At 72.1% G+C, this 114,475-nt stretch carries 103 protein-coding genes, 2 tRNA genes and 1 pseudogene (2 of these 106 running past the window's edge); 73 read left to right on the forward strand and 33 right to left on the reverse strand.

All coding sequences use genetic code 11. The features are described 5' to 3' along the window. The 12 genes and pseudogenes from FHS34_RS02245 to FHS34_RS02300 form a co-directional block, all read left to right on the forward strand. A protein-coding gene (locus FHS34_RS02245; RefSeq protein WP_184959849.1) for an Rne/Rng family ribonuclease crosses the window boundary here: on the forward strand, positions 1–2,030 show its 3' end. The gene continues 2,440 nt to the left of window position 1, outside the view; the window shows 2,030 of its 4,470 coding nt (coding positions 2,441–4,470); its start codon lies beyond the left edge, outside the window; the stop codon is at positions 2,028–2,030. A 310-nt stretch (positions 2,031–2,340) separates the two neighbouring features. Beyond that, positions 2,341–2,661 carry a 50S ribosomal protein L21 gene (gene rplU, locus FHS34_RS02250; RefSeq protein WP_030749991.1) on the forward strand — a complete coding sequence of 107 codons (321 nt, stop codon included), beginning with the start codon at positions 2,341–2,343 and terminating at the stop codon, positions 2,659–2,661. A gap of 14 nt (positions 2,662–2,675) precedes the next feature. After that, entirely contained in the window at positions 2,676–2,930 is a 255-nt protein-coding gene (gene rpmA / locus FHS34_RS02255) for a 50S ribosomal protein L27 (protein WP_061922958.1), read from the forward strand. 146 nt (positions 2,931–3,076) lie between these two features. Beyond that, positions 3,077–4,525, forward strand: coding sequence for a GTPase ObgE (gene obgE / locus FHS34_RS02260; protein WP_184959851.1), 1,449 nt, complete (start codon positions 3,077–3,079; stop codon positions 4,523–4,525). Between the two features lie 422 nt (positions 4,526–4,947). Next, positions 4,948–6,494 (forward strand): annotated as a pseudogene (locus FHS34_RS02265) (alkaline phosphatase D family protein). A gap of 842 nt (positions 6,495–7,336) precedes the next feature. Beyond that, complete coding sequence (locus tag FHS34_RS02270) at positions 7,337–8,833, forward strand: bifunctional cytidylyltransferase/SDR family oxidoreductase (RefSeq protein ID WP_184959853.1); 1,497 nt, start codon at positions 7,337–7,339, stop codon at positions 8,831–8,833. A gap of 199 nt (positions 8,834–9,032) precedes the next feature. Then, on the forward strand, positions 9,033–11,147 hold the full coding sequence (locus tag FHS34_RS02275; protein WP_184961296.1) for a hypothetical protein: 2,115 nt from the start codon (positions 9,033–9,035) through the stop codon (positions 11,145–11,147). A gap of 193 nt (positions 11,148–11,340) precedes the next feature. Further along, the gene (gene proB, locus FHS34_RS02280; RefSeq protein WP_184961298.1) at positions 11,341–12,447 is read left to right on the forward strand and encodes a glutamate 5-kinase; all 1,107 of its coding nucleotides are present in this window, start codon (positions 11,341–11,343) and stop codon (positions 12,445–12,447) included. A gap of 187 nt (positions 12,448–12,634) precedes the next feature. Then, on the forward strand, positions 12,635–13,057 hold the full coding sequence (locus FHS34_RS02285; RefSeq protein WP_184959855.1) for a DUF8830 family protein: 423 nt from the start codon (positions 12,635–12,637) through the stop codon (positions 13,055–13,057). A 160-nt stretch (positions 13,058–13,217) separates the two neighbouring features. Continuing rightward, positions 13,218–14,504 carry a glutamate-5-semialdehyde dehydrogenase gene (locus tag FHS34_RS02290; protein ID WP_184959857.1) on the forward strand — a complete coding sequence of 429 codons (1,287 nt, stop codon included), beginning with the start codon at positions 13,218–13,220 and terminating at the stop codon, positions 14,502–14,504. 131 nt (positions 14,505–14,635) lie between these two features. Further along, positions 14,636–15,202, forward strand: coding sequence for an SCO2584 family spore wall biosynthesis protein (locus FHS34_RS02295; RefSeq protein WP_443732461.1), 567 nt, complete (start codon positions 14,636–14,638; stop codon positions 15,200–15,202). Between the two features lie 88 nt (positions 15,203–15,290). Further along, positions 15,291–16,361 (forward strand): SCO2583 family membrane protein, encoded by a 1,071-nt coding sequence (locus FHS34_RS02300; protein WP_184959912.1) that lies wholly within the window; start codon positions 15,291–15,293, stop codon positions 16,359–16,361. 22 nt (positions 16,362–16,383) lie between these two features. On the opposite strand, the gene FHS34_RS02305 is transcribed toward FHS34_RS02300, so the two are convergent. After that, a complete protein-coding gene (locus tag FHS34_RS02305; RefSeq protein WP_184959914.1) occupies positions 16,384–17,469 on the reverse strand; it encodes a M48 family metallopeptidase in 1,086 nt (361 codons plus the stop codon). A 103-nt stretch (positions 17,470–17,572) separates the two neighbouring features. Between FHS34_RS02305 and FHS34_RS02310 the strand changes: the two genes are divergently transcribed. From FHS34_RS02310 to FHS34_RS02340, 7 genes are all read left to right on the forward strand, one after another. Then, positions 17,573–17,737: a hypothetical protein gene (locus FHS34_RS02310; RefSeq protein ID WP_184959916.1), complete on the forward strand. Its 165-nt coding sequence runs from the start codon at positions 17,573–17,575 to the stop codon at positions 17,735–17,737. 168 nt (positions 17,738–17,905) lie between these two features. Then, positions 17,906–18,070 (forward strand): hypothetical protein, encoded by a 165-nt coding sequence (locus FHS34_RS02315; RefSeq protein WP_184959918.1) that lies wholly within the window; start codon positions 17,906–17,908, stop codon positions 18,068–18,070. Positions 18,071–18,126: 56 nt separating this feature from the next. Continuing rightward, positions 18,127–18,813 (forward strand): nicotinate-nucleotide adenylyltransferase, encoded by a 687-nt coding sequence (nadD, locus tag FHS34_RS02320; RefSeq protein WP_184959920.1) that lies wholly within the window; start codon positions 18,127–18,129, stop codon positions 18,811–18,813. 16 nt (positions 18,814–18,829) lie between these two features. Beyond that, the gene (locus FHS34_RS02325; RefSeq protein ID WP_184959922.1) at positions 18,830–20,638 is read left to right on the forward strand and encodes a LytR C-terminal domain-containing protein; all 1,809 of its coding nucleotides are present in this window, start codon (positions 18,830–18,832) and stop codon (positions 20,636–20,638) included. A gap of 127 nt (positions 20,639–20,765) precedes the next feature. After that, complete coding sequence (rsfS, locus tag FHS34_RS02330; RefSeq protein WP_184959931.1) at positions 20,766–21,209, forward strand: ribosome silencing factor; 444 nt, start codon at positions 20,766–20,768, stop codon at positions 21,207–21,209. Continuing rightward, on the forward strand, positions 21,209–21,877 hold the full coding sequence (locus FHS34_RS02335) for a histidine phosphatase family protein (protein ID WP_184959933.1): 669 nt from the start codon (positions 21,209–21,211) through the stop codon (positions 21,875–21,877). Before rsfS ends, FHS34_RS02335 begins: the two co-directional genes overlap by 1 nt. 120 nt (positions 21,878–21,997) lie before the next feature. Further along, positions 21,998–22,070: transfer RNA gene (locus FHS34_RS02340), tRNA-Ala, on the forward strand. A 76-nt stretch (positions 22,071–22,146) separates the two neighbouring features. On the opposite strand, the gene FHS34_RS02345 is transcribed toward FHS34_RS02340, so the two are convergent. Beyond that, the gene (locus FHS34_RS02345) at positions 22,147–23,013 is read right to left on the reverse strand and encodes a helix-turn-helix transcriptional regulator (protein WP_184959935.1); all 867 of its coding nucleotides are present in this window, start codon (positions 23,011–23,013) and stop codon (positions 22,147–22,149) included. A 295-nt stretch (positions 23,014–23,308) separates the two neighbouring features. On the opposite strand from FHS34_RS02345, the gene FHS34_RS02350 reads away from it, so the two are divergent. The 3 genes from FHS34_RS02350 to FHS34_RS02360 all read left to right on the forward strand — a co-directional run bounded on the left by FHS34_RS02350 (position 23,309) and on the right by FHS34_RS02360 (position 25,153). After that, complete coding sequence (locus tag FHS34_RS02350; protein WP_263978379.1) at positions 23,309–24,673, forward strand: MFS transporter; 1,365 nt, start codon at positions 23,309–23,311, stop codon at positions 24,671–24,673. A 69-nt stretch (positions 24,674–24,742) separates the two neighbouring features. Beyond that, positions 24,743–24,916, forward strand: coding sequence for a hypothetical protein (locus FHS34_RS02355; RefSeq protein ID WP_014672673.1), 174 nt, complete (start codon positions 24,743–24,745; stop codon positions 24,914–24,916). A 3-nt stretch (positions 24,917–24,919) separates the two neighbouring features. After that, positions 24,920–25,153, forward strand: coding sequence for a hypothetical protein (locus FHS34_RS02360; RefSeq protein ID WP_030653820.1), 234 nt, complete (start codon positions 24,920–24,922; stop codon positions 25,151–25,153). On the opposite strand, the gene FHS34_RS02365 is transcribed toward FHS34_RS02360, so the two are convergent. Beyond that, entirely contained in the window at positions 25,143–26,354 is a 1,212-nt protein-coding gene (locus tag FHS34_RS02365; RefSeq protein WP_184959939.1) for a glycosyltransferase 87 family protein, read from the reverse strand. The genes FHS34_RS02360 and FHS34_RS02365 overlap by 11 nt on opposite strands. A 114-nt stretch (positions 26,355–26,468) precedes the next feature. Here FHS34_RS02365 and FHS34_RS02370 point away from each other — a divergent pair. Further along, positions 26,469–26,541, forward strand: a tRNA-Ala gene (locus FHS34_RS02370). A 118-nt stretch (positions 26,542–26,659) separates the two neighbouring features. Here FHS34_RS02370 and FHS34_RS02375 read toward each other — a convergent pair. Both FHS34_RS02375 and FHS34_RS02380 read right to left on the reverse strand, forming a co-directional pair. Next, the gene (locus FHS34_RS02375) at positions 26,660–28,270 is read right to left on the reverse strand and encodes an NADH-quinone oxidoreductase subunit NuoF family protein (protein ID WP_184959941.1); all 1,611 of its coding nucleotides are present in this window, start codon (positions 28,268–28,270) and stop codon (positions 26,660–26,662) included. Next, on the reverse strand, positions 28,267–29,550 hold the full coding sequence (locus FHS34_RS02380) for a cytochrome b/b6 domain-containing protein (RefSeq protein WP_184959943.1): 1,284 nt from the start codon (positions 29,548–29,550) through the stop codon (positions 28,267–28,269). The genes FHS34_RS02375 and FHS34_RS02380 overlap by 4 nt, the downstream gene beginning before the upstream one ends. A 402-nt stretch (positions 29,551–29,952) precedes the next feature. Here FHS34_RS02380 and leuS point away from each other — a divergent pair, with 402 nt between their 5' ends. From leuS to holA, 8 genes are all read left to right on the forward strand, one after another. Beyond that, positions 29,953–32,826: a leucine--tRNA ligase gene (gene leuS / locus FHS34_RS02385; protein WP_184959952.1), complete on the forward strand. Its 2,874-nt coding sequence runs from the start codon at positions 29,953–29,955 to the stop codon at positions 32,824–32,826. A 141-nt stretch (positions 32,827–32,967) separates the two neighbouring features. Beyond that, complete coding sequence (locus FHS34_RS02390; RefSeq protein WP_184959954.1) at positions 32,968–33,705, forward strand: hypothetical protein; 738 nt, start codon at positions 32,968–32,970, stop codon at positions 33,703–33,705. A 72-nt stretch (positions 33,706–33,777) separates the two neighbouring features. After that, entirely contained in the window at positions 33,778–34,623 is an 846-nt protein-coding gene (locus FHS34_RS02395) for a DegV family protein (RefSeq protein ID WP_184959955.1), read from the forward strand. Positions 34,624–34,773: 150 nt separating this feature from the next. Next, a complete protein-coding gene (locus FHS34_RS02400; RefSeq protein ID WP_184959957.1) occupies positions 34,774–36,003 on the forward strand; it encodes a ComEA family DNA-binding protein in 1,230 nt (409 codons plus the stop codon). A gap of 77 nt (positions 36,004–36,080) precedes the next feature. Then, positions 36,081–38,654 carry a ComEC/Rec2 family competence protein gene (locus FHS34_RS02405; protein ID WP_184961300.1) on the forward strand — a complete coding sequence of 858 codons (2,574 nt, stop codon included), beginning with the start codon at positions 36,081–36,083 and terminating at the stop codon, positions 38,652–38,654. A gap of 363 nt (positions 38,655–39,017) precedes the next feature. Further along, complete coding sequence (locus FHS34_RS02410; protein ID WP_184959959.1) at positions 39,018–39,866, forward strand: arylamine N-acetyltransferase family protein; 849 nt, start codon at positions 39,018–39,020, stop codon at positions 39,864–39,866. 68 nt (positions 39,867–39,934) lie between these two features. Next, positions 39,935–40,180: a hypothetical protein gene (locus tag FHS34_RS02415; protein ID WP_184959961.1), complete on the forward strand. Its 246-nt coding sequence runs from the start codon at positions 39,935–39,937 to the stop codon at positions 40,178–40,180. Between the two features lie 87 nt (positions 40,181–40,267). After that, on the forward strand, positions 40,268–41,257 hold the full coding sequence (holA, locus tag FHS34_RS02420; RefSeq protein ID WP_184959963.1) for a DNA polymerase III subunit delta: 990 nt from the start codon (positions 40,268–40,270) through the stop codon (positions 41,255–41,257). A gap of 379 nt (positions 41,258–41,636) precedes the next feature. Here holA and rpsT read toward each other — a convergent pair whose 3' ends face one another. Further along, entirely contained in the window at positions 41,637–41,903 is a 267-nt protein-coding gene (gene rpsT / locus FHS34_RS02425) for a 30S ribosomal protein S20 (protein ID WP_089106790.1), read from the reverse strand. A 225-nt stretch (positions 41,904–42,128) separates the two neighbouring features. Here rpsT and lepA point away from each other — a divergent pair, with 225 nt between their 5' ends. The 5 genes from lepA (at position 42,129) to FHS34_RS02450 (ending at position 50,148) form a co-directional block, all read left to right on the forward strand. Beyond that, positions 42,129–44,003, forward strand: coding sequence for a translation elongation factor 4 (lepA, locus tag FHS34_RS02430; RefSeq protein WP_184959965.1), 1,875 nt, complete (start codon positions 42,129–42,131; stop codon positions 44,001–44,003). Between the two features lie 260 nt (positions 44,004–44,263). Next, positions 44,264–46,138: an AMP-dependent synthetase/ligase gene (locus FHS34_RS02435; protein ID WP_184959967.1), complete on the forward strand. Its 1,875-nt coding sequence runs from the start codon at positions 44,264–44,266 to the stop codon at positions 46,136–46,138. A gap of 246 nt (positions 46,139–46,384) precedes the next feature. Next, positions 46,385–48,211 (forward strand): SpoIIE family protein phosphatase, encoded by a 1,827-nt coding sequence (locus FHS34_RS02440; protein ID WP_225817414.1) that lies wholly within the window; start codon positions 46,385–46,387, stop codon positions 48,209–48,211. Between the two features lie 26 nt (positions 48,212–48,237). After that, positions 48,238–49,470, forward strand: coding sequence for a radical SAM family heme chaperone HemW (hemW, locus tag FHS34_RS02445; protein WP_184959969.1), 1,233 nt, complete (start codon positions 48,238–48,240; stop codon positions 49,468–49,470). A gap of 99 nt (positions 49,471–49,569) precedes the next feature. Then, the gene (locus FHS34_RS02450) at positions 49,570–50,148 is read left to right on the forward strand and encodes a Uma2 family endonuclease (protein ID WP_184959971.1); all 579 of its coding nucleotides are present in this window, start codon (positions 49,570–49,572) and stop codon (positions 50,146–50,148) included. Here the strand turns inward: FHS34_RS02450 and FHS34_RS02455 are convergent. Next, a complete protein-coding gene (locus FHS34_RS02455; protein ID WP_184959973.1) occupies positions 50,126–50,941 on the reverse strand; it encodes a DUF3097 domain-containing protein in 816 nt (271 codons plus the stop codon). The genes FHS34_RS02450 and FHS34_RS02455 overlap by 23 nt on opposite strands. 55 nt (positions 50,942–50,996) lie before the next feature. Next, on the reverse strand, positions 50,997–51,719 hold the full coding sequence (locus FHS34_RS02460) for an MBL fold metallo-hydrolase (protein ID WP_184959975.1): 723 nt from the start codon (positions 51,717–51,719) through the stop codon (positions 50,997–50,999). 154 nt (positions 51,720–51,873) lie between these two features. Here FHS34_RS02460 and hrcA point away from each other — a divergent pair, with 154 nt between their 5' ends. From hrcA to FHS34_RS02510, 10 genes are all read left to right on the forward strand, one after another. Beyond that, on the forward strand, positions 51,874–52,890 hold the full coding sequence (gene hrcA, locus FHS34_RS02465; RefSeq protein ID WP_184959977.1) for a heat-inducible transcriptional repressor HrcA: 1,017 nt from the start codon (positions 51,874–51,876) through the stop codon (positions 52,888–52,890). After that, positions 52,891–54,027, forward strand: coding sequence for a molecular chaperone DnaJ (gene dnaJ, locus FHS34_RS02470; protein ID WP_184959979.1), 1,137 nt, complete (start codon positions 52,891–52,893; stop codon positions 54,025–54,027). A 247-nt stretch (positions 54,028–54,274) separates the two neighbouring features. After that, positions 54,275–55,393, forward strand: a complete 1,119-nt coding sequence (locus FHS34_RS02475; protein WP_184959982.1) for a nitronate monooxygenase — start codon at positions 54,275–54,277, stop codon at positions 55,391–55,393. Continuing rightward, positions 55,390–56,142, forward strand: coding sequence for a 16S rRNA (uracil(1498)-N(3))-methyltransferase (locus tag FHS34_RS02480; protein ID WP_184960024.1), 753 nt, complete (start codon positions 55,390–55,392; stop codon positions 56,140–56,142). The genes FHS34_RS02475 and FHS34_RS02480 overlap by 4 nt, the downstream gene beginning before the upstream one ends. Positions 56,143–56,159: 17 nt before the next feature. After that, positions 56,160–56,552 carry a VOC family protein gene (locus FHS34_RS02485; protein ID WP_184960027.1) on the forward strand — a complete coding sequence of 131 codons (393 nt, stop codon included), beginning with the start codon at positions 56,160–56,162 and terminating at the stop codon, positions 56,550–56,552. Between the two features lie 181 nt (positions 56,553–56,733). Next, complete coding sequence (locus FHS34_RS02490) at positions 56,734–57,246, forward strand: hypothetical protein (protein ID WP_184960029.1); 513 nt, start codon at positions 56,734–56,736, stop codon at positions 57,244–57,246. A gap of 46 nt (positions 57,247–57,292) precedes the next feature. Then, positions 57,293–60,526 carry a S41 family peptidase gene (locus tag FHS34_RS02495; protein WP_184960031.1) on the forward strand — a complete coding sequence of 1,078 codons (3,234 nt, stop codon included), beginning with the start codon at positions 57,293–57,295 and terminating at the stop codon, positions 60,524–60,526. A gap of 118 nt (positions 60,527–60,644) precedes the next feature. Further along, the gene (locus FHS34_RS02500; RefSeq protein WP_184960033.1) at positions 60,645–60,998 is read left to right on the forward strand and encodes a histidine triad nucleotide-binding protein; all 354 of its coding nucleotides are present in this window, start codon (positions 60,645–60,647) and stop codon (positions 60,996–60,998) included. A 6-nt stretch (positions 60,999–61,004) separates the two neighbouring features. After that, a complete protein-coding gene (locus tag FHS34_RS02505) occupies positions 61,005–61,910 on the forward strand; it encodes a ribonuclease Z (protein ID WP_184960035.1) in 906 nt (301 codons plus the stop codon). A gap of 20 nt (positions 61,911–61,930) precedes the next feature. Continuing rightward, entirely contained in the window at positions 61,931–62,935 is a 1,005-nt protein-coding gene (locus tag FHS34_RS02510) for an adenosine deaminase (RefSeq protein ID WP_184960037.1), read from the forward strand. Here FHS34_RS02510 and FHS34_RS02515 read toward each other — a convergent pair. Then, positions 62,908–64,188: an MFS transporter gene (locus FHS34_RS02515; RefSeq protein ID WP_184960039.1), complete on the reverse strand. Its 1,281-nt coding sequence runs from the start codon at positions 64,186–64,188 to the stop codon at positions 62,908–62,910. The two genes, FHS34_RS02510 and FHS34_RS02515, sit on opposite strands and share 28 nt — an antisense overlap. Positions 64,189–64,552: 364 nt before the next feature. Here FHS34_RS02515 and FHS34_RS02520 point away from each other — a divergent pair, with 364 nt between their 5' ends. The 7 genes from FHS34_RS02520 (at position 64,553) to FHS34_RS02550 (ending at position 71,402) form a co-directional block, all read left to right on the forward strand. Beyond that, complete coding sequence (locus tag FHS34_RS02520) at positions 64,553–65,449, forward strand: 5-dehydro-4-deoxyglucarate dehydratase (protein ID WP_221508512.1); 897 nt, start codon at positions 64,553–64,555, stop codon at positions 65,447–65,449. Next, positions 65,446–66,735 carry a glucarate dehydratase family protein gene (locus FHS34_RS02525; RefSeq protein WP_184960043.1) on the forward strand — a complete coding sequence of 430 codons (1,290 nt, stop codon included), beginning with the start codon at positions 65,446–65,448 and terminating at the stop codon, positions 66,733–66,735. Before FHS34_RS02520 ends, FHS34_RS02525 begins: the two co-directional genes overlap by 4 nt. Before the next feature lie 72 nt (positions 66,736–66,807). Beyond that, positions 66,808–67,965 (forward strand): carbohydrate kinase family protein, encoded by a 1,158-nt coding sequence (locus FHS34_RS02530; protein ID WP_184960045.1) that lies wholly within the window; start codon positions 66,808–66,810, stop codon positions 67,963–67,965. 186 nt (positions 67,966–68,151) lie between these two features. Further along, positions 68,152–69,222, forward strand: a complete 1,071-nt coding sequence (locus FHS34_RS02535) for a PhoH family protein (protein ID WP_184960047.1) — start codon at positions 68,152–68,154, stop codon at positions 69,220–69,222. A gap of 15 nt (positions 69,223–69,237) precedes the next feature. Beyond that, on the forward strand, positions 69,238–69,735 hold the full coding sequence (ybeY, locus tag FHS34_RS02540; RefSeq protein WP_184960049.1) for an rRNA maturation RNase YbeY: 498 nt from the start codon (positions 69,238–69,240) through the stop codon (positions 69,733–69,735). A gap of 9 nt (positions 69,736–69,744) precedes the next feature. Then, on the forward strand, positions 69,745–71,046 hold the full coding sequence (locus FHS34_RS02545; RefSeq protein WP_184960051.1) for a hemolysin family protein: 1,302 nt from the start codon (positions 69,745–69,747) through the stop codon (positions 71,044–71,046). Then, entirely contained in the window at positions 71,043–71,402 is a 360-nt protein-coding gene (locus tag FHS34_RS02550; RefSeq protein WP_184960053.1) for an MmcQ/YjbR family DNA-binding protein, read from the forward strand. The genes FHS34_RS02545 and FHS34_RS02550 overlap by 4 nt, the downstream gene beginning before the upstream one ends. Here the strand turns inward: FHS34_RS02550 and FHS34_RS02555 are convergent. Then, positions 71,364–72,803: an MFS transporter gene (locus FHS34_RS02555; protein ID WP_184960067.1), complete on the reverse strand. Its 1,440-nt coding sequence runs from the start codon at positions 72,801–72,803 to the stop codon at positions 71,364–71,366. The two genes, FHS34_RS02550 and FHS34_RS02555, sit on opposite strands and share 39 nt — an antisense overlap. A gap of 148 nt (positions 72,804–72,951) precedes the next feature. Between FHS34_RS02555 and FHS34_RS02560 the strand changes: the two genes are divergently transcribed. The 5 genes from FHS34_RS02560 to FHS34_RS02580 all read left to right on the forward strand — a co-directional run bounded on the left by FHS34_RS02560 (position 72,952) and on the right by FHS34_RS02580 (position 77,705). Then, positions 72,952–73,773: a helix-turn-helix transcriptional regulator gene (locus FHS34_RS02560; protein ID WP_225817440.1), complete on the forward strand. Its 822-nt coding sequence runs from the start codon at positions 72,952–72,954 to the stop codon at positions 73,771–73,773. Between the two features lie 28 nt (positions 73,774–73,801). Beyond that, on the forward strand, positions 73,802–74,155 hold the full coding sequence (locus FHS34_RS02565) for a cytidine deaminase (protein WP_184960071.1): 354 nt from the start codon (positions 73,802–73,804) through the stop codon (positions 74,153–74,155). Positions 74,156–74,555: 400 nt separating this feature from the next. After that, positions 74,556–75,032, forward strand: a complete 477-nt coding sequence (locus tag FHS34_RS02570; RefSeq protein WP_184960073.1) for a hypothetical protein — start codon at positions 74,556–74,558, stop codon at positions 75,030–75,032. Between the two features lie 225 nt (positions 75,033–75,257). Then, positions 75,258–76,586: a WxL domain-containing protein gene (locus tag FHS34_RS02575; RefSeq protein ID WP_184960075.1), complete on the forward strand. Its 1,329-nt coding sequence runs from the start codon at positions 75,258–75,260 to the stop codon at positions 76,584–76,586. A gap of 99 nt (positions 76,587–76,685) precedes the next feature. Further along, entirely contained in the window at positions 76,686–77,705 is a 1,020-nt protein-coding gene (locus tag FHS34_RS02580) for a WxL protein peptidoglycan domain-containing protein (protein ID WP_184960077.1), read from the forward strand. Here FHS34_RS02580 and FHS34_RS02585 read toward each other — a convergent pair. Then, positions 77,599–77,937 carry a P-II family nitrogen regulator gene (locus FHS34_RS02585; protein WP_184960079.1) on the reverse strand — a complete coding sequence of 113 codons (339 nt, stop codon included), beginning with the start codon at positions 77,935–77,937 and terminating at the stop codon, positions 77,599–77,601. The genes FHS34_RS02580 and FHS34_RS02585 overlap by 107 nt on opposite strands. Next, positions 77,934–79,250 (reverse strand): ammonium transporter, encoded by a 1,317-nt coding sequence (locus FHS34_RS02590; protein ID WP_184960081.1) that lies wholly within the window; start codon positions 79,248–79,250, stop codon positions 77,934–77,936. The genes FHS34_RS02585 and FHS34_RS02590 overlap by 4 nt, the downstream gene beginning before the upstream one ends. 175 nt (positions 79,251–79,425) lie before the next feature. Between FHS34_RS02590 and era the strand changes: the two genes are divergently transcribed. Beyond that, positions 79,426–80,379 carry a GTPase Era gene (gene era / locus FHS34_RS02595; protein WP_184960083.1) on the forward strand — a complete coding sequence of 318 codons (954 nt, stop codon included), beginning with the start codon at positions 79,426–79,428 and terminating at the stop codon, positions 80,377–80,379. A gap of 20 nt (positions 80,380–80,399) precedes the next feature. Here era and FHS34_RS02600 read toward each other — a convergent pair whose 3' ends face one another. After that, a complete protein-coding gene (locus tag FHS34_RS02600; protein ID WP_184960085.1) occupies positions 80,400–81,260 on the reverse strand; it encodes a helix-turn-helix transcriptional regulator in 861 nt (286 codons plus the stop codon). A 122-nt stretch (positions 81,261–81,382) separates the two neighbouring features. Here FHS34_RS02600 and FHS34_RS02605 point away from each other — a divergent pair, with 122 nt between their 5' ends. Beyond that, on the forward strand, positions 81,383–82,237 hold the full coding sequence (locus FHS34_RS02605) for an NAD-dependent epimerase/dehydratase family protein (RefSeq protein ID WP_184960087.1): 855 nt from the start codon (positions 81,383–81,385) through the stop codon (positions 82,235–82,237). A gap of 64 nt (positions 82,238–82,301) precedes the next feature. Here FHS34_RS02605 and FHS34_RS02610 read toward each other — a convergent pair whose 3' ends face one another. After that, positions 82,302–83,615 carry a GH1 family beta-glucosidase gene (locus tag FHS34_RS02610; protein ID WP_184960089.1) on the reverse strand — a complete coding sequence of 438 codons (1,314 nt, stop codon included), beginning with the start codon at positions 83,613–83,615 and terminating at the stop codon, positions 82,302–82,304. A gap of 105 nt (positions 83,616–83,720) precedes the next feature. Between FHS34_RS02610 and FHS34_RS02615 the strand changes: the two genes are divergently transcribed. Then, entirely contained in the window at positions 83,721–84,269 is a 549-nt protein-coding gene (locus FHS34_RS02615; RefSeq protein ID WP_184960091.1) for a GNAT family N-acetyltransferase, read from the forward strand. 20 nt (positions 84,270–84,289) lie between these two features. Here FHS34_RS02615 and FHS34_RS02620 read toward each other — a convergent pair whose 3' ends face one another. Together FHS34_RS02620 and FHS34_RS02625 are read right to left on the reverse strand one after the other, a co-directional pair. Next, positions 84,290–84,556: a protealysin inhibitor emfourin gene (locus tag FHS34_RS02620; protein WP_184960093.1), complete on the reverse strand. Its 267-nt coding sequence runs from the start codon at positions 84,554–84,556 to the stop codon at positions 84,290–84,292. A gap of 21 nt (positions 84,557–84,577) precedes the next feature. Further along, positions 84,578–85,648, reverse strand: a complete 1,071-nt coding sequence (locus FHS34_RS02625) for a M4 family metallopeptidase (protein ID WP_184960095.1) — start codon at positions 85,646–85,648, stop codon at positions 84,578–84,580. 333 nt (positions 85,649–85,981) lie between these two features. Here FHS34_RS02625 and leuA point away from each other — a divergent pair, with 333 nt between their 5' ends. The 4 genes from leuA to FHS34_RS02645 all read left to right on the forward strand — a co-directional run bounded on the left by leuA (position 85,982) and on the right by FHS34_RS02645 (position 90,492). Then, positions 85,982–87,703 carry a 2-isopropylmalate synthase gene (gene leuA / locus FHS34_RS02630; RefSeq protein WP_184960097.1) on the forward strand — a complete coding sequence of 574 codons (1,722 nt, stop codon included), beginning with the start codon at positions 85,982–85,984 and terminating at the stop codon, positions 87,701–87,703. A 185-nt stretch (positions 87,704–87,888) separates the two neighbouring features. Next, positions 87,889–88,584, forward strand: coding sequence for a TerB family tellurite resistance protein (locus FHS34_RS02635; RefSeq protein WP_184960099.1), 696 nt, complete (start codon positions 87,889–87,891; stop codon positions 88,582–88,584). Positions 88,585–88,721: 137 nt separating this feature from the next. Next, positions 88,722–89,984, forward strand: coding sequence for a sialidase family protein (locus FHS34_RS02640; protein ID WP_184960101.1), 1,263 nt, complete (start codon positions 88,722–88,724; stop codon positions 89,982–89,984). A gap of 262 nt (positions 89,985–90,246) precedes the next feature. Then, the gene (locus FHS34_RS02645; protein ID WP_184960103.1) at positions 90,247–90,492 is read left to right on the forward strand and encodes a hypothetical protein; all 246 of its coding nucleotides are present in this window, start codon (positions 90,247–90,249) and stop codon (positions 90,490–90,492) included. A gap of 194 nt (positions 90,493–90,686) precedes the next feature. Here FHS34_RS02645 and FHS34_RS02650 read toward each other — a convergent pair whose 3' ends face one another. From FHS34_RS02650 to FHS34_RS02670, 5 genes are read right to left on the reverse strand one after another with little or no spacing between them, the layout of a single operon-like run. Then, the gene (locus tag FHS34_RS02650; protein WP_184960105.1) at positions 90,687–91,634 is read right to left on the reverse strand and encodes a dihydrodipicolinate synthase family protein; all 948 of its coding nucleotides are present in this window, start codon (positions 91,632–91,634) and stop codon (positions 90,687–90,689) included. Next, complete coding sequence (locus FHS34_RS02655) at positions 91,635–92,639, reverse strand: oligopeptide/dipeptide ABC transporter ATP-binding protein (RefSeq protein WP_184960107.1); 1,005 nt, start codon at positions 92,637–92,639, stop codon at positions 91,635–91,637. Next, complete coding sequence (locus FHS34_RS02660; protein ID WP_184960109.1) at positions 92,636–94,612, reverse strand: dipeptide/oligopeptide/nickel ABC transporter permease/ATP-binding protein; 1,977 nt, start codon at positions 94,610–94,612, stop codon at positions 92,636–92,638. The genes FHS34_RS02655 and FHS34_RS02660 overlap by 4 nt, the downstream gene beginning before the upstream one ends. Then, positions 94,612–95,568, reverse strand: a complete 957-nt coding sequence (locus tag FHS34_RS02665; protein ID WP_184960111.1) for an ABC transporter permease — start codon at positions 95,566–95,568, stop codon at positions 94,612–94,614. Before FHS34_RS02665 ends, FHS34_RS02660 begins: the two co-directional genes overlap by 1 nt. A gap of 4 nt (positions 95,569–95,572) precedes the next feature. Continuing rightward, the gene (locus FHS34_RS02670) at positions 95,573–97,195 is read right to left on the reverse strand and encodes an ABC transporter substrate-binding protein (protein ID WP_184960113.1); all 1,623 of its coding nucleotides are present in this window, start codon (positions 97,193–97,195) and stop codon (positions 95,573–95,575) included. A 712-nt stretch (positions 97,196–97,907) separates the two neighbouring features. On the opposite strand from FHS34_RS02670, the gene FHS34_RS02675 reads away from it, so the two are divergent. Genes FHS34_RS02675 through FHS34_RS02690 form a run of 4 tightly spaced genes read left to right on the forward strand, consistent with a single transcriptional unit; the run spans position 97,908 to position 101,141 of the window. Beyond that, positions 97,908–98,123, forward strand: coding sequence for a hypothetical protein (locus FHS34_RS02675; protein WP_184961305.1), 216 nt, complete (start codon positions 97,908–97,910; stop codon positions 98,121–98,123). A gap of 30 nt (positions 98,124–98,153) precedes the next feature. After that, positions 98,154–98,900 carry a DNA repair protein RecO gene (gene recO / locus FHS34_RS02680; protein WP_184960115.1) on the forward strand — a complete coding sequence of 249 codons (747 nt, stop codon included), beginning with the start codon at positions 98,154–98,156 and terminating at the stop codon, positions 98,898–98,900. Between the two features lie 26 nt (positions 98,901–98,926). After that, a complete protein-coding gene (locus FHS34_RS02685; RefSeq protein WP_184960117.1) occupies positions 98,927–99,775 on the forward strand; it encodes an isoprenyl transferase in 849 nt (282 codons plus the stop codon). A 40-nt stretch (positions 99,776–99,815) separates the two neighbouring features. Beyond that, a complete protein-coding gene (locus FHS34_RS02690; protein WP_184960119.1) occupies positions 99,816–101,141 on the forward strand; it encodes a histidine-type phosphatase in 1,326 nt (441 codons plus the stop codon). A gap of 206 nt (positions 101,142–101,347) precedes the next feature. Here FHS34_RS02690 and FHS34_RS02695 read toward each other — a convergent pair whose 3' ends face one another. The 4 genes from FHS34_RS02695 to FHS34_RS02710 are packed head-to-tail and all read right to left on the reverse strand — an operon-like array spanning position 101,348 to position 104,476. Then, positions 101,348–101,764 carry a Fur family transcriptional regulator gene (locus FHS34_RS02695; RefSeq protein WP_184960121.1) on the reverse strand — a complete coding sequence of 139 codons (417 nt, stop codon included), beginning with the start codon at positions 101,762–101,764 and terminating at the stop codon, positions 101,348–101,350. A gap of 59 nt (positions 101,765–101,823) precedes the next feature. Continuing rightward, positions 101,824–102,723 (reverse strand): metal ABC transporter permease, encoded by a 900-nt coding sequence (locus tag FHS34_RS02700; protein WP_184960123.1) that lies wholly within the window; start codon positions 102,721–102,723, stop codon positions 101,824–101,826. Next, positions 102,723–103,493, reverse strand: coding sequence for a metal ABC transporter ATP-binding protein (locus tag FHS34_RS02705; RefSeq protein ID WP_184960125.1), 771 nt, complete (start codon positions 103,491–103,493; stop codon positions 102,723–102,725). Before FHS34_RS02705 ends, FHS34_RS02700 begins: the two co-directional genes overlap by 1 nt. A gap of 17 nt (positions 103,494–103,510) precedes the next feature. Beyond that, positions 103,511–104,476 carry a metal ABC transporter substrate-binding protein gene (locus FHS34_RS02710; protein ID WP_184960127.1) on the reverse strand — a complete coding sequence of 322 codons (966 nt, stop codon included), beginning with the start codon at positions 104,474–104,476 and terminating at the stop codon, positions 103,511–103,513. Between the two features lie 160 nt (positions 104,477–104,636). On the opposite strand from FHS34_RS02710, the gene FHS34_RS02715 reads away from it, so the two are divergent. Then, positions 104,637–106,019 carry a glycine--tRNA ligase gene (locus tag FHS34_RS02715; RefSeq protein ID WP_184960129.1) on the forward strand — a complete coding sequence of 461 codons (1,383 nt, stop codon included), beginning with the start codon at positions 104,637–104,639 and terminating at the stop codon, positions 106,017–106,019. 157 nt (positions 106,020–106,176) lie between these two features. On the opposite strand, the gene FHS34_RS02720 is transcribed toward FHS34_RS02715, so the two are convergent. The 3 genes from FHS34_RS02720 to FHS34_RS02730 all read right to left on the reverse strand — a co-directional run bounded on the left by FHS34_RS02720 (position 106,177) and on the right by FHS34_RS02730 (position 108,315). After that, positions 106,177–106,518 (reverse strand): hypothetical protein, encoded by a 342-nt coding sequence (locus FHS34_RS02720; protein ID WP_225817415.1) that lies wholly within the window; start codon positions 106,516–106,518, stop codon positions 106,177–106,179. Then, positions 106,508–107,095, reverse strand: coding sequence for an RNA polymerase sigma factor (locus tag FHS34_RS02725; RefSeq protein WP_225817441.1), 588 nt, complete (start codon positions 107,093–107,095; stop codon positions 106,508–106,510). Before FHS34_RS02725 ends, FHS34_RS02720 begins: the two co-directional genes overlap by 11 nt. 167 nt (positions 107,096–107,262) lie before the next feature. After that, the gene (locus FHS34_RS02730) at positions 107,263–108,315 is read right to left on the reverse strand and encodes a chitinase (protein WP_184960138.1); all 1,053 of its coding nucleotides are present in this window, start codon (positions 108,313–108,315) and stop codon (positions 107,263–107,265) included. Positions 108,316–108,493: 178 nt separating this feature from the next. Between FHS34_RS02730 and FHS34_RS02735 the strand changes: the two genes are divergently transcribed. Then, positions 108,494–109,504, forward strand: a complete 1,011-nt coding sequence (locus tag FHS34_RS02735) for an aldo/keto reductase (RefSeq protein ID WP_184960140.1) — start codon at positions 108,494–108,496, stop codon at positions 109,502–109,504. A gap of 25 nt (positions 109,505–109,529) precedes the next feature. Beyond that, positions 109,530–110,129, forward strand: a complete 600-nt coding sequence (locus FHS34_RS02740) for a TetR/AcrR family transcriptional regulator (protein ID WP_184960142.1) — start codon at positions 109,530–109,532, stop codon at positions 110,127–110,129. On the opposite strand, the gene FHS34_RS02745 is transcribed toward FHS34_RS02740, so the two are convergent. The 4 genes from FHS34_RS02745 to FHS34_RS02760 all read right to left on the reverse strand — a co-directional run bounded on the left by FHS34_RS02745 (position 110,110) and on the right by FHS34_RS02760 (position 113,329). Then, a complete protein-coding gene (locus tag FHS34_RS02745; protein ID WP_184960144.1) occupies positions 110,110–110,577 on the reverse strand; it encodes a hypothetical protein in 468 nt (155 codons plus the stop codon). The genes FHS34_RS02740 and FHS34_RS02745 overlap by 20 nt on opposite strands. 385 nt (positions 110,578–110,962) lie before the next feature. Next, complete coding sequence (locus FHS34_RS02750; RefSeq protein WP_184960146.1) at positions 110,963–111,187, reverse strand: hypothetical protein; 225 nt, start codon at positions 111,185–111,187, stop codon at positions 110,963–110,965. A gap of 107 nt (positions 111,188–111,294) precedes the next feature. After that, entirely contained in the window at positions 111,295–112,722 is a 1,428-nt protein-coding gene (locus FHS34_RS02755; protein ID WP_184960148.1) for an MFS transporter, read from the reverse strand. 61 nt (positions 112,723–112,783) lie between these two features. Further along, positions 112,784–113,329 carry a hypothetical protein gene (locus FHS34_RS02760; protein WP_184960150.1) on the reverse strand — a complete coding sequence of 182 codons (546 nt, stop codon included), beginning with the start codon at positions 113,327–113,329 and terminating at the stop codon, positions 112,784–112,786. Positions 113,330–113,537: 208 nt separating this feature from the next. On the opposite strand from FHS34_RS02760, the gene FHS34_RS02765 reads away from it, so the two are divergent. Then, positions 113,538–114,419, forward strand: coding sequence for a helix-turn-helix transcriptional regulator (locus tag FHS34_RS02765; protein ID WP_184960152.1), 882 nt, complete (start codon positions 113,538–113,540; stop codon positions 114,417–114,419). A 26-nt stretch (positions 114,420–114,445) separates the two neighbouring features. Here the strand turns inward: FHS34_RS02765 and FHS34_RS02770 are convergent, their stop codons facing one another. Beyond that, a protein-coding gene (locus FHS34_RS02770; RefSeq protein ID WP_184960154.1) for an MFS transporter crosses the window boundary here: on the reverse strand, positions 114,446–114,475 show its end. 1,422 nt of this gene lie beyond the right edge of the window; only the last 30 of its 1,452 coding nucleotides appear in the window; its start codon lies off the right edge, out of view; the stop codon is at positions 114,446–114,448.

Here is a 114,475-nt window from a genome sequence, read left to right on the forward strand (position 1 = left end):
CCGTCCTCGTCCAGGTGACGAAGGACCCCATCGGGCACAAGGGCGCCCGTCTGACCAGCCAGGTCTCCCTCCCGGGCCGCTACCTCGTGTACGTCCCCGAGGGCTCCATGACCGGCATCAGCCGCAAGCTGCCCGACACCGAGCGGGCCCGGCTGAAGACCATCCTCAAGAAGATCGTCCCCGAGGACGCGGGCGTCATCGTGCGCACCGCCGCCGAGGGCGCGAGCGAGGAGGAGCTGCGCCGGGACGTCGAGCGGCTGCAGGGGCAGTGGGAGGACATCCAGAAGAAGGCCAAGAGCGGCGGCAGCTCAAGTGCGCCTTCGCTGCTCTACGGCGAGCCGGACATGACCGTCCGGGTCGTGCGCGACATCTTCAACGAGGACTTCTCCAAGGTCGTCGTCAGCGGTGACGACGCCTGGTCGACCATCCACGGGTACGTCTCGCACGTCGCCCCGGACCTGGCCGGCCGGCTGTCGAGGTGGACGTCCGAGGTCGACGTCTTCGCCACCTACCGGATCGACGAGCAGCTCGCCAAGGCGCTGGACCGCAAGGTCTGGCTGCCCAGCGGCGGTTCGCTGGTCATCGACCGGACCGAGGCGATGGTCGTCGTCGACGTCAACACCGGCAAGTTCACCGGCCAGGGCGGCAACCTGGAGGAGACGGTCACCAGGAACAACCTGGAGGCGGCCGAGGAGATCGTGCGCCAGCTGCGGCTGCGCGACCTCGGCGGCATCATCGTGATCGACTTCATCGACATGGTCCTGGAGTCCAACCGCGACCTGGTGCTGCGGCGCCTGCTGGAGTGCCTGGGCCGGGACCGGACCAAGCACCAGGTGGCCGAGGTGACCTCGCTGGGCCTGGTCCAGATGACCCGTAAGCGGGTCGGCCAGGGCCTGCTGGAGTCCTTCTCGGAGACCTGCGTCCACTGCAACGGCCGCGGTGTCATCGTCCACGTGGACCAGGCGACCGTGAACGGTGGCGGCGGCAAGCGCAAGAAGCGCGGCGGCCGGGGCGGTGAGGCACAGGAGCACGTGCACGAGACCGCCGCCGTGGCCGTGGAGACCGGCGAGGCCGTCGAGCCCGAGGTGGAGACCGCCGCCGAGGTGGCCGCCGAGGCCGCCGAGCCGGTCGCGCTGCCCGCGCCCGACTTCGCGCCGGACGAGGAGCTGTACAGCAGCGTCGCCGAGGCGGAGGCGGCGGCCGGCCGTGGCCGTACGCGGCGCCGGGCGAGCCGCCGCGCGTCGGCTCCGGCGGGTGCGCCGAAGGCGGAGAAGGCCCCCAGGGCCGAGAAGCCCGAGCGGGCCCCGAAGGCCGAGAAGGCTCCGAAGGCCGAGGTCTCCCCGGAGGAGGCCCCGACCGCCCAGGACGTCACCGCCGAGGAGGCGGCGGCGCGCCCGGTGCGGCCGGAGCCGGCCACCGAGGCGCTGGCCGAGCCCGCGGCCGTCGAGGACCAGGTGGTTCCGGCGCCGCAGGCCGAGGAGCCGGCCGCCGAGGAGGCCGCGCCCAAGGGCCGCACGCGCCGCCGGGCGACCCGGAAGGTGTCGGCCCCGGCCGGTAGCCCCGCGGGCGCCGAGGCGACCGTGGTGACGGTGTCCGAGGCTCCCGTGGTGGAGGCCCCGGCCCCCGTCGAGCCCGCCGCGGAGGAGGCGCCCGCCGAGGCGCCGGCCGCCGAGAGCGCCGCTCCGGCCCGTCCGCGCCGCCGCGCGGTGCGCAAGGCCACCGCGCCGACCGCGTCCGAGGAGGCGGCCGTCGTGGTCGTCCCGTCGGCCGAGGCGGCACCGGAGGCCCCGGCGGGCGAGGTGACGGCCGAGGAGGTGGCCGAGGTGACGGCTCCGGCCAAGAAGGCGGCCCGTAAGACGGCTGCCAAGAAGGCCACGGCGAAGAAGGCCACCGCCAAGAAGACGACGGCCAAGAAGACGGCCGCCAAGAAGACGACGGCCAAGAAGGCGACGAAGACCGCCAAGACGGCCGCCGCGAAGTCTGCCGCGAAGAAGACCACCACGGTCTCCACCGGCGGCGACGAGGGCTGACGCCCGCGGTGTGCGGCCGGTCCGGTCATCCGCGACCGGACCGGCCGCGCACCTGTGGGGCCCGTCCCCGGCGATGGGCCGCGCAACCCGTGGGGCCCGTCCCGAGTGACGGGCCGCACATCCGCGGGGCCCGGTTTGACCCCCTCGGTCGTGGCCCCGTAACCTTGACCGTCGGCGTGTCCACTGAACACGCCACATCCCCGTAAACCTCTTCCTCCCGGACGCAAGGCGGGCCGGGAGAGGTCGTCCGTGTGTTTCTGGACGGCTGGCCTGCGGGGGTGCCGTTTCTTCGAGCGAAAGAGAGATCCGCGTGTACGCCATCGTGCGCAGCGGTGGTCGCCAGCACAAGGTTGCTGTCGGCGACATCGTTGAGGTTGACAAGATTTCCACTGCCAAGGTCGGCGACACGGTCGAGCTCTCGACCCTGCTCGTTGTCGACGGCGACGCTGTGACCAGCGACCCGTGGGTGCTGGCCGGCATCAAGGTCCAGGCCGAGGTCGTGGACCACCACAAGGGCCAGAAGATCGACATTCTGCGCTACAAGAACAAGACCGGCTACCGCCGTCGGCAGGGCCACCGCCAGCAGTACACGGCGATCAAGGTCACGTCGATCCCCGCGGCTGCGAAGTAAGGGACTGAGGAGACATGGCACACAAGAAGGGCGCATCGTCCACCCGGAACGGTCGCGACTCCAATGCCCAGCGGCTCGGCGTGAAGCGCTTCGGCGGTCAGGTCGTCAACGCGGGTGAGATCCTGGTCCGTCAGCGCGGCACCCACTTCCACCCCGGCGCCGGTGTCGGCCGTGGCGGCGACGACACGCTGTTCGCCCTCCAGGCCGGTGCGGTGGAGTTCGGCAGCCACCGTGGCCGCAAGGTCGTGAACATCGTTCCGGTCGCCTGAATCGACTGATTCGGCGCCGAACGCTTTCGCGAGGCGGACCTCACTTCCCGGTCGGGAAGGCGGGTCCGCCTTTCGCGTGTTAAGCAGTAGACATTTCCGTAATCCCCCAGCTTCCCGCCGGGGGGACCCCCAGGAGGCACCAAACCATGACCACCTTCGTGGACCGCGTCGAGCTGCACGTCGCCGCGGGTAACGGAGGCCACGGCTGTGCCTCCGTCCACCGTGAGAAGTTCAAGCCGCTCGGCGGCCCCGACGGGGGCAACGGCGGCCGGGGCGGTGACATCATCCTGACCGTCGACCAGTCGGTCACGACGCTGCTGGACTACCACCACTCCCCGCACCGCAAGGCCACCAACGGCAAGCCCGGCGAGGGCGGCAACCGCTCCGGCAAGGACGGCGAGGACCTGGTCCTGCCGGTGCCGGACGGCACGGTAGTGCTGGACAAGGCGGGCAACGTGCTCGCCGACCTGGTCGGCCACGGCACCTCGTTCGTCGCCGCGCAGGGCGGCCGGGGCGGCCTCGGCAACGCGGCGCTGTCGAGCGCCCGCCGCAAGGCGCCCGGCTTCGCGCTGCTGGGTGTGCCCGGGGATCTGCAGGACATCGTCCTGGAGCTGAAGACGGTCGCCGACGTGGCGCTCGTCGGCTACCCGAGCGCCGGCAAGTCCTCGCTGATCTCCGTGCTCAGCGCGGCCAAGCCGAAGATCGCCGACTACCCGTTCACCACGCTGGTCCCGAACCTGGGCGTGGTGACCGCTGGTTCCACCGTCTACACCATCGCCGACGTGCCCGGTCTCATCCCCGGCGCCAGCCAGGGCCGCGGTCTCGGCCTGGAGTTCCTGCGGCACGTGGAGCGGTGCAGCGTGCTGGTGCACGTGCTGGACACGGCCACCCTGGAGTCCGACCGCGACCCGGTCTCCGACCTCGACATCATCGAGGAGGAACTGCGGCAGTACGGCGGTCTAGACAACCGTCCCCGGATCGTCGTCCTGAACAAGGTGGACGTGCCGGACGGCAAGGACCTCGCCGAGATGGTCCGCCCCGACCTGGAGGCCCGCGGCTACCGGGTCTTCGAGGTGTCGGCCGTCGCCCACATCGGGCTGCGCGAGCTGTCCTTCGCGCTCGGCGACCTGGTCGCCAGGGCGCGTGCCGCGAAGCCGAAGGAGGAGGCGACCCGGATCGTCATCCGGCCCAAGGCCGTGGACGACGCCGGCTTCACCGTCACCCGTGAGGAGGTCGGCGGAGAGCCGCTGTTCCGGGTGCGTGGCGAGAAGCCCGAGCGCTGGGTCCGCCAGACCGACTTCAACAACGACGAGGCCGTCGGCTACCTCGCCGACCGGCTCAACCGCCTCGGTGTGGAGGAGTCGCTGATGAAGGCGGGTGCCCGCTCGGGCGACGGCGTCGCCATCGGCCCCGAGGAGAACGCGGTCGTCTTCGACTGGGAGCCGACGGTCATGGCAGGCGCCGAGATGCTGGGCCGCCGCGGTGAGGACCACCGCCTCGACGTGGCCCGGCCCGCGACCCAGCGCCGCAAGGACAAGCAGGCGGAGCGGGACGAGGCGACGCGGGAGTACGACGACTTCGACCCGTTCGAGTAGCGAGGACGCGCTGCCCGCCCGCCGGGCAGCCGGACGAGTGACACCCCGGCCGCACGGCCGTGGCTGTGGTGGCAGCGCCGCCCCGCCCCGGTGAGCCGGACCGCGCGACACGCAGAGGGCCTCGGCCCCCTGCGTGTCGCGCTTTTTCGTCTCCTCTCCCCGTCCCCCGCGTGCGGTGGGGAGGACGGGTGCCGGGTGCCGGGTGCCGCGGTGAGACGGGTGCCGCGGCGGGGCGGTTGCCGATTTACCGTCAGACTGCTTGTGCTGCCTAGGGGTTGGTGCACCGGCACCGGGATTCTGCTGTCTGTGCATTTGTCATGCCCTTGATAGGTCTGGTTCAGCGGGCGGACCGTCCGGCCGTGGGAGCTTCCGGAGGTCCGATCGGCCTGCCCAAGTGGCCCCGTGGCAAAGGGAGTCAGCGCATGCCCGCACCAACGCCCGACCGCCGCCGCATTCTGTCCGCCGGCGCCGCCGTCCTCGGCGCCGCCGCCTCCGCCCAGTTGTGGCTGCCCGGCGCCGCCCGCGCCGCCGGCCCACCGCTCCCCGACGGCGTGTTCAGCCTCGGAGTCGCCTCCGGTGACCCGCTCCCCGACGGTGTCGTGCTGTGGACCAGACTCGCGCCCGACCCGCTGAACGGCGGCGGCATGCCCGCCGCGGTCTTCCCGGTGGGCTGGGAGATCGCCGAGGACGAGCGGTTCCGCAAGGCCGTCCGCCGGGGCACCGCCCAGGCCCGCCCCGAACTCGGCCACAGCGTCCACGTCGACGTCCGCGGTCTGCGCCCGGACCGCCGGTACTGGTACCGCTTCCGGGCCGGCGGCCGGCTCTCGCCCGTCGGCCGTACCCGCACCGCACCCCATCCGCACCAGCGGGGCGGCTCGCTGCGCGTGTCCCTCGCCTCCTGCCAGAACTGGCAGCAGGGCTACTTCACGCCGTACGCCGACATGCTCGCCCAGGACCCCGACGTCGTGCTCTTCGTCGGCGACTACATATACGAGTCCGCGCCCTCGGCGACGGCCGTGCGACGGCACGAGGGCAAGGGAGAGCCGTACACCCTCGCGCAGTACCGCAACCGGTACGCCCAGTACCGCTCCGACCCGGACCTCGCCGCGATGCACGCGCACGCCCCCTGGGTGGTCACCTTCGACGACCACGAGGTGGACAACGACTGGGCCGGCGAGATCCCGCAGGACCCGGACAAGCAGTCGCACGACGCGTTCGCGGCCCGGCTGACCGCGGCCTTCCAGGCGTACTACGAGCACATGCCGGTGCGCGCCTCCGCGATCCCGGACGGCCCGCACATCCAGATGTACCGCCGCCTGGAGTTCGCCGGCTGGCCCGCCTCAACGTCCTCGACACCCGGCAGTTCCGCAGCGACCAGGCCACCACGCAGGAGGGTGCCGAGGCGCCCACGCGGACCATGCTCGGCGCCGGGCAGAAGCGGTGGCTGCTCAAGGGGCTGCACGACTCCCCGGCCCGCTGGAACCTGATCGCCTCGCAGATCATGATGGCCGAGACCGACCTGCTGCCCGGCGACGGCAAGCTCTGGTACTACGACGCCTGGGACGGCTACCAGGCCGAACGCAACGCCCTGCTGCGCGAGTTCACCCACGTCCGCAACCCGGTCGTGCTCAGCGGCGACCGCCACCTGACGATGGTCAGCGACCTCAGGACGGACTACGCCGACCCCGCCTCCGAGGTCGTCGGTGCCGAGTTCGTCGGCACCTCGGTGTCCAGCAACGGCGACCAGGACCAGGACGCCTTCCACAAGCAGTGGGACCCGCTCAGGGCGGACAACCCGCACTGGAAGCTCATCGACGCCCACCGCGGCTACCACCTGTTCGACATCCGCCACGACGGCATCGACGCGCGGGTGCGGGCCGTCGACACGGTGCTGAAGCCACGGGCGACGGCGAGCACCCTGGCCCGGCTGCGGGTGGAGTCGGACGAGCCGGGCGTCCGGCTGGTGTGACGCGGAGCGGCCTTCGCATGGGCGACGACTCCTGGACGGAGCGTACGCCGCGCGGGCCGCCGCAGGCGGGACCCGGCCCAGCCTCCGGCACCGGACACCGGGCACCGGCACGACCGGCCGGCCGGGGCGCCGGGCCCGGGTCACCCGGCCGGAATGGGGCCACCGGCGGGCGTGAGGGACGACCATGACCGCGGCGGCCCGCCGCTTATTTCCGAGGCGCTGCCCGGACTGCCCGCGAATCTTATTCAGCCGATTCCGGACATCGTCAATAGATCACTCGGCCCGGTCGAACTCGAAATGATTTGAAACCTGTATGTGGAATTCCGTGACAAGGGTCTCCCCACGATCTGTTTTCTCGCCCGGCCCGTAACGCTGCCGTGTCTCATATGAAGAACGCGTGCACCCTCACGGCCCGCGATGTGAAGATCCGTACACTCCGCCGATCGGTCGAGGAATCGGCCCCGATCGGTGCCGCGGTGGCGCGGTCGGACACCGTGCCCGGGCAGTCGGCCGAGCGTTGGGGTGCCGCCGAGAGCACTGGAAAACGCAGGTCAGAGCCTGTGTTGAGCGCTCACGACGATGGCGGTGGCCGCCCGGTCACATGCTCCGGAGTGCCGCCGCCTTCGCGCGGATGTGGCGCCGCTGATCGACTCTTTCGGTTATCTGTGGACTTGCTCACAGCAAATTCACAGGAGTTCACACGGCTTGTCTCCAATCACCGGGGGTGCAAGGTGAATGGCAGGTTGCGTCCGTATATGCAGCGAAGGTCACTCGCCTTGCACGGCGGTAACCGGAAGTGGCACGCTCTCCCGGTTCCCAGTCGCCACAAGGTAGGTCAGCCTGTGTCACAGCACATAGCCAAGCCCCGAACAACCGCGGTGATCCTGGCCGGTGGAACCGGTCAGCGTGTGGGTCTTTCGATCCCCAAGCAGCTGCTGAAGATCGCCGGTAAGGCAGTCATCGAGCACACCCTGGCCATCGTCGAGAACGCCGAGTCCGTCGACGATGTCATCGTGCTGATGGCCCAGGGCTACGTGCCGGACGTCGAGAGGCTCGTCGCAAAGGCCGGCTTCACCAAGGTGAAGAAAGTCATCGAGGGTGGCTCGACGCGGAACGAGACCACCGAGCGCGCCATCGCCGCGCTCCGTGAGGGCCTTGCCGTGGAAGAGGACCTCAACGTCCTCTTCCACGACGCCGTACGCCCGCTGCTCTCGCAGCGCGTCATCGAGGACTGCGTGACCGCGCTGGACCGTTATCAGGCGGTGGACGTCGCCATCCCGTCCGCCGACACCATCATCGTCACGCGTACGCACGGCGAGGACGGCGAGTTCATCACCGAGATCCCGGACCGCTCCCGGCTGCGCCGCGGCCAGACCCCGCAGGCCTTCAAGCTGTCCACGATCCGCCGCGCCTACGAGGTCGCCGCCGCCGACCCCAGCTTCCAGGCCACGGACGACTGCTCGGTGGTCCTCAAGTACCTGCCGGACGTGCCGGTCCACGTCGTCCTGGGCGACGAGTACAACATGAAGGTGACCCAGCCCGTCGACGTCTTCATCGCCGACAAGCTGTTCCAGCTCGCCTCCACCGCCGCCCCCGACCAGTACGGCGATGACACCTACCGCGACCTGCTCACCGACCGGACCGTCGTCGTCTTCGGCGGCTCCTACGGCATCGGCAAGGACATCGCCGAACTCGCCGGGTCCTACGGTGCGAACGTCTACGCGCTGGGCCGCTCCACCACCGGCACCCACGTGGAGAACCCGGAGGAGGTCGACGAAGCGCTGTCCACGGCGTACGCGGAGACCGGCCGGATCGACTACGTCGTCAACACCGCGGGCGTGCTGCGCATCGGCAAGCTCGCCGAGACCGACAACGCCACCATCGAGGAGGCGCTGAACGTCAACTACCTGGCCCCCGTGCAGATCGCGCGCTCGGCCTACAAGTACCTGGCCGAGTCCCAGGGCCAGTTGCTGCTCTACACCTCCAGCAGCTACACCCGCGGCCGCGCCGAGTACTCCCTGTACTCCTCGACCAAGGCCGCCATGGTGAACCTCACCCAGGCGCTGTCCGACGAGTGGGCCGCCGACGGCATCCGCGTCAACTGCATCAACCCCGAGCGCACCGCCACCCCCATGCGCACCAAGGCCTTCGGTGAGGAGCCCGCGAGCACCCTGCTCTCCTCCGAGGCCGTGGCCGGCACCTCCCTGGACGTGCTGCTGTCGGAGCTGACCGGGCATGTCATCGACGTACGGCAGCAGGACCCGACCGCGGGCGCCGCCGAGGCGTCCGGCTTCGAGCAGGCGCTCGCCTCGGTGCTGGACCGGCAGGGCGACCTCTGACCACCGCCGTGACCGGGTGTGCGGGCCAGGCCTCCGTGACGTTCACGCATGTGAGCGTCCGCGGAGGCCTGATCCATACATCGCGCGAACCCGCCCACCTTCCGCAACCCCGGAATGTCCGGCACAACCGACCCACGCTTGCACTCCCCCTCCCAGAGCAGGTTTCTCCGTGATAACCATCGCCCTTCGCGTCGCCCGGGTGGGCAGCGCGGCCGAGCTGGCCGCGGCGGCCCTCCTGATACTGGGCCTGCCGGCGCTCATGCTGGCCGCGCTCGTCCCGAGCGTCCCCGCCTTCGCGGCGCTGGCCGCCGTGACGTACCTGGCGGACCACTACCTGCACCGCAGAGGCAGCTACCTGATCAGCCGGCTCAGCAAGGTCCGGGCGGGTCTGTCGATCCGCTTCCTGATCCGGCAGCTGCTCCTGGTCCTGCTGCTGGCCCGGCTGTCCCTCTCGGGCGACCTGATCTTCTACGGCGCGATCGCCTGCTTCATCGCCTTCTTCGGCCTCCAGGCCCCTCACGGCGCGCTGGTCACCCTCATCCGCAACCGCCGCCGGATGCCGGTCGCCACCCGCAACATCGACCTCGGCTCCCGCATCCGCATCCCGGACGCCCCGCCGCGCGTGCTGCTGCACCGCTCCGCCGAGAAGATCCTCCACCTCGACCTGTTCGCGCTCGCCGGCATCCTGCTCTCCGCCGAGCTGGGCTCCGCCGTCGCCGGCTTCACCGGCATCGGTCTCACCTTCGGCCTCGGCTGCCTGTACGTCCTCGTCCTCATGCCGTACGTGCGCGGCCGGAGGATCCCGCCGAGGCCCGACGCCGTCCTCGCCGCCGTGGACGACTGGCTGGCCGGCCACCGGCCCGAGACGGTCCTGTACTTCTCCGGCTCCAAGGACTCCGCGTACCAGGTCAACATGTGGCTGGAGACGATGGAGCGGCTGGACACCCGGCCGCTCGTCCTTCTGCGTGAGCGCGCCATCCTGCGCAGCCTCGCGCCCACCACGGTCCCCGTCGTCTGCGTGCCCGGTGGGGTGCATCTGATGAACCTGGACCTGTCCACCGTCCGCGTGGCCCTCTACGCGGCCAACGTCGGCAAGAACATCCACCTGCTGCGCGTGCCCACCATGAAGCACGTCTTCATCGGCCACGGCGACAGCGACAAGCTCGCCAGCGTCAACCCGTACAGCAAGGTGTACGACGAGGTGTGGACAGCCGGCCGCGCCGGCCGCGACCGCTACGCCGTCGCCGACGTCGGTGTCCGCGACGAGGACATCGTGGAGGTCGGCCGCCCCCAGCTCGCACCCGTCCGCAGCCGGCCGGACGCGCCGGCAGGCCCCCGTGGCAGCGCCTCCGGTGACCGCTGCCCGACCGTGCTGTACGCGCCCACCTGGGAGGGCTGGGACGGCAACCCCGGCAACACCTCGATCGTTCTCGCCGGCGAGAACATCGTGCGGAGGCTGATCGCGGCCGACCCGCCGGTCCGCGTCCTGTACAAGCCGCACCCCTTCACCGGCAACGTCAGCAAGGAGGCGGGCGCCGCCCACAGGCGGATCACCGCCCTGGTCGAGAAGGCCGCCGCCGAGCGCGCGGACGACCCCCGCTTCACCGCCGACGGCGACGCCATGGACGAGGCCAGGGCCGAGCTGGCCCGTATCGAGGCCCGGCTCGCCGAGCTGGCCGGTCCCCACCGCGCCAAGGGCGACGAGGCCGAGGCCACCCGCGACGGCATCACCGACGTGCACCGGCACGAGGAGACCGCCCGGCTGCGCGCCGAGTGGAACGACGCCTACTGGCGCTCCTTCCCGCCGCACGAGCACCGGGTCGTCACCGGCGCCCAGCCGCGCCTGTACGACTGCTTCAACGTCTCCGACGCGATGGTCTCCGACATCTCCTCCGTGGTCTCCGACTTCATCGCGAGCGGCAAGCCGTACGCGGTCACCGACTCCGCCGGGGTGGGCGCCGAGGAGTTCGAGCGGCAGAACACGGCCGTACGCGCCGCAGTGATCCTGTCCAACGACGCGGCCGGACTGGGTGGCCTGCTGGACGCCGTGCGCGACCCGTCCGCCGACCCGCTCGCGGACGCGCGCACGGAGCTGAAGCGGTACCTGCTCGGCCCCGACGAGCCGAAGTCGATCGACCGGTTCAACGCCGCGGTCGCCGACCTGGCCCTCAGGGCCGACGCCCGCAACCTCGGCCGGCAGCCCCGGCCGGGCGCGGCGAACGCCGACCCCGCCGAGACGGCCGAGCTGGCCGACGCGGTACCGAGCCAGCGCACGGTGACGGCCGAAGAGACCGACGGCGTGATCGCGGGCTGAGCCTCCCGCCGTGGTCACCGGGCCCCCGAGGAGCGTTCCCCGGGGGCCTTCGTCCGCCCGCCCGGTGCGGTGGACGGCGCTGTCCGGGGGGTGGACCGATGTGCGGCGGGAGGTCCGCTTCCCGTAGATTTCCGACCGGCGCAGCGGACCGAGGCGAGGGACGGCAGACAAGGTGGCAAGGGCAAGACAGGCCGTGGGCGAGGCCCGCAGGATCGTCGTCAAGGTCGGCTCCTCCTCCCTGACCACCGCCGCGGGAGGCCTGGACGCCGACCGTGTCGACGCGCTCGTCGACGTCCTGGCCAAGAGCCGCAGCGGGGGAGAGCGGGAGATCGTCCTCGTCTCCTCCGGCGCCATCGCCGCCGGCCTCGCCCCGCTGGGCCTGCGCCGCCGCCCGAAGGACCTCGCCCGCCAGCAGGCCGCCGCCAGCGTCGGCCAGGGCCTGCTCGTCGCCCGCTACACCGCCTCCTTCGCCCGCTACGGCGTCCGCGTCGGCCAAGTCCTGCTCACCAGCGACGACATGAGCCGCCGCGCCCACCACCGCAACGCCTCCCGCACCCTCGACAAGCTGCTCGCGATGGGTGCCTTCCCGATCGTCAACGAGAACGACACCGTCGCCACCGACGAGATCCGCTTCGGCGACAACGACCGCCTCGCCGCCCTCGTCGCCCACCTCGTCCACGCCGACCTGCTGGTCCTCCTCTCCGACGTCGACGGCGTCTACGACGGCGACCCCAGCAAGCCCGGCACCTCCCGGATAGCGGAGGTGAAGGGCCCGGAGGACCTCGCCGGCGTCGAGATCGGCAGCGCGGGCAAGGCCGGCGTCGGCACCGGCGGCATGGTCACCAAGGTGGAGGCCGCCCGCATCGCCGCCGCCGCCGGCATCCCCGTGGTGCTGACCAGCGCCGTCCACGCGGCCGAGGCCCTGGCCGGCGGCGACACCGGCACCTACTTCCACCCCGCCGGCAAGCGCTCCGCCGACCGGCTCCTCTGGCTCCAGCACGCCTCCACCCCGCAGGGCGCGCTGATCCTGGACGACGGCGCGGTGGACGCGGTCGTGAAGCGGCGCACGTCGCTGCTGCCGGCCGGAATCGCCGCCGTGGAAGGCGAGTTCAGCGCCGGTGACCCCGTCGAACTGCGCGACGCGCGGGGCCGCGCGGTGGCCCGGGGACTCGTCAACTTCGACGCCAAGGAGATCCCCCGGCTGATCGGGCGTTCGACCCGAGAGCTGGCGCGAGATCTGGGCCCGGCGTACGAACGCGAGGTCGTACACAGGGACGACCTGGTGCTCCTGCACGTGTAACTCTCGCAAAACCGCTCGTAAAACAGGACGTAAGGAATGCCCCCGGGTGGGGACGTTCCGCAAAACCACCACGCGGAGCCCTGCGGCCTGCTCAACTTTGTCTCGGGGACATGTTGAAAGGACATGTTCCGTCAAGGGGCCGAGCGAGCCATGCGGGCCTGGCCGGCCAAGCGTGAAGGAGGCCGTCGTGAGACGAGTGCGCCCGGGGGCGGCGTCCCGCGGTGCTCTGACGAGCGTCGCGGCCGGGGACACCTACGAGGAGCCGAAGGACCTGCCCAGGCTGTGGCACGTCACCCTGAGCGTCTCCGGGCAGAAGGTCCCCCTGCCCGAACTGCGACGGGCTCTGGAACAACTCGCCCACGACCATCCCTTCCTGCTGACCAGCAGATACGCGACCGACCACGCCGAGATCCGGTACTGGGAGGAGGCCCGCGACCTGCACGACGCCGCCGTGGCGCTGCGTCTGTGGGGTGAGCACCGGCAGAGCGCCGGGCTGCCGCCCTGGGAGATCGTCGGCCTGGAGGTCATCGACCGCGAGACCTACCACCACCGCATCGCCGAGGGGTACGGCCCCGCGCCGGCGACACCGGTCGGAGTGCATCCGTTCTGAGCCGGCCGGGCCGGGGGAGGGGGCGCGGGGGCCGAGCCCCGGAAGCGGTCGCAAGCGGGAAGCCGGTCGGCGCCCCGGCCGGGTGGTTCATCCCTTTTGTGGTGTCTCGGGGTGTGGGACGACCGCTGAACCGGGACGCCCCGCGCACTACCCTTCCCTCATGACCACGCTCTCGCCGTACGACTCGATGTCCCCGGTCACCCAGGCCGCCTACCGGGCCAAGGCCGCCGCCGCCGACCTCGCGCCGCTCCCGCGCGCCGTGAAGGACGACGCGCTGCTCGCCATCGCCGACGCCCTGGAGGTCCGGACTGCCGAGATCGTCGAGGCCAACGCCAAGGACGTGGCCAAGGCCCGGGAGAACGGCACCAGCGAGGCCATCGTCGACCGGCTCACCCTCACCCCCGAGCGGGTCCGCGCCATCGCCTCCGATGTCCGCGACGTCGCGAAGCTGCCCGACCCGGTCGGGGAGGTCGTTCGCGGCTCCACCCTCCCCAACGGCATCGACCTGCGCCAGGTCCGCGTGCCGCTCGGCGTCGTCGGCATCATCTACGAGGCCCGCCCGAACGTCACCGTCGACGCCGCCGCGCTCTGCCTGAAGTCCGGCAACGCCGTCCTGCTGCGCGGCTCCGCCTCCGCCTACGAGTCCAACACCGCCCTGGTCCGGGTCATCCGGGACGCCGTCGGCGGCGCCGGGCTGCCCGCCGACGCCGTCCAGCTCGTGCCCGGCGAGAGCCGCGACTCCGTCCGCGAGCTGATGCGGGCCCGCGGCCTGGTCGACGTGCTCATCCCGCGCGGCGGCGCCTCCCTGATCCAGACCGTCGTCAGCGAGTCCACGGTCCCCGTGATCGAGACCGGGACCGGCAACTGCCACGTCTACGTCGACGCCCAGGCCGACATCGACACAGCCGTCGAGATCCTGATCAACTCCAAGGCCCACCGGGTCAGCGTCTGCAACGCCGCCGAGACCCTCCTCGTCCACCAGGACATCGCCCCCGAGTTCCTGCCCCGCGCCCTGGACGCCCTCGCCGAGGCCGGCATCACCGTCCACGCCGACGAGCGGGTCATGGCCTACGCCAAGGACTCCAAGGCGACCGTGGTCGAGGCGACCGCCGAGGACTGGGAGACCGAGTACCTCTCCCACGACATCGCCGCCGCCGTCGTCGACTCCCTCGACCGGGCCGTCGAGCACATCCGGCTGTGGACCTCCGGCCACACCGAGGCCATCGTCACCACCTCCCAGCAGGCGGCCCGCCGCTTCACCCAGCTGGTCGACTCCACCACCGTCGCTGTGAACGCCTCCACCCGCTTCACCGACGGCGGCCAGTTCGGCTTCGGCGCCGAGATCGGCATCTCCACCCAGAAGCTGCACGCGCGCGGTCCCATGGGCCTGCCGGAGCTGACCAGCACGAAGTACATCGTCACCGGCGACGGCCACGTACGCCGCTGATATTCACCCGTTCGGCCCAGCGCGCCCGGCCCCCGTGCCCGGCGCGGCCACACGGCCGAAAGGCGTCTCACAGGGCAGACGAATTTCCATACCGTCTGCCCAAATTGACCCCCCAGGTCTACTCTGGACCCGTGCCGGAGGACGTGGGGGGCACGCCGTTCCCTGACGGCTGGGAGCCCGACGACGACCACGACCACGGGGTGTCGGACGAAGAGTTCGCCTCCGTGGTGTTCGACGAGGCCTTCGTACAGGCCGCCACGCTCCATGAGCCGACCGCCGTCGAGCGACTCCTCGCCGCCGCCCAGGCCAGAGCCGAGGCATCCGAGGCGGAGGCCCGCCGCGCCCACGCCCGAGGCGAGCGCTACGACGACGGCTACGGCCCCGAGGGCGCCGCATTCGGTCAAGATCACGACGATGACGAGCTGGACGACACCTACGTCCTCGGCGACGGCCCCTACGGCTCCTACGGCAAGCAGGTCCGCTGGCACCGCCCCGTGGCCTGGATCCTCGCCGTCGTGATGGGCATCGGTATGGTCGCCCTGGCCTTCGCCGCCGTCTACCGGGGAAGCTCCTCGGGCACCCGCGACCGGGTCCCCGCCCCCGCCTCGACCGGCCTCGGACAGGGCGGCGCGACCGCTCCCGCCGCCTCCGCGGAGCACTCCCAGCCGGCCGTCTCGGCCATCCCGCGCTCCCCCTGAGCGCCCCGCCCGCACCTGGTGAGAACCTGTCAGAACTTGTCGTGTGACGGGGCGTTTACCCGGGGCCCACGAGACCTACCCTGAAAGTATGGGCGGGCCTGGAGACCCACCGGAGGGGACACCCGAGGGCGGCCCCGGAGGTGCTGAGGACGAATACCGATCCGTCGTCTTCGACGAGTCGTTCGTCCGCGCTGCCCGCCTCCAGGAGTTCTCCGCCGAGGAGCGGATGGCCGACCACGCGCCCGCCGTACGCCGCCGCCCGCCCCTGCACCGGGGACTCACCCGGCAGGTCCTGATCCTCGCCGTCCTGATCGCCATCGCCTTCGGCACCGCGATCTACATGGGCGTCCGCCACCCCTACAGCTCCCCGCAGGCCCGCCGGCCCGTGGAGCCCCTGCGGATGACGGTCATCCCGCTCGCCCCCCAGGGCAAGGTGCCCGGCGCCGCCGACGCCGAGAGGCTGTACGCGCACAGTCCCGCCGCCCCGTTCCCGGTCGGCGCCAAGGGCATACCCCTGCCGGTCTCGCGCAGCACCGCCCACTTCTCCGAGAGCCAGGTGGTGGCCGCCCTCACCATCGTCAAGAACTACATCGTCCGCTCCTCGCTCCACCCGGAGGTCATCACCGGCCACGAGGCGCGCGCCGCCCGGGCCATGGTCGACCCCGAGCAGCTCGCCCAGTTCGACCAGAGCTTCGACCACCCGGCGGCGGACGGCCGGCACGCGCCCACGGGCTGGGTCGTCCGCATCGACCCCGCCCGGGCCCGGCTGGCCGACGAGGAGATCCGCGTCTCCGGCAGCCTGCGGGCCGTCGAGGCCGACTCCGCGACGCTGGAGGTCACCGCCGACCACACCTTCGTCTACGCCCTGCTCCCCACCGGCGCCGCGTCCGACGCCCCCGCCTCCCTCTTCACGGTCCGTCGCGAGCTGACCTTCCGCTTCGACCGCGACGACCTGCGCACCAACCAGCTCCAGCTGGTCACGTCCTACGTCCAGGCGGGTCCTCTGGCCTGCGCGGAGGACGCCTCGTCCTATCTCCGCCCCCTCCTGGCCGGCCAGAGGGCCGGGTCCGGCGGCCCCGCGGGCACCAACCCCTACGACTCGGACGGCGCCACGCCCCTGTGCGGAACCCTCTCCACCCAGGCCCAGCCGAGGGCCTGACCGCCGACGCCGACGCCGACGTCTACTCCTCGTCGCCGCCCGGGGTGTCCCCCTGGGCCGGCGGCGGGCTCCGGAAGCCGTCGAAACCCCGCCGGACCCGGCCGCCCAGGTCGCCCGCGCCGCCCGCGAGGTCCGTGACCAGCTTCATCAGCGGGTCCTTGGAGCCCTTCACATCGCTCGCGTAGCTGGCCGCCGACTCGCGGAAGGAGTCGCTGACGGAGGTGTCCTTGTCCTCGTTGCGCCGCGGGTAGTGGCCGTCCATGATCCGCTGGAAGTCCCGGGACTCGGCCCACTTCTTCAGCTCGGCGGCCCGCACCGTGGTGAACGGGTGCGAACGGGGCAGCACGTTCAGGATCTTCAGCACGGAGTCGCGCAGATCGCCGCCGGAGTCGTACTCCTCGGCCTGCTCCAGGAACGCGTCCACGTTCATCTCGTGCAGGTGGTTACCGCCCGCGATCTTCATCAGGCCGCGCATCGAGGCCTGGACGTCCTGGCCCACCAGGAGGCCGGCACGGTCGGCGGACAGCTCCGACTTGCGGAACCACTCCCGCAGCGCCGTGACGATCGCCATGATCGCGAGGTTGCCCAGCGGGATCCACGCGACCCTCAGGGCGAGGCTCGTCAGGAACAGCAGGATCGTGCGGTACACGGAGTGCCCGGACAGCGCGTGCCCCACCTCGTGTCCGACGACCGCCCGCATCTCCTCCTCGTCGAGCAGCTCCACCAGCCCCGTGCTGACGACGATGATCGGCTCGTCCAGACCGATGCACATCGCGTTCGGCTGCGGGTCCTGCGTCACGTACATCGGCGGGACCTTCTCCAGGTCCAGGATGTAACAGGCGTCCAGCAGCATGTCGTGCAGGTGCGCGAACTGCCGCTCCGAGACCCGCACCGAGTCGGACAGGAACAGCAGCCTGAGGCTCCGCTCCGGCAGCAGCCCGCTCAGCGCCTTGAAGACGGTGTCGAACCCGCTCAGCTTGCGGAGCGCGACCAGGGCCGAGCGGTCCGCCGGGTGCTCGTAGGCCCGCGAGGATATTCCCGGGAAGCGCCTGCGCTGCCTGCTCGGCACGCGCTCGTGCCCCGTGTGCTGGTGGCCGTCGTCGGACATGTCTTCCCCCATGTGCGTATGAGTGCCCACTGCGCCCCCGAGGCGGGGCCCAGCCTAGGCGGAGATACCGTGGACGGGCAGTACACCCGAAGGAGTCCCCGCCATGGAGCACCACCCCGCAGCCGCCCGGCTGACCGAGGCCGCCGCAAGCGCCGTCCAGCAGCACGGGACGGGAAACCTGCTGCGCATCGTCCTGGTCGTGATGGTCCTCGGCTGTGTGCTGACCGCCTGGTTCCTGCTGCGCGGCTACAAGCGCAAGGACGACTGACGGCCGGCGAAAGTTCCCCGCTTCCCGGCGGCGAACGAAGCCGGCACTCCGGTGCCCGGCCGGCACCCTCCGTCCCCAACGGCGGAGTCGGCGTGATCGCCGCGGGGCCGCCCGCTTACGATGAGCCGACATCTTTATTCCGCCCACACGCGATAGGTCCTGCCGAAGATGAGCTTCCAGAGCACCGCAGCCCAGTTGGTCACCCTCGCCGCCGAGGGCGAGCCGCACGGCGGAAACCACGAGAGCCTGAACCCGGCCGTCACCGGCGGCGGCGCGCTGATCATCCTGCTCCTGCTGCTGTGGATCACCACCCGCTTCAACCGCGACCGCTGAGCGGGGACCCCGTCCCCGGCCGGACGTCCGAGACCGGGCCGGTAGGGTCTGCACGCATGGGAGAGCAGGACATGCCTACCGGTCCGGCGCACGAGACGGCCGACGACGCGGTGAAGCACCCGCAGCAGGGACCGGGCAACGGCCCCGCCCACACGGGCAAGCGGCGTCTCGGCGTCATGGGCGGGACCTTCGACCCGATCCACCACGGGCACCTGGTGGCGGCCAGCGAGGTCGCCGTGCAGTTCCACCTGGACGAGGTGGTGTTCGTCCCCACCGGCCAGCCGTGGCAGAAGTCCCACCGCAAGGTCTCCCCGGCCGAGGACCGCTATCTGATGACGGTCATCGCGACCGCCGAGAACCCGCAGTTCTCCGTCAGCCGCATCGACATCGACCGCGGCGGCCCCACGTACACCGTGGACACCCTGCGTGACCTGCGCGCCCTCAACCCCGACACCGACCTCTTCTTCATCACCGGTGCCGACGCCCTCGCCCAGCTGCTGACCTGGCGCGACTCGGCGGAGCTCTTCTCCCTCGCGCACTTCATCGGTGTCACCCGTCCCGGCCACCACCTGACCGATCCCGGACTGCCGGAGGGCGGCGTCTCCCTCGTGGAGGTGCCGGCGCTCGCCATCTCCTCCACGGACTGCCGGGCGAGAGTCGCCAAGGGAGACCCCATCTGGTACATGGTGCCGGACGGAGTCGTGCGCTATATCGACAAGCGCGAGCTGTACCGCGGCGAGTGAGCCGAGAGGGGCACCGGTGAACGACCGATACGACGCGGGGTACGGAGACGGCCCGTACGAACTCGTCGGCTACGACGAGTACGGCCAGCCCGTGTACCAGCAGGTCCCGGCACAACGGCCTGCCCAGGCACAGCAGGTCCCGGGCACCCAGCAGCCGGCCTACGACCCGTACGCCCAGCAGCAGGGCTACGGCTACGACCCGTACGCCACCGGCGGGCAGCAGCCGGGGTCCTCCTACGGCTCGGGCCAGCAGCCGCCCGCCTACGACCCCTACGGCTCCCGGGCCCCGTACGACCCGTACGCCACCGGCACCCAGGACGGCACGGGCTACGACCCCTACGGGCAGGCGGCGAGCAGCGGTCAGCAGCCGCGGGTCGCCGAGCAGACCGCCCACATCCCGCAGCAGGCCGGCCCCGCGAAGGACATGCGGCCCCCGCACGGGAACGGCCACACCCCGGACGCACCGGAGTACGGCAACGCGTCGGACGCACCGGAGTACGGCAACGCGTCGGACGCACCGGAGTACGGCGGCGCGTCCGGCGAACCGGACTACCACACCGAGCAGTTCGCCTTCGTCGAGGACCCGGACGGCGACTCCGAGGACGTCATCGACTGGCTGAAGTTCACCGAGAACCGCACCGAGCGCCGCGAGGAGGCACGCCGCCGTGCCCGCGGCCGGCTCATCGCCCTCGTCGTCGTCCTCGCCCTCGTCGCGGCCGGCGGTGTCGGCTACCTCTGGTTCGCCGGAAAGCTGCCCGGCCTGTCCTCCTCCGACGGTGGGAACGGCACGGCCACACCCGTCGCCGCCCAGAAACGCGACGTGCTCGTCGTCCACCTGCACAACACCGGCAAGGGCGGCACCTCCACGGCGCTGCTGGTCGACAACACCACCAGCAAGCAGGGAACCACGGTCCTGCTGCCCAACTCCCTGGCCCTGACCGGCGACGACGGCTCCACCACGACCCTCGCCAAGTCCGTCGACGGCGACGGCACCTCCGGCACCCGCGACCAGCTCGACACGGTCCTCGGCACCAGCATCCAGGGCACCTGGCGGCTCGACACCCCCTACCTGCAGAACCTCGTCGACCTCGTCGGCAACATCGAGCTGGACACCGACACCGACGTGCCCGACCCGGACACCAAGAAGAAGGGCACCGCGCCCCTCGTCCACAAGGGCCAGAGCCAGACCCTCAGCGGCAAGATGGCCGTCGCCTACGCCACCTACCGCGCCACCGGCGAGTCCCAGAACGCCCAGCTGCAGCGGTTCGGCCAGGTCATGCAGGGCGTGCTGCGCAAGATGTCCTCCGACCCGTCGTCCGCCACCATCACCGTGCAGACGCTCGCGCAGATCCTGGACCCGCCGCTCACCGACAAGGACCTCGGCGCCTTCCTCGCCAAGCTCGCCGACCTCGCCAAGAGCGGCGACTACAAGACCGCCCTGCTGCCCGTGCGGTCCGACGGCACGCTGAGCGCGCAGACCAGCGACAGCGTGGTGAAGGACATCCTCGGCGGCACCGCCAAGAGCCCGAGCGCCGGCTCCGCGGTCCGGGTCTCCGTCCAGAACGCCACCGGTGTGAAGGACGACACGGAGAAGGCCCGCGTCGTGCTCCTCAACGGCGGCTTCACCTTCCTGGAGGGCGGCGGCGCCTCCGGCACCGAGGCCACCTCGAAGGTGATCTACGCGGACGCCGCCGACAAGGCGAACGCCTCCGAGGTCGCCAAGACCCTCGGCCTGCCCGCCGGCTCCGTGACCAAGGGCAACGTCTCCTCCGGCGCCGACGTCTCGGTGATCCTCGGCGGCGACTACAAACCGTCCTCGTCCTGACCGCCGGCCGCCTCCCCCGGGGGAGCGCGGCCGGGGCCATCCCACGTGCTCGCGGTAAACGCGTGGGGTGCCCCGGGCGGTCCGTGAGACCCTTGAGGTCAAAAGACCGCCGACGGAAAGCCATGTAGTGACCGCCACCGACCGTTCTCTTGAGCTCATCCACACCGCCGCCCAGGCGGCCGCCGACAAGCTCGCCCACGACGTCATCGCCTACGACGTGAGCGACGTGCTGTCGATCACGGACGCCTTCCTCCTCGCGTCCGCGCCGAACGACCGCCAGGTCAGGGCCATCGTCGACGAGATCGAGGAGCGCCTGCTGAAGGAACTCGGCGCCAAGCCGGTCCGCCGCGAGGGGGACCGTGAGTCCCGCTGGATCCTGCTGGACTACGTCGACATCGTCGTCCACGTCCAGCACAGCGAGGAGCGCGTCTTCTACGCCCTGGAGCGGCTGTGGAAGGACTGCCCCGAGCTGGACCTGCCCGCCGACGCCAAGGCCACCCGCGGCAAGGCCGCGGAGCACGCCGAGCTGCAGGCCGCCGAGGCCGACCAGGAGCCGGGCGGGGAGTGGTGATGAGCGCCACGGGTGAGGTGACCGACCGCAAGGGCCGGGGCCGCCGCATCATCCTGTGGCGGCACGGCCAGACCTCGTGGAACGTGGAGCGCCGCTTCCAGGGCAGCACGGACGTCGAGCTGACCGAGACGGGCATCGGCCAGGCCCGCCGCGCCGCCCGGCTGCTCGCCTCCCTGCGGCCCGACGCGATCGTCTCCTCGGACCTGCAGCGGGCCGCGAACACGGCCGCCGAACTGGCCGCCCTCACCGGCCTCGACGTCACCCACGAGGAACACCTGCGCGAGACGTACGCGGGTGTCTGGCAGGGGCTGACGCACGAGGAGATCATCGACCGCTACGGGGAGCAGTACGCCGCCTGGAAGCGGGGCGAGGCCGTCCGCCGCGGCGGCGGCGAACTGGAGACCGAGGTCGCCGACCGCGCCGCCCCCGTCGTGCTGCGGCACGCCGAGAAGCTGCCCGAGGACGGCACCCTGGTCGTCGTCAGCCACGGCGGCACCATCCGCACCACCATCGGCCGGCTCCTCGGCCTGGAGGCCGGGCACTGGGAGAGCCTCGGCGGCCTCTCCAACTGCTGCTGGTCCGTGCTCGGCCAAGGTGCCCGCGGCTGGCGCCTGCTGGAGCACAACGCGGGCACCCTCCCGGAGCCCGTCCTCGGCGACGACGACTGACCGTCCCGAGGAGCCCCGGCCCCGGATTTCACTTTCTGGCAGGTCACAGGCTAAAGTTCTTCTTGTTCGCCCCGCCGAGCGGGGCGAAACAAGACATGCGGCTCCGGTCGCATGACGCCAGGGGCTATAGCTCAGTTGGTAGAGCGCCTGCATGGCATGCAGGAGGTCAGGAGTTCAATTCTCCTTAGCTCCACTGATCGACACTCTATTGAGTTGTCAAAGATCGGTGATGAGGATCCCGTCCCCTCAGGGGGCGGGATTTTCTGTGTTCAACGGTGGTCGGTCCCGCTCAGGTACGAAGGCTCTCTTCGCTCCCGCAGCACCGCCAGCTTCGCCCGCGCCTCCTCGTCCGCCGGGTTGTAGACCACGATCCGGCACTCGGGCATCCCGTCGAGGGAGAGCGACTGCGAGGTCATCCGTATCTCGCCGACGCCGCCATGGCGGAACGTCTTCACCCGGGGGCCGGGAGGCGCCACGGTGCCACTCGCCCACAGCTCCGCGAACCAGGGGCTCGCCGCCGACAGCTCGCGTATGTACTCCTCCCAGGCCGGCTCGCCCACATGTCTGCCGTAGGACGACCGCAGGGTCGCCACCATCAGTGGCAGCTCCTTCTCCCGGTGCACCACCGGACAGGCTCCCTCCGGCAGCGTGAACACCGTCCACAGCACGTTCGGCAGGCCCGCCCGGATCTTCGGCAACAGGAACAGGTCTCGATACGCCGCGTTGGTGGCCAGGACGTCGTACCGCGAGTTGTAGACCACCGCCAGCAGCGGGTCCAGGGCGTCGACGATGCCCTGCACCTCCGCGCTGATCCGCCGGGTCAGACCCGCGGGGGCCGACTGGAAGGGCACCTCCGCCAGGCGGTACAGATGTTCCCGCTCCGGCGGGTCCAGCCGCAGTGTGCGCGCGACCGCGTCCAGCACCTGCGGCGAGGCGTTGATCGGCCGGCCCTGCTCCAGCCACGTGTACCAGGTCACGCCCACGCCCGAGAGCTGGGCGACCTCCTCCCGGCGCAGCCCCGGTGTGCGCCGCCGCAGACCCGGGGGCATCCCCACGTCGGCCGGTGTCACCCGCGCCCGCCGGTTGCGCAGAAAAGCGGCCAGCTCCGGCCTGCGCCGCTGTGTACTCGTCCTCATCGTCCGCCCCCCGTCATCCCCATCCTCCATCGTCGGCACACCGGCTCGTCGCTGCCAGGTGCTGGCAGTACCAGCATCGGCGGGCACTCGGCACCCGTACCGGCCCGTGGTCAGGCTCGACGCCATGACGACGACATCCCCGACCGGCCCGGACACCGAGCCCGTCCCGAACCTTGCGAAGAGTCAACCACCCGGCACTGACAGTGACTCCCCGGTCACCGGCCGAGCCGAAGCATCCAGCACGGACAGTGAAGCAGCCGCCACTGACAATCGGTCCCGGCTGCTGCTCGGGGTGCTGCTCGGCGCCCTGTTCATGGCGGCCCTGGACGTCTTCATCGTGAACGTCGCGGCGCCCACGATCGGTTCCGATCTGCGCGCCTCGGGCGCCGACCTGCAGCTGGTGGTCGCCGGTTACGCCATCACCTACTCCGTGCTGATGATCACCGGGGCCCGGCTCGGCGACCGGCTCGGGCACGGACGGGTCCATCTCGCCGGACTGGCCGTGTTCACCGCCGCCTCCCTCGCCTGCGGACTGGCGCGGGGTTCGACCGAGCTCATCGTGTTCCGGCTGGTGCAGGGCGCGGGATCGGCCCTGATGATCACGCAGGTGCTCAGCCTCATCCAGCGCATGTTCACCGGAGAGGCCCGGGCGCGGGCGCTCGGCGCCTACTCGGCGGTCCTGGCCGTCGGTGCGGCGGCCGGACAGGTCGTCGGTGGCGTGCTGGTCAGCGCCGACCTGTTCGGCACCGGCTGGCGGCCGGTGTTCCTGGTCAACGTGCCGGTGGGCGTCGTGCTGCTCCTGCTGGGCCGGCGCGTCCTGCCGCTGGGCGGCGCGGGCGGGCGGGAGCGGGCCCGGGCGCTCGACCTGCCCGGCCTGGTGCTGCTCGGCGCCTCCGTGTCGCTGCTGACGGTGCCGCTGGTGCTCGGCCAGGAGGAGGACTGGCCGCGGTGGTCCTGGCTGTCGCTGGCCGGAGCCGTGGCGCTGTTCGCCGTGTTCTGCGGCCACGAGGCCCGGCTGGCCCGGCGGGGCGGCGCCCCGCTCATCACGCCCCGGGTCCTGCGGCACCCCGGCGTCGGCGGGGCCGTGTTCCGGATCCTCGCCGCGATGTCCGTCAACGCCGGCTTCCTCTTCGCGCTGACCCTGCACGTCCAGGGCGGCCTCGGCTACAGCGCCCTGCGGGCCGGGCTGACCTTCGGACCGACCGCCGTCGTCTTCGGCGCGGTCAGCCTCACCTGGCGGAAGTGGCCGGCGGCCTGGCAGCGGGCCCTCGCCCCGGCCGGGTTCGCGCTCACCGCGGTGTCCGTCGCCGGCGTGGGACTCGCCTTCCACGGCGGCGGCGACGGGGGAGCGGTTCTGTACGCCGGGTTCGCGGGCACGGGCGCCGGGCTGGCGCTCGCCTTCAGCCCGACGCTCACCGGGGCGCTGGCCACCGTGCGGCCCGAGGACGCGGCGGACGCCAGCGGTCTGCTGGCGACGGTCGCGCAGCTCGGTCAGCTGATCGGTGTGGCGTCCTTCGGCACACTGTTCCTGAACCGGCTTGAGTCGTTCGGACCGCTGGGGCCGTATAGCTCCGCGGAGGCCTTCTCGGTATGCGCCTGGGCCCTGGCCGGAACGGCTGCGGTGGGAGCTGTGTCCGGACTGGTACTGAGGCGTCGCTGACCGTATTGGTCCGGTCGTGGCAGAATCAAACGGCCGGAAGGGGGCGCGGCCCGACGGGAGGGAGTAGCGATGCCTGCGAGCATCCTCGAGGAGGTCGGCCACCTCCTCGGTGCGGCGTTGATACGGGACACGACCACCCGGCTGAGCTGCCCTTCCTGCGGTTCCGCGCATGTGGCGCAAGTTCTCGGCGACAATGGCGGAATCTCCTACGTGTGCACGGCCTGCGGCCACAGCTGGAGCTGATCAATGGGTGCACACAGGCGGAAGTGCGACTGGTGCGGCAGCGGAACGCCGATCGTCCGTGACATGGAGCCGATCAATCCCGATTACCAGTACTGGTGCGAGGAATGCGCGCGGGCGCTGATCATAAAAGGCGACCCGATCGAGACGTACCGGGAACTGGAGGGCGAGCCGATCTACGGCCGGCTCCTGGAGGAGCACTGCACGCTCAAGCGGTTCTACCAGTTCGTCACGGCTTGACGCGGACCCTGTCCCGTCCGGGCCTCGGCAACGATGTCCGGGCCAGTGCGAGGAAAAGCGCGCCGGTCCCTCCGTAGGCGGCCGACAGCACCAAGTCCGCCCCGGTCAGGTGCAGTTCCGGTCGGCCGGTGCCGTGCGGCACCCACCAGGGGACGTACGAGCAGAAGACGAGCAGGGAGCCCAGGGCGGCCGCGCGGTGCCCGCGCGACCACAGCAGCACCACCAGTGGCACGCACCACACCCAGTGGTGGGTCCATGACACCGGACTGATCAGCAGGGTGGTGATCGCGCAGGCGCACACCGCCCAGGCCCGCCGCCCCCGCAACTCCGCCCGCACGGCCACCGCGAGGCCCGACACGGCCACCACGGCCGCGCAGACCGTCCAGAGGGCTCCCGGGTCGGGCGTGTGCAGAAGGCGGCCCAGGACGCCGCGCAGGGCCTGGTTGGCGGTGTCCTCCGGCTGCCCGACCCGGCTCGCGCGGAACACCATGTCCGTCCAGAACCGCCAGGAGTCGTACGGCAGGACGGCCGCCGCCAGCACGGTCGCCCCGGCGAACGCGACGGCCGCCCCGCGCGCGTGCCGCAGCCACGGCTGCCCGCCCCCGCCCCCGCGGCGGTCCACGATCCCCGTGGCCAGCAGGAACACCGGGAACAGTGCGGGGGTCAGCTTGACCGCCGTGGCCAGCCCGAGGCCCACCCCCGTCCAGCGGTCGTACCCCCCGGCGGGGCGGCGGGTCAGGTCCCACAGCACCAGGACGGCCAGCAGCAGGTTGATCTGGCCGTAGCGCACGGTCGTCCACACCGGCTCGCACCACACGGCCGATGCGGCGGTCCAGCAGACGGTCTCCACGTGCGCGTGGCCCACGAGCCGCAGCGACAGCCCCACGAGCATCACCAGGAGGGCGAGATTGCCGGCCGTCGCCACCGTGCGCAGGAGCGCGGGGTCCAGCAGGGGCAGCGGGGTGAACAGCAGGGCGGCGAACGGCGGGTAGGTGGTGGGCAGGTGTGCGGCCGTCGCGCGCAGGGCGTACAGGTCGCCGCCGGCGCGCACGGCGGCGCCCTCGGCCCGGTAGACCATCAGATCGATCATCGACACGTGCGCGGCCCGCTGAGCGGCCCAGAACGCCGTGAACGACACCAGGCACACCCCCAGGGCGAGCCTGGTCCGGCGGCGGGCTGGGGGCGACGCGATCATGGTCATGAAACCGACATTAGCGGCCGTATCGGAGCGAAGCCGAAACCGATTTGGTGCTACGCCCCCAGGCCTGTAATGTTTACGACGTCGCCAGGGAAACCGGGCGAAACAACAAAACAAGGGGCTATAGCTCAGTTGGTAGAGCGCCTGCATGGCATGCAGGAGGTCAGGAGTTCAATTCTCCTTAGCTCCACAGAAATCGAAGGCGGATCATCCGATGGATGGTCCGCCTTCGGCGTGTTGTGCAAGAAGTCACAGTGGTACGAGGGGGCGGGCCACCCGGCTCGGGTGGCCCGCCCCCTCGCGTCGGCTCAGCGGCCGAGTGCGCGCCGGCCACGCCCCTGGGAGAGCACCGGCAGATTGCGCGACGGCGCCTGCCCGCGCGTGTCCTCCTCCAGGCGCAGGGCGAGCGCCGGGCAGCGGCGCACCGCCCGCAGCGCCTTCGCCTCCGCGTAGCGCGGCACCTGTGCCTGGGCGACGGTCGGGAAGCCGTCGGCGCCGAGCTCGAACACCTCGGGAAGGATGTCCGCGCAGAGCCCGTGGCCCCGGCAGAGCGTCCAGTCGACGAAGATCTTCTGGCGGCTGGAGCCGGTCTCCTCGGGCTCCCCGCCGCCGGGGACGCCCGTGGGGGCCCTGCCCCCCTCGAAGAGCGGCAGAACGCCCTCCACGGGCCGCCCGCAGCCGTTTCCGAGGACATGGGCGGCCAGGTCGTCGGTGAACGCCTTGATGGTCGACTCCAGGAACATCGCCGAGCCGTCCGGGTGCGAACACGCCCCGCGCCGCTTGACGTTCTTCGCGACCTGCTTCAGCGCCTCCAGGGCGGCCGGTCCGCCGCCGTTCAGGATGTCCTCCATCCCGCGCGCGGCGGCGGGCAGTCCGAGGTAGCAGGGCCCGCACTGGCCGGCGCTCTCCTCGGCCAGCCACTGGGCCACCCGCAGCGACTCGCCGAGCGGGCAGGTCTCCTGAGTGATCGGCAGGATCGCGCCCGCGCCCAGCGCACCGCCCACCGCGTCCAGGGAGTTGCGGGAGACGATCGCCTCGTTGACCGTGGCCGCGTCGATCCACTTGCCGTGATAGCCGCCGGTCAGCACGCCCTGCGGCACCGGCGGGGCGCCGGCCAGCTGCAGCACGTAGCGCAGCGGCACGCCCGTGGGTACCTCGATCACCATCGGGCGGGCGACCGCGCCGGACACGGTGAGCATCACCGTGCCCGGCTCGTCGTACAGGCCCGTGTTGCCGTAGCGCTCGGGACCGATGCGGGCGGCGATGGCCAGCTGCGCGAACGTCTCCGCGTTCGACAGCAGCGTGGGCGCGCCGCCGACGCCGCTCTGCGAGGCGCTGATCTTGCGGCCGGGCGGGACCGCCGGGCCGCCGTCGACCGAGCGGATCAGCGAGGCGGCCGCGCCGGTGACCATGCGCACCGGATTGCGCTGCACCCACGCGCGCAGCGCCGATCTACGGCTGTTGCTCAGCCCGCGCTCGGCGAGCGCGGCCTCCATGGAGCGCTGCGTGGACTCCCGGGTGACGCCGATGACGAGCGTGCGCGCGCCGAGCGCCTCGGCGCACAGCAGCGCGCCGTCCAGGATGAGGTGCGGGGCACGGTTGATCAGCACCGTGTCCTTGCGGCACGCCGGTTCGTCCTCGCTGCCGTTGACCACGACGACCGGGCGCACCCCGCGCTTGATCGCCGACTCGGCGACCGAGCGCAGCTTCTTGTGGAAGGGGAAACCGGCACCACCGCGGCCCCTGAGGTTGATGCCTTCGGCGAGCTGGGCGAGCTGTTCGCCGCCCAGCGGGTCGAGCGGCCCGTGCACCTTCAGATGCATGGGCAGATCGAGCCGCTCCACAAGGTCGAAGCCCGACGTGAGCTGGGGAAGCCCGACCACGCGGACTTCGGGGACGTCGGGCAGGGCCTCGTTCACTTAAAGCCTCCGGAAGGCGTGTTCCAAGGTTCGCCCGAACCCGGCGCCTCGTAGGAGGAGCCGGGCAGCGTTTCGGTGGCGGGACCGCTGTTGTACGTGTCACTCGGGTTGTACGTGCCGTAGAAGCCGTTTGTCTCACCGGTGTCGTACACGTCACTTCCGCCGTATCCCGCGGCGCCCGGATTGCCGTAGGCCGGGATGTTGTATCCGGTGTCCTGCAGCGGGTCGTACGCGGACGGCGGTGCCTCGCCGACCGGCGGCGGGGACGGGACCGGCCAGCTGCCCGAGGTGCTGGAGGGGCCGTCCATGCGCGGGATGGCCTCCGTGGGCTGGAGATCCAGCGGCAGGTCCATGCGGGCCGTCTGGCCGGCCGCGAACGGCTGCTGCGGGCGGCCCGGCGTGGACACCGCGCGGTAGGCCGCCGCGAACCCGGTGGCGGGCTCGGGGGCCGGTGCGACCGGGGTCTGGTAGAGCGGGGAGGCCGCGGTGCCGGAGGGCGACGGCCTCGGCTCCCGGCGGCTTCCGTAGCCGGCCGACGCCGCGTCGGCCACCCGGGAGCGGCTCGCGTCCAGCTCGTCCAGCCCGGCCCGCTCCGAGCTGCCGAACAGGGCCACCAGCCGGTCGGCGACCCTGCGCTTGACCGGACGCGGCGCGGCGCGCAGCGCGAGGGCGCCCATCACGCCGAGCAGGGAGAGGCTGTAGAGGATCACGAAGACCGGCTTGGCCGAGCGACCCGCGTAGAGGCCGTGGACCAGCGCCGCGCACCAGGCCGGGTAAGCCAGCATGTGCATGGCTCGCCAGCGGGCGGCGACCGGGGCGGGGGTGGCGAAGTTGCTGCGCAGGGCGCCGGTGATGCCCACGAAGACCATCAGCAGGCCGGCCAGCGAGCCGAGTCCGATCAGGCCGCCGATCCCGGAGACGCCGAGCGAGAACGGGATGATCGCGGCGATCAGCTCGGTGTGCCCGAGCGCGATCTTGGTGGTGATGTGCAGCAGCAGGAACGCGATCGAGCCGACCGCGGTGGTGCGGTGCACCGCCTGGCCGATGATCCGCTGGCGTGTGTTCAGGAAGATCCGGTCCTGGGCGAACAGGCCCCAGATCACCGAGCAGCTCAGCGAGACGAGGGACAGCACGCCCGCGCCGAAGTTCAGGAACTCGCGGAACTGGCTGCCTCCGACCAGCACGACCACGGGTATGAGCAGCAGAACGACAGCGGACGCCACCCCATAGGCCGAGCGGCCGGGTTTGGGGAGCGAGCTGGTACTACGACGAGGGTTCATGGGGGCACTCCGAGCAGTTCCGGGAAAGCGGTCCCGCTGCCGAACTCTAAGTGGCGTCATACCGATCAGTACGAGGGTTTGCGTTATTGCGTTGTTATCAACGCACAATCTGATTGCCGGGGTGCCCCTTAGGGGGCGGTTCGCGAAGTAATTTTTGACCTTGGTTCACTTCCGGTGGGCGTGCCTGGCATGTCCACCACCCATACGGAAGAGCGTCGCGGCTTGCTCAAGGGCTGCGGTACCCTAACGCCATGCGTGCCGTACGCCTTCTGCTTAGCGGGCCGCGCTGATCAGTACCGACCTTCGGTCAGCCGTGAGGTCGGCATCGGCGCGGCGTCCCCTCCTGTGCGAGGGGCTTTTTCGTTTCCGCAGGCAGAGACGATCGATGGAGCTTTGAGGATCATGAGCGAGACGAACCCCGCCGTCACCGCCGAGGTGGCGGCGCCGCACCGCTACACGGCCGCCATGGCAGCCGAGGTCGAGGCACGCTGGCAGGACTTCTGGGACGCCGACGGCACGTACGCGGCCCCCAACCCCACGGGCGACCTGGCAGGCGACGACGCGCTGGCCGCGAAGCCCAAGAAGTTCATCATGGACATGTTCCCGTACCCCTCGGGTGCGGGCCTGCACGTCGGCCACCCCCTGGGTTACATCGCCACCGACGTCTACGCCCGGTTCCAGCGCATGACCGGCCACAACGTCCTGCACACCCTGGGCTTCGACGCCTTCGGCCTGCCCGCCGAGCAGTACGCCGTGCAGACCGGCACGCACCCGCGCGTGTCCACCGAGGCCAACATCGAGAACATGAAGGCACAGCTGCGCCGGCTGGGCCTGGGCCACGACAAGCGCCGGTCGTTCGCCACGATCGACCCGCAGTACTACAAGTGGACCCAGTGGATCTTCCTGCAGATCTTCAACTCCTGGTACGACCAGGAGGCGGGGAAGGCCCGCCCGATCGCCGAGCTGATCGCCCTGTTCGAGTCCGGTGAGCGTGCCGTTCCGGGCACCACGCGCGCGTGGAGCGAGCTGAGCGGTACCGAGCGCGCCGAGGTCCTGGGCGAGTACCGCCTGGCCTACGCCTCCGACGCGCCCGTCAACTGGTGCCCCGGCCTGGGCACCGTGCTGGCGAATGAGGAGGTCACCGCCGACGGCCGTTCCGAGCGCGGCAACTACCCGGTCTTCAAGGCCAAGCTGCGCCAGTGGAACATGCGCATCACCGCCTACGCCGACCGGCTGCTGGAGGACCTGGAGGGGCTGGACTGGCCCGAGGCCATCAAGCTGCAGCAGCGCAACTGGATCGGCCGCAGCGAGGGCGCCCGCGTCGACTTCCCGATCGACGGCGAGCGCATCACGGTCTTCACCACCCGCCCGGACACCCTGTTCGGCGCGACCTACATGGTGCTGGCGCCCGAGCACCCGCTGGTCGAGAAGTTCACCCCCGAGACGTGGCCCGAGGGCACGCACGAGGTGTGGACCGGCGGACACGCGACCCCGTCCGAGGCCGTCGCCGCCTACCGCGCGCAGGCCGCCTCGAAGTCCGACGTCGAGCGCCAGGCCGAGGCCAAGGACAAGACCGGCGTCTTCATCGGCGCGTACGCGACCAACCCGGTCAACGGCGAGCAGGTCCCGGTCTTCATCGCCGACTACGTCCTGATGGGCTACGGCACCGGCGCGATCATGGCCGTCCCGGCGGGCGACCAGCGCGACTTCGAGTTCGCGCGCGCCTTCGAGCTGCCGATCCACTGCATCGTCGAGCCGACCGACGGCCGCGGCACCGACACCTCGACGTGGGAGAACGCCTTCGGGTCGTACGACGCGAGGATCATCAACTCTTCCAACGACGAGATCTCCCTGGACGGCCTGGGCGTCGCCGAGGCCAAGGCCCGCATCACCGACTGGCTGGCGGACAAGGGCATCGGCGAGGGCACCGTCAACTTCCGGCTGCGCGACTGGCTGTTCAGCCGCCAGCGCTACTGGGGCGAGCCGTTCCCGATCGTCTACGACGAGGACGGCGTCGCCCACGCGCTGCCCGAGTCGATGCTGCCGCTGGAGCTGCCCGAGGTCGAGGACTACAGCCCGCGCACCTTCGACCCGGACGACGCCGACACCCAGCCCGAGACGCCGCTGTCGCGCAACGAGGAATGGGTCAACGTCACCCTGGACCTGGGCGACGGCCCGAAGAAGTACCGCCGCGAGACCAACACCATGCCCAACTGGGCCGGTTCCTGCTGGTACGAGTTCCGCTACCTGGACCCGCACAACGACCGGAAGCTGGTCGACCCGGAGATCGAGCGGTACTGGATGGGCCCGCGCGAGGGCCTGCCGCACGGTGGTGTCGACCTGTACGTCGGCGGCGCCGAGCACGCCGTGCTGCACCTGCTGTACGCGCGCTTCTGGTCCAAGGTGCTGTTCGACCTGGGCCACGTCTCCTCCGCGGAGCCGTTCCACAAGCTGTTCAACCAGGGCATGATCCAGGCCTACGTCTACCGCGACAGCCGTGGCATTGCGGTCCCGGCCGCCGAGGTGGAGGAGCGCGACGGCGCCTACTACCACCAGGGCGAGAAGGTCAGCCGCCTGCTGGGCAAGATGGGCAAGTCCCTGAAGAACGCGGTGACCCCGGACGAGATCGCCGCCGAGTACGGCGCCGACACGCTGCGTCTGTACGAGATGGCCATGGGCCCGCTGGACGTGTCCCGGCCGTGGGACACGCGCGCGGTGGTCGGCCAGTTCCGGCTGCTGCAGCGGCTGTGGCGCAACATCGTCGACGAGAACACCGGCGAGGTCACCGTCACCGACGCCGAGGCCGACGAGGAGACCCTGCGCGCCCTGCACAAGGCCATCGACGGCGTCCGCCAGGACCTGGAGGGCCTGCGCTTCAACACCGCCATCGCCAAGGTCACCGAGCTGAACAACCACCTGACCAAGGCCGGCGGCGCCGTGCCGCGGTCCGTGGCCGAGCCGCTGGTGCTGATGACCGCCCCGCTGGCCCCGCACGTCGCCGAGGAACTGTGGCGCAAGCTGGGCCACACCGACTCGGTCGTCCACCAGGACTTCCCGGTCGCCGACCCCGCCTACGTCGTCGACGAGACCGTGACCTGCGTCGTGCAGATCAAGGGCAAGGTCAAGGCACGGCTGGAGGTGCCGCCCACCATCTCCGAGGAAGAGCTGGAGAAGGTGGCACTGGCCGACGAGAAGGTCGTCGCGGCGCTGGACGGCGCGGGCATCCGCAAGGTGATCGTGCGGGCTCCCAAGCTGGTGAACATCGTTCCCGCGTGATCACCGGGTGCCGGGTGACACCGGCGTCGGGGTAGTCCCCTACGGGCAGGTTCGGGGTCCTCGCGGAACTCCGGGCCTGCCCGCTGCGTTTACCGTGGAAGAGCACGGCGGCTTGCGCCGTACGGTCGGAGGAGGAGCGTCATGGAAGTAGTGCTGACCGTGTTCGCCCTGCTCTTCCTGCTTTTCGTCGGCCTGGGCGCCTACGCCACCGTCAAGGCGGTCGGCGCCGCCAAGCGCGGGGTGGACCGGACCATCGCGCAGGCCCGCCGCACGGTCGAGGACCACACCCTGCGCGCCAAGTCCTTCACCCAGTTCGGGCCGGCCGGTGAGATCGCCCAGCTGCGGCTCACGCTGCGCACCTCTCTGCGCGCCACCCAGGACGCGCTGCACGCGGGCGTGACCGAGGACGAGTCGCTGAAGGAGTCCCTCGGCCTGTTCGAGCGGCTCAGCGTGCACGGACACGAGCTGGACGACGACCTCAAGCGTCTGGAGTCCGAGCCGGACCGGGCCACGCTCGCCGCCCGCCTGCCCGAACTCCGCGGCCGCACCGAGCGCATCACCGCCTCCGCCGACTCCCTGCGCTGGGCCGTCCGCGACCGGGCCCGCCGCTTCTCCGACGACGATCTGGACAGCCTCAGCGCCCAGATCGACATCGAAGCCGGCGCCCTGCGCCACTGGACACGGAGTGAGCCCGGCGAGGCGTCCCCGCAGTGGCCCGACGCGGCCGCCCCCGCCGACAGCCCTGCCGCCGGGCGGACCTGGCCGGGGACGGACGAGGCCCGCACCGCCCCGGAGCCCGCTGCCGGCGCGATCGACCCGCCTTCATGGCGCCCCGCCCACCCGTGGCAGAAGAAGCCCCGCCCCGAGAGCACCACCTGAGCGTGCCGCTCCGGGCCCGCACCACCGGGGCCGGGCTGCCGCGCGAGCGGTACGCCAGGTAACCTCCAGCTCATGTCCCGCCATGTCGCGATCGTCACCGATTCAACGGCCTACCTGCCGCCCCGGACGATGGAGCGTCATGGCATCACCGCGGTCCCGCTGACCGTGGTCCTCGGCGACCGGGCCCTCGAAGAGGGCACCGAGATCTCCACCCGCTCCCTGGCCCAGGCACTGCAGAAGCGGCGCCCGGTCACCACCTCCCGGCCCAGCCCTCAGGTCTTCGCGGAGACCTACCGCAGGGTCGCCGAGTCCGGCGCCACCGGAATCGTCTCCCTGCACCTGTCCGCCGAACTGTCCGGCACGTACGACGCGGCGGTCCTCGCGGCGCGCGAGGCACCGGTGCCCGTGCGGGTCGTGGACACCGGCATGGTCGCGATGGCGCTCGGCTTCTGCGCTCTCGCCGCCGCCGAGGCCGCGGAGGCGGGCGGCACGATCGACGAGGCCGTCACGGCCGCCGAGAAGCGGGCCGCCGGCACCTCCGCCTACTTCTACGTCGACACCCTCGACTATCTGCGCCGCGGTGGCCGTATCGGCGCCGCGCAGGCGCTGCTGGGTTCCGCGCTCGCCGTCAAACCGCTGCTCCAACTCGACGGCGGCCGCATCGAGCTGCTCGAAAAGGTCCGGACGGCGTCCCGGGCGATCGCGCGCATGGAGGAGCTCACCGCCGAGCGCGCTGGCGGTGCGGAGGTCGACATCGCCGTCCACCACCTGGCCGCCCCCGACCGTGCCGCGGCACTCGCCGACCGGCTGCGGGTACGCGTACCGGGCCTGAACGACCTGCACGTCAGCGAGGTCGGAGCGGTGATCGGCGCACACACCGGGCCCGGGCTGCTGGGCGCGGTCGTCTCACCTCGCTGACACCACGACTCCCGGTTCCGGCGGGCCACTTGGACGCCGGGGCCGGCCGGCTTCACCCGCGTGGGTGGCGGAGTTATCCACAACCGGGCGGTCGTCCACGGAAATTCATCAAGATCATCACTGTGCGGCGGAAACCCCCATCCTCGTCGCATGGCACTTCGATCTCGTTCGCGTACCGCGACTCCGACCAGCGGGCCCGGCCGTGGCCCCGCTTCCGACGGCCGCATCCGCCACCGCCGCCCCCTCGAACACCGCCGCACTTCCGAACACCGCCGCACCCACCGCCGCCCGCCCGCGCCCGCGGAGGAACTGCGCCGCCGGGCGGAACTCCTCTTCGGCGAACGGACCGCGCAGTGGCGCGAGTCGGGCAACGCGCCACCCGAGCCGGACGGACCCTCGCCCGCCTCGCCGTCGCCCTCGCCCTCGCCCGCCTCGCCCTCGCCCGCCTCGACGACGGCGACGGGGCCGGCCAGGGGGACGGCGCCCGGTCCGCGTCCGATGACGCCGGTCGCGGGTCCTGAACCGGATGATGTGGCGCAGCCGTCGCAGCTGTCGCAGCCGGAGGAACTGCGGGAGCCGGAGGGACTGCCGGAGCCGGAGTCGGAGGGGCGGGCGGGAGTCGGGGCCCCCGACTGGCGGGTGCGAGCCGGGCTGGCGCTGCGGGAGCGGATGCCGGTGTGGCTGCAGGCGCGGTACGCAGTGGAGCGGCGCGGAGTCGTGGCGCTCGCCGTGGTCCTGGTGGCCGCCGCCGTCCTCGCCGCGCAGCACTTCTGGACGGGCCGGCCCCAGTCCGTGAGCGCTCCTCAAGTGGTCCGGGCCCAAGCGCCCTTCGACAAGAAGGCCGAGGGACCCACGACCGGAGCGGCGATGACCGGAGCGGCGATGACCGGAGCGGCCGCGGCCGGAGCGGCCGCGGGCACGTCGGCGACACCCGGCGCGGAGATCGTCGTGGACGTCAGCGGCAAGGTCCGGAAACCCGGGATCCGGCGGCTGCCGGCCGGTGCCCGGGTGGCCGACGCCTTGCGCGCCGCGGGCGGGGTACGGCCGGGCGTGAGCACGGAAGGACTCAACCGCGCCCGCTTCCTGGTCGACGGCGAACAGGTTGTCGTCGGCCTCCCCACCGGCTCCGGCGCTCCTCCCGGCGCGGCGGCCGGACCGGTCTCCGGCCCCGCCGGCACGGGCCCGTCGACACCCGTCTCCCTCAACACGGCCACCGCGGACCAGCTCGACACCCTCCCCGGAGTCGGCCCGGTACTGGCCCAGCACATCCTCGACTACCGCGCCCAGCACGGCGGTTTCCGCTCCGTGGACGAACTGCGCGAGGTCAACGGAATCGGCGACCGCCGGTTCACCGATCTGCGCGATCTGGTACGGCCGTGAGCCGCGTCCTGGGCGAAGCCGCGCCGCGTGCCGAGCCCGAGCGGAGCGGGGCCGCGCACCCTGACCGGACCGTCCCCATGGACCTGCGACTGGTGCCGCCCGCGCTCGTCGCCTGGGGCACGGCGGCCGTGACCCTGGACGCGCCCGCGGCCTGGACCGCGGGAACCGCCGTCGCCTGCCTGGTCGGCGGGGTCCTGCTGCTCGTGGCGCGGAGACCGGGACGAGTCGCCTGGACCGATCGGATCGGGTGGGCGCACCACCCGTTCCGCTGGGCACGTGCCACCGTCGCCGGGGTGCTGCTCTGTACCGCGGCGGCAGCGGTCTCCGCCGGACTGCACGGGGCCGACGTGCGGCGCGGGCCGGTGCCCGAGCTGGCCCGGCGGTTCGCCACCGTGACCGCCGAGGTGGAGGTGAGCGGCGATCCCTGGCTGAGCAGGCCACGGGTGCGCGGCGATCACGCGGCGCCCACGGCGGTGCTGGTGCGGGCCGAGCTGCGGAGCGTGGAGGAGGCCGACGGGAGACGTGCCCGGACCCGGACGCCCGTGCTGATGATCGTCGACGCGGATGTACCGGCACCCGAAGCGAGTGCCGAGGAAGACCGGCGGCCCGGGGCGCGGTCGGCCGACGGCGCGCGGCGGAGGCCGGGTGGGCGGGACGCCTGGCTCGGGCTGCTGCCGTCCACGCGGCTGAGGGTCGGCGGGCGGCTGGCGCCCGCGCTGACGGGCGGTGACCGGACGGCGGCCGTGCTGCGGGTGCGGCGCCGCCCGGGTCCCCGCATCGTGGGTGGGCCGAGCGGGCCGCAACGGCTGGCGGGGCGGCTCAGGGCCGGTCTGCGGGAGGCGACCGAGGACCTGCCGGAAGACGCCCGGGCGCTGCTTCCCGGGCTGGTCGTCGGGGACACCTCGCGGATCACTCCCGAGCTGGACCACGCTTTCGAGGAGACGGACCTCGCGCACACGCTCGCCGTCTCCGGCAGCAACCTCACCGTCCTGCTCGCGCTGCTCATCGGGCCACCCGGCCTGGCCCAACGGACCGAACGCCGTGGCCTGGCCCCGCGCCTGGGGCTCTCACTGCGGGCGACGGCCCTGCTCGCGGGGGCGCTGACGCTGGGCTTCGTGGTCGTCTGCCGGCCCGATCCCAGTGTGCTGCGGGCCGCGGTCTGTGGCGCGGTCGCGCTGCTCGCCCTGGCCACCGGCCGCCGCAGATCCCTGATCCCGGCGCTGGCCACGGCCGTCCTGCTGCTGGTGCTGTACGACCCGTGGCTGGCCCGCAGCTACGGCTTCCTGCTCTCGGTGCTGGCCACCGGAGCGCTGCTGGTGCTGGCGCCCGGCTGGAGCGAGGCGTTGCGGCGGCGCCGGGTGCCCCCGCGGCTGGCCGAGGCACTGGCGGCGGCCGCCGCCGCGCAGGCCGTGTGCGCGCCGGTCGTGGCGGTGCTGTCGGCCCGGGTGAGCCTGGTGGCGGTGCCGTGCAACCTGCTGGCCGAGATGGCGGTGGCACCGGCCACGGTGCTGGGCTTCGCGGCGCTCGCGGCAGCGCCGGCCGCGATGCCGGTGGCCAGGGGGCTGGCCTGGTGCGCGAGTTGGCCGGCCGGCTGGATCGCCGGGGTCGCCCGGACCGGGGCGGCGCTGCCCGGCGCGGGGGTGGACTGGCCGGGGAGCTGGGCGGGGGCGCTGGCGCTCGCGGCGGTCACCGTGGCCGTCGTCCTGGCCGGGCGGAGGCTGCTGCGGTACCCGGGGTGGTGCGCGTTGCTCGGAGTGCTGGTCGTGCTGCTGGTGACGCGGCCGGTACCGCTGACCCGGGTGATCACGGGCTGGCCGCCGCCGGGCTGGCGGTTCGCGATGTGCGATGTCGGGCAGGGCGACGCGACCGTGATTGCGGCGGGCGAGGGAGCCGGTGTGGTCGTGGACGCCGGACCCGACCCGGCGCTGGTCGACGACTGCCTGCGGCGGCTGGGCGTCACCCGCGTCCCCCTTCTCATCCTCACCCACTTCCACGCGGACCATGTGGCGGGGCTCCCGGGCGTCCTGCGGGGCCGCTCGGTGGCCGCGATCGAGACCACGGGATTCGCGGAACCGGCGGACCAGGCGGAGTTCGTCCGAAGACAGGCGGCCGAGCGGCACATCCCGGTCACGACGGCCGTCGCGGGAGAGGAACGGCGCACGGGACCGCTCAGCTGGCGCGTTCTGTGGCCACCGCCGCAGGGCCCGCGGCCGGGGGTGCCCTCCGCCATCCCGGTGCCGTCGGCCCGGCCGGGTGTCTTCTTCGAGCCGGAAGACCCGAACGACGCCAGCGTGGCGCTGCTCGTGCGTACGGGCGGGCTGCGGCTGCTGCTGCTCGGAGATCTCGAACCGCCGGCCCAGCAGGCGTTGCTGCGCTCCCCGCCGGCGGCCGACCTGGCCGGAGTCGACGTCCTGAAGGTGGCCCACCACGGCTCGGCCTACCAGGACCCGCGACTGATGCGCCTCGCGGCACCCCGGGTGGCGCTCGTGTCCGTCGGCGCCGGCAACTCCTATGGCCACCCGGCACCGGCGACCGTGGCCGCCCTGCGGACCGGCGGAGCCGTCGTCCTGCGCACCGACCGGGACGGCGCGCTGGCGGTCACCGGGACCGGAGGGAGGACCGGAGAGATACAGGTGACGAGCGAGAACTAGAGAGGAGCCGACGAGGACCGAACCGGACCGGAAGAGCGCCGGAGAGAACCGAAGCGTGTGGAGAGGAGGGCGAGCGGAGAGGAGCCGAGCGGCATTCAAGCGGTCGGAGCGGGACCGGCGACGACCGAAGCGGTCGGAGCGGGACCGGCGACGACCGAAGCGGGCGGAGCGGAACCGGCGACGACCGCAGCGGGCGGAGCGGGGCCGGCCACGACCGAAGCGGTCGGAGCGGGGCCGGCCACGACCGCAGCGGTCCCGCGGCGAGGCCCGAAGCGGGCGGAGGGGAGCGAGGAGGACTGCGGGCGGGAGAGGAATGTCGGCATGAGCCCACACCTGCCGCGGGCATCGGGCGAGACTGGGCTCATGACATCAGCACAGGTCGACGCCTATCTCCGCCGACTCGGCAGTGCCCGCCCGGAGCAGCCCACCAGCGAGGCGCTGCGCGAGCTGCACCTGCGCCATCTGCTCACCGTCCCCTTCGAGAACCTGTCCATCCACCTCGGCGAGGAGATCACGCTGGAGGAGAAGCGGCTGCTGGACAAGGTGACCGCGGACCGGCGCGGCGGCTTCTGCTACGAACTGAACGGCGCCTTCGGGACGTTGCTGGCCGCACTCGGTTACGAGGTGGAACTGCTCGCGGGACGTGTCTACGACGACGAGGGGCGGCCCGGGATCCCCTACGACCATCTCGCGCTGCGGGTACGGACGGCGGACGGGGACACCTGGCTCGCCGATGTCGGGTTCGGGGCGCACAGCCACTACCCGCTGGCCTACGCGGAACGCGGGGCGCAGGACGACCCCGGCGGCACGTTCCGGGTGGTGGAGGCCGGGCCGGACCCGGCCGGGGTGCACGGCGGTGACGCGCCGGGCGCCGGGGATCTGGACGTCGTGCGGGACGGCACGCCGCAGTACCGGCTGGAGACACGGACCCGGGTGCTCGGGGACTTCGTGGCCGGCGCGTGGTGGCACAGCACTTCGCCGCTGTCGCACTTCACCCGGTCGCTGGTGTGCTCCCGGGTCACCGACGACGGCGGGCGGATCACGCTCAGCGGGCGGAAGCTGAAGACGACCGCCCCGGACGGCACGCGCGAGAAGCGGGAGCTGGAGACGGACGAGGAGGTGCTGACGGTCTACCGGAACTGCTTCGGGATCGAGTTGGACGGGGTGCCGACCGTGCGAAACCCCGACCTGAGCGACTCGGCCGATTCCTAGGCCGGGGTCGGCCTCGCCCGGCCTGGGCGTGGGCCTCGGGCCCACGCGGGGTGCCGGAGAATGGGCCCGTGAGCGATGTGAGACACGTGCTGGTGCTGCCCGACCGCGACGCCGCCGAGGAGGCCGTCGAGGCGCTCGGTGAGAGGTTCGGGATCGACGAGGAGCCCCAGCTCGTCCGGGACGCGCTGGCCGGCGAGGACGACGCCGAGGACGCCCAGTGGCTGGTGGTCCTGCGGGACGAGCGCGAGCGGCTGGACCCCGCCGAGCTGGACGCGTTCGCGGGGGAGTGGGACGGCTGGCGCGAGGAGCCGTGACCCCGAGCCGGACTCGGGGTCCGCTCCGGGGCCGGTCGGGGTGCCGGGGCCGGTTCGTTGTCAGTGCGGCGTGGGATGCTTTGAGCGATGGCCAGGAAGACTGCGAATGACGACCCTCTCGCCCCGGTGACCCTTGCCGTGGGCCAGGAGGACCTCCTGCTCGACCGTGCCGTGCAGGAGGTGGTGGCCGCCGCCAAGGCCGCCGACGCCGACACGGACGTACGTGACCTGACCCCGGACCAGCTGCAGCCCGGCACCCTCGCCGAGCTGACCAGCCCGTCGCTCTTCGCCGAGCGCAAGGTCGTGGTCGTACGCAACGCGCAGGACCTGTCCGCCGACACGGTCAAGGACGTGAAGGCGTACCTCGGCTCGCCGGCCGAGGAGATCACCCTGGTGCTGCTCCACGCCGGCGGCGCCAAGGGCAAGGGGCTGCTGGACGCCGCGCGCAAGACGGGGGCGCGGGAGGTGGCCTGTCCGAAGATGACCAAGCCGGCGGACCGGCTGGCCTTCGTGCGGGGCGAGTTCCGCTCCTTCGGGCGGTCGGCCACCCCGGAGGCGTGCCAGGCGCTCTGCGACGCCATCGGGAGCGATCTGCGGGAGCTGGCCTCCGCGGTCTCGCAGTTGGTCGCCGACGTGGAAGGGACGATCGACGAGGCGGTCGTCGGGCGGTACTACACCGGTCGTGCCGAGGCGTCGAGCTTCACGGTCGCCGACCGGGCCGTGGAGGGGCGTACGGCGGAGGCGCTGGAGGCGCTGAGATGGTCGCTGGCGACGGGGGTGGCGCCGGTGATGATCACCAGCGCGCTGGCCCAGGGCGTGCGGGCGATCGGGAAGCTGTCCTCCGCGCGCGGGGGCCGGCCGGCCGATCTGGCGCGTGAGCTGGGTATGCCGCCGTGGAAGATCGACCGGGTGCGGCAGCAGATGCGGGGCTGGACGCCGGACGGGGTCGCGGTGGCGCTCAGAGCGGTCGCCGAGGCGGACGCGGGCGTGAAGGGCGGCGGCGACGATCCCGAGTACGCGCTGGAGAAGGCGGTCGTGGTGATCGCGAGGGCCGCCCGGTCGCGCGGACGCGGATAGGCGCGTCCCAGCCCCCTCAACCCCTCAGCCCCCTCAACCCCTCAGCCCCCGCACCCTGAACACCGCGAACCCTGAACCCCTCGAACCCTGAACACCTCGAACCGAGTCGGCCACCTGCCCACCCCGCACTGTCCGCCGAGAGGTGGCCGTCACGGCGGGGGCAGGACTCGGCCGGGCCGAGAAAGCGCTCTGCTCCCGCATGCCGAAAACCCCGGCACCCGCCCTGGGGAAGGGAGGAATGCCGGGGTCTCCGAATCAATCCGGTGGATTCGCACCCGCGTGGCGAACGCAGGCCGCGTGCGAATCCGGGGGCGCCGGACGGGAGCGGATGAGAGAGGGCCCGCTCTGGGTCCTTCCGGCGGTCAGATCAGAAAGGGGTTCAGCCCTTGAGGGACGCGACCTTGGAAGCAAGCGCCGACTTCTTGTTGGCGGCCTGGTTCTTGTGGATGACGCCCTTCGAGACGGCCTTGTCGAGCGCACGCGCGGCAGCGCGCTGCAGCTCGGTGGCCTTCTCGACGTCACCCGCGGCAGCGGCCTCACGGGCCTTGCGGACCGCGGTCTTCAGGGAGGACTTGACGGCCTTGTTGCGCAGCCGGGCCTTCTCGTTGGTCTTGATCCGCTTGATCTGGGACTTGATGTTCGCCACGAAGGAGCCTTTTCAGGTTCAGGTGCCGGGCCGGGAGATCCCGTACCGGTGATCTAAATTTTCTCTGACGTGCCTCGCGCTGAGAGGGCATGAGGCACAGCCATCTACAGTACCAGTGGCCCTCCGGACGGCCCAAAACGGCCCCCGGTCCCTGCGCGTGGGACCATGGAGACTACGTAACGATCCGACCCGAGGCATAAGGCGCCTCAAGAGACAGGACCCTGCGTGCCCGCGACCCCTAACCATGTGCCCGAGCCGAGCCGTACCGCCCCGGCCCTGATCCGCAATTTCTGCATCATCGCGCACATCGACCACGGCAAGTCCACCCTCGCCGACCGGATGCTCCAGCTGACCGGTGTGGTTGAGCAGCGGCAGATGCGTGCTCAGTACCTCGACCGGATGGACATCGAGCGCGAGCGCGGCATCACGATCAAGTCCCAGGCGGTGCGTCTGCCCTGGGCCCCGACCGAGGGCCCCGACCAGGGCACGACCCACATCCTCAACATGATCGACACCCCGGGGCACGTCGACTTCACCTACGAGGTCTCGCGGTCGCTGGCCGCCTGCGAGGGGACCATCCTCCTCGTCGACGCCGCCCAGGGCATCGAGGCGCAGACCCTCGCCAACCTCTACCTGGCGATGGAGAACGACCTTACGATCATCCCGGTGCTGAACAAGATCGACCTCCCGGCCGCGCAGCCGGAGAAGTTCGCCGAAGAGCTGGCGAACCTGGTCGGCTGTGACCCGGAGGACGTGCTCAAGGTCTCCGCCAAGACCGGCCTCGGCGTGGACGCGCTGCTGAACAAGGTCGTCAAGGAGATCCCGGCGCCGGTCGGGGTCGCCGACGCGCCCGCCCGCGCGATGATCTTCGACTCGGTCTACGACTCGTACCGCGGGGTCGTGACGTACGTCCGTGTCATCGACGGCCAGCTCAACAAGCGCGAGCGCATCAGGATGATGTCGACGGGCGCCACCCACGAGCTGCTGGAGATCGGCGTCAGCTCGCCGGAGATGCTGCCGGCGGACGGCCTCGGGGTCGGTGAGGTGGGCTACCTCATCACCGGTGTGAAGGACGTCCGGCAGTCCAAGGTCGGTGACACGGTCACCAGCCAGCACAAGGGCGCCACCGAGGCGCTCGGCGGCTACAAGGACCCGAAGCCGATGGTCTTCTCCGGTCTGTATCCGCTGGACGGCTCGGACTACCCCGAGCTGCGCGAGGCCCTGGACAAGCTGCAGCTCAACGACGCCGCGCTGGTCTACGAGCCGGAGACCTCCGCGGCCCTCGGCTTCGGCTTCCGCGTCGGCTTCCTCGGCCTGCTGCACCTGGACGTGATCCGGGAGCGGCTGGAGCGCGAGTTCGGCCTCGACCTGATCGCCACCGCCCCCAACGTGGTCTACCGCGTGGTCATGGAGGACGGCAGCGAGCACACGGTCACCAACCCGAGCGAGTTCCCCGAGGGCAAGATCGACGAGGTCTACGAGCCGGTCGTGCGGGCCACCATCCTCGCGCCCACCGAGTTCATCGGCTCGATCATGGAGCTGTGCCAGACCCGGCGCGGCACCCTGCTCGGCATGGACTACCTCTCGGAGGACCGGGTCGAGATCCGCTACACGCTGCCGCTCGCGGAGATCGTCTTCGACTTCTTCGACCAGCTGAAGTCCAAGACCCGCGGCTACGCCTCGCTGGACTACGAGCCCACGGGTGAGCAGACCAGCTCCCTGGTCAAGGTCGACATCCTGCTGCACGGCGACAAGGTGGACGCCTTCTCGGCGATCACCCACAAGGACCAGGCGTACGCGTACGGCGTGCGGCTCGTCGCCAAGCTCAAGGAGCTGATCCCGCGGCAGGCCTTCGAGGTGCCGGTGCAGGCCGCCATCGGCTCGCGGGTCATCGCCCGCGAGACCATCCGCGCCATCCGCAAGGACGTCCTCGCCAAGTGCTACGGCGGTGACATCTCCCGTAAGCGGAAGCTTCTGGAGAAGCAGAAGGAAGGCAAGAAGCGGATGAAGATGGTGGGTTCCGTGGAGGTTCCGCAGGAAGCCTTCATCGCCGTCCTGTCCAGCGATGACAGCGCGGGGTCGGGCAAGGGCAAGAAGTAACCAGAGGTAACAGCCGGTCACGTCCGCAAACCGGGCATGCGGGGGCCCGTCGTGCGAAAGCGCGGCGGGCCCTACGCGCGCGTAGCGTCGCTCTCCGTGGAAAGTGACAGGCCGATGCCCCTTACGCAGCGGGCGGTCGCGCCTTACCCTGATCCCTGCTCGATAGTTACTCGCGAGTTAAACAACAGACCGAACCCATACCGTGAGTTAACCCAGCCGCACCGAGTCAGCCGCACCGTCGCGGGCCCCCGGAGGATGTCGTGAGCGACACACAGACCATGATCGAGAACCGTCCGCCGTCCGTGGCGGCCCTCTTCCTGGAGCGCGTCGCGGCCACACCGGACGCCGAGGCCTACCGCTATCCGGTTCCGCCGGCCGCGGGCCAGGGTCCCGACGACTGGAAGTCGCTCAGCTGGGCCCAGGCGGCCGACCGGGTGTATGCCATCGCGGCCGGGCTCATCGAACTGGGCGTCGAGTCCGAGCAGCGGGTGGCGCTCGCCTCCTCCACCCGCGTCGAGTGGATCCTCGCCGACCTCGGCATCATGTGCGCCGGCGGTGCGACCACCACCGTCTATCCGCAGACCAACGCCGACGAGTCGTCCTTCATCCTGTCCGACTCCGAGAGCCGGGTGCTGATCGCGGAGGACGCGGCCCAGGTCGCCAAGGCCGTGGAGAGGCGCGCCGAGCTGCCCGCCCTCGCCAAGGTCGTCGTCATCGACCCGGCGGGCGTCGAGACGGACGACTGGGTGATCACCCTCGCCGAGCTGGAGCGCAGCGGTGCCGCCTACCTGGAGCAGCACCCGCAGCTGATCAAGGAGCGCGTCGGCGCGATCACCAAGGACCAGCTGGCCACCCTCATCTACACCTCCGGCACCACCGGCCGCCCGAAGGGCGTGCGCCTGCCGCACGACAACTGGTCGTACATGGCGAAGGCCATCGCCGCGACCGGCCTGGTCACCATGGACGACGTGCAGTACCTGTGGCTGCCGCTCGCGCACGTCTTCGGCAAGGTGCTCACCTCGGGGCAGATCGAGGTCGGGCACGTCACCGCCGTCGACGGCCGCGTCGACAAGATCATCGAGAACCTCCCGGTGGTGCAGCCGACGTACATGGCGGCCGTGCCGCGCATCTTCGAGAAGGTCTACAACGGTGTCGCGGCCAAGGCCCGCGAGGGCGGCCCGGCCAAGTACAAGATCTTCCAGTGGGCCGCCGACGTCTCCCGCGAGTACGCCAAGGCCACCCAGGACAACTTCCGCCGCACCGGCACCGCCTCGGCGCCCTTCGGGCTCGCCGCCAAGCACAAGATCGCCGACACCCTCGTCTACGCCAAGCTCCGTGAGGCCTTCGGCGGCCGGCTGCGCGCCTGCGTCTCCGGCGCCTCCGCGCTCTCCCCGGAGATCGGCTACTTCTTCGCCGGCGCCGGCATCCACATCCTGGAGGGCTACGGCCTCACCGAGACCTCCGCGGCGTCCTTCGTCAACCCGGGCGAGGCCTACCGCACCGGCACGGTCGGCAAGCCGCTGCCCGGCACCGAGGTCCGCATCGCCGACGACGGCGAGATCCTGCTGCGCGGCCCCGGGATCATGGAGGGCTACCACCAGCAGCCCGAGAAGACCGCCGAGGTGCTGGAGTCCGACGGCTGGTTCCACACCGGCGACATCGGCGAGCTCTCGCCCGACGGCTACCTGCGCATCACCGACCGCAAGAAGGACCTGATCAAGACCTCGGGCGGCAAGTACGTCGCCCCGGCCGAGGTCGAGGGCCAGTTCAAGGCCGTGTGCCCGTACGTGTCCAACATCCTCGTGCACGGCGCCGACCGGAACTACTGCACCGCCCTGATCGCCCTGGACGAGCTCGCGATCCAGGACTGGGCGAAGGAGAACGGCCTGGAGGGCAGGCCGTACGCCGAGATCGTGGCCGCCCCGCAGACGGTCGAGATGGTCGACGGGTACGTGCGGGAGCTGAACGCCGGGCTCCAGCGCTGGCAGACCATCAAGAAGTTCCGGCTGCTGCCGCGGGACCTCGACGTGGAGCACGGCGAGATCACGCCGAGCCTGAAGCTGAAGCGGCCGGTGGTGGAGCGCGAGTACAAGAACCTCATCGAGGACATGTACGCCGGCACCAAGGAGAACTAGGGCCCCTCGTCCGGACACCGGGCCGATCCTGCCGGGGCGCGGTGAGTCGCCGTCGTCCCGGGGCCGGCCCGGTCCGGAAGGGCGGCCCCCGGGGCGTCCGGCGCCTCGGGGAACCGCGGGCCGTCACAGGCCGAGCGCGTGGTTCCCCACGCCCCTTCATGCTCACCGGCGCTCAAAAGCCGCCGTCTTCTGTCCACTTCGATAACTGACCGCTTATGCGTGCCCCCGGTCTGTCACCCTGGCGGCATGGAGACGGCCGCCATACCGACGCAGCGGGAGAGTGAGACCCGGCCAGGCGAGAGGCGGGGCCGGGCCACGCTGCCCGGGAGCCCCGTCGCCCCGGGCTCGGCCCGCACGCTGGTGCGCGCCGCCCTGGCCGAGGCGCCCGGCGTCCCGGCCCGGCTGGTCGACGACGCCATGGCCGTCGTCAGCGAGCTGGTCACCAACGCCGTCGTGCACGCCGGCACCGACGTACAGATCGACTGGCGGCTGGAGGACACCGGCGCGTTCGTGATCGAGGTCCGCGACCAGCACCCCTCACGGGCCCCACGGGACGCCACGGGCGGCGAGGGGCCGCACGACACCCCCGAGTACGGGCGCGGACTGCGCCTCGTCGGCACGCTCGCGGAGTCCTGGGGCGTCACCTACCGCACCGGCGCCAAGACCGTGTGGGCGCGGCTGCCCCCGGGCGGCAGCGAGGCCCTGGACGGACCCGCCCCCGATCCCGCCCTGGAGGTCGCCGAGGACCTCGCCCCCCAGCCGCACCGCGCCGAAGGCGACCGGGACTGGCTCGGCCGGGGCGCCCTGTCCTTCCTCGCCGAGGCCTCCGACCTGCTCGCCGGACAGCTGGACGAGAACCTGGTCGCCGCGCTCACCGGCCAGCTGATCGTGCCCCGGCTCGCCGACTGGTGCGCGGTCTGGCTGGAGGACGAGGCGACCGTGCGCGGCGGCGACGGCGGCGGGCCCGCCCGGGTCTGGCACGCCAGCGAGGCCCGGATCGAGGAGCTGCGGTGTGCCCTGGAGAAGGAGCCGCCGTGCCCGCCGGACGGGCTGCGCTCCGGCCCCGAGCCCTATCCCTGGCCCGGCCACGCGCTCGGCGCGCAGGGCGCCTGCGGGACGGCGCTGTCGTACCGGCTGATCGCGGGCGGCCGGCCGCTGGGCACGCTCGTCATCGGCCGGTGCGGACCGGCCGGCTTCCCGGACGAGGTCACCGGGCTCGTGGAGGACCTCGGCCGACGGGTCGCCCTGGCCATCGGCGCGGCCCGCCAGTACGCCCGCCAGGCCACCATCAGCGCCGTCCTGCAGCGCGGCCTGCTGCCCGGCGCGGTCGCCGAGATCCCCGGAGTGAGCAGCGCGCTCGTGTACGAGCCGTGCGACAAGGGCGGCCCCAGCGGCGACTTCTACGACCTGTTCCCGGCGGGCGACGGCCGCTGGTGCTTCGCCGTGGGCGACGTCCAGGGCAAGGGCCCGGAGGCGGCCGTGGTGATCGGCCTCGCCCGCCCCTGGCTGCGCCTCCTGGCCCGCGAGGGCTACCGGGTCGCCGACGTCCTGGACCGCCTCAACCAGCTCCTCCTGGACGACGCCACCGAGGCCGCCGACGCCGCTGCCCGTGCCCTGGTCGCCGCCGGCGGCCGGCCCCTGGTCTCGGGGGACGGCCCGCAGACGCGTTTTCTCTCGCTCCTCTACGGCGAGCTGACACCCCACGAGGGCGGGGTCCGCTGCACCCTCGCCTCCGCCGGCCACCCGCTGCCGCTCGTCCTCGGCCCCGACGGCGCCGTGCGCACCGCCGCCCGTCCGCAGACCCTCCTCGGCGTCGTGGAGGACGAGACGTACACCAGCGAGACCCTGGAGCTGTGGCCCGGCGACAGCCTGCTGTGCGTCACCGACGGGGTGACCGAGCGGCGCTCCGGCTCCCGCCAGTTCGACGACGGCGACGGCCTCGCCCGCGCCCTGTCCGGCTGCGCGGGGCTCAGCGCCGAGCTGATAGCGGAAAGGATCCGCCGCCTCGTCCACGACTTCGGCGGCGGCCTGCCCGAGGACGACCTGGCCCTGCTGGTGCTCCAGGCGGAGTAACGCCACCGGTACGGGACAATGGGGGCATGCCTTCCGCACTCCCCGACGGCGAGCCCGTCCCCGCCGACGGCGCGCTGCCCGCGCACGCGCTCGCCGGGGCCGCCGACCGCCCGCTCGGCTTCTACCTCCACGTCCCTTACTGCGCGACCCGCTGCGGCTACTGCGACTTCAACACGTACACGGCGACCGAGCTGCGCGGCACCGGCGGCGTGCTCGCCTCCCGGGACAACTACGCGGACACCCTGGCGGACGAGATCCGGCTGGCGCGGAAGGTGCTGGGCGACGATCCGCGCGAGGTCCGCACGGTGTTCGTCGGCGGCGGTACGCCGACCCTGCTGGCCGCCGACGACCTGGTACGGATGCTCGCGGTGATCCGGGACGAGTTCGGGCTCGCCCCGGACGCGGAGGTCACCACGGAGGCGAACCCGGAGTCCGTGGACCCCGCCTACCTCACGACCCTCCGCGAGGGCGGCTTCAACCGGATCTCCTTCGGCATGCAGAGCGCGAAGAAGCACGTGCTGAAGGTCCTCGACCGCACCCACACCCCCGGCCGCCCCGAGGCGTGCGTGGCGGAGGCGAGGGCGGCGGGCTTCGAGCACGTCAACCTCGACCTGATCTACGGCACGCCGGGGGAGAGCGACGACGACTGGCGGGCGTCCCTGGAGGCCGCCCTCGGCGCCGGTCCCGACCATGTCAGCGCCTACGCGCTCATCGTCGAGGAGGGCACCCAGCTCGCCCGCCGGATCCGCCGGGGCGAGGTCCCGATGACCGACGACGACGTCCACGCCGACCGCTACCTGATCGCCGAGGAGCTGCTGAGCCGGGCGGGCTTCGACTGGTACGAGGTCTCCAACTGGGCCACCTCGGAGGCCGGCCGCTGCCTGCACAACGAGCTGTACTGGCGCGGCGCCGACTGGTGGGGGGCCGGGCCGGGGGCCCACTCGCACGTGGGCGGGGTGCGCTGGTGGAACGTGAAGCACCCGGGCGCCTACGCGGCGGCACTGGCGGACGGACGGTCCCCGGGGGCCGGGCGCGAGCTGCTGACGGACGAGGACCGGCGGGTGGAGCGGATCCTGCTGGAGCTGCGGCTGCGGGAGGGAGTGCCGCTGTCGCTGCTGAAGGAGGAGGGGTCGGCGGCGTCCCGGCGGGCGCTGGCGGAGGGGCTCCTTCAGGAGGATCCGTACGAGGAGGGGCGGGCCGTGCTGACGCTACGCGGGCGGCTGCTGGCGGACGCGGTGGTGCGGGACCTGGTGGACTGATCACGCCGGCGGGTGAATCCCCCCGGAACGCCGGTTCGGTCCCTAACCTGGTTCGTAGGCTGCCGCCGACAGGACGCGGCGGATGTGGAGGCCACGGAGATGACCGCTGTGGACGAGCGTGGGATGACCAAATACTTCGAGGAGCTTCAGCCTCCCGAGGGCATCAAGGTCGAGCTTCTCCGGGGGGAAATCGTGATGATGGCCAGCCCTGATCTTGTCCACAACATGATCGTGGAAGACGTGCTGGACCAGATCCCACGTAAGCGGTGGTCTCGCCTGCAGACCCAGGACGTCGACATCCTCGATGAGGCCAGCGAGCCAGTACCGGACCTGGTGGTTCTCGAGCGCGAAGCCAGGCCCGCCTCGGGCCGCCTGCTGCCGTCCTCACTGATCATGATGGTCGTCGAGGTCGTCTCCAAGACCAGCGTCCAGCGGGACTACGAGATCAAGCGGTCGATCTACGCTGCCGGCAAGGTGCCTGTCTACCTCATCGTGGATCCGGTCATGGCGCAGTGCGTCCTGCTGACGAGGCCTGTCGGGAACGGAGACAACGCCGACTACCAGCGGCAGCAGGTCACCAAGTTCGGGGCGCCCCTGCCGTTGGAGGAACTCGGGCTGGAACTCGACACCACCGAGTTCGGAACGTTCCCCAACGTCAGGCCCCACCGCTACCCGTGACGAAGTCGATCAGCTCCTCCACCCGGCCCAGCAGCTCCGGTTCCAGGTCCTTGTAGGAGCCCACCCGCTTCAGGATCGCCTGCCACACCGCCCCGGTGTTCTCCGCCGGCCAGCCCAGCGCCCGGCACACGCCCGTCTTCCAGTCCTGCCCCTTCGGCACGTCCGGCCACGCCGCGATGCCCAGCGAGGCCGGCTTCACCGCCTGCCAGATGTCGATGTACGGGTGCCCGACCACCAGCGCGTGGTCGCTCGTCACCGACTGCGCGATCCGCCACTCCTTGCTGCCCGGCACCAGGTGGTCCACCAGCACGCCCAGCCGGGCGTCCGGACCCGGGGCGAAGGACTCCACGATCGACGGCAGGCCGTCCACGCCCTCCAGGTACTCCACGACCACGCCCTCGACGCGCAGGTCGTCGCCCCACACCTTCTCGACCAGCTCGGCGTCGTGCCGGCCCTCCACGTAGATGCGGCCGGCGCGGGCCACGCGCGCGCGTGCCTGCGGGACGGCGACCGATCCCGAGGCCGTACGGGCGGGCCGCGCCGGAGCCGGGGACAACGGCCGTACGAGCGTCACCACCCGCCCCTCCAGCAGGAAGCCGCGCGGCTCCAGCGGGAACACCCGGTGCTTGCCGAAGCGGTCCTCCAGGGTCACCGTGCCCGCCTCGCAGCGGATCACCGCCCCGCAGAACCCGGTGCCCGGCTCCTCCACCACCAGACCCGGCTCGGCCGGAACCTCCGGCACCGGCTTCGGCTTCTTCCAGGGCGGGGTCAGGTCGGCAGAGTACTGGCGCATTCGGATGACGATAGGAGAAGCAGCACACCGGCGCTCACGACACGCCGGGAGTGGCTCAGCTCACGCCGAACCGCGTTGCCAGCGCGTCGCGTTGCCGCCGCACGAACCCCGCGTCCACGACCGCCCCGTGGCCCGGCACGTACAGCGCGTCCTCGCCGCCCAGCGCCAGCAGCCGGTCGAGCGCGTCCGGCCAGCGGGACGGGACCGCGTCCGGGCCCGCCTGCGGCTCACCGGACTCCTCCACCAGATCCCCGCAGAACACCACCTCCGGGGAGCCCGGGACGAGGACCGCGAGATCGTACGCGGTGTGGCCGGGGCCCACGTTGGCCAGCAGCGCCTGCCGGCCGTCGCCGAGGTCGAGGGTCCACTCGCCGGAGACCGGGTGCCGGGGCGCGGCCAGCACGTCCACCGCCTCGTCCGCGTCCGCCGGCGGGAGCCCGTTCCCGACCGCGTCCGCGCGCAGCTCCGCACGCCCGCGGACGAACGCCGCGTCGGCTCCCACCGCCGCGTACACCTCCGCGCCGGCGAACGCGGACGCCCCGAAGACGTGGTCGAAGTGGGGATGGGTCAGAGCGAGATGGGTCACACGGCCGCCGGCCAGTTCCTGCGCCTGCGCCCGCAGACGCGCCCCCTCGGCCACACTCGACCCGGCGTCCACCACCAGCGCCGTCCCCGCGCCGATCACCAGGCCCGCGGTGCAGTCCCAGCCGGGCAGCCGGCACCGGCCCACCCCGGTGGTCAGCCGTTCCCACCCCAGGTCTTCCCAAGTCACGGTCATACCGGCGACGCTAGCGGTACGACCCGGTACGGCGGCCCGACCTTGCCCAGTGCGTACCCGACAGCCGTACACTGGGCCGGGGAATGCTGGCACTCACGTGGGAAGAGTGCCAGGCCGACGACGCGAGGGGACGACGTGCTGGAGGTGCGCGCGAATGCTGAGTGAACGCAGGCTTCAGGTACTGCGCGCCATCGTCCAGGACTACGTGGGCACCGAGGAGCCGGTCGGTTCCAAGGCGCTCACCGAGCGGCACAGCCTCGGTGTCTCCCCGGCGACCGTCCGCAACGACATGGCGGCCCTGGAGGACGAGGGGTACATCGCGCAGCCGCACACGAGTGCGGGGCGCATCCCCACCGACAAGGGCTACCGGCTGTTCGTGGACAAGCTCGCGGGCGTGAAGCCGATGACCGCGCCCGAGCGGCGGGCGATCCAGAACTTCCTGGAGGGCGCCGTCGACCTCGACGACGTCGTGGCGCGCACGGTGCGGCTGCTGGCGCAGCTGACCCGGCAGGTCGCCGTCGTGCAGTACCCGTCGCTGACCCGGTCCACCGTCCGGCACGTGGAGCTGCTCTCGCTCGCTCCGGCGCGCGTGATGCTCGTGCTGATCACGGACACCGGCCGGGTCGAGCAGCGGATGGTCGACTGCCCGGCGCCCTTCGGCGAGGCCTCGCTGGCGGATCTGCGGGCGCGGCTGAACAGCAGGGTCGCGGGCCGCCGGTTCACGGACGTGCCACGACTGGTCGAGGACCTCCCGGAAGGCTTCGACGTCGACGATCGCGGTACGGTCTCCACGGTGCTCTCCACCCTTCTGGAGACACTGGTCGAGGAGAACGAGGAGCGGTTGATGATCGGCGGCACCGCCAATCTCACCCGCTTCGGGCACGACTTCCCCCTCGTGATCCGGCCCGTCCTGGAGGCACTGGAGGAGCAGGTCGTGCTCCTCAAGCTCCTGGGCGAGGCGAAGGACCCCGGCGTGACCGTGCGCATCGGCCACGAGAACGCCCATGAAGGACTCAACTCCACGTCCGTCGTGTCGGTCGGCTACGGTTCGGGCGGCGAGGCGGTTGCCAAGCTCGGCGTGGTCGGACCGACCCGCATGGACTACCCGGGAACGATGGGAGCGGTACGCGCAGTGGCACGGTACGTCGGACAGATCCTGGCGGAGTCGTAAGTGGCCACGGACTACTACGCCGTTCTCGGCGTGCGCCGCGACGCGTCGCAGGATGAGATCAAGAAGGCGTTCCGTCGGCTCGCGCGCGAGCTGCACCCGGACGTCAACCCGGATCCGAAGACCCAGGAGCGGTTCAAGGAGATCAACGCCGCTTACGAGGTGCTGTCGGACCCGCAGAAGAAGCAGGTCTACGACCTCGGCGGCGACCCGCTCTCCCAGTCGGGCGGCGCGGGCGCGGGCGGCTTCGGGGCCGGCGGCTTCGGCAACTTCTCGGACATCATGGACGCGTTCTTCGGTACGGCGTCGCAGCGCGGGCCGCGCTCGCGCACCCGGCGCGGCCAGGACGCGATGATCCGGATCGACGTCGAGCTGGACGAGGCGGCCTTCGGTACGACCAAGGACATCCAGGTCGACACCGCGGTCGTCTGCAACACCTGCAACGGCGAGGGCGCGGCTCCGGGCACGTCCGCCCAGACGTGTGACATGTGCCGCGGCCGCGGTGAGGTCTCGCAGGTCACCCGGTCCTTCCTGGGCCAGGTCATGACCTCCCGGCCCTGCCCCCAGTGCCAGGGCTTCGGCACGGTGGTCCCGACCCCGTGCCCGGAGTGCGCCGGCGACGGCCGGGTCCGCTCGCGCCGCACGCTGACCGTCAAGATCCCGGCCGGTGTCGACAACGGCACCCGTATCCAGCTCGCCGGCGAGGGCGAGGTCGGCCCGGGCGGCGGTCCGGCCGGTGACCTGTACGTCGAGATCCACGAGCTGCCGCACCCGATGTTCCAGCGGCGCGGCGACGACCTGCACTGCACGGTCACGATCCCGATGACCGCGGCGGCCCTCGGCACCAAGGTGCCGCTGGAGACCCTGGACGGCATGGAGGAGGTCGACATCCGGCCCGGCACCCAGTCCGGCCAGTCGATCCCGCTGCACAACCGGGGCGTCACGCATCTGCGCGGCGGCGGCCGGGGCGACCTGATCGTGCACGTCGAGGTCACCACGCCGACCAAGCTCGATCCCGAGCAGGAGCGGTTGCTGCGGGAGCTGGCCAAGCTGCGGGGTGAGGAGCGGCCGACGGGGCAGTTCCAGCCGGGGCAGCAGGGGCTGTTCTCGCGGCTGAAGGACGCGTTCAACGGGCGCTGACCGGTAGGGGCCGTTCAAGGGGCTCCGCCCCTTGGACCCGCCAGGGGGTTCCGCCCCCTGGACCCCCGCCCCGCCCACCCACCACCCGACTCGGTCGGCCGAGAGGGCGCCGTCGACCCCCGGCTCGCCGGGCGGCGAAGCGCCCGTCGGCAAGTGTTCGGTCGGTCGGCAAGGTGGTCGGAAAGTGGCACGTGCCAGGGGGAAGGGCCGATTCGGACTTGTACGGAGGACGTGACAACATGCCGTCATGTCCTCCGCGCTGACCGATCTCTCCCCCCTCCCGATCGTGCAGGCCCCCATGGCGGGCGGCGTCTCCGTCCCGCAGCTCGCCGCCGCCGTCTCCGAGGCCGGTGGCCTCGGGTTCCTCGCCGCCGGATACAAGACCGCCGACGGGATGTACCAGGAGATCAAGCAGCTGAGGGGACTCACGGGACGTCCGTTCGGCGTGAACGTCTTCATGCCGCAGCCCGAACACCCCGGCGCGGGCAACGGCTCCACCGGAGCGGCGGGCGTCGCGCCCCCCTCCGGTGCCGTCGAGGTGTACGCGCACCAGCTGGCCGGCGAGGCCGCCTGGTACGAGACCGAGCTCGGCGACCCGGACAGCGGCCGGGACGACGGCTACGACGCCAAGCTCGCCGTCCTGCTCGACAACCCGGTGCCGGTGGTCTCCTTCCACTTCGGGGTGCCGGGCCGGGAGGTCTTCGACAGGCTGCGCCGGGCCGGGACCTTCACCCTGGTCACCGCCACCACCGTGGAGGAGGCCCGCGCGGTCGAGCGGGCCGGGGCGGACGCGGTGATCGCGCAGGGCGTGGAGGCCGGCGGCCACCAGGGCACCCACCGGGACCTCCCGGAGAACGACGGCTCCGGCATCGGACTGCTGTCGCTGGTCACGCAGATCCGGGAGGCCGTGCGCATCCCGGTCGTCGCCGCCGGCGGCATCATGCGCGGCGGCCAGATCGCCGCCGTCCTCGCGGCGGGCGCGAGCGCGGCCCAGCTGGGCACCGCCTTCCTCGCCACCCCCGAGTCCGGCGCGAGCGCCGAGCACAAACGGGCCCTGACCGACCCCCTGTTCGCGCGCACCGAGCTGACCCGCGCCTTCACCGGCCGCCCGGCCCGCGCACTGGTCAACCGCTTCCTGCGCGAGCACGGCCCGTACGCCCCCGCCGCCTACCCGGAGATCCACCACCTCACCGCGCCGCTGCGCAAGGCCGCCGCCCGGGCCGGGGACCCGCAGGGCCTGGCGCTGTGGGCGGGACAGGGGCACCGGATGGCCCGCGAGCTGCCGGCCGGGCGGCTGGTGGAGGTGCTGGCCGGGGAACTCGACGCCGCCAGGACAGCGTTGTCGACCGGAGGAGATGCCCGATGACCGCGCCGGTGTTCGTCGTCGACTCGCTGGAGGGCGTGGGCCCCGGCTCGGTCGTCGACGTCGAGGGACCCGAGGGACGGCACGCCGTCTCCGTGCGGCGGCTGCAGCCCGGGGAGAACGTGGTGCTCACCGACGGCCGGGGCCGCGGGGCCGCCGGGGTCGTCGTCAGCGTGTCGGGCAAGGACCACATGGTCGTCGAGCCCTTCGAGTTCCCGGTGGAGCCGGAGCCCAGCCCCCGGATCACCGTCGTCCAGGCCCTCCCCAAGGGCGACCGCGGCGAACTGGCCGTGGAGACGATGACGGAGACCGGGGTCGACGCCATCGTGCCCTGGCAGGCCGCCCGTTGCATCACCCAGTGGAAGGGCGACCGGGGACTGAAGGCGCTCGCCAAGTGGCGCGCCACCGCCCGCGAGGCCGGCAAGCAGGCGCGCCGGCTGCGTTTCCCGGACGTCGCGGACGCGTCGAGCACCAAACAGGTTGCCGCACTTCTGGCCAAGGCCGACTTCGCCGCCGTCCTGCACTCCGACTTCGAGCACGAGAGCGTGCCGCTGGCGACCGCCGAACTGCCCGCCGAGGGCGAGATCGTGCTGGTCGTCGGCCCCGAGGGCGGCGTCGCACGGGACGAGCTGGCGCTCTTCGAGGAGGCCGGCGCGCGGGCCTGTGTGCTCGGCCCCAGCGTGTTGCGTACATCCACCGCCGGCACCGCCGCCGTGGCCCTGCTGCTGGGCCGCACCGGCCGCTGGTCCTGACACCTCCGGGGGACACCGTGGAACTCGCCCAGGTCCGGCTGCTCGTCACCGACTTCGCCGCCTGCTACCGCTTCTACGCCGACGTCCTCGGCCTGAAGCCGCAGTCCGGCGCGACCGAGGGACCGTACGAGAAGTTCAGCCCGCACGTCGGCTCCGCCGGGATCGCGCTGCAGGACCGCGCGATGATGGCCGAGATCCTGGACGAACTCGGCGGGACCGCCACCGGCCACCGCTCCCTGGTCGTGCTGCGCGTCGACGACCTGGACGCCTACTGCGCGGAGATCACCTCCCGCGGCGCCACCCTGCTGCACGGCCCCGCCCCCATGACCGACCGCATGCGCGTGGCCCATCTCAAGGACCCCGAGGGCAACCTGGTCGAACTCCAGCAGTGGCTGCTGCTGCGCGGCTGACGAACGCTCCACGGGCGTCGCCGCGAGGCGCGCCGACGGCAGGCGCCGCCGCCCGTCCGCGGGTTCGCCCCGGCCGGCCGCCCGGGCCCCCGCCCCACCGGGACGGTGCCCCGCTCCCCGAACGGGTGAGTGGCCGTATGCGGTCTTCCGCACCGCCCGGGCCGGTGGCACGCTGCCGGACATGGGGGCATGGAGAGGGACACGGCGCGGGCGGCGAACGGTGGCCGTCGCGGGGCTCGTCGTGCTGGCCGGAGGTGCCGCGGTGGCGTGCCAGCCGGGCGGTCTCGGGTCCGCGACCGTCGCGTACACCACCGACCAGACCGCGACCGCCGCACTGGAACACCGGCACGTGGACGTCAACTGGCTCACCTGCACGGGGAGTTACCGGGACGGCGGCGGCAGGGGCGGCACACCCGCGCCGACCGCGACCGTCGTCTCCGTCGACTGCCAGGGCGAGACGGACGACAGACGGAAGATCGTCGTCACCGGACTGGTGACCAAGGCCGTCGACGGCGCCTGTGTGCGCGGCGACCTGAAGGCCACGGTGGACGGCAGACAGGTGTTCCACGTGAGCGGGCTCGGCGACTGCTCCGCGGGGCCCGGGCCGACGTACCGCCCGCCCACCCCGGGACAGCCGAAGCCCACCGTGACCGTCACCGTCACCCGCACCGTCTGGCCCGTACCGGGCAAGTGATCCGAAACCGGGAGCGGCGGCTCCGGTCGCTGCGTAGAGTGACCGCGTGACTCAGGGTGCCTCGACGGGAACCACGGAAAGCTCCGCCTATCTCCGTTACCCCCATCTGCACGGCGACTTGGTGACCTTCGTCGCCGAGGACGACGTCTGGCTCGCGCCGCTCGACGGCGGCCGGGCCTGGCGGGTCAGCGCCGACAACATGCCGGTGAACCGGCCCCGGATATCGCCCGACGGCAGACACCTCGCCTGGACCTCCACCCGGGACGGCGCCCCTGAAGTGCACGTCGCCCCCGTCGAGGGCGGCCCCGCCGAACGCCTGACGTACTGGGGCAACCGCCGCACGGGGGTGTACGGCTGGCTGGCGGACGGGCGGGTGCTCGCGCTCGGCGCGCACGGCCGGCCCAGCTTCCGGCACACCTGGGCGCACGCCGTCCCGCTGGACGGCGGACCGGCCGAGACCCTGCCGTACGGCCCGGTCGGCAACCTGGCGCTCGGACCGGCCACCGTGCTGCTGTCCGCGCCGATGGGCCTGGAGGCCGCCTACTGGAAGCGCTACCGGGGCGGTACGGCGGGCAAGCTGTGGATCGACCGGGCCGCCGAAGGCACGGAGGACGCCGGCGAGTTCACCCGGCTGCACGAGGAGATCGACGGCAACATCGAGTACCCGGTCTGGGCCGGTGACCGGATCGCCTTCCTCTGCGACCACGAGGGCACCGGCGCGCTGTACTCCTCCCTCGCCGACGGCTCCGACCTGCGCCGGCACACCCCGCTCGGGGACAGCTTCTACGCCCGGCACGCGGCCGGCGACGGCACCCGGGTCGTCTACAGCTCGGCCGGTGAACTCTGGCTCCTGGACGACCTGGAGGGCGCCGAGCCGCGCCGCCTGGACATCCGGCTCGGCGGCCCCCGCGTCGATCTGCGGCCGCGGCCGGTCAACGCCGCCCGCTGGTTCGGCGAGGCGTCCCCCGACCACACCGCGCGCGGCAGCGCCGTCTGTGTGCGCGGCGGGGTCCACTGGGTCACCCACCGCTCCGGCCCCGCCCGCGCCCTGGCCGCCACCCCCGGTGTCCGCGCCCGGCTGCCGCGCGCCTTCCGCGCCGAGGGCGAGGAGTGGGCGGTGTGGGTGACGGACGCCGAGGGCGACGACTCCCTGGAGTTCGCCCCCGCGACCGGCACCGTGCCCGGCGCGCCCCCGCGCCGCCTGGCCGCCGGACAGCTCGGCCGGGTGCTGGAGCTGGCCGTGGCCCCCGACGGCAGCCGGGCCGCGGTGGCCGCGCACGACGGCAGGCTGCTCCTGGTCGAGCGGGAGACGGGCGAGGTCCGCGAGGTGGACCGCAGCGACGACGGCGAGGTCTCCGGCCTCGCCTTCTCGCCCGACTCCGCCTGGCTCGCCTGGGCCCACCCCGGCCCCCGCCCGCTCTCCCAACTGCGGGTCGCCCACACCACCGACCTCTCGGTCATCGAGGCGACCCCGCTCCGCTTCCAGGACTACGCGCCCGCCTTCACCCTCGACGGCAAACACCTCGCGTTCCTCTCGCACCGCGCCTTCGACCCGGTCTACGACGAACACGTCTTCGACCTCGCCTTCGTGGCCGGCGCGCGCCCGCACCTGATCACCCTGGCCGCCACCACCCCCTCGCCGTTCGGCCCGCAGCGCCACGGCCGCCCCTTCGAGGCCCCCGACAAGGACGAGACCCCCGACAGCGAGGGGACCCCCGCCACCCGCATCGACCCCGAGGGGCTCGCCGACCGGATCGTGCCCTTCCCGGTGGAGGCCGGCCGCTACTCCACGCTGCGTGCCGCCAAGGACGGCGTCCTCTGGCTGCGCCACCCCGTGCGGGGCGTCCTCGGCGCCTCCCGCGCCCACCCGGAGGATCCCGACCCGCACACCGAGCTGGAGCGGTACGACCTCGCCCAGCGCCGTCTGGAACACCTCGCCGCCGACGCCGGCCACTTCGAGGTCAGCGGCGACGGGAAACGCGTCCTGCTGTGGAGCGACGGACGGCTCCGGGTCGTGCCCGCGGACCGCCGCACCGGCTCCGACGACGACGGCGACAGCAGCGTCACCGTCGACCTGGCCCGGGTCCGCCAGACCGTCGACCCGGCCGCCGAGTGGCGGCAGATGTACGACGAGACCGGCCGGCTCATGCGCGACCACTTCTGGCGGCCCGACCTCGGCGGCGTCGACTGGACCGGCGTCCTCGCCCGCTACCGCCCCCTCCTGCGCCGCGTCGCCACCCACAGCGACCTGGTGGACCTGCTCTGGGAGGTGCACGGCGAGCTCGGCACCTCGCACGCCTACGTCACCCCGCCCGGCGGTTCCGGCGGCGCCGGGCAGGGCCTGCTCGGCGCCGACATCTCCCGGCACCCGGACGGCAGCTGGCGCATCGACCGGATCCTCCCGGCGGAGACCTCCGACCCCGACGCCCGCTCCCCGCTCGCCGCGCCCGGGGTCGCGGTACGCCCCGGCGACGCGATCATCGCCGTGGCCGGCCACTCCGTCGACCCGGTGACGGGCCCCGGCCCCCTCCTCGTCGGCACGGCCGGCCGGCCCGTCGAGCTGACCGTCTCCCCGGCCGGCGGCGGCGAACCCCGCCACACGGTCGTCGTCCCCGTCGCCGACGAGGAACCCCTGCGCTACCACGCCTGGGTCGCCGACCGCAGGGCCCACGTCCACGAGACCTCCGCCGGCCGGCTCGGCTACCTCCACGTCCCCGACATGCACGCCCCCGGCTGGGCCCAGATCCACCGCGACCTGCGCGTGGAGGTGGCCCGCGAGGGTCTGGTGGTCGACGTCCGGGAGAACCGCGGCGGGCACACCTCCCAGCTGGTGGTCGAGAAGCTGGCCCGCCGGATCGTCGGCTGGGACTTCGCGCGCGGACTGCGTCCCACCAGCTACCCGCTGGACGCGCCCCGCGGCCCGGTGGTCGCCGTGGCCAACGAGTTCTCCGGCTCCGACGGCGACATCGTCAACGCGGCCATCAGGGCCCTCGGCATCGGCCCGGTCGTCGGCACCCGCACCTGGGGCGGTGTCATCGGCATCGACAGCCGCTACCACCTCGTCGACGGCACGCTCGTCACCCAGCCCAAGTACGCGATCTGGCTGGAGGGCCAGGGCTGGGACGTGGAGAACCACGGCGTGGAGCCGGACGTGGAGGTCGTGCAGAGACCCCAGGACTGGGCCGCGGGGAGGGACGCCCAGCTGGACGAGGCGGTGAGGCTGGCTCTCGAGGCCCTGGAGACGGCACCCGCGAAGACGCCGCCGGCCCCGCCCGCCTGAGGGGGCCCGGGGCCGTACCGGCGTACGGCCCCGCCGCCCGGGCGCGATCGGGCCCTCCACGGCCCCGCACCCGAACGACTACGATGCCCACGGTATTGATCACTGAGGAGGCACACGCATGGCCGGCGAGCCGCAGGACGACTGCCTGTTCTGCAAGATCGTCACGGGTGAGATCCCGGCGACGATCGTCCGTGAGACAGACACCACCGTCGCCTTCCGGGACATAAACCCCCAGGCCCCCACCCACATCCTGGTGATCCCCAAGGCCCACTACGAGAACGCCGCCGCGCTCGCCGCCGAGGCACCGCAGCTGGCCGCCGACGTCCTCGCCGAGACCAAGGCCGTGGCCGACGAGGAGAAGCTGGACAGCTACCGCCTCGTCTTCAACACCGGCAGCGGCGCCGGACAGACCGTCTGGCACGCCCACGCCCACGTCCTCGGTGGCCGTGGCCTGCAGTGGCCGCCCGGGTAACTCGGTATGTCCGTCCGTGAACTGGTGGTCCTCGGCACCGCCAGCCAGGTTCCGACCCGGCACCGCAACCACAACGGCTATCTGCTGAGGTGGGACGGCGAGGGCATCCTGTTCGACCCCGGCGAGGGCACACAGCGGCAGATGCTGCGCGCCGGGGTCGCCGCCCACGACCTGAACCGGATCTGCGTCACGCACTTCCACGGTGACCACTCCCTCGGCCTCGCGGGAGTCATCCAGCGGATCAACCTGGACCAGGTGCCGCACCCGGTCACCGCGCACTACCCGCGTTCCGGTCAGCGCTTCTTCGACCGCCTGCGCCACGCGACCGCCTACCGGGAGACGGTCGGCGTCACCGAGGCCCCGGTGGCCGACGACGGCCCCCTCGCGGTGACCGGGTCCTACACCCTGGAGGCCCGCAGGCTCTCCCACCCGGTCGAGTCCTTCGGCTACCGCCTGGTCGAGCCCGACGGCCGCCGCATGCTGCCCGAGCGGCTCGCCGCGCACGGCGTCAGGGGCCCGGACGTGGGCCGTCTCCAGCGCGAGGGACGGCTCGGGGACGTGACGCTGGAGGACGTCAGCGAGGTGCGGCGCGGGCAGCGGTTCGCGTTCGTCATGGACACCCGGCTCTGCGACGGCGTGCACGCGCTCGCGGAGGGCTGCGACCTGCTCGTCATCGAGTCCACGTTCCTCGACGAGGACGAGGACCTGGCCGTCGAGCACGGGCATCTGACGGCCGGACAGGCCGCTGCCGTGGCCCGGGACGCCGGCGTGCGGCACCTCGTCCTGACCCACTTCAGCCAGCGCTACTCCGAGCCCGAGGAGTTCGAGCGGCAGGCGCGGGCGGCCGGGTTCGAGGGGGAGCTGACGGTGGCGTACGACCTGCTGCGGGTGCCGGTTCCGAAACGGCGGTAAACCACCCGTACGATGCTTTGATGCCCCTCCCGAAAGCAGAACTGCACCTCCACATCGAAGGCACCCTGGAGCCGGAGCTGGCGTTCGAGCTGGCCGCCCGCAACGGCGTGAGGCTTCCGTTCGCGGACACCGAGGAACTCCGCGAGGCCTACCGGTTCAAGGACCTCCAGTCCTTCCTGAACCTGTACTACGAGCTGATGGCGGTCCTGCGCACCGAGCAGGACTTCGCCGACCTGGCCGACGCCTACCTCGCCCGGGCGGCCGCGCAGGGCGTACGGCACGCGGAGATCTTCTTCGACCCGCAGGCCCACATCGCGCGGGGCCTGAGCCTCGGCACGGTCGTGGAGGGGCTGTGGCGGGCGCTCGGCGACAGCGAGCGGAACCACGGCGTCTCCACCCGGCTCATCATGTGCTTCCTGCGCGACGAGTCCGCCGACTCGGCGCTGGAGACGCTGCAGGCCGCGACGCCGTACCTGGACCGGATCACCGGCGTCGGCCTGGACTCCGCCGAGGTCGGGCACCCGCCGCTCAAGTTCCGGGACGTGTACCGGACCGCCGCCGCGCTCGGCCTGCGCAGGGTCGCGCACGCCGGTGAGGAGGGGCCGCCGGAGTACATCACCGAGGCGCTGGACGTGCTCGGCGTGGAGCGCGTCGACCACGGTCTGCGCTGCCTGGAGGATCCCGTCCTGGTCGAGCGGCTGGTCCGGGAGCGGATCCCGCTCACGCTGTGCCCGCTGTCCAACGTCCGGCTGCGTGCCGTGGACACCCTGGCCGACCATCCGCTGCCGGCCATGCTCGACGCGGGCCTGCTGTGCACGGTCAACTCCGACGACCCGGCGTACTTCGGCGGGTACGCGGGGGACAACTTCCGCGCGGTGCGGGAGACCCTGGGCCTGAGCGAGGACCGGCTGCGCGAGCTGGCCCGCAACTCCTTCCTCGCCTCCTTCCTGGAGGACGACGAGGAGCGCAGGGCCCGCTATCTCGCCGAGGTCGACGCCTACGAGTTCGGCGACGCGGTGTCGTAAGCGCGCTGCGCGGGCACGACGGGCGTCTCCACCGGCACCTCCACGACCGGGAGTTGGGCCACCGGGACGTCCCTGGCCGCGCGTTCCGCGAGGGGGATCTCCACGACGGGGATCTCCAGGACGGTCCGGGGACGCCTGCCGGCCCGCAGCGCCACCACCGTCATCGGTACGGCGATCAGCAGCAGCCCGGCGCCGAGCACCCTGCCCATCACCGGGAAGCCCGCGCCCGCCGCCAGCACGCTCCCCGCCAGCGGTCCCGCCGCCGTCCCCAGCGAGGACGCCGAGCCGACCAGGACCGCCCAGCGGCCGCGCGGATCGAGGGAGGCGGCGAGGCCGATGACGTACGACAGGACGACGGGGTACAGCAGGTTCCAGGAGATCTCGCCCGCCGCGAAGGCGGGGAGGTCCCGCGCGGAGGCGCTGAGCGCGATGCACCCCGCTATCAGTGCCGTGCCGGCACCGATGGGCACGCCCCGGCCCAGCCGCTGCCCGAGGGCGCCCGCGCCGATGACCCCGACGAGTCCGGCGCCCAGCGCGACCGCGAACACCGCGCCGACGGTGACCTCGGAGAGCCGGGCCTGATCGAGTCCGATCCGGCCGCTGACCCCCCACAGCGAGTTCTGGGCCAGGGACCAGAACGGCATCGCGGCGGCCAGCAGCAGTCCGGCCCGCGGGTGCGGGAGTCTGCCGTGCACGACGGTCGTGCGGGCCGGGGCGGTACGGCCGGTCAGCCGGCCGGTGAGCGGCCAGACGGCGAGCGCGGTCAGCGCGAGGGCGGCCAGCGGGAGACCGTGGCCGGGGCCGAGGTGCGGGATCGTCAGATACAGGGCGCCCGCGAGCGCGGAGACGCCGAGCAGGCCCCGCGTGGTGACCCGGTGCGGATCAGGCTGGGCGGCGATGCCGCTCGCGGCGACCGCCGTGACCGTGCCGGACCCGAGACCGCCGACGACCGCGCCCGCGACGACGGCCGGTACGGCGCCGGTGAGGGCGGCGCCGCCGTAGCCGAGGGCGGCGAGCGCCAGCCCGGCGCGGGCGAGGGCGCGGGGGCCGATCCGGTCGACCCGGGAGGCCAGCAGGAAGCCCGCGGTCGCCGAACTCAGCAACAGGGCACTGCCGATGGCGCCGGCCTGGGTGGCGGTGAGCGGGAGTCCGCCGTCGAGTCTGCCGACGGTGGTGGGCAGCAGGTAGGGGGCGAGGTACCCGGCCGTGAACAGGGCGACGAGGGGCCGGGGCAGGGTGCGGGGGGCGGACACGGGCGTTCCCAGGGCAGGCGGAAGGAGCGGCTCGGAAAAGGGGGTTGGGGCGACGACCGTCGACGGACAGGAACGCGCGAGCAAGTTGTATCAAGCACGTGGTTCCGGAAGAAGATCGGGGGCTGTGATCCGGGTCACGCTGGCGTTTGGGTCCGTCGGGGCCGGGTAAAAGCGTGTGCTTCCGGGCTCCGGGTGCCCCCCGCCGTCAGGCCGGGAGAGGTGCTTCCGGGTGTCCCGTCATTGACGGCCGCTCGTTCACCTCTCTAGCCTGAGTTCTCATACATAGACGCTATTCATAAGGGGAGATGGTCAGGTGGGCGGCGACCCGGCTCCGCAGAACACGGCGCGGCGACTGCGGGAGGGGATGGCGCACGGCGTGCTCTCCTTCCCGCTCACCGCCTTCCACGACGACGGCACCCTCGATCCCGACGGCTTCCGCGCCCACGCGGCCGACCGGCTGGCGGCCGGCCCCGGCGCCCTCTTCCCCGCCTGCGGCACCGGCGAGTTCTTCTCGCTGGACGAGGACGAGTACCGGACCGTCGTCACCGTCGCCGTCGAGGAGGCGGCGGGCCGGGTGCCCGTGGTGGCCGGCACCGGATACGGCTGGGCGCAGGCCGCCCGGTTCGCGCGGATCGCCGAGGAGGCGGGCGCCGACGCCCTGCTCGTGCTGCCGCACTATCTGACCGACGCCCCGCAGGACGGCCTCGCCGCCCAGCTGGAGCGGCTCGCGGCCCGCACCCGGCTGCCGCTGATCGCCTACCAGCGCGGCCAGGTCGCCTACGACGTGACCACGTTGCGGCGCATCGCCCGCATCCCGAACGTCATCGGCGTCAAGGACGGCCACAGCGACCTGGACCGGCTGCAGCGCCTCACCCTCGCCGCCCCCGACGGCTTCCTCTTCTTCAACGGAGCCGCCACCGCCGAGATCCAGGCCCGCGCCTACGCCGCCGTCGGCGTCCCCGCCTACTCCTCCGCCGTCCACGCCTTCGCCCCCGAGATCGCCGGCGCCTTCTTCACCGCGCTGCGGGACGACGACCACAAGACCGTCGACAGGCTGCTGCGCGAGTTCTACGTCCCGTTCGTCGAACTCCGCGACCGCGCGCCCGGATACGCCGTGTCCCTGGTGAAGGCGGCGGCCCGGCTGCGCGGGCAGCGCGTCGGACCCGTGCGCGCCCCGCTCGCCGACCCCTCGCCCGCCGACCTCGCCGAGCTGAAGGCCCTCCTCACCGCCGGACTCGACCTCGTGGGAGCCGCTCTGTGACCCGTGACCTGACCATCGCCGAGGTGCGGCTGACCCCGATCCTGGTCGCCGACGCGCCACTGCTCAACACCCAGGGCGTGCACCAGCCGTACACCCCCCGGCTGATCGTGGAGATCGTCACCGCCGACGGGATCACCGGGGTCGGGGAGACCTACGGCGACACCAAGTACCTGGAGCCGGCCCGGGCGCTGGCCGAACGGCTCACCGGCCGGTCGGTCATGGATGTGAACGGGCTCTTCGGGATCGACCTCGCCGTGGACGCCTCCCGGGTGGAGGGCCGGACGGACGCCGGCGGACTGCGCGGAGTGCAGAGCGCCGGCAAACTGCGGCTGTCCGTGCTCTCCGCCTTCGAGGTCGCCTGCCTCGACGCCCAGGGCAGGGCGCTCGGCCTGCCCGTGCACGCGCTGCTCGGCGGCAAGGTGCGGGACGCGGTCGAGTACAGCGCCTACCTCTTCTACAAATGGGCCGCCCACCCCGCGGGCGTCCCCGCCGAGCCCGACGAGTGGGGCGCCGCGCTCGACCCGGCCGGCGTGGTGGAACAGGCCCGCCGGCTCCGGCAGCGGCACGGATTCGGCTCGTTCAAGCTCAAGGGCGGGGTCTTCCCGCCCGACGAGGAGATCGCGGCCGTCCGCGCCCTCGCCGAGGCCTTCCCCGGACACCCGCTGCGGCTCGACCCCAACGGCGCCTGGTCCGTCGCCACCTCGCTGAAGGTGGCGAAGGAACTCGGCGACGTCCTGGAGTACCTGGAGGACCCCACGCTGGGCACGCCCGCCATGGCCGAGGTGTCCGCGGCCACGGACGTACCGCTCGCCACCAACATGTGCGTGACCACCTTCGGCGAGATCAAGGAGGCGTTCACGCGCGACGCCGTGCAGGTCGTGCTCTCCGACCACCACTACTGGGGCGGGCTGCGCAACACCCAGCGGCTCGCCGCGGTCTGCGCCGCCTTCGGGGTCGGGGTGTCCATGCACTCCAACACGCATCTCGGCATCAGCCTCGCCGCGATGACCCAGGTGGCCGCCACGGTCCCCGGCCTCCACCACGCCTGCGACTCCCACTACCCGTGGCAGCCCGAGGACGTCCTCACCGAGCGGGCCGTCTTCGTGGACGGCCGGGTCGCCGTGTCCGACGCGCCCGGCCTCGGCGTCGAGCTGGACCGCGACGAACTCGCCCGGCTGCACCGGCGGTGGGCCGAGGACGACGGCTGGCTGCGGGACCGCGACGACGCGGCGGCGATGCGGACGGCCGAACCGCACTGGCGGACACCGGTGATGCCCCGCTGGTGACCGTCGCGTGGGCGTCCCGGAGCGTGACCTGGTGCACACTGGCCAGAACCGCACCACGCCAGGGAGCGCACCGTGACGCCGTCACACACCCTCGCCGGAGAGGAACCGGAACACCTCACACAGGCAGCGCGCCGCCAGACACAGGTCGACCCGCTCGCCGCGCTGCGCGCCCCCGGAGACCCGCCCTGGGACGTCTACCTCACCGGCACGGTCTTCCTCGACATCATCTTCACCGGCCTGGACTCGGCACCGGTCCGCGGCACCGAGTCCTGGGCCCGGGGCATGGGCTCCAGCCCCGGCGGGGTCGCCAACATGGCCGCCGCCCTGGCCCGGCTCGGCCTGCGGACCGCCCTCGCCGCGGCCTTCGGCGACGACCACTACGGCGAGTACTGCTGGGACGCGCTGGAGCAGGGCGAGGGCATCGATCTCTCGGCCTCGCGGACCGTGCCCGGCTGGCACTCCCCGGTGACCGTCTCCATGGCCTACGAGGGCGAGCGGACGATGGTCTCCCACGGGCACGAGCCGCCGCCCGGCACCGCGTTCGTCCCGGACGGGATCCCGGCCCGCCCGCCCCGCGCGCGGGCCGCCGTCGCCTCCCTCACGCCGGGGCGCAGCGCGCCGTGGATCGCCGGGGCGGCCCGTGCGGGCACCCGCATCTTCGCCGACGTCGGCTGGGACGAGACGGGTGCGTGGGATCTTTCCGGCCTCGCCGACCTGGAGCACTGCGAGGCGTTCCTGCCCAACGCGGAGGAGGCGAAGCGGTACACCGGCGCCGATTGCCCGCGGGTGGCCGCGCACGCCTTGAGCGCGTACGTGCCGGTCGCCGTGGTGACCCTCGGGGAGGAGGGGGCCTACGCGGTGGACCGGCGCACGGGGGAGGCGGCCGAGGTGCCGGCGATCGCCGTGGAGGCGCTGGATCCGACCGGGGCGGGGGACGTGTTCGTCGCCGGGTTCGTGACGGGTTCCCTGGCGGGGTGGCCGCTGGCGGACCGGCTGGCCTTCGCGGGGCTGACGGCGGCGCTGTCGGTGCAGGAGTTCGGGGGGTCGCTGTCGGCGCCGGGGTGGTCGGAGATCGGGGCGTGGTGGCGGCGCGTGCAGTCCTTGCCGGGGCAGGAGCCGAGGGCGTTGGAGCGGTACGCGTTTCTGGAGGGGCTGGTGCCGGAGCGGCTGGACCGGCCGTGGCCGCTGCGGCGGGCGGTGCCGACGATCGGGTTCGGCCGGTCCGGCTGACGCCCCCGGGGGGATGGGGCGGGTTTCCGGCTCGGTCTGCCGAGGAGTGGCCGGGTGTGGGGTGTGAGGTGGGTGCGGGAAAAGGCCTGGGGTGTTGTCAGTCCACCGTCGTACCCTGGAGTCGCGAGGCCGCCCTCAGCTACGCGGCCGTGACGAGGAGGAAGCGCAGGCCTTCAGCGCCGGCCCATGACACAGACACCCACAGCTCACACCCCTGCGCAGGAGCAGGCGAGAGCGCAGTTGACCGTCCCCGCCCAGCACCCCATGGTGACCGTGCTGGGTTCCGGCGACTCTCTCCTGCGCGTCATCGAGAGGGCCTTCCCGGCGGCCGACATCCATGTCCGGGGCAATGAGATCAGCGCGGTCGGCGACCCGGCCGACGTCGCCCTGATCTCGCGCGTGTTCGACGAGATGATGCTGGTGCTCCGCACCGGGCAACCGATGACGGAGGACGCAGTGGAACGCTCGATCGCCATGCTCAAGGCGAGCGACAACGGGACGAGCGACGGGCCCGAGACCCCGGCGCAGGTGCTGACGCAGAACATCCTGTCCTCGCGCGGCCGCACGATCCGTCCCAAGACCCTCAACCAGAAGCGGTACGTCGACGCGATCGACAAGCACACGATCGTCTTCGGCATCGGCCCCGCCGGCACCGGCAAGACCTACCTGGCCATGGCCAAGGCCGTGCAGGCCCTGCAGTCCAAGCAGGTCAACCGCATCATCCTGACCCGTCCCGCGGTCGAGGCCGGTGAGCGGCTCGGCTTCCTGCCCGGCACGCTCTACGAGAAGATCGACCCGTACCTGCGCCCGCTGTACGACGCGCTGCACGACATGCTCGACCCCGACTCCATCCCGAGGCTGATGGCCGCGGGCACGATCGAGGTCGCGCCGCTCGCCTACATGCGCGGCCGCACGCTCAACGACGCCTTCATCATCCTGGACGAGGCCCAGAACACGAGCCCCGAACAGATGAAGATGTTCCTCACCCGCCTCGGCTTCGACTCGAAGATCGTGATCACCGGTGACGTGACGCAGGTCGACCTGCCGGGCGGCACCAAGTCCGGTCTGCGCCAGGTGCAGGAGATCCTGGAGGGCGTCGAGGACGTCCACTTCTCCCGGCTGTCGTCCCACGATGTCGTACGGCACAAGCTGGTGGGCCGTATCGTCGACGCGTACGAGGTGTACGACAGCAAGCACGGCACCGAGAACGGCACCCACAAGGGCGGCCGGGGCCGGTCCGGGCACAAGGGGAAGTAGAGACACGGCACCACCATGTCGATCGACGTCAACAACGAGTCCGGCACCGAGGTAGACGAGCAGGCGATCCTCGACATCGCCCGCTACGCGCTCGCTCGGATGCGCATCCACCCGCTCTCCGAACTCTCGGTGATCGTCGTGGACGAAGACGCCATGGAGCAGCTGCACATCCAGTGGATGGACCTGCCGGGTCCGACCGATGTCATGTCGTTCCCGATGGACGAGCTCCGGCCGCCGTCGAAGGACGACGACGAGCCGCCGCAGGGACTGCTCGGTGACATCGTGCTGTGCCCGGAGGTCGCCACCAAGCAGGGGGCGGAGGCTCCCACGCAGCACTCCATGGACGAGGAGCTCCAGCTGCTCACCGTGCACGGCGTGCTGCACCTGCTCGGGTACGACCACGAGGAGCCCGACGAGAAGGCCGAGATGTTCGGGCTCCAGGCCGCCATCGTGGACGGGTGGCGGTCCGAGCACGGTCTGACCGGGCCGTCCCCGGCGCCGACCGTCTCGTAAGCGGGCCGTATGTCTCCGCAGATCGTCGTCGGCGCGATCGCGCTGGTCGTCGTGGCCTGGCTCGCCGCCTGTGCGGAGGCGGGCCTTGCGCGCGTCTCCAGCTTCCGCGCCGAGGAGGCCGTGAAGTCCGGCCGGCGGGGCAGCGCCAAGCTCGCCCAGATCGCCGCCGACCCCACCCGCTACCTGAACGTCGCCCTGCTGGTCCGGGTGGCCTGTGAGATGGCCGCCGCGGCGCTGGTGACCTACGCCTGTCTCCAGGAGTTCGACGCCACCTGGCAGGCGCTGCTGGTCGCCATCGGCGTGATGGTGCTCGTGTCGTACGTCGCCGTCGGCGTCTCCCCGCGCACCATCGGCCGCCAGCACCCCCTCAACACGGCCACCGTGGCGGCGTACGCGCTGCTGCCGCTGGCCCGGATCATGGGGCCCATCCCCTCGCTGCTGATCCTCATCGGCAACGCGCTGACACCCGGCAAGGGCTTCCGGCGCGGCCCCTTCGCCTCCGAGGCGGAACTGCGCGCGCTGGTCGACCTCGCCGAGAAGGAGTCGCTGATCGAGGACGAGGAGCGCCGCATGGTGCACTCCGTCTTCGAGCTGGGCGACACCTTGGTGCGCGAGGTGATGGTGCCGCGGACCGACCTGGTCACCATCGAGCGCTTCAAGACCATCCGGCAGGCCCTCACCCTCGCCCTGCGCTCCGGGTTCTCCCGGATCCCGGTCACCGGCGAGAACGAGGACGACATCGTCGGGATCGTGTACCTGAAGGACCTGGTCCGCAAGACGCACATCAACCGGGAGGCGGAGGGCGACCTGGTGTCCACGGCCATGCGCCCGGCCGTGTTCGTGCCCGACACCAAGAACGCCGGCGACCTGCTGCGGGAGATGCAGAAGGAACGCAACCACGTCGCCGTCGTCATCGACGAGTACGGCGGCACCGCCGGGATCGTCACCATCGAGGACATCCTGGAGGAGATCGTCGGCGAGATCACCGACGAGTACGACCGCGAGCTCCCGCCCGTGGAGGACCTCGGCGACGACCGCTACCGGGTCACGGCCCGCCTGGACATCACCGACCTCGGCGAGCTCTACGGCCTGGAAGAGTACGACGACGAGGACGTGGAGACCGTCGGCGGACTGCTCGCCAAGGCGCTCGGCCGGGTACCCATCGCCGGCGCCTCCGCCGCGGTCGACCTGCCCGACGGACGCCGCCTGCGGCTGACCGCGGAGGCCGCCGCCGGCCGCCGCAACAAGATCGTCACGGTGCTGGTGGAGCCGGTGCCCGTGCCCGCCGCCGAGAAGGACGAACCCGAGTGAGCCCCCGGGAGCTGCGCGCCCTCTGCCTGTCCTTCAACGCGGTCGTGGAGGACTTCCCCTTCAACCCGGAGGCCTCGGTCTTCAAGGTGCTGGGCAAGATGTTCGCGCTGACGAACCTGGACGCGCGGCCCCTCACGGTCAACCTCAAGTGCGATCCGGAGGACGCGATCCGGCTGCGCGGCGAGCACGAGGGGCTGATCGTCCCCGGCTGGCACATGAACAAACGGCACTGGAACACCGTGACGGCCGACGGCGGACTCCCGGACCGGCTGGTCCGGGAGCTGGTCGAGGACTCGTACGACCTGGTCGTCGCCGGCCTACCGCGCGCCGAGCGGCTGCGGCTGGACCGTCCGTGACCTGAGGCCCAGACCGACCAGGACGGCCGCGGCGAGGACCACGCCCGCGTCCAGGGCGAGGACCGTGTGCGCCCCGCTCAGCAGGTCGTCCGAGGTGGTGGCCAGCACGCCCAGCAGCGGGATACCGACCGTGAGGCCGACCTGCTGGGTGGAGGTCACCAGGCCGGTGGCCAGGCCCTGCTCCTCGTCCGGGACACCGGAGGTGACGGTGATCCCGTACGAGATGATCGCGCCCAGGTGGCACATGCTCGCCAGCGACACGGCGGCCGTGGCCAGCCACACCGACCAGCTGCGGTCGTTCAGCAGGACCAGGGCCGCCACCAGCGTGCCCTGACCGGCCAGCGAGCCCACCAGGGTGCGACGGGCGCCGAAGCGGCCGACGACCCTCGCCGCGAGCGTGCCGGCGACGGCCGACAGCAGGCCCTGGACGCCGAAGACCAGGCCCGTCTCGAAGGCCGACAGGTGCAGGACCTCCTGCAGGTACAGGGTCAGCACGAAGATCACCGTCGACATCATCGAGAAGGTGACCAGACCGCCCACATTGCCCCAGGCCACCGTGCGGCGGCGCAGCATGGGGAGCGAGACGAGGGGGGACGCCGAACGGGACTCGATCACGGCGAACGCGGTGAGCAGCAGCAGGCCGGCGATCAGCGCGGTGACGACGTCCGTCCGGCCGAAGCCGTGGTCGGCGGCCGTGGACAGGGCGTAGATCAGCGACAGCAGACCGGTGGTGACGGTGACCGCTCCGGGCACGTCCAGCCGGGGGCGCTCAGGCGTGCGGGACTCCGGCAGCAGACCGGGCGCGAGCGGCAGGACGACCAGCGCGAACACCGTCAGCAGGGCCATCGTGGAGCGCCAGCCGAGCGTGTCCGTCAGCACACCGCCCGCGACCATGCCGATGGTGAAGCCCAGCGACAGCAGCGTGCCGGAGATGCCGAGGGCGCGGTCCCGGGCCGGGCCCTCCGGGAAGGTGGTGGTCAGCAGCGACATGCCGGCCGGCACGATCGCCGCCGCGGCGAGGCCCTGCAGCGCCCGCCCCGCGAGGAAGGACGCCGGGTCCCAGGCCAGCGTCGCCAGCAGCGAGGCCGCGCCGAACAGGCCCAGACCGGTCAGGAGCAGCCTGCGGCGGCCGTACAGGTCGCCGATGCGGCCGAACAGGAGCAGGAAGCCGCCCGAAGGCAGCGCGAACGCGGTGACCGCCCACTGCAGGGCGGACTGGCTCATGCCGAGGTCGTCGCCGAGGTCCGGCAGGGCCACGTTGAGGACGGAGAAGTCCAGCGCGACCATGAACTGGGCCGCGCACAGGACGAACAGGACGAGCTTGTCACGCGTCGACAGCCGGGGGGTGCCGAGCGGTGCGTCCGTGGACGCGGACGGTGGGGTGGTGGTGTCGATCGCCATGCGACGAGCATCGGGTGATCGGAATACGGGTGGGGAGTCGGAACTTATGGTGGTGGTGGTACCACCAGAGACGACGGGGGAGGAGCGGTACGTGCCGGCTGTGGGGGCGACGAGGAGTCAACGGCAGAACGAGCTGCGCGAGTTCCTGATGAGCCGGCGGGCCCGGGTCAGACCCGAGGAGGCCGGACTGCCGGGCGGCGGCGGCCGGCGGCGTACGCCCGGACTGCGCCGGGAGGAGGTCGCGGTGCTCGCCGGTGTGGGCGCCTCCTGGTACCAGTGGCTGGAGCAGGGCCGGGACATCTCCGTCTCCCCGCAGGTCCTCGACGCCGTGGCCCGGGTGCTCAGGCTCAGCGACGCCGAACGCCGGCATCTGTACCTGCTGGCCGGACTGAACCCGCCGGCGCCCCAAGTGGCGCCCGAGAAGCGGGACATGTGCGACGGGCTGCGGAGGCTGATCGACACCTGGATGCCGTACCCGGCCCACATCATGGACGTGTACTACAACTGCGTGATGTACAACGACGCCGCGGCCCTCGTGCTCGGGATGCGGCCGGACAACACGCAGAACTGCCTGATCGACTTCTTCGCCGATCCGCTGTACCGGTCGCGCAGCAGCAGCTGGGAGCGGAACGCCCGCACGGTCGTCGCGCAGTTCCGGGCGGCGTGCGCGGCCCGGCCGGACGACGAGGGGTTCCAGTCGGTGCTGGCCGAGGCGTCGGCCCGCAGCCCCGAGTTCCGGGCGCTGTGGGCCGAGCGGGACATCGAGGACCAGGGGCAGGTCCGCAAGGAGCTGGACCACCCGGTGGTCGGGCTGCTGGTCGTGGAGTCGACCGTGATGAAGGTGCCGGCCAGGCCCGATCTGATGATCGTGCTGCACGCCCCGCTGGACGAGGCGAACACCGCGGCGAAGCTGGAGTGGCTGGCGTCTCCGGAGGGGCGGCGGGGCGCCATGTACCCCGTGGCGGGGTGAACCCGTCGTGGCTTCGTATGCTCGGGGCATGACGGAGAGCAGCGCGCTTGACCCCGAGGACCGCAAGATCGTCACCCTGGCCCGTTCCGCGCGGGCCCGCAACGGTGTGCCCGAAGGGGCGGCCGTACGGGACGAGACCGGACGTACGTATGTCGCCGGGTCGGTGGAGCTCGCCTCGCTGAGGCTCAGCGCGTTGCGTACGGCCGTTGCCATGGCCGTGGCCTCGGGGGCGCGGTCTCTGGAGGCGGCGGCCGTGGTGAGTGACGCGGAGGGGGTGCCGGCCGAGGATCTGGCTGCCGTTGCCGATCTCGGGGGTGCGGGGACGCCGGTGCTGCTCGCCGGTGCCGACGGTGTGGTGCGGGAGACCGTTTCCGCCGGCTGACGTACCAGGGGGCTCCGCCCCCTCGACCCCCGTCCCGCCCGCGCGCCCACCCGTCTCAGTCCGCCGAAAGGGCACCGACCGGGGTGGGTGCTCGGCCGGCTGGGCGTGTGCGGCCGGGGTGGAGGCTCGGTCCGCTGGGGTGGTTCTGTCGGTCGAGGCGGGGTCGGGCGCGGGCCGAAGTGCCCCGGGGTGGTTCGTTCGCTCGTCACCGAACAAAAGGTCGGCTGGAATTCAACCTTGTTGGGGGCTGGTCGGTCCGCGTCAATGGACCCCGTACCGTCCGACGGGCCGTCAGATCCGCACCGCCGCGCAGCGCGCCCGCACCCACCTGCGTCGGCCTCCCCGTCCGTCGGTGTCCCCACATGGCACTCCCCCCACACGGAAAGGGAAGCGGATCTCCATGAGAGGCAAGCGCACGGCAACGGGTGCGGCACTGGCCGCCGGGGCCCTCGCGGTCACCGGACTCGCCTTCGCGCCCACCGCGGCCGCCGTCACCCCCCAGACGGCGACCATCAACGCGAGCTGCGGCATCTTCGGCGGTGGCGCGGCCACACTCACCGCCACCCAGAGCGGCAACGCGGCCACCATCACCCTCACCTCCTCCGCGATCAAGGCGCCCGTCGCGGTGGCCCCGGACTCGATCACCTCCACGCTCACCCTGGTCAAGGCGAGCGGCGGCACCACCGTCTTCAGCGGGACGAAGAACCCGGCCATGCCCAGTGGCTCGGCGGTCAGCGTCGGCCCGCTGCCCGGCACCGTGGCCTTTGGCGACAGCCTGGAGGCGTACGGCGGGTCGCTGAAGATGGTGATCTTCGGTGTCACCGTGACCTGCAAGGCCACGGCCAAGCAGTCGCCCGGCCCGTTCGTCTTCGACTGAGCCACCGGCCGGTCCGGAGCCGATCCGGTCGGCCCGGCGGCCGATCCGGCCCGTCCGGCTGAGCGATCTGTTCCGGATCGTGCCGTAACTCCCACAGATGCCGCAGAAACTGATGATCCGTCAGATTTCTGCGGCATCTCCATTGACTTCTCACCCCCGCTCCACATCAATGCCCCCTGTCGGCGCAGATGAGCCGCTGCGCCAGCAACCCTCAGGAGGGGGCCCATGGGTCCGACCACCCCAAGAACCCGGCGGTGGCGCTGGGCGTCACTGCTCGGGTCGACCGCCCTCGCGGTCACCGCGGGCGGCGCGCTGGCCTGTCCGGCCGGCGCCGCCGGCACGAACGTGGACTTCGCCACGCACTGCATCCCGCCCGCCGTCTCCGGCCTGCCGCCGATCGACGGCACCACCACCGCGAGCGTGTCGGTGGACAACATCAAGCCCAAGGTGGGCGACACGGTCACCGTGACCTACACGGTGGTCACCCCCGCCGCGGGCAACCCCACCGACCTGGCCCTGCCGGCCGACATCATGACCCCGACCGGCAAGGTCGCGCTCGGCGGCGCCCAGACCGGGTCCGTCACGGTCGCCGGGCCGAAGAAGAACACCCCGGTGCCGGGGAAGGCACCCTTCCCGTCCTTCTCCATGACCGGCACGTTCACCGTCACCAAGCCCGGGCAGATCACCCTCTCGCCCGGCGACTACAACATCCACACCAGCTACATCCTGGAGCTGGACACCCCGTGCACGGTCATCACCCCGCCCGCCCCGGCCTCGGAGACCATCACCGCGACCGACGGCACCCCGGCCAACACCCGGGCCATCTCGCTCGGTTCCGCCTCCGGTGACGCCGGTGCCGGCGTCACTGTCAGCGGCACCAACTTCACCCCGGGCGCGAGCGTCACCCTGGCCGGACGGTCCGGGACCACCCAGACCGCGGACACCGCGACCGTGACCGCGAACGCCCAGGGCTCCTTCAGCGGCTCCCTCGTCGTCAACGACAGGACGACGACCGGGATCGTGGCCTACGAAGGCGCCTCCTGGAACGCGGACAAGGGCGCCGGACCCGCGGCCTACGTCGTCAACGACAACACACCCGTCCCCGACGGCAGCCAGAAACTGACCACCACCGTCAAGGCGGGCACCCTGTCCATGTCCCAGGCCGGGGACTCCGTCGCCCTGTCGGCGGTCGACTTCGGCCAGGGCGGGGCCTCCACCGGGGGCCTCAACACCGTGACCGTCAAGGACTTCCGCGGCGGCCCCGCCGGCTGGTCCCTGACCGGCAAGGTCACCGACTTCACCGGTCCCGGCGCCAGGATCGACGCCGGGAAGCTGAGCTGGTCACCGGCCTGCGCGGCCAAGGCGGGCAGCCCCAGCACCTGCAAGGCCGGTTCGGCCGGCACCGTGGGCACCTCGGGAGCGACCCTCGCGTCCACCGCGAACGGCACGCTCACCGGCGGTGAGTTCACCGTCGACGCCGGACTCTCCCTGGACGTACCCGCGTTCACGCCCCCGGGTTCCTACTCCGGTGTCCTGACCCTCACCCTCACCTGACCGACCGCACACCGACACCGGTGGCCGGGCGCCCCGCCCTACGACCGGGGCCGCACCCGCCCGACCGCCACCGACCCGGCCCATGGGAGGTCCGCACCCATGCGCAAGCCGTATGTCCTCCTCCTGATCCTGCTCTGCCTCCTCGGCCTGCCCGCGGGCGGCACCGCCCACGCCGCCGACAACGGCAGCTGGTCCGTCTACCCGGTCGCCTCGAAGATCGCCGCGCGGCCCTACTTCACCTTCTCCGCCGAGCCCGGCCAGACCCTCACCGACCAGGTCGCCGTGCAGAACAAGACCGGCCGGCCGCTCACCTTCCGGCTGTACGCGGCCGACGCCTACAACACCGCCCGGGACGGCGGTTTCGCCGTGCGGACCGTCCGGGAACGCATGCACGGCGTGGGCGCCTGGGCGAAGCCCGCCAGATCCCGGGTCACCGTCCCGGCCCACAGGACCGTCACCGTGCCCTTCAGCCTGCACGTCCCCGACGGCGCCGAGCCCGGCGACCACCCGGGGGCCGTCGTCGCCCTCGACGAGCGGGTGGACCCCGGCAGCGGCAAGCTCGCCCTCGGGGTGCAACGGGCCGTCGGCGCCCGCGTCTATCTGCGGGTCGGCGGCCCCGCCCTGCCCGCGCTCTCCGTCGAGCAGGTGCGGATCAGCCATCACCAGCCACTGGTCCCGGGCCTCGGCGACAGCACGGCGACCGTCTCCTACACCCTGCGCAACACCGGGAACGTCACCCTCAGCCCCGAGGTGAACCTGAAGGCACGCGGGCTGTTCGGCCGTACGCTGCTCGACCGGGACCTCACCCGCGTGCCCGCCGAGCTGCTGCCGGGGCAGCGGGTACGGCTCACCGAGACCTGGCGCGGGGCGCCCCAGTTCGACCGGGGTGACGTGACGCTCACCGCGAGCGCGCCGGGCACCCGCCAGACGGCCGGCGCCTCCTTCCTGGCGCTGCCCTGGCTGCTGGTGGCGCTGGTGTTCACCGCCGGTGCGCTCACCGGGGCGCTGCTGGTCAGAGCGCGTCGGGTCCGCGCTCGCCGGTCCGCACCCGTACGACCGTCTCGACGGGAACGGACCACACCTTCCCGTCCCCGATCTTCCCCGTCTGCGCGGCCCTGACGATCGCGTCGATCACATCGTCCGCCACCGCGTCCTCCACCACGACCTCGATGCGGGCCTTCGGCACCAGGTCGACCCGGTACTCGGCCCCGCGGTACACCTCGGTGTGGCCGCGCTGCCGGCCGTAGCCGCTTGCCTCCGTCACGGTCAGACCCTGCACTCCCAGCTCCTGCAGGGCGGTCTTGACCTCGTCCAGACGGTACGGCTTGACGATCGCGGTGATGAGCTTCATGCCTGGGTGTCGACCTTCTGCGCGCTGGTGCCGGTGAGGACGGAGTGGGAGACCGGGGCGCCGTGGCCCAGGACGCCGTGATCGTATGCCGTCTCGGCGTGCACCGTAAGGTCCAGACCGGTGCGTTCCTGCTCCTCGTCCGCCCGCAGGCCCAGCACCTTGTCGATCAGCTTGCCCAGGCCGTACGTCACCGTGAACGCGTACCCGGCCACGACCACCACGGCGAGCAGCTGCCTGCCGAGCGGGGCGAGTCCGCCGCCGTAGAACAGACCCTCCGTGCCGCCGGTCATCGCCTTCTCGGCGAACAGGCCGATCAGCACGGTGCCGATGATCCCGCCGACCAGGTGGACGCCGACGACGTCCAGCGAGTCGTCGTAGTTCAGCCGGAACTTCCAGCTCACGGCGTACGAGCAGACGACGCCGGCGGCGAGGCCCACGACGAGGGCGCCGAGCAGGGAGACCGTGCCGCAGGACGGGGTGATCGCCACCAGGCCGGCCACCGCGCCGGAGGCGGCGCCGAGGGTGGTCGGGTGGCCGTCGCGCCGCTGCTCGACGAAGAGCCAGCCGAGCAGGCCGGTGCAGCCGGCGGCGAGGGTGTTGAGGAACGCGGCGGCGGCCAGGCCGTTCGCACTCAGCGCGGAGCCCGCGTTGAAGCCGAACCAGCCGAACCAGAGCAGACCGGCGCCGAGGACCACCATGGGCAGGTTGTGCGGGCGCATGGCGTCCTTCTTGAAGCCCAGCCGCGGGCCGAGGACCAGGCACAGGGCGAGACCGGAGGCGCCGGAGGTGATCTCGACCGGCAGACCGCCGGCGAAGTCGAGCGCGCCGAGCCGGTCGAGGATCCAGCCGCCCGGGCCCCACACCCAGTGCGTCACCGGAACGTATACGAGGAGCGTCCAGACGGGGACCAGGACCAGCCACGCCGAGAATTTCGTCCGGTCGGCGACCGCGCCGCTGATCAGCGCGGCCGTGATGACCGCGAAGGTCAGCTGGAAGGTGGCGAAGAGGAGGGTGGGCACCGTGCCGTGGACGCTGTCCGGGCCGAGGCCGCGCATACCGGCGTGTCCGAGCCCGCCGATCAGGCCGCCGCCGATGTCGTCGCCGAACGCGAGGGAGTAACCGGCCGCCAGCCACACCACCGTCACCAGGGCGATCGACACGAAGCTCATCATCAGCATGTTGAGGACGCTCTTGGTGCGGACCATGCCGCCGTAGAACAGGGCCAGGCCCGGTGTCATCAGCAGGACGAGAGCGGTCGCGGCGAGCAGCCAGGCGGTGTCGCCGGTGTCGACGTGGGCTGCGGCGAGGGTCACGGGCGTCTCCAACGGTGTGGGGGCTGCGTCAGAGCGTCACCGGCATGCGTTTCCGGTCGCGTACGGGTGTGTTTCCGTGACGTTTCGTCGCGTGCGGGTTTCCGGAAGCTCACACGGAGGGGCCGTGTGCCGGGGCGGTACGGCTCAGCCTCGTGGATCAGGGACAATGAACGCCATGAGCGTTCGCACCCCGTCATCCGAGCAGCCGGCCGAGACCGTCCACCGCGCCGGCTTCGCCTGCTTCGTGGGCCGCCCCAACGCGGGCAAGTCCACCCTCACGAACGCTCTGGTCGGGCAGAAGGTGGCGATCACCGCCAACCAGCCGCAGACGACCCGGCACACCGTGCGCGGGATCGTGCACCGGCCGGACGCCCAGCTGATCCTGGTGGACACGCCGGGACTGCACAAGCCGCGCACGCTGCTCGGCGAGCGGCTCAACGACGTCGTGCGCACGACGTGGGCCGAGGTCGACGTGATCGGCTTCTGCCTGCCGGCGAACGAGAGGATCGGCCCCGGCGACCGCTTCATCGCCAAGGAGCTGGCCGGGATCAAGAAGTCCCCGAAGGTCGCCATCGTCACCAAGACCGACCTGGTCGACTCCAAGACCCTCGCCGAGCAGCTGATCGCGATCGACCAGCTCGGCAAGGAGCTGGGCATCGAGTGGGCGCAGATCGTCCCGGTGTCGGCGACGGCGAACAAGCAGGTCGACCTGCTGGCGGACCTGCTGATCCCGATGCTGCCCGAGGGCCCGGCCCTCTACCCCGAGGGCGACCTCACGGACGAGCCCGAGCAGGTCATGATCGCGGAACTCATCCGCGAGGCCGCGCTGGAGGGTGTCCGCGACGAGCTGCCGCACTCCATCGCCGTGGTCGTGGAGGAGATGCTGCCGCGCGAGGACCGTCCGGCGGACAAGCCGCTGCTGGACATCCACGCCAACGTCTACATCGAGCGGCCCAGCCAGAAGGGCATCATCATCGGCCCCAAGGGCAAGCGCCTCAAGGAGGTCGGGATCAAGTCCCGCCGCCAGATCGAGGCGCTGCTCGGTACGCCGGTCTTCCTGGACCTGCACGTGAAGGTGGCCAAGGACTGGCAGCGCGACCCGAAGCAGCTCCGCAAGCTGGGCTTCTAGCCTTTCGGTCGCCGCGCGCGTCAGGTCCGGCCGGCCGGGTTCCGGGGGGTCATGTCCTGGAGCCCCACCACCCTCAGCAGCTGGAGCCGCTCGTGGGACTCCGTGCCCGGGCGGGCCGTGTGGATGATGAGGTGCTGGCGGCGCTCGTGGCTCAGCAGCACCTCGCAGTCCAGTTCCAGCAGGCCCACCACCGGGTGCAGGAAGCGCTTCTTCGCCGGGCGGCGCCGGGACACCTCGTGCTCGTCCCAGAGCCGGGCGAACTCCTCGCTGGCCGAGCGGAGTTCGGCCACCAGGGCGGCCGGTTCCGGGTCCTCGGGGTGGGCCGCCGCCACCGCGCGGAGGTTCGCGACATGGTCCCGGGCATGGGCCGGAAGATCCTCCGCCGGGAAGAGCGCGCGGGCCGTGGGGTCCAGGAAGAACCGCCGGGTCAGATTCCGCTCGCGCGGCGGACGGGCGAGCGCGTCGCCCACCAGCGCCTTGGCCGGCGCGTTCTGCGCCAGCACCGTGCCGCAGTCCGTGACCACCTGCGCCGGTGAGTCGTACAGCCGGTCCAGCACCAGCAGCAGCCCGGGGCGGACATGGGCCGACGCGGTCTCCCGGCGCGGCGGCTCCTCGCCCACCAGGTGGAACAGATGGTCCCCTTCGTCGTCGGTCAGCCGCAGCGCGCGGGCCAGCGCCACCAGCATCTGGCGGGAGGGGCGCGGGCCGCGGCACTGCTCCAGGCGCGTGTAGTAGTCCACGGACATCCCGGCCAGCGACGCCACCTCCTCCCGGCGCAGTCCGGGCGTGCGACGGCGGGTGCCGGGGGCGAGGCCCACGTCGGCCGGTCCCAGACGGGCCCGGCCACGGCGCAGGAAGTCGGCGAGTTCGGCTCGGTTCACCCCTTCAGGGTGGGGCAGACCACCGGGCTTATCCAGGGACTGCCGATCCCCTGATCGGAAGGTCTCTCCCGGCCGGCGCCGCTGCGTCCGACAGTGGTGGCACCCGACGGGAGGAGCGAACGATGGTGACACTGGTGACGGGCACGACGGGGCAGGTCGGACGGCGATTCGTGCCGAGGCTGCTGGCGCGGCGGCGGCCGGGGGAGGAGGTGCGGGTCCTGGTGCGCGACGCGGAGCGCGGGGCGCCCTTCGCGGAGCTCGGCGCCCGGATCGTGGTCGGCGACCTGCGGGACGAGGAGGCGCTCGGCAAGGCGGTGGCCGGGGTGGACGCGGTCGTGAACATCGCGGCGTCCTTCCGCGGGGTGCCGGACGACGAGGTGTGGGCGGTCAACCGGGATGCGGCCGTGGCACTGGGCCGGGCCGCGCTGGCCTCGGGGGTACGGCGTTTCGTGCAGGTCAGCACGGGTCTGGTGTACGGCGTCGGGCGGGGCCGCCCGCTGACCGAGGACGACGAGACCCGGCCCGGCGGCGCGATGTGGGGCGCCTACCCCGAGTCCAAGGCGGCGGCCGAGCGGGAACTGCTCGGGCTGGACGGTCTCGACGTGCGGGTGGCCCGGCTGCCCTTCGTCTACGGCGAGGGCGACCCGCACCTCGCCCAGTCCCTGCGCTGGGCCGCGCACTGGGCGCCCACCCAGCGGCTGCACATGGGCCACCACGCCGACGTCGCCCAGGGGCTGCTGCGCCTGCTGCACGCACCGGCGGTGCGCGGCCCGGTCCACAACATCGCCGACGACGCCCCGGTCACGGCGGTCGAGCTGCACCAGCTCAACGGCGCCGAGGTGCCCGCCGGCATGGACGCCCGGACCGATCCGGACCCGTGGCTGGGCATCATGTCCACCGAGAAGATCCGCCGGGACCTCGGATACCGGCCCCTCCACCCCACCGTCTGGGCCGCCCGGGACGCCGGAGCGCTGTGACGCGGGGGCCGGCCCCGCGGATCCGCCCTCCGCGCCGCCCCGGCCCCCGCGCGGGCGGCGGTGGTCACCGCTGCGCGCGCAGCAGTTCCCGGAACCAGTGGTAGGAGGACTTGGGGGTGCGTTCCAGCGTCGCGTAGTCCACGTGCACCAGGCCGAACCGGCGGGCGTAGCCCTCCGCCCACTCGAAGTTGTCCATCAGGGACCACACGAAGTAGCCGCGTACGTCGACCCCGGCCTCCACCGCCCTGTGCAGGGCGCGGACGTGGGCGTCCAGGTAGGCGATGCGCTCCTGGTCGTCGACGCCGTCGTAGGAGCAGCCGTTCTCGGTGATGACGACGGGCGGGAGCCGGTCGCCGTAGCGGTCGCGGAAGCCGGTGAGCAGTTCGGTCAGCCCCTCCGGTACCACCGGCCAGCCGAAGTCGGTCACCGGGCGGCCCTCGATCTCCCGGACCGAGAAGGGGAGTTCGGCGGGGAGCGCGAGCCCGCCGTACTCGCCGTCACCGCCGCCGGGCGCCCCCACCAGGGACGGCGCGTAGTAGTTCACGCCGTACCAGTCGACCGGCTCGGCGATGATCTTCAGGTCCTCCTGGGCGTCCCCGGGCATCAGCTCGCCCATGCCGTCCGGGTAGGCGCCGAGAATGACCGGCTCGGCGAACAGCCGGTTGAGCAGGACGTCGTAGAAGCCCGCCGCCTCCACGTCGGCCGGTTCCCCGGAGGCGGGCCAGGTGGGGCCGTGGGAGTTGGCGATGCCGACGTCCGTGGCGCCGGCCGCGCGCAGGGCCCGCACGGCGAGGCCGTGGGCGAGGAGCTGGTGGTGGGCGACCGGGAGGGCGTCGAAGAGCAGCCGCCCGCCGGGGGCGTGGGCGCCGATCGCGTGCCCCAGCAGCGTGTGTTCCGCGGGCTCGTTCAGCGTGATCCACTTGCCGACCCGGTCGCCGAGCCGTTCGGCGACGACCGTCACGTAGTCGGCGAACCGGGCCGCCGTGTCCCGTTCCAGCCAGTCCAGCGAGGCGGGCAGGTCCCAGTGGAAGAGGGTGGGGACGGGGCGTACGCCCGCCGCGCACAGCTCGTCCACGAGGCGGTCGTAGAAGTCCAGTCCGCCGGGGGAGTTCACCCGCGGCCAGGAGACCGAGAAGCGGTACGCGTCCACGCCGAGGCCGGCGAGGAGCGCCACGTCCTCGGGATAGCGGTGGTAGTGGTCGCAGGCCACCGCCGCCGTCGAGCCGTCCTTCACCCGCCCGGGCTCGGCCGTGAACACGTCCCACACGGACGGTTCCCGCTGTGCCGCCGCCCCCTCGATCTGATGGGCCGAGGTCGACACGCCCCACAGGAAGCCGGCCGGGAACCGGGGGATCTCGGTGCCTGCGTCAGTCGCCATGGCCGGATCATCCGTACCCCGGGTAACCCACGTCAACGCCTGTGCGTGAACCGGTGGTTGCCCATGAGGGGAGCTTCGGCCGCGCGGGGTTCCTATGATCACGGGATGATCGAAGGCAAACTCGTGCGACTGCGCGCCCTGCGCGCCGAGGACCTGGACACCCAGCTGCGCTGGCGCAACGACCCGGAGGTGGCCCACTGGGCGACCGGCGGCCATCCCGGCTTCGGCCCGGTGACCCGCGAAGCCATGGAGCGGTTCCACGAGGGCCGGCTGCGCGAGGACCCGCGCGACGGCGCCACGTTCACCGTCGAGGAGCGGGAGAGCGGCCGGCCCGTCGGCATGGCCGACTACCGCGGCCTGGACCCGTTCGCCGGGCGGGCCACGGTCGGGATCACCATCGGCGAGCGGGACCTGTGGGGCGCCGGCCACGGCGGTGAGGCGCTGTCGCTGCTGCTGGACCACCTGTTCGGGGCCTGCCGCCTGCACCGGGTCGAGCTGGAGACGTGGAGCGGGAACGAGCGTGCCCAGCGGGCGTTCCGCCGTCTCGGCTTCGTCGAGGAGGGGCGCCGCCGGGCGGCCGTACGGGTGGGCGGGGAGTGGTACGACGAGGTGCTCTTCGGGCTCTTGCGCGAGGAGTGGGAGGCGGCCCGCTGAAAGGGGCGGGGTGCCCTCCGTCACGCCCCCTCTTTCAGTACCCGTGACACCAGGTCCCGCTGATCCTGGGTCAGTCGGGGGTCCGCCGCGTACACCGTGCGGCCGTCCACCGTGATCTCGTAGCTGAAGCCGTCCGGGACCCCCGCCGGAGGCGTGCCCCGGCCGGACGCGACGACGCGTTCGGCCAGGGTCTGCCACTCGTGGGCGTCGGGCCGGCCCGAGGTGTCCACCTCGGCCCGGCGCTCGATGCCCGCGAAACCGCCCGTGCGCCGCACTCGAATACGCATGGGTCTCTGTGTAGTACGGAACTACAGCGTCCGCACCCCTACCTGTTCCCACGCCTTCTGCACGCCCAGGAGTTCGTCCCCGGCGCCGTACCGCTCCCGGGCCGCCTTCACCGTCAGCGTGGCGAAGTCGGTGAACAGGGCCTTCTCCTTCAGGTCGCCGCCGGTCAGCACGTCGTACCAGATCTGGCCGGCCTTCTCCCAGGCGTAGCCGCCGAGGGCCGTGGCGGCGAGGTAGAAGGCGTGGTTGGGGATGCCGGAGTTGATGTGCACGCCGCCGTTGTCGCGGCCGGTGCGGACGTAGTCCTCCATCGTCGCCGGCTGCGGGTCCTTGCCGAGGACGTCGTCGTCGTACGCCGTGCCCGGGGCCTTCATCGAGCGCAGGGCGGTGCCGGTGACGCGCGGGGCGAGGAGTCCGGCGCCGATCAGCCAGTCGGCCTCGGCGGCGGTCTGGCCCAGCGTGTACTGCTTGATCAGCGAGCCGAAGACGTCGGAGAGCGACTCGTTGAGCGCGCCGGGCTGACCGAAGTAGGTCAGGTTCGCGGTGTGCTGGGTGACGCCGTGGGTCAGCTCGTGGCCGATGACGTCGACCGGGAGGGTGAAGTCGAGGAAGATCTCGTTGTCGCCGTCGCCGAACACCATCTGCTCGCCGTTCCAGAAGGCGTTGTCGTAGCCCTCGCCGAAGTGCACCGTGGCGTCCAGCGGCAGCCCGTTGTCGTCGATGGAGTGCCGGCCGTACGCCTTCAGGTACAGGTCGAAGGTGGCGCCGAGGCCCGCGTAGGCGCGGTTGACGGTGGCGTCGGAGCCGGGCTCGGAGCCCTCCTCGCGGACCTTGGTGCCGGGCAGGTCCTGGGTGTGCCCGGCGTCGTAGATGGTGCGGTGCGGCTGGTCGGCGGCGGCGCCCGTGGGCGGGGCGACGGAGGGCGCGCCGATCACCGTGGTCAGGCGGCGCTTGGTGCGCTGGTAGGCGTCGTGCTCCAGGGACCGGCGGGCCGGACCGGAGAGCGCGGAGTCCTCGTGGCGGGCGAGCCGGTCGAGGACGTGCGGCGGCACGATCGTGCAGAAGACGGGCTCGAAGCCCCCGTTGGTGGTCATGTCCGGCACCATCGCACTGTGTGATGCAAGTGTCACTACCTGCCACCATGATTGGTGAAATACCCGGACACGGATCGCGACGCTCCGTGACGATGTGCTAGGGCGGTGTGGTACAGCGCACTTTTTGTCCTGATTTGCCGGGTGGTCCCGCATACTGGGACAGGCCCGCGCACCCGGACCGGCTCGGCTAGGCTGCGGAACATCATGCGTTCCTGGCTGCTTCTTCTTAGCTGCCGCGGCGAGGGCCTGTAGTCGAGGCCGACTCCCTCCCCGCGGAGCTTGGCGTTGCGTCGTCGGCCGTCCTTCCGGACACCCTGAGGAGCCTTACGCATCATGGCCAACCGCCAGCAGCCCAGCCCCATGCCGATCCACAAGTACGGCCGCTACGAGCAGGTCGACATCCCGGACCGCACCTGGCCCGGCAAGCGGGTCACCGCCGCTCCCCGCTGGCTCTCCACCGACCTGCGTGACGGCAACCAGGCCCTGATCGACCCCATGTCGCCCGAGCGCAAGCGCCGGATGTTCGACCAGCTGGTCAAGATGGGCTACAAGGAGATCGAGGTCGGCTTCCCCGCCTCCGGCCAGACGGACTTCGACTTCGTGCGCTCGATCATCGAGGAAGAGGGCGCGATCCCGGACGACGTCACCATCTCCGTACTGACCCAGGCCCGCGAGGACCTGATCGAGCGGACGGTGGAGTCCCTGAAGGGCGCCAAGCGGGCCACCGTGCACCTGTACAACGCGACGGCCCCGGTCTTCCGCCGGGTGGTCTTCCGCGGCTCCAAGGACGACATCAAGCAGATCGCCGTCGACGGCACCCGCCTGGTGACCGAGTACGCCGAGAAGCTGCTGGGTCCCGAGACCGAGTTCGGCTACCAGTACTCGCCGGAGATCTTCACCGACACCGAGCTGGACTTCGCCCTGGAGGTCTGCGAGGCGGTCATGGACGTCTGGCAGCCCGGCCCGGGCCGCGAGATCATCCTCAACCTGCCCGCCACCGTGGAGCGTTCCACGCCGTCCACGCACGCGGACCGCTTCGAGTGGATGCACCGCAACCTCTCCCGCCGGGAGCACGTCTGCCTGTCCGTCCACCCGCACAACGACCGCGGCACGGCCGTGGCCGCCGCCGAGCTGGCGCTGATGGCCGGCGCCGACCGCATCGAGGGCTGCCTGTTCGGGCAGGGCGAGCGCACCGGCAACGTCGACCTGGTCACCCTGGGCATGAACCTCTTCTCCCAGGGCGTCGACCCGCAGATCGACTTCTCCGACATCGACGAGATCCGTCGCACGTGGGAGTACTGCAACCAGATGGAGGTCCACCCGCGCCACCCGTACGTGGGCGACCTGGTCTACACGTCCTTCTCCGGCTCCCACCAGGACGCCATCAAGAAGGGCTTCGACGCCATGGAGGCCGACGCGGCCGCCAGGGGCGTCACCGTCGATGACATCGAGTGGGCGGTGCCGTACCTGCCGATCGACCCGAAGGACGTCGGCCGCTCCTACGAGGCCGTCATCCGCGTCAACTCGCAGTCCGGCAAGGGCGGCATCTCCTACGTCCTGAAGAACGACCACAAGCTGGACCTGCCGCGCCGGATGCAGATCGAGTTCTCGAGGCTCATCCAGGCGAAGACGGACGCCGAGGGCGGCGAGATCACGCCGAAGGAGATCTGGGCGGTCTTCCAGGACGAGTACCTGCCGAACCCGGACAACCCCTGGGGCCGCGTCCAGGTCAGGACCGGCCAGTCCACGACCGACACCGACGGCGTCGACACCCTGACCGTCGAGGCCACCGTCGACGGCGAGGACACCGTCCTGACCGGTTCCGGCAACGGTCCGATCTCGGCCTTCTTCGACGCCCTGCAGTCCATCGGCCTGGACGTACGCCTGCTGGACTACCAGGAGCACACGATGAGCGAGGGCGCCTCCGCGCAGGCCGCCTCCTACATCGAATGCGCGATCGACGGCAAGGTTCTGTGGGGAATCGGCATCGACGCGAACACGACGCGTGCGTCGCTGAAGGCGGTCGTCTCCGCCGTCAACCGCGCGAGCCGCTGACCCCGTCCCACCGGGACTTTCGCCGCCCCGGCCGCCCGACACGGCGGCCGGGGCGGCGTCGATTGTCGGCCATCGCGCCCCTCAGGTCACGGAAAGGTCTCTTACGGGGTACTGACTCCGCCTCACTGATGTGGCTAACATCACGCCAGCGCGGCGATGTTGCCGCGCGGTTACGGAGGTGCGACGTGCTGCCAGTACGGGGACGAGACGGCCGTGCCACCAGGGCTGTGCGCATCCTGGGCATCCGCACCGCCTGGACATCCGTCGGGGACGGCGAGTTCTTCTGCCCCGGCTGCGGCGGCGACCGCAACTACCAGCGGCTCACCGGCCGCCGCAGGCTCACCCTGCTCGGCGTGCCCGTCCTGCCGCGCGGCACGACGGGACCGGTCGTCGAGTGCGCGGCCTGCCGGCACCACTTCGGCACCGAGGTCCTGGACCACCCCACCACCCGCCGGTTCTCCGCGATGCTCCGCGACGCCGTGCACACCGTCGCCCTCGCGGTGCTCGCCGCCGGCGGCACCGGATCCCGTACGGCCCTGGAGACGGCCGCCGGCGCGGTCCGCGCGGCCGGCTTCGCCGACTGCACCGAGGACCAGCTGGCCGCCCTGGTCGAGGCCCTCGCCGCCGACACCGGCCGGTACACGGAGCAGCCCTGCGGGGCCGGGCTGACCATAGAGCTGCACGAGGCACTGGACCCCCTCGCCCCGCACCTGGCCCCGGCCGGCCGCGAGTCCCTGCTCCTGCAGGCCGCCCGCATCGCCCTCGCCGACGGCCCCTACACCCCCGCCGAACGCGACGCCCTCGCCACCGTCGGCGCGGCCCTCACCATCTGCGCCGACGACGTGACCCGGCTGCTGGCCGCGGCCCGGACCCCGTCCTGACACCCCCGCGGAAGCGGCGCCGCACACGGGACACCCCCGCAGTAGCGCCCGCGATCCGGGACGCCCGGCGCCGGGACGTCCGCGGTTTCCCCCGGACGGAGTAAGGCCGCCCCGGGGATTGTGGGGAGCATCAGGGCGTGAATCCGCGCAGCCGCTCCCTGGTCACCAGCCTGGCGCTCCTCACCTCGCTCACCTCGCTCCCGGCGCGACAGCCCGCGCACGCCGCACCCGGCGCCGCACCGGGCGGCTGCGGCTCCTCCCTGCCGTACGTCTCCGGACAGGGCGGCTACGCCGTCTACCGCATCCCGGCCGTGGTGCGGACCCGGCACGGCACCGTCCTGGCCTTCGCCGAGGGCCGGCGCGGCGGCGCCGCGGACACCGGCCACATCGACGTCGTCCTGCGCCGCTCCACCGACGACGGCTGCACCTGGGGGCCGCTGACCGTGGTGTACGCCGGACGGGGAAACACCCGTGGCAACCCGGCGCCCGTCATCGACCCCCGCACCGGCGCCGTCGTCCTGGTGACCTGCGGCAACGACGGAGCCGTGACCGAGGCGCAGATCATGCGCGGCGAGGCAGCACCGGGGCGGGGCCGCCGGGTGTTCGTGCAGCGCAGCTGGGACGACGGCCGGCGCTTCACGGCCCCCCAGGACATCACGGCCGAGGTGACCCGGCCGGGCTGGCGCTGGTACGCCACCGGCCCCGGCCACGCGGTCGCGCTCACCCGGGGCCCGCACTCCGGCCGCCTGCTGATCCCCGCCAACCACTCCGCCGCCCCGCCCGCGGGATCCCCCGACACCGGCCGGGAGGCCAGGTACTACGGCGGCCACGCCCTCTACAGCGACGACGGCGGCCGCAACTGGCACCTCGGTTTCGTGGACGCCGGATACGACGGGGTGACCAACGCCAACGAGACCAGCGCCGCCCAGCTCCCCGACGGCCGTGTCTACTTCGGCTCCCGCGACCAGAACGGCACCGCCCCCGGCAACCGCCTCGACACCTACTCCAGCGACGGCGGCCGCACCCTGGACCGCCCCTATGCCGTCCAGCCCGCCCTGAACGCCGTCCCCGTCGTCCAGGGCAGCGTCCTGCAGCCCCACGGCCCCGGCGCGCCCCTGCTGTTCTCCGCACCCTCCGTGCCGACCGCCCGCCGCGCCCTGGCCCTCTGGTCCAGCACGGACGCCGGCCGCACCTTCACCGCGCTCGGCACCCTCACCCCCCGCCCGGCCGCCTACTCCGACCTCGTCCAGCTTCCCCGCGACTTGATCGGCGTCCTCTACGAGACCGGCGAGCACGGCCCGTACGAGACCCTGGAGTTCCGCAGAATCCGTCTGCGCCAGGGCCTCTCGTTCGGATCGCGCTGGGCTCGCGGGTCCTGGCACCGCCCTCCCACTGCCTGAACGGCGTGAAGGGCCCCATCCCCGAGCCGCTGCCCGCGGCGGGGCGCCGCGCACCATGGCACGCCGGAGCAGTGACGGGGCCGGGGCCCTCGTCGGTGCCGCTCGGCCGCGGGAAAGAGGCCGGCAGGACGGTTCGAGGCCGGGGCCGCCCTCGGATGGCTCCCCCGGTGAGCGCGGTGGGAGATGTCGATCTAGCCTCCGAAATGAGCGCACTTATCGGATCTTTGACGATGCGCTCCCACACCCGACTCAAGGAGGAGACATGCGCAAGCTTCGCAAGGCCGCTGTTGCGGCCGTCCTCATCGGTGGCGTGAGCCTCATGGGCGTCGGCCCCGCCACCGCCGCGGCAGGTGGCGGCGGCGGTGGGTGCAAGTCCCACGACATGAACATCGACATTCTCGGCGAGGTCGGCATCCTCAACGGCCTGGGCGGAAACCTGCTGAACGGCGAGGGCAGCCCGGGCGCGCAGTTCACCGACATCGGTTCCGAATGCGGTCACGGCTGGTAGCCGCGCCGCGTAACGCACGGATCCGGGTCTCGGCACCCGTGCCGTAGCGCCCGTCCAGCTGTTGTGGCAGCCTGCGTTCGTCTCGGAGTGGATGCGGAAGGCCCCGGACCCTTACCGGTCCGGGGCCTTCCGGCGCGTTGCCGTCGCCGACGGAGCGGCTCCGGCGCCGGTGATCGCGGCGCCGGTGGGTGGCTTCAGCGCCGGTGGGTGCCGACGCCGAGCAGCCCGGCCGCGGCCAGGAACTTGCCGACCCGCTCGACCTCCTCGCCGGACAGCGGCACCTGCGGCTCGGCGGTCACCGGGCAGTCGATGACACCGCGCAGATGCAGCGCCGCCTTGAACGCCCCGAGCGCCGCCGAGCTGCCGCCCATCCGCGCCGGAGCGCCGACGCCGACGATCCCGAACAGGGCACACAGCCGCTCCTGTTCGGTCCGCGCGCCCTCCCAGTCGCCCGCCCGGCACTGGCGGTAGAGGCGCACATAGCCGTGCGGGTCGACGTTGGCCAGACCCGGCACCGCCCCGTCGGCCCCCAGCGCCAGCGCGGAGTCGGCGATCAGCTCGGAGCCGGTCAGCACACTGAACCCGGGGTGCGCACGGGCACCCGTGACGATCTCCCGGAAGGCCGCCAGATCACCGCTGGAGTCCTTGATCCCGGCCAGCACGCCGTCCCCGGCGAGCCCCAGCACCAGATCGGCGGGCAGCTTGGTGTGCACGGCGACGGGAATGTCGTAGGCGATCACCGGGACCGGGCTGGCGGCCGCGATCCGGCGGTAGTGGTGGACGATCTCCGAGGGATGGGTGCGGGCGTAGAACGGGGCCGTGACCACGACCGCCCGCGCGCCCGCCGCGGCGACGGCCGAGACGTGCTCCAGGACCCGCGGGGTCGTCATGTCGATGGCGCCCGCCAGGACGGGCAGCTGACCGCCCACGTGCCCGGCGACGGCCTCCACCACCCGCCTGCGCTGCCCGTCCGTCAGGAAGGCCGCCTCCGAGGTCGACCCGAGCAGGAACAACCCGTGCACCCCGGCCTCCACCAGGAAGTCCACCAGGCGCAGCAGCGAGGGCACGTCCACCTCGCGGTCCGGCGTCAGGGGCGTGCAGACGGGCGGGACGACACCGGTGAGGGGGGCGGGGAAGGTCATTCAGGGCTCCTGGCGAGCTAGGTCTCGGGTCGATGTGTCCTCCTCCACAGGATGGTGACAACGGTAGCGGTGTCCGGGCTGCGACGCGGCCGAGAAGTCCGGCATCACCCGGGCGCACACCTCGTCGGCCTTCCAGCAGCGGGTCCGGAACGGACAGCCGCTCGGCGGCCGGGTCGCCGAGGGCACGGGCCCGGTCAGCGGAATCGGCTCGACCGGGTCCAGCAGGCCGGGCGTGGCCGAGAACAGGGCCCGCGTGTAGGGATGCCGGGCGCCATCGGTGACCCGGCCGGCCGGGGTCTCCTCCACGATCCGCCCGAGATACATGGTGATCACCCGGTCGCTCATCCGCCGCACGGTCTGGATGTCGTGCGAGACGAACACCAGGGCGAGACCGAGGCGTTCCTTCAGATCGAGCAGCAGGTTGAGGATCTGCGCCCGGACCGAGACGTCCAGGGCGCTGGTCGGCTCGTCGGCGACGACCAGGGCCGGGTCCAGGGCGAGCGCCCGGGCGATGGCCACACGCTGCCGCTGCCCGCCCGAGAGCTGCCCCGGCAGGGCGTCGGCGAGCGCCCGGGGCAGGCCCACGAGATCCATCAACTCCCGCACCCGCTCCTCCCGTGCGGACCGGGTACCACGCCGGTGGACGTCCAGCGGGTCACGCAGCACACGGCGGACCGTCAGCCGGCGGTTCAGGGCGGTCGACGGGTCCTGGAAGACCAGACCGGTGCCCGCGCCCACCGTCGCCCGGCGCTCGGCCGGCGGCATCGCCCACAGGTCCCGGCCCCCGAACGTCACCGTCCCCGAGACCGGCCGCTCGATGCCCACCAGCACCTTCGCCAGCGTCGACTTCCCGCACCCCGACTCGCCGACCACACCGACCGTCTCCCCGGCCGCGACCGACAGATCGGCGCCGGTCAGGGCGTACACCCGGTCCCGCCGGAACAGGCCGCCGCTGCGCGCCTTGTGCACGACGTGCGCGTCCCGCACCTCCACCACAGCGGTCACTGCAGGGCCTCCTCGCTCTCCGCGGACGTCGGCTCCACCGCCGGACGGTGGCAGGCGGCCGTGTGCGTGGGCGTGCCCACGAGCACCGGCGCGGTCGCGTGGCACACCTCGACGGCGAGCGGACAGCGGTCGGCGAACCGGCAGCCCGCCGGGAAGTCGGCGGGAGCCGGCACGACCCCCTTGATCTGCGTCATCCGCTCCTCGGCCGACTCCAGCGAGAGCACACTGCCGAGCAGCCCGCGCGTGTAGTGGTGGGCCGGTGCCGCCACCAGGTCCGCGGTCACCCCGGCCTCCACGATCTGCCCGCCGTACATCACCACCACCCGGTCGGTGACGTCGGCGACCAGCGCCAGGTCGTGCGAGACCAGGATCAGCGCGAAACCCAGCTCCGCCCGCAGCCTCAGCAGCAGCTCCATGACCTGCGCCTGCACGGTGACGTCCAGGGCCGTGGTCGGCTCGTCGGCGACGATCAGCTTCGGGTCGCGGGACAGGGCCATCGCGATCAGCACCCGCTGGCGCTGCCCGCCGGACAGCTCGTGCGGATAACTGCGCAGGGTGCGCTCCGGATCCAGCCCGACCAGCGACATCAGCTCCCGCGGGCTGCGGCGGCCACCGCGCCGGACGAGCTGCTTCAGCTGGGCGCGGACGGTCATGGCCGGATTCAGCGAGGACAGGGCGTCCTGGTAGACCATGGCCATCTCATGGCCCAGCAGCCGCCGCCGCACCCGCATCGGCTCGGCGAGCAGATCCCGCTGCCGGAACCGCACCCGGCCGCTGATCCGGGCACCCTTCGGCGCCAGACCCATGACCGTGAGCGCGGTCAGCGACTTGCCACAGCCCGACTCGCCCACCAGACCGAGCACTTCGCCCGGGTACACCTCGAAACCGACCCCGGCCACGATGTCCACGCCCCGGTGCCGGTCCGGGAAACCGATGGCGAGGTTCTCCACGGCCAGCACCGGCTGCCCGGACCGGTCGGGCAGCGGCCGCGCCCGGGAACGCAACCGCCGGGCGGCCTCGCCGAGCCCGGGCAGCGCGAGCACCTCGCCGGTACCGGGCTCGGGCGCCTGGAGCCGGTCCTCCGGCGCCCGCACCTCCCTCGGGGCGGGCGCCGCCCACGCGTCCGACACACCCTCGGAGAGGACGTTCAGCGACAGCACGGTGAGCAGGATCAGCAGTCCCGGGAACACGGTCGCCCACCAGCCGCCGGTCAGCACCATGTTCTTGCCGTCGGCGATCACACTGCCCCAGGAGGGGTCCGGGGGCCGGACACCCGCGCCGATGAAGGACAGCGACGCCTCGAAGACGATGGCCTCGGCGACCTGGACCGTGCAGAACACCAGCACTGGCGCGGCACAGTTGACGGCCACGTGCCGCAGCACGATGTGCGGGGTGCGCGCCCCGATCACCCGCTCCGCCGTGACGTAGTCCTCGCCGTACTGATCCAGCACGTTGGCCCGTACGACGCGGGCCACCGGCGGCGTGAACAGGAAGGCGATGGCGAGGATCAGCACACCGATCCCGCCGCCGAACACGGCGACCAGCACGGCCGCGAGCGCGATCCCCGGGAACGCCATCACCACGTCCAGGCAGCGCATCAGCGTCTCGTCGACCGCCTTGCGGGAGGTGGCGGCGAGCGCCCCGAGGAGGGCGCCGACGACGAGCGCGAGCGTGGTCGCGCCCAGCCCGATCGCCAGCGACCACCGGGCGCCGTACATCAGCCGGCTCAGGACGTCCCGGCCCAGGCTGTCCTGCCCCATCCAGTGCGCGGCGGACGGCGCCCCGGTCCCGCCGGCCGGGTCCTGCTGGTCGAGCGGATCGTCCGGGGCGAGGACCGGGGCGAGTACGGCCACGAGGACGACGAGGGCCAGGAAGCAGAGGGCGACCCTGGACAGCAGCGGCAGCCGGCGCGGCCCGCGCAGCCGGACGCCCGGCCGCGACAGCCGCTCGGCGAGACTCGCGCGCGTGACCATCAGCCCGCCCTCAGTCGTGGGTTGACCAGCAGATACAGGATGTCGATGACCAGGTTGACGACGACGAAGCCGGTGGCCGTCGTCAGGACGACCCCCTGCACGACGGCCGGGTCGCCGTTCTTCACGGCGTCGATCATCAGCTTGCCCATGCCGGGCAGCGAGAAGATCGTCTCGATCACGACCGCGCCGCCGAGCAGATAGCCGACCCGCAGACCGAGCACGGTCAGCGGATTGACCAGGGCGTTGCGCAGCACGTTCCGCCCGACGACGACCCGGGGCGGCAGCCCGCTCCCGACGGCCGTACGGACGTAGTCCTTGTCCAGCTCCTCCACCACGGAGGTCCTGACGATCCGGGTCAGCTGGGCGGCGACCGGCAGGGACAGGGCGAAGGCGGGCAGGGCCATGGTCTTCAGCCAGCCGGTGACGGAGTCGGCGGGATTGATGTAGCCGCCGGTCGGGAACCAGCCCCGGTCCACCGCCAGGTACTGGATCATCAGCAGCGCCAGCCAGAACCCCGGCGCGGCGACCCCGACCAGCGAGACGACCCGGATGACCTGGTCCGGCAGCCGGTCCCGGTACACCGCCGCCGTCACCCCGCCGGCCAGCGCCAGCACGACCGCGAGGGCCAGGCCGAGGAAGGTCAGCTGGAGGGTGAGCGGCAGGGCGGTGGTGACCTGGTCCACCACCGGGGCACGGGTGAGGGCGCTGATGCCGAGGTCGCCGTGGAGGAGATCACCGACGAAGTGGACGTACCGCACCGGCAGCGGGTCCAGCAGCCCGTTCTCCTCCCGGAAGTCGTGCAGCTGCCGCGGGGTCGGATTGGCGCCCTGGAAGAACGCGGACGCCGGGTCGACGTCCGAGAACCGCATCACCAGGAACACGAACAGCACGATGCCGAGGAGCAGCGGCACGAGCAGGGCGACCCGGCGGAGCAGGATCCGTACGACGGTCGTCATACCGTCAGATCCACTGGGCCTGGAGGAGGTTGACGCCCGGATACGGCTGGGCCCTTATCCCGCTGAGCTTGCGCGCGTCCCAGGCGGTCATCAGCTCGTTGTGGACGACCGGATAGAGCACGGCCTGCTCCGCGACGACGTCGATGTAGTCCTGGACCATCGCCCTCTTCTTCGCGGGGTCCGGCTCCCGGGTCGCCCGGTCCATGTCCTTGAAGAGCTGCCTGGCCACCGGGTCGCCGGCCCACCGCGTGTACTGCATCCACAGGTTCTCGGGCCCGTAGTTGTAGTGCATGATCAGATCGGCGTCGAGCCCGAACTGGTTCGGGTTGGAGGCCGCCGCCACCACCTGGTAGTCCTGCTTCTGGTCCATCTTGGTGAACACGGCCGTGGTCTCCTGCGGCGACAGCGTGGTCCGCACGCCGATCGCGTCCCAGGAGGACTTGATGGTCGGCAGGCAGTCCACGATCCAGCTGACGTTGACCGCGAGGATCTCGACCTTCAGGTCACTCACGCCGGCGGCCTTCAGCAGCGCCTTGGCCTTGGCGGGGTCGTAGCCGTAGACGGTCCCGGCCCGCCGGTAGCTCGGATTGCCCTCGTCGAGGAACGAGGACGCGGGCCTCCCGTGCCCCTTCAGCGCGACCCGCACCATCTTCTCCGTGTCGATCGCGTAGTGCAGGGCCTGACGCACCCGGACGTCGTCGAAGGGCTTGTGCCGGGTGTTGAACATCAGGAAGAGGTTGTTCATCCCGGCGCCGCCGGCCACCTTCAGCCCGCCCTGCTCCAGCCGCGTGATGTTGGCGTAGGGGATGTTGTCGGCGATCTGCGCGCCCGCACCGGTCCCGGAGATCTTCGCCACACGCGGGGCCGCGTCCACGATGGTCAGCCAGTTCATGCGCTTGAAGGCCGGCTTGCGGGGGCCGTTGTAGCCGGCGAACGCCTCGAAGGTGGTGTTCGACTTCGGGTGGTGCGCGGTCTGCCGGTACGGTCCCGAACCCACGGCCAGACCCTTGATCGCGTCATCCCAGGCGCCGGGCGCGGAGAAGACGTGCTTCGGCATGATCTTGGCCAGGGTGAGCCGGGAGAGCCCGTCCGGGAAGGGGAACTTGAGCACCAGCTCGACGGTGCGGGCGTCGACCTTGCGCACGGAGCCCAGCCAGGAGGTGAAGAACCCCTTGGCGAGGGTCTGGGTCTTCGGGTCCAGGATCCGGTCGAAGACGAACACGACGTCGTCGGCGGTGACGGGCTTGCCGTCGTGGAAGGTGGCACCCGGGCGGAGCGTGAAACGCCAGGTGGTGGCGCTCGCGTCCTTCGGCACCTCGGTGCCGAGCGCCGGATAAGGAGCCCGGGTGATCGGGTCGGTGTCCAGCAGCCCCTCGTAGATGTGGTTGTTGGCGGCCATCGCGAACGCCGACGCGGTCTGGGTCGGGTCCCAGCTGCCGTCGTTGCCGTAGCCGATCACTGCGGTCAGCGTCCGGTTCTTGCCGCTGCCCCCGTCGCCGGTGTCATTGGTCGACTCCGGCCCGGCGGAACAGCCCGCCACCAGCGCGCCCGCACCCAGCGCCCCGGCACCCTTCAGCAACGACCGGCGGCGCGGTGCCGGTACGTCGGGCTTCACGTCATCGCGCACGGGTCCTCCAGCGGGGGTGGGAGGGGGAGGGGTGAGATACGACGTCCTACGTCCTACGTCCGGTCGGTAGCGCGACCATAGGAGGGGCCGTGGGGGCGGTCAAGACGGCACACACGAATGGCGTAGGCGCCAGAGGTCGGGCCAATGGGGGTGGTGGGGGTGGGAGCGGCGGGGCTGACGGGGGGTGCCGTTGGGTTGTGGGGTTCTTTCGCCCGGCGGTGTTGGTGTGGTTGGTGTGCCAGCTCTGTGCGTGGTCCGCCGTTCTGAGCTGGGGCATGGGGAGGTGCTCGGGTGGTCCTCTGGCGCGAATCTGCCAATCGCTCCCCGATCGCCGGCGCAGGGCCGTCCTTGCGTCCTCCGTCGTGCCGGCGTGGTCAATGCATGTGGGGGGTCGGGCAGTTGTAGGGCGCAGGTGTCTGTTGAGTTTAGACGCGGAGCGTCACTCTGGGTGTACGAAGCGTGAAATTCGCGAGGGGAGGGGAGCAGGGGGGAGGCGCGAACGTGGCGCCCGGGCGGCGCTGTCTGGCGAAGAGGCGGAGGGAATGTTGAGGGAATCGCGGTCGGGTCTGGAAGCAGTCGGCGCCATTTCCGGGTCACCGGGGGTCGGGTCGGGGAGGGTGGTGTCCGAGGTGGCGTCCTTGCTCGGGGGGTCCAGGCGCTGTCCCGGCGTGAGCGTCCGTCGGCTCGTGGCCGCGCCGGTGGGGGTGGCGTGGTGAAGCCCCCCGTCGGGAGTCATGTGATGGACACCCATACCGGCAAGGTCGGTATCGTCATGGGGCACGAGGGGCCGTACGTGCAGTTGAGACCGTACGGGGGCGGGCGGGAGTGGGACGCCGAGCCGGGCGTGCTGCGCAGTGCGACCGCCGCCGAGCGGCTGAGCGCGGCGACCGCGTACGCCAACGCCCGCAGTCGCGGAGAGGCTCTCTAGCCGCTCCGGGCATGGGCGAGAATGGTGGGCATGAGTCTGTTCCGCGACGACGGCATCGTGCTGCGCACCCAGAAGCTGGGTGAGGCGGACCGGATCATCACGCTGCTCACGCGCGGTCACGGGCGGGTACGCGCCGTGGCGCGCGGGGTGCGGCGCACCAAGTCGAAGTTCGGGGCCCGGCTGGAGCCCTTCTCCCACGTCGACGTGCAGTTCTTCGCGCGCGGGAGCGAACTGGTCGGGCGCGGGCTGCCGCTGTGCACACAGAGCGAGACGATCGCTCCGTACGGTGGCGGGATCGTCACCGACTACGCGCGGTACACCGCCGGTACGGCCATGCTGGAGACGGCCGAGCGGTTCACCGATCATGAGGGCGAGCCGGCCGTCCAGCAGTACCTGCTGCTGGTCGGGGGGCTGCGGACGCTCGCCCGGGGCGAGCACGCGCCCCACCTCGTCCTCGACGCCTTTCTGCTGCGCTCCCTGGCCGTCAACGGGTACGCGCCCAGCTTCGGCGACTGCGCGAAGTGCGGGATGCCCGGCCCGAACCGTTTCTTCTCGGTCGCCTCCGGCGGTTCCGTCTGCGTCGACTGCCGGGTGCCCGGCAGCGTCGTACCGTCCCCGCAGACCCTGGTACTGCTCGGGGCGCTGCTTACGGGAGACTGGGAGACGGCGGACACGTGCGAGGCGCGGTACGTCCGCGAGGGCAGCGGGCTGGTGTCCGCCTACCTGCACTGGCATCTGGAGCGCGGGCTGCGCTCCCTCCGGTACGTAGAGAAGTAGTTCACGGTCGAGGAGACGAGAAGCAGATGGTCGTACGCGGGATCCTGGGGCGCCAGCGGCGCGAGTACAAGGCGCCGGAGCCGCACCCGTCCGGTGCCCGCGCACCCAAGCTCCCGGGTGAGCTGGTGCCGAACCACGTCGCGATCGTCATGGACGGCAACGGGCGGTGGGCGAAGGAGCGCGGTCTGCCGCGCACCGAGGGGCACAAGGTCGGTGCCGAGCGGGTGCTGGACGTGCTCCAGGGCTCGATCGAGATGGGTGTGCGCAACATCTCCCTGTACGCCTTCTCCACCGAGAACTGGAAGCGGTCGCCCGACGAGGTCCGTTTCCTGATGAACTTCAACCGCGACTTCATCCGCAAGACGAGGGACCGGCTCGACGAGCTCGGGATCCGGGTGCGCTGGGTGGGCCGTATGCCCAAGCTGTGGAAGTCGGTCGCCAAGGAGCTCCAGGTCGCGCAGGAGCAGACCAAGGGCAACGACCTGCTCACCCTGTACTTCTGCATGAACTACGGCGGGCGCGCGGAGATCGCCGACGCGGCGCAGCGGATGGCCGAGGACGTGAAGGCCGGCCGGCTCGACCCGTCCAAGGTGTCCGAGAAGACCATCCAGAAGTACCTGTACTACCCGGACATGCCGGACGTCGACCTGTTCCTGCGCCCGAGCGGTGAGCAGCGCACCTCCAACTACCTGCTCTGGCAGAGCGCTTACGCCGAGATGGTCTTCCAGGACGTGCTGTGGCCCGACTTCGACCGCCGTGACCTGTGGCGGGCCTGCATGGAGTACGCCTCCCGGGACCGGCGTTTCGGCGGGGCCGTCCCGAACGAGGAACTGATGGCCATGGAAGCCGCCATGAAGGGTGATTCCACCTCCTAGCCATCGTGGGTTCATGCGGGCCGCCGAGGATGCGGGACTCATGAGACGTCTCACCCCTGTCCTCGCCCTCGGCGCCCTGCTGCTCGCCGCGCTGCCCGCGCACGCCGCCGACGGCCCCGCGCACCGCGAGAGTTACGGCACCAAGGCGCCGTACTCCCCTGTGCAGAACCCGCGTGGCTACCAGAAGGCCCCGGCCGGTTTCGTTCCCGTCTTCACCGAGAACGTCTCCCGGCACGGGTCCCGGGCGGCCACCGACAGCGAGGACGGGGACCTGATCCTCGCGCTGTGGGACAAGGCCGAGTCGGAGGGTCAACTCACCCGCAGGGGCGAGGAGTTCGGGCCGAAGGTGCGGGCTCTGCAGGCCGCCATGGCGAAGGTCGGCTACGGCAACCTCAGCGGGCGCGGCCGGCAGGAGCTGGCGGCGGCCGCCGTGCGCATGGAGCGGCGGCTGCCGTCGCTGTTCGCGAAGATCGCCGACGACGGGGAGAGGATCGACGTCGTCAGCTCCGGGCAGGGCCGGGCCGTCGGCAGCGGTACCGAGTTCGCGGACGCGCTCGCCGGTGCCGCCCCCGAGCTGAAGCCGCTGATCGGGCCGGGCCGGACCGACAAGGACCTGCTGTACTTCCACAAGTCGGCGGGCGGGGCCGCCTACCGTGAGTACATCGAGAACGACCAGCGCCTCAAGGACACCCTGAAGGGCATCACCGGCCAGGCCAGGACGCGTGAGGCCGCCCGGTGCGTGCTGCGGAAGATCTTCGAGGAGTCCTTCGTCGAGCGGATCGACGACCAGGTGGGCGCCGCCCAGGCCGTCTACAACCTGTACGCCATCGCCCCGGCGATGAGCGAGGAGAGCCCGGACGGCGGGGGCTGGGGCATGGAGCGCTACATCTCCCCTGCGGACGCGGCCTGGTTCGGCTATCTGTCCGACGCGGAGGACTTCTACGAGAAGGGTCCGGGGTTCCTGGACAGCGACATCACGTACAAGATGGCGGACGTGCTCCTGGACGACTTCTTCAAGCAGGTCGAGGCCAAGCGGGACGGCACCGGCGGCCTCGGCGCCGAACTCCGCTTCACGCACGCCGAGGAGATCATTCCGCTGGCCGCGCTGATGGGGCTGCCGGGCAGCACGCGGCCTGCGGCGCCGGGGGAGGCGTACACGTACGCCGACAACCCGTGGCGGGGCGCCTCCGTGGCTCCCCTGGGTGCCAACATCCAGTGGGACGTCTTCCGCAAGGGCGACCGCTATCTGGTCCGCATGCTCTACAACGAGAAGGAGACGGCCTTCAAGACGGGGTGCCGTCCCGTCGCGAAGGGCAGCACGTTCTACGACCTGAACGAACTGGAGCGCTGCTTCGGCCGAGGCTGAGCGAAGGGGGCGAGGGGCCAAGGGGCTGGGAGGCCAAGGGGCCGGGGCCCGGTGGTGGCCGGGTGGGGGGCGCTTGCCCGCGTTGGCGGGGTGCCGCTGCGCCCACCCGTGCCGCCCCAGCGGCACGACTGCCCGCAACGGCGGCGGCGCATGGCACGACGGACGGTGCCGCAACCCCCTGGGGGCGCGGGGAACTGCGCGATCAGTCAGTCGGTCTTCGCCGCGCAGTCCGCGCACGTGCCGAAGATCTCCACCGTGTGGGCCACGTTGACGTAGCCGTGTTCCGCGGCGATGGCCTCCGCCCACTTCTCCACCGCCGGGCCCTCCACCTCCACCGCCTTGCCGCAGGTGCGGCAGACCAGGTGGTGGTGGTGTTCGCCGGTCGAGCAGCGGCGGTAGACCGACTCCCCGTCGGACGTGCGCAGGACGTCGACCTCGCCGGCCTCGGCGAGGGACTGCAGGGTGCGGTAGACCGTGGTCAGACCGACGGAGTCGCCCTTGTGCTTGAGCATGTCGTGCAAGTCCTGCGCGCTGCGGAACTCGTCGACCTCGTCCAGGGCCGCCGCCACGGCTGCACGCTGGCGGGTCGCGCGGCCCTTCACGGGCGGTCCAGCGGTCGTCACCGTTGCCTCCTCACGTCTGGCGTCTGCCGGGCCATTGTGCCAGTCCGGGCAGTCCGCGGTCAGACGCCGGCTTCCTCCCCCGCCGCCCGCGCGGCCGGAATTGAGCACTCCGCCGGGTCTCCGGCGGGCTGGGCCGCGGCCGCCGCGCGGGCGCGCCGCCGGGCCAGCGGGGTGGCCAGCGCGGTCAGTGCCATGAACGTGGCGATGGTCAGCAGGACGATGGTCGCGCCGGGGGGCACGTCCTGGTAGAAGGACGTGACCGTGCCGCTGACGGTCACGGCCACGCCGATCGCCACGGCGATCACGAAGGTGACGGTGAAGCTGCGGGTGAGCTGCTGGGCCGCCGCCACGGGCACGACCATCAGCGCGGACACCAGCAGCAGGCCGACGACCCGCATGGCGACCGTCACGGTCACGGCCGCGGTGACCGCCGTCAGCAGGTTCAGCGCACGCACCGGCAGCCCGGTGACCCGCGCGAACTCCTCGTCCTGGCTGACCGCGAACAGCTGGCGGCGCAGCCCCAGCGTGACCAGCAGGACGAAGGCGGCCAGGACGCAGATCGCGGTCACGTCGGACGGGGACACCGTGGACAGCGAGCCGAAGAGGTACGAGACCAGGTTGGCGCTGGAGCCGCCCGCCACGTTGATCAGCATCACGCCGCCGGCCATACCGCCGTAGAACAGCATGGCCAGGGCGATGTCGCCGCGCGTCCTGCCGTACCAGCGGATCAGCTCCATCAGGACCGTGCCGAGGACGGAGACGGCCGTCGCCATCCACACGGGGGACGTGGACAGCAGGAAGCCGAGGCCGACGCCCGTCATGGCCACGTGCCCGATGCCGTCGCCCATCAGGGCCTGGCGGCGCTGGACCAGGTAGATGCCGACCGCGGGCGCGGTGATGCCGACCAGGACGGCCGCGAGGAGCGCCCGCTGCATGAATGCGTAGTTCAGGAGGTCCATCAGCTCAGCAGTCCCGTGCGGATCGGTTCGGCGCCCTCGGGGGCGTGCGGGTGTACGTGGTCGTGGCCGGGCAGCGCGTGCTGGCCGACCGCCTGCGGGGGCGGCCCGTCGTGCAGGACGCAGCCGTCGCGCAGGACGACCGCCCGGTCGATGAGGGGCTCCAGCGGGCCCAGTTCGTGCAGGACGAGCAGGACCGTCGTACCCACCTCGACCTGCTGCCGCAGCGTCCGCGCCAGCACCTCCTGGCTGGCCAGGTCGACGCCCGCCATCGGCTCGTCCATGATCAGCAGTTCGGGCTCGGCGACCAGCGCGCGGGCGATCAGTACCCGCTGGTGCTGGCCGCCGGAGAGGGCGGTCACCGAGTCCTTGGCGCGGTCGGCCAGGCCGACGAGCTCCAGGGCGTGGCGTACGGCTTCCCGGTCGGCCTTGCGGAAGACGCCGAAGCGGGTGCGCGACAGGCGGCCCGAGGAGACGATCTCGGCGACCGTCGCGGGGACACCGCCCGCGGCCGTCGTCCGCTGCGGTACGTAGCCCACGCGCGCCCAGTCCCGGAAGGACCGGCGCGGGGTGCCGAACAGCTCGACCGTGCCGCCGCTGGCCGGCACCTGGCCGATGATCGTGCGGATCGCCGTGGACTTGCCGGAGCCGTTGGCGCCCAGCAGCGCGACGACCTCGCCGCGGCCGACGGTCAGATCGATACCGCGCAGCACGGGTCGCGCGCCGAGTTCGGCGGTCACCCCGCGCAGGGCTACGACGGGTTCACTGGTCATCTTCTCTCCCGTGCCGGTCACTTGGCGCCCAGGGCCTGCTGGAGTGCCTTCAGGTTGGCCCGCTGGACGGCGAAATAGTCCTTGCCGCGGGACTGGTCCGTGATGCCCTCGAGCGGGTCGAGGACGTCGGTCCTCAGGCCCGCGTCGCCCGCGACGGTCTTGGCGGTCTTGTCGCTCACGAGGGTCTCGTAGAAGACGGTGGTGACGCCGTCCGCCCTGGCCATCTCCTCCAGGTCCCGGATCCGGGCGCCGCTCGGCTCGGCCTCGGGGTCGAGACCGGCGACGGCCTCCTCGGTCAGGCCGTAGCGCTCGGCGAGGTAGCCGAAGGCGGCGTGCGTGGTGATGAAGACCTTGCTCTTCGTGTCCGCGAGGCCGTTCGCGAACTCGGTGTTCAGCCCGTTCAGCTGCTTCACCAGGGCCGCGGTGTTCTTCTCGTAGTCGGCCGCGTGCTCGGGGTCGGCCTTCCCGAAGGCCTTGCCGACCCCCTCGGCGACCTGGGCGTAGCGCACCGGGTCGAGCCAGAGGTGCGGGTCCTTGCCCGTCTCCTCGTGCTCGCCGGCGTGGCTGTCGTCGTGCTCGGCCGCGTGGCCGCCGACCTCGGTGCCGTGCTCCTCCAGCGAGGTCAGGGAGGCCGCGTCGATCTTGACGTCGACCGGGGACTGGGCCACCGCGTCGTCGACGGAGGGCTGGAGGCCCTTCAGGTACAGGACCGCGTCGGACTCCTCCAGGGAGGCGATCTGCCGGGGGCTGATCTCCAGGTCGTGCGGTTCCTGGCCGGGGGAGGTGAGGGTGGTGACGTTCACGTGCTCCCCGCCTATCCGCTCGGCGAGGAAGGCCATCGGGTAGAACGAGGCGACGACGTCGAACTTGCTCGTGTTGGCGGCCACCGCCGTGCCGCCGGAGCAGGCGGAGAGGGTGCCGATGCCGAGCGCGGTGGCCGCGGCGACCGCGGCGGCGGGTATGAGGCGTCGTCGTACGTTCATGACAGTCATTTTCAACAAACATGGAAACCGTTGTCAACAACGCTCGTCAGACGGTCTGGGCAGGGGCCGATTTGGTCGTGGGGGAGCCTGCGCCGGTAACCTGAATCATTCGCTGGAAGCATCTCGCTTCAACGCCCGTCGTCGTAATGAAGAGAGCACCGTGGCCGCCGACAAGATCGACACCATCGTCAGCCTGAGCAAGCGCCGTGGCTTCGTTTTCCCGTGCAGTGAGATCTACGGCGGACAGCGTGCCGCCTGGGACTACGGACCCCTGGGTGTCGAGCTCAAGGAGAACATCAAGCGTCAGTGGTGGCGCTACATGGTGACGTCGCGCGAGGACGTCGTCGGTATCGACTCGTCCGTCATCCTGGCCTCGGAGGTCTGGGTCGCCTCCGGCCACGTCGCCACCTTCACGGACCCGCTGACCGAGTGCACCTCGTGTCACAAGCGGTTCCGTGCCGACCACCTTGAAGAGGCGTACGAGGAGAAGAAGGGTCACGCCCCGGCGAACGGCCTGGCGGACATCAACTGCCCGAACTGTGGCAACAAGGGCCAGTTCACCGAGCCCAAGCAGTTCTCGGGTCTCCTCTCCACCCACCTCGGCCCGACCCAGGACTCCGGTTCCGTCGCCTACCTGCGTCCCGAGACCGCCCAGGGCATCTTCACCAACTTCGCCCAGGTGCAGACCACCTCGCGCCGCAAGCCGCCGTTCGGCATCGCCCAGATGGGCAAGTCGTTCCGCAACGAGATCACGCCGGGCAACTTCATCTTCCGCACCCGCGAGTTCGAGCAGATGGAGATGGAGTTCTTCGTCAAGCCCGGCGAGGACGAGCAGTGGCAGGAATACTGGATGGAGCAGCGCTGGAACTGGTACCGGGGCCTGGGTCTCCGTGAGGAGAACATGCGCTGGTACGAGCACCCGAAGGAGAAGCTCTCCCACTACTCCAAGCGCACCGCCGACATCGAGTACCGCTTCCAGTTCGGCGGCTCGGAGTGGGGCGAGCTGGAGGGTGTCGCCAACCGCACCGACTACGACCTCGGCGCCCACGCCAAGGCCTCCGGCCAGGACCTCTCCTACTTCGACCAGGAGGCCGGCGAGCGCTGGACGCCGTACGTCATCGAGCCGGCGGCGGGTGTCGGCCGCACCATGCTGGCCTTCCTGCTCGACGCGTACGTCGAGGACGAGGCGCCGAACGCCAAGGGCAAGATGGAGAAGCGGACCGTGCTGCGGCTCGACCACCGTCTGGCCCCGGTGAAGGTGGCGGTGCTGCCGCTGTCCCGGAACCCGGAGCTGTCCCCGAAGGCGAAGGGGCTCGCGCAGGCGCTGCGGCAGAACTGGAACATCGAGTTCGACGACGCCGGTGCGATCGGGCGCCGCTACCGTCGTCAGGACGAGATCGGTACGCCGTTCTGTGTGACCGTCGACTTCGACACGCTCGAGGACAACGCCGTGACCGTGCGTGAGCGTGACTCGATGAAGCAGGAGCGGGTGTCTCTCGACCAGATCGAGGGCTACCTGGCCCAGCGCCTCGTCGGCTGCTGACGCCCGGCTCCGGCCGCCCTCCCCGGGGGCTCCGCCCCCGGCCCCCCACCCCGCCCACCCACCACCCGACTCGCTCGGCTGGTGGGTGGGCGTTTTGGCGCCGGCGCGCTGCCCTCGTCCCCCGTTCTGCGGGAGGGGGCGGCTCGTGGCGGGTGTTTCAGGGGCTGCGTACGGTCAGTTCGCAGTGGCCGTCCTTGCAGGAGCGCTGCAGGCGGCCCCTGGAGACGGTCTGCAGCAGTCCGATCGCCCAGCACATCGGGCAGCCGCGCAACGCGAGCAGGCCGGCCGGCAGGAGCAGCAGGCTGACCGGCCCGACGGCCGGCAGGCAGGCGAACGAGGCGATCAGCGCGCCGAATCCCAGCGCCCCGCGCACCAGGTGCCGGGGCAGCGAGGCGCTCGCGAAGTCGGGGCCCGCGGGTTTCGTGCCGGCCGTCGCTCGGGGGTCCGGGGTCTTCCTGGCGGCCGCTGTGTCGGGGGTCTCGGTCCTTCTAGCGGACATCGCCACCTCCGGGCGCCGCGTCGGACGTGGTGCGGAGCGTCTGGTGGACCGCCGCGCGGGCGCGGTGCAGGCGGGATTTCATCGCCGCCGTGCTGAGGCCCAGCGCATGGGCGACCGCCCGTCCGCTGTGGCCCTGCAGATCCCGCATGACCAGCACCCGGCGCTGGTCCGGTGGCAGGGCGGCGACCGCCGCCGCCACCCTGCCCGCCTCCAGTCGGCGCAGCACCTCGTCCTCGGCCGACTCCACGGCCGTCTCCACGGCGGTGTCCAGGGCGGTGTCCGGCAGCACCGCCCGGGCCCGCGCCGCCGTCCGCGCGCGCCGCAGGCACTCGTTGCGGACGATGCGGAACATCCACGACGCCAGCGCGCCGGAGGCCCGCAGCATCCCGATCTTCCGGTACAGGATGATCAGGGCCTCCTGTGCCGCGTCCTCGGCGTCCTCCGGTGTCGCGCACAGGGCGTGGGCGAAGCGCCGTACGTTCGGGTGGGAGCCCGACACCAGCGCGGCGATCGCGTCGACGTCACCGCGCTGCGCGGCGACGACCAGCCGGTCGCCGGGCCAGGCCGTTCCGCTCACGCTCACCTCGCCCTCCGCCTGATGGCGACCGCACAGGTGCAGAGCAGCACCAAGCCGACGGTGATACCGATACCAAGGATCACGAAAACCTCCTGTGCCCGTACCGACGGCCGCCGGTACGGGCATAAGAGGCGCGAGCCGCCCGGAAGGATTCACCGGGCGGTGCTTCAACGGCCCTGCAGCGCCTTCACATTGTCGCCGAAGGTCCAGTTCTTCGAGCCGTCCCAGTTGATCGACCAGGTCATCAGGCCCTTGAGCGAGCTGCCGTAGTGCCTCCAGGCCTGGGAGACGAGGGACGGGGACATGTGGCCGCCGCCCGCGCCGGGCTGGGCGGGCAGTCCCGGGACCTGCTTGTCGTACGGCACCCTGATGGTCGTTCCCTGGACCACGAGCCCCCTGTCGAGGCAGTCGGTCTGCGCGGTGAAGCCCTGGACCGTGCCGGCCGAGTAGGAGTCGCCGGAGCAGCCGTACATGCTGCCGTTGTAGTACTGCATGTTCAGCCACCACAGGCGGCCGTTGTCGGCGTACTTCTTGATGACCGGCAGGTACGCGCCCCAGATCGAGCCGTAGGTGACGCTGCCGCCGGTGACATAGGCCGTCTCGGGGGCCATCGTCAGGCCGAAGTTCGACGGCATCCGCGCGAGGATCCCGTCGATGATGCGGATCAGGTTGGCCTGGGACGTGGACGGCCGGCCGATGGACCCGCTGCCGACCAGGCCGGTCTCGATGTCGATGTCGATGCCGTCGAAGTTGTACTTCTGCAGGATCGGGACGATCGTCGCCACGAAGCGGTCGGCGACGGCGGAGGACGACAGGTCGATGCCGGCCGCGGCGCCGCCGATGGAGAGCAGGACCGTCTGCCCGGATGCCTTGGCCGCGCACATCTCGGCGGGTGTCGCCACCTTCACGCCGCTGTCCATGCCGTCCTCCCACAGCGCGGTGCCGTCGGAGCGGATCACCGGGAAGGCCGCGTTGATCACGTTGTAGCCGTGGGCGGGGATGCGCGAGTCGGTGACGGGGGTCCAGCCGAAGGGCGGGTGGACGCCGTTGGCGGAGCCGTCCCAGTTCTCCCAGTAGCCCTGGAGCACCTTGCCCGCGGGCCGTGACTTCACCGCGCAGGTGTCGGCGGCGGAGGCGGTGGGCGCGGCGGCGATCGCGAGCGGGGCGAGGACGGCGGTGGTGAGGGCAGCGGTGAGCAGGCGCAGGGTGCGGCGGAGCATCGGGCCTCCCGGTGGGGGATCGGTGAGGTGTCGTAGGCATGACAGATCGCGGTGCTCTCCGCACAGTGCTCTGGTCCAGACCTTCCGTCAATAGGTCTGGACCAGTTCTGAAGCGGGGGTGGCAAGGATGGAATGACAGATATTGAAATCTGTCAGCTGTCATGTCAGGCTAGGGGGCATGACGATGCGAACCCGAACCCTCGGAACCACCGGCCCCCAGGTCTCCGCCCTCGGCCTCGGCTGCATGGGCATGTCCGCGCTGTACGGCGACGCCGACCGCGCGGAGTCCGTCGCGACGATCCACGCCGCCCTGGACGCGGGCGTGACCCTGCTCGACACCGGCGACTTCTACGCCATGGGCCACAACGAGATGCTCATCGGCGAGGCTCTGCGCACCGCGCCCGCCGCCCTGCGCGAAAAGGCCCTGACCAGCGTCAAGTTCGGCGCTCTGCGCGACCCGGACGGCAACTGGAGCGGCTACGACGGCCGTCCCGCCGCCGTGCGGAACTTCGCCGCCTACTCCCTGCAGCGCCTCGGCGTCGACCACATCGACGTCTACCGGATCGCGCGCCTCGACCCGGAGGTCCCGATCGAGGAGACCGTCGGCGCGATCTCCGAACTGGTCGAGAAGGGGTACGTCCGGCACATCGGCCTGAGCGAGGTCGGCGCCGACACCATCCGGCGGGCCGCCGCCACCGCTCCCATCGCCGACCTCCAGATCGAGTACTCGCTGATCTCCCGGAGCATCGAGCGGGAGATCCTGCCGGCCACCCGTGAGCTGGGCATCGGCATCACCGCGTACGGCGTGCTCTCCCGCGGCCTCATCTCCGGTCACTTCTCCCGTGACCGGCAACTGGCCCCGACCGACTTCCGCGCCCACTCGCCCCGCTTCCAGGGCGACAACCTCCAGCACAACCTGAACCTGGTCGAGGCCCTGCGCGAGATCGCCGGGAGGAAGGGCGTCACGGTCGCCCAGACCGCCATCGCCTGGGTGGTCTCCCGCGGCGAGGACATCGTGCCGCTCGTCGGCGCCCGCACCCGCGAGCGGCTGGGCGAGTCGCTGGGCGCGCTGGAGGTCACGCTGGACGAGGCCGACCTGACGGCGATCGAGGAGGCCGTCCCGGCGGACGCGGCGGCGGGCGACCGTTACCCGACGGTGCAGATGGCGCACCTCGACAGCGAGCGCTGATCGCCGTGCCGGGTACGGTCTAGGCATGCCACCGACCAGCGAGACCCTGACCGCCGAGCGGATCCTCGAAGCCACCGAGGAGGTGCTGCGCCGCCACGGCCCGGCCAAGGCCACCGTGGTCGACGTGGCCCGCGCGCTCGGCGTCAGCCACGGCAGTGTCTACCGGCACTTCCGCACCAAGGCGGCGCTGCGCGAGGCGGTCACCAAGCGCTGGCTGGACCGGACCTCGGAGCGGCTCGCCGGGATCGTCGACGCCGAGGACCGGGACCCCGAGCGGCGGCTGCGCGACTGGCTCGCCGCCCTCTTCGCCGCCAAGCGGCACAAGGCGGGTGACGACCCTGAGCTGTTCGCGACCTACACCGTGCTCACCGACGAGCTCGGGGGTGTGGTCCACGAGCACATAGCCGAACTGACCGGCCAGCTCACCCGGATCGTCATGGCGGGGGCCGGGTCGGGCGACTTCTCCGTGCCCGACCCGGCCGCCGCGGCCCGGGCCGTCTTCCAGGCCACCTGCCGCTTCCACGACCCCTGTCACGCCCGGGAGTGGACCGCCCCGGGGATCGACGAGGAGTTCACGGCCGTCGTGGACCTGCTGGTGCGGGGGCTCAGTTCACCTTCACGGTGACGGTGGGCGAGAAGACCTTCCCTTCCTTGGTCACGCTCGCGACCCGCAGGTGCTCGTCGCCCTTGGTGTTCAGCTTGGCCGCGAGGGCGTAGGAGTTGCCGGTCTTGACCTTGGCGGTCGCCTTCAGGGCCGTCCACTTGCCGTTCTTCTCGTGCTGGAGCACCAGCGGGCTGCCGACCTTCAGGCCCTTGGTGCGCCCGGTGAACGTCACCATGTCGCCGGCCTTCACCGAGGACTTGCCTGCGGTGACGGTGATCGAGGTCTTGCCGGTGGGGCTCGGGCTCGCGGTGCCCGTGGGGCTCTTGTCGCCCGTGGGGCTGGCGCTGCCGTTGTCCGTGGGGCTCGGACTGGCGGCGAAGGCTCCGGCCGTCCCGCCGGAGAGCAGTGCCGCGCAGAGGATGCCGGAGCCGAGCACGCGGCCGTATCGATGGCGGAGTACGGAGGTCATGTTTCGTCTCCCGTCGCTCGATGAACCTTTCCCAGGCTGGCCCGGGTCCGGCCGGGCGGCCACTCGGGACGAGCCGGAACACCGTGCGGACGCCATCGAAACCGCAGGTCGGCGGGGGTGCCGAGGGATCTGCCCGGCACTCGGCGAGCACGGTCCGGCGCCCGGCCACGAGCGTGCCCCGGTGTCTGGCCGCGAGCGTGCCCCGGTGTTCTGGCCGCGCGCGCGGTCCGGTGCCTGGCCGGCACCACGGTCCGGCGCCCGGCCGTGACCACGGTCCGGCGCCCGCGTGATCAGGTTCCCGGCGCCGGCGCACGATGCCGCGGGCCCGGGGCCGGCGCACGGTGTCGGCCGGACGGCTCCCGTCGCCGGCGTGAGCCGTCGGCGCTCAGCGCGAAGGCTGCCGGGGTGCCGTCGGGTCGACCGTCGCCTGGTGGGACTCGGCCAGATGCTCCTCCGCCTTCAGCCACGGCAGGAACTGCGCGCCGCGCCGCCAGCCGCAGGTCTCGCAGCGGATGGTGCGCTGTACGCCGGTCCGCACCACGTGGACCACGTGCTCCCGGCCGTGCCCGTCCCAGCGGCTGACCCTGCTCGTGCTGCTGCCCCTCGTCATCGCGCCCTCCCTCCCCGCGCCGGACCTCCCGGCCGCAAGGAAGTGTGCGGCAGGAGCGGCACCGGCGGGGCCCGGTCGGCACGGGCGGCCCGGGCCGGGCCCCCGGCTCAGCCGACCGCCCTGGGCAGCCGCAGGCTCAGCAGGCCGGTCAGCACGATCCCGCCCAGCTGCACCAGCAGCGTGCCGACCAGCGCGTCCCGCATGCCCAGGTGCGGTACGAGGGTCAGGAACAGGGTGCCCAGCGTGGCGACGCCCAGGGCCAGCGCCGACTGCTGTGTGGTGACCATCACACCGCTTCCGACACCGGCGCGGGCGGGCGGCACCTCCGACATCACGATCCGCATCACGTTGGGCAGTTGCAGCGCCTGGCCGGCACCGGCCACGGCCGCGCCCGGCAGCAGCGGACCGAAGCCCAGGTGCGGCCAGTCGCGCCAGGCGGCCAGCACGATCAGCAGCACGCCCACGCCCTGCAGCACGGATCCCGCGGTGACCACCCGGGTCCCGAAGCGGGCGATCAGCCGCGGTCCGGCGAGCGAGACGAACAGGAACGCCAGCGCCATCGGCGCGAGCGCGAGCCCGGCCCGCACCGGGCCGAGCCGGGCGCCCTGCTGCAGTGCCAGCGCGATCACGAACATGAATCCGCTGAATCCGATGGAGAACGGCACGATGAGTTCGAGACCGTGCCGCATGGACGGCACCCGGAACAGGCTCGGCGGCACCAGCGGGGTCCGCCCCGCCCGGTCCGCCCGCCGCTCCACCGTCCAGAACCCGGCCACGGCGAACGGGAACGCGGCCAGCGACAGCCAGGTCCACAGCGGCCAGCCGGCCGCCCGGCCCTCGGTGAGCGGCGCGAGCAGCGTCAGCAGGGACACCGCGAGCAGGACCGTGCCGGGCACGTCGACGGGCTCCGGGTGCTGTGACCGGGTCTCCGGTACGAACCGCACGGCGAGCACCAGCCCCAGCGCGACCACCGGCACGTTGACGAGGAAGATGGCCCGCCACCCGGTCCCGGCGACGTCGGCGGCGACCAGCACCCCGCCGAGGATCTGGCCGGCCACCATGGACAGCCCGGCCGTGGCGCCGTACAGGCTCATGGCCTTCGCCCGGCGCGTGCCGCTCGTGGAGGCCTGGATGGTGGCGAGGACCTGCGGCAGCATCGCGGCGGCCGAGGCGCCCTGCGCGACCCGGGCCGCGACCAGGCTCCCGGCGCCGGGCGCGAGCCCGCAGGCCAGCGAGGTAAGTCCGAAGGCGGCCATCCCGGCGAGGAACATCCGCCGGCGGCCGTACAGGTCGCCGAGCCGCCCGCCGAGCACGAGCAGTACGGCGTACGCGACTCCGTACCCGGCGACCACCAGCTCCAGCACGGCCTCGCCGGCGGCGAGATCGGTGCCGATGGCCGGCAGGGCCACGTTGACGATGAAGAAGTCGACCAGCGGCAGGGCCGCGGCGAGCAGGACGGTGAACAGCCCGGGCCCGCCGAGCGCGGGCGGCGCGGCCGTCGTCCGGACGGCGGGGACGGTGACGGTTTCACTCATGTCCCCGAGCCTGCGTCACTTCTCAGCCTGGTACCAGAGTGTTCTGATCCTGGTAGAAGAACTACCCGGCAACAGGGTCGGTCACCATGGTGGTGGCCGGCAGCCCCTCGCCGGGGTCCACGGTGTCCCGGGCCAGCAGCCAGTTCCCGTCCGTGCCCCGGGTGAACGTCATGGTGTGGGGCAGGGCCAGCTCCTCGGGCCAGGGGACGCCGGGCCGGGACAGGCGGGTGTACTCGGTGACCCGGAGGGTGGCGGTGTCCGGGCCGACATCGGCGCCGGTGATCTCGGCCTCGGCCCGCGCCCCGGTGTATCCGCCGCCGTCCGCCGCGTACCGCCCGCCCTTCGCGCGCAGGGCGGTGAGGTCGGCGCGGGCCCGGCCGGCCAGCTCGGGGGTGATGTGCAGCAGGGCCAGCGACTCTTCGAGGGCGGGCGGGGAGGTGGTGAGCATCGCGGCGCGCTGCTGCAGATAGGCCTCGGCGATCCGGGGCAGTGCCGGCGGAACGGCCTGGGCGGAGGCCGCCGGCCGCGTCGCCGGCGCGTCACCGGCACCGAGCGCCACCGCCACGCCGACGACGGCCGCGGCGAGAACCGGGCGGGCAGCACGCATGGGGACCCCCTGCTCGACGGGCGGGCCGGGAGCTCCGGCCCGCATCAGGAGAGCGTTCCTGCCCGCCGCCACGTTCCCCTCCGGCCGTATCTCGCCCCGGAACGTCCGATTCCTTCCCCTCCCGTCCCCTCAGCCTGGTTATCTGCCGCTCTCGTCCTGGTACCGGAAACACCTGGCACCAGCCTGGCCGGCACGGCACCCTGGGCGTATGACGACCACGGCCCAGGAGACCCCGCCGCAGCCGGCCCGGGGTGCGGAGATCCGCCGGCACGAGCTGGCCGCGTTCCTGCGCAGCCGGCGCGAGCGCATCACACCGGAGCAGGTGGGCCTGCCGCGCGGCGCCCGCCGCCGTACGCCCGGACTGCGTAGGGAGGAGGTCGCCCAGCTCTCCGCGGTCGGCGTCACCTGGTACACCTGGCTCGAACAGGCCCGCGACATCCAGGTCTCCGTACAGGTCCTGGACGCCCTGGCGCGCGCCCTGCGGCTGGACGGCAGCGAGCGTGCCCACCTGTTCCAGCTGGCCGGCGTGACCGATCCGAGCCCGGCCGCCAGCTGCCCGAGCATCACGCCCGCCCTGCGCGAGATGCTGACCCGGCTGGAGCCGATCCCGGCCTGCATCCAGAACAGCCGGTACGACATCCTCGCCTACAACCGCACCTACGGCCGCCTCCTGTGCGACCTGGACGCGGTCCCGCCCGAGGACCGGAACTGCATGCTCCTCATCCACACCGACAAGGACTGGCAGGCGGCCGTCGTCCACCTGGACGAGGCCCGGCGCCTGATGGCCGCCCGGCTGCGCGCCTCCCTGGCCGGTCACCTCGGCGAGCCGGCCTGGAAGATGCTCCTCGGGCGGCTGGAGGAGATCCCGGAGTTCCGCGAGAACTGGGAGCGGTACGAGGTGGTCGGCACCCGCTCCAAGACGAAGGAGTTCCTCAACCGGTACGTCGGCCACCTCACCCTGGAGCACACCGACCTGTGGCTGGGCCCCCAGCTGGGCGCCCGGATGGTGACGTACACCCCGAAGAACGAGGAGACGCGGGAGCGGCTGGAGCGGCTGCACCGGATCGCGTCCGGGGCGCCGGAACGCTGATCAGCGGCCGTCCGCCCGGTGGGGCCCTACACCCGCTCGGAGGCGCCGACGGCCGG

Source organism: Streptomyces echinatus, from assembly GCF_014203595.1.
Taxonomy (GTDB): Bacteria; Actinomycetota; Actinomycetes; order Streptomycetales; family Streptomycetaceae; genus Streptomyces; species Streptomyces echinatus.

What these genes read in the sequence shown, in the direction of transcription:
- FHS34_RS02755 (WP_184960148.1), bottom strand. Translation starts at nt 112,722, where the DNA reads ATGAGTGAAACCGTCACCGTCCCCGCCGTCCGGACGACGGCCGCGCCG.
- FHS34_RS02400 (WP_184959957.1), top strand. Translation starts at nt 34,774, where the DNA reads ATGGCACTTCGATCTCGTTCGCGTACCGCGACTCCGACCAGCGGGCCC.
- FHS34_RS02510 (WP_184960037.1), top strand. Translation starts at nt 61,931, where the DNA reads ATGCCCCTCCCGAAAGCAGAACTGCACCTCCACATCGAAGGCACCCTG.
- nadD (WP_184959920.1), top strand. Translation starts at nt 18,127, where the DNA reads ATGGGAGAGCAGGACATGCCTACCGGTCCGGCGCACGAGACGGCCGAC.
- FHS34_RS02520 (WP_221508512.1), top strand. Translation starts at nt 64,553, where the DNA reads ATGGCGCACGGCGTGCTCTCCTTCCCGCTCACCGCCTTCCACGACGAC.
- FHS34_RS02410 (WP_184959959.1), top strand. Translation starts at nt 39,018, where the DNA reads ATGACATCAGCACAGGTCGACGCCTATCTCCGCCGACTCGGCAGTGCC.
- FHS34_RS02365 (WP_184959939.1), bottom strand. Translation starts at nt 26,354, where the DNA reads ATGACCATGATCGCGTCGCCCCCAGCCCGCCGCCGGACCAGGCTCGCC.
- FHS34_RS02610 (WP_184960089.1), bottom strand. Translation starts at nt 83,615, where the DNA reads ATGGCGACTGACGCAGGCACCGAGATCCCCCGGTTCCCGGCCGGCTTC.
- FHS34_RS02615 (WP_184960091.1), top strand. Translation starts at nt 83,721, where the DNA reads ATGATCGAAGGCAAACTCGTGCGACTGCGCGCCCTGCGCGCCGAGGAC.
- FHS34_RS02570 (WP_184960073.1), top strand. Translation starts at nt 74,556, where the DNA reads ATGAGAGGCAAGCGCACGGCAACGGGTGCGGCACTGGCCGCCGGGGCC.
- FHS34_RS02665 (WP_184960111.1), bottom strand. Translation starts at nt 95,568, where the DNA reads ATGACGACCGTCGTACGGATCCTGCTCCGCCGGGTCGCCCTGCTCGTG.
- FHS34_RS02700 (WP_184960123.1), bottom strand. Translation starts at nt 102,723, where the DNA reads ATGGACCTCCTGAACTACGCATTCATGCAGCGGGCGCTCCTCGCGGCC.
- FHS34_RS02390 (WP_184959954.1), top strand. Translation starts at nt 32,968, where the DNA reads ATGGAAGTAGTGCTGACCGTGTTCGCCCTGCTCTTCCTGCTTTTCGTC.
- FHS34_RS02690 (WP_184960119.1), top strand. Translation starts at nt 99,816, where the DNA reads ATGAGACGTCTCACCCCTGTCCTCGCCCTCGGCGCCCTGCTGCTCGCC.
- FHS34_RS02645 (WP_184960103.1), top strand. Translation starts at nt 90,247, where the DNA reads ATGCGCAAGCTTCGCAAGGCCGCTGTTGCGGCCGTCCTCATCGGTGGC.
- FHS34_RS02450 (WP_184959971.1), top strand. Translation starts at nt 49,570, where the DNA reads ATGACCGCTGTGGACGAGCGTGGGATGACCAAATACTTCGAGGAGCTT.
- FHS34_RS02760 (WP_184960150.1), bottom strand. Translation starts at nt 113,329, where the DNA reads ATGCGTGCTGCCCGCCCGGTTCTCGCCGCGGCCGTCGTCGGCGTGGCG.
- FHS34_RS02355 (WP_014672673.1), top strand. Translation starts at nt 24,743, where the DNA reads ATGCCTGCGAGCATCCTCGAGGAGGTCGGCCACCTCCTCGGTGCGGCG.
- FHS34_RS02475 (WP_184959982.1), top strand. Translation starts at nt 54,275, where the DNA reads ATGTCCTCCGCGCTGACCGATCTCTCCCCCCTCCCGATCGTGCAGGCC.
- FHS34_RS02625 (WP_184960095.1), bottom strand. Translation starts at nt 85,648, where the DNA reads ATGACCACCAACGGGGGCTTCGAGCCCGTCTTCTGCACGATCGTGCCG.
- FHS34_RS02740 (WP_184960142.1), top strand. Translation starts at nt 109,530, where the DNA reads ATGCCACCGACCAGCGAGACCCTGACCGCCGAGCGGATCCTCGAAGCC.
- FHS34_RS02405 (WP_184961300.1), top strand. Translation starts at nt 36,081, where the DNA reads ATGGACCTGCGACTGGTGCCGCCCGCGCTCGTCGCCTGGGGCACGGCG.
- FHS34_RS02685 (WP_184960117.1), top strand. Translation starts at nt 98,927, where the DNA reads ATGGTCGTACGCGGGATCCTGGGGCGCCAGCGGCGCGAGTACAAGGCG.
- FHS34_RS02660 (WP_184960109.1), bottom strand. Translation starts at nt 94,612, where the DNA reads ATGGTCACGCGCGCGAGTCTCGCCGAGCGGCTGTCGCGGCCGGGCGTC.
- FHS34_RS02735 (WP_184960140.1), top strand. Translation starts at nt 108,494, where the DNA reads ATGACGATGCGAACCCGAACCCTCGGAACCACCGGCCCCCAGGTCTCC.
- FHS34_RS02605 (WP_184960087.1), top strand. Translation starts at nt 81,383, where the DNA reads ATGGTGACACTGGTGACGGGCACGACGGGGCAGGTCGGACGGCGATTC.
- FHS34_RS02705 (WP_184960125.1), bottom strand. Translation starts at nt 103,493, where the DNA reads ATGACCAGTGAACCCGTCGTAGCCCTGCGCGGGGTGACCGCCGAACTC.
- FHS34_RS02440 (WP_225817414.1), top strand. Translation starts at nt 46,385, where the DNA reads ATGGAGACGGCCGCCATACCGACGCAGCGGGAGAGTGAGACCCGGCCA.
- FHS34_RS02305 (WP_184959914.1), bottom strand. Translation starts at nt 17,469, where the DNA reads ATGTCCGACGACGGCCACCAGCACACGGGGCACGAGCGCGTGCCGAGC.
- hrcA (WP_184959977.1), top strand. Translation starts at nt 51,874, where the DNA reads ATGCTGAGTGAACGCAGGCTTCAGGTACTGCGCGCCATCGTCCAGGAC.
- FHS34_RS02620 (WP_184960093.1), bottom strand. Translation starts at nt 84,556, where the DNA reads ATGCGTATTCGAGTGCGGCGCACGGGCGGTTTCGCGGGCATCGAGCGC.
- FHS34_RS02480 (WP_184960024.1), top strand. Translation starts at nt 55,390, where the DNA reads ATGACCGCGCCGGTGTTCGTCGTCGACTCGCTGGAGGGCGTGGGCCCC.
- FHS34_RS02300 (WP_184959912.1), top strand. Translation starts at nt 15,291, where the DNA reads ATGGGCGGGCCTGGAGACCCACCGGAGGGGACACCCGAGGGCGGCCCC.
- FHS34_RS02745 (WP_184960144.1), bottom strand. Translation starts at nt 110,577, where the DNA reads ATGACCTCCGTACTCCGCCATCGATACGGCCGCGTGCTCGGCTCCGGC.
- FHS34_RS02650 (WP_184960105.1), bottom strand. Translation starts at nt 91,634, where the DNA reads ATGACCTTCCCCGCCCCCCTCACCGGTGTCGTCCCGCCCGTCTGCACG.
- FHS34_RS02395 (WP_184959955.1), top strand. Translation starts at nt 33,778, where the DNA reads ATGTCCCGCCATGTCGCGATCGTCACCGATTCAACGGCCTACCTGCCG.
- obgE (WP_184959851.1), top strand. Translation starts at nt 3,077, where the DNA reads ATGACCACCTTCGTGGACCGCGTCGAGCTGCACGTCGCCGCGGGTAAC.
- FHS34_RS02765 (WP_184960152.1), top strand. Translation starts at nt 113,538, where the DNA reads ATGACGACCACGGCCCAGGAGACCCCGCCGCAGCCGGCCCGGGGTGCG.
- leuS (WP_184959952.1), top strand. Translation starts at nt 29,953, where the DNA reads ATGAGCGAGACGAACCCCGCCGTCACCGCCGAGGTGGCGGCGCCGCAC.
- ybeY (WP_184960049.1), top strand. Translation starts at nt 69,238, where the DNA reads ATGTCGATCGACGTCAACAACGAGTCCGGCACCGAGGTAGACGAGCAG.
- FHS34_RS02730 (WP_184960138.1), bottom strand. Translation starts at nt 108,315, where the DNA reads ATGCTCCGCCGCACCCTGCGCCTGCTCACCGCTGCCCTCACCACCGCC.
- FHS34_RS02345 (WP_184959935.1), bottom strand. Translation starts at nt 23,013, where the DNA reads ATGAGGACGAGTACACAGCGGCGCAGGCCGGAGCTGGCCGCTTTTCTG.
- FHS34_RS02585 (WP_184960079.1), bottom strand. Translation starts at nt 77,937, where the DNA reads ATGAAGCTCATCACCGCGATCGTCAAGCCGTACCGTCTGGACGAGGTC.
- FHS34_RS02555 (WP_184960067.1), bottom strand. Translation starts at nt 72,803, where the DNA reads ATGGCGATCGACACCACCACCCCACCGTCCGCGTCCACGGACGCACCG.
- FHS34_RS02720 (WP_225817415.1), bottom strand. Translation starts at nt 106,518, where the DNA reads ATGTCCGCTAGAAGGACCGAGACCCCCGACACAGCGGCCGCCAGGAAG.
- FHS34_RS02490 (WP_184960029.1), top strand. Translation starts at nt 56,734, where the DNA reads ATGGGGGCATGGAGAGGGACACGGCGCGGGCGGCGAACGGTGGCCGTC.
- FHS34_RS02750 (WP_184960146.1), bottom strand. Translation starts at nt 111,187, where the DNA reads ATGACGAGGGGCAGCAGCACGAGCAGGGTCAGCCGCTGGGACGGGCAC.
- FHS34_RS02460 (WP_184959975.1), bottom strand. Translation starts at nt 51,719, where the DNA reads ATGACCGTGACTTGGGAAGACCTGGGGTGGGAACGGCTGACCACCGGG.
- FHS34_RS02310 (WP_184959916.1), top strand. Translation starts at nt 17,573, where the DNA reads ATGGAGCACCACCCCGCAGCCGCCCGGCTGACCGAGGCCGCCGCAAGC.
- FHS34_RS02575 (WP_184960075.1), top strand. Translation starts at nt 75,258, where the DNA reads ATGGGTCCGACCACCCCAAGAACCCGGCGGTGGCGCTGGGCGTCACTG.
- era (WP_184960083.1), top strand. Translation starts at nt 79,426, where the DNA reads ATGAGCGTTCGCACCCCGTCATCCGAGCAGCCGGCCGAGACCGTCCAC.
- FHS34_RS02500 (WP_184960033.1), top strand. Translation starts at nt 60,645, where the DNA reads ATGGCCGGCGAGCCGCAGGACGACTGCCTGTTCTGCAAGATCGTCACG.
- FHS34_RS02565 (WP_184960071.1), top strand. Translation starts at nt 73,802, where the DNA reads ATGACGGAGAGCAGCGCGCTTGACCCCGAGGACCGCAAGATCGTCACC.
- FHS34_RS02560 (WP_225817440.1), top strand. Translation starts at nt 72,952, where the DNA reads ATGAGCCGGCGGGCCCGGGTCAGACCCGAGGAGGCCGGACTGCCGGGC.
- FHS34_RS02290 (WP_184959857.1), top strand. Translation starts at nt 13,218, where the DNA reads ATGACCACGCTCTCGCCGTACGACTCGATGTCCCCGGTCACCCAGGCC.
- FHS34_RS02580 (WP_184960077.1), top strand. Translation starts at nt 76,686, where the DNA reads ATGCGCAAGCCGTATGTCCTCCTCCTGATCCTGCTCTGCCTCCTCGGC.
- FHS34_RS02505 (WP_184960035.1), top strand. Translation starts at nt 61,005, where the DNA reads ATGTCCGTCCGTGAACTGGTGGTCCTCGGCACCGCCAGCCAGGTTCCG.
- FHS34_RS02360 (WP_030653820.1), top strand. Translation starts at nt 24,920, where the DNA reads ATGGGTGCACACAGGCGGAAGTGCGACTGGTGCGGCAGCGGAACGCCG.
- FHS34_RS02335 (WP_184959933.1), top strand. Translation starts at nt 21,209, where the DNA reads ATGAGCGCCACGGGTGAGGTGACCGACCGCAAGGGCCGGGGCCGCCGC.
- FHS34_RS02380 (WP_184959943.1), bottom strand. Translation starts at nt 29,550, where the DNA reads ATGAACCCTCGTCGTAGTACCAGCTCGCTCCCCAAACCCGGCCGCTCG.
- leuA (WP_184960097.1), top strand. Translation starts at nt 85,982, where the DNA reads ATGGCCAACCGCCAGCAGCCCAGCCCCATGCCGATCCACAAGTACGGC.
- FHS34_RS02710 (WP_184960127.1), bottom strand. Translation starts at nt 104,476, where the DNA reads ATGAACGTACGACGACGCCTCATACCCGCCGCCGCGGTCGCCGCGGCC.
- FHS34_RS02455 (WP_184959973.1), bottom strand. Translation starts at nt 50,941, where the DNA reads ATGCGCCAGTACTCTGCCGACCTGACCCCGCCCTGGAAGAAGCCGAAG.
- FHS34_RS02315 (WP_184959918.1), top strand. Translation starts at nt 17,906, where the DNA reads ATGAGCTTCCAGAGCACCGCAGCCCAGTTGGTCACCCTCGCCGCCGAG.
- holA (WP_184959963.1), top strand. Translation starts at nt 40,268, where the DNA reads ATGGCCAGGAAGACTGCGAATGACGACCCTCTCGCCCCGGTGACCCTT.
- hemW (WP_184959969.1), top strand. Translation starts at nt 48,238, where the DNA reads ATGCCTTCCGCACTCCCCGACGGCGAGCCCGTCCCCGCCGACGGCGCG.
- rpmA (WP_061922958.1), top strand. Translation starts at nt 2,676, where the DNA reads ATGGCACACAAGAAGGGCGCATCGTCCACCCGGAACGGTCGCGACTCC.
- FHS34_RS02535 (WP_184960047.1), top strand. Translation starts at nt 68,152, where the DNA reads ATGACACAGACACCCACAGCTCACACCCCTGCGCAGGAGCAGGCGAGA.
- FHS34_RS02545 (WP_184960051.1), top strand. Translation starts at nt 69,745, where the DNA reads ATGTCTCCGCAGATCGTCGTCGGCGCGATCGCGCTGGTCGTCGTGGCC.
- recO (WP_184960115.1), top strand. Translation starts at nt 98,154, where the DNA reads ATGAGTCTGTTCCGCGACGACGGCATCGTGCTGCGCACCCAGAAGCTG.